Origin of the sequence: Paraburkholderia sp. RL17-380-BIE-A (assembly GCF_046028085.1) — a bacterium.
Taxonomy (GTDB): Bacteria; Pseudomonadota; Gammaproteobacteria; order Burkholderiales; family Burkholderiaceae; genus Paraburkholderia.
Genome location: NZ_JARESQ010000013.1, coordinates 173,015 through 267,153, shown reverse-complemented (window position 1 = coordinate 267,153; position 94,139 = coordinate 173,015). Strand labels below are relative to the sequence as shown.

General features: G+C 60.5%; 86 protein-coding genes and 3 pseudogenes (1 of these 89 cut by a window edge). 48 read left to right on the top strand and 41 right to left on the bottom strand.

The genetic code is table 11. The features are described 5' to 3' along the window. The 7 genes and pseudogenes from P0D68_RS23090 to P0D68_RS23060 all read left to right on the top strand — a co-directional run. Positions 1 to 370 (top strand): annotated as a pseudogene (locus P0D68_RS23090) (SMP-30/gluconolaconase/LRE-like region family protein); the annotation flags it as partial. Between the two features lie 672 nt (positions 371 to 1,042). Next, positions 1,043 to 2,020, top strand: coding sequence for a chromate resistance protein ChrB domain-containing protein (locus tag P0D68_RS23085; protein ID WP_408302236.1), 978 nt, complete (start codon positions 1,043 to 1,045; stop codon positions 2,018 to 2,020). Then, the gene (locus tag P0D68_RS23080) at positions 2,020 to 3,192 is read left to right on the top strand and encodes a chromate transporter (protein ID WP_408302238.1); all 1,173 of its coding nucleotides are present in this window, start codon (positions 2,020 to 2,022) and stop codon (positions 3,190 to 3,192) included. Before P0D68_RS23085 ends, P0D68_RS23080 begins: the two co-directional genes overlap by 1 nt. Before the next feature lie 50 nt (positions 3,193 to 3,242). Next, positions 3,243 to 3,491 (top strand): annotated as a pseudogene (locus P0D68_RS23075) (hypothetical protein); the annotation flags it as partial. A gap of 1 nt (position 3,492) precedes the next feature. Further along, positions 3,493 to 3,870 (top strand): DoxX family protein, encoded by a 378-nt coding sequence (locus P0D68_RS23070; RefSeq protein ID WP_408302413.1) that lies wholly within the window; start codon positions 3,493 to 3,495, stop codon positions 3,868 to 3,870. Between the two features lie 51 nt (positions 3,871 to 3,921). Next, entirely contained in the window at positions 3,922 to 4,965 is a 1,044-nt protein-coding gene (locus P0D68_RS23065; RefSeq protein ID WP_408302400.1) for a hypothetical protein, read from the top strand. Positions 4,966 to 5,030: 65 nt separating this feature from the next. Continuing rightward, the gene (locus P0D68_RS23060) at positions 5,031 to 6,086 is read left to right on the top strand and encodes a Cj0069 family protein (protein WP_408302240.1); all 1,056 of its coding nucleotides are present in this window, start codon (positions 5,031 to 5,033) and stop codon (positions 6,084 to 6,086) included. A gap of 244 nt (positions 6,087 to 6,330) precedes the next feature. Here the strand turns inward: P0D68_RS23060 and P0D68_RS23055 are convergent, their stop codons facing one another. Next, complete coding sequence (locus P0D68_RS23055; protein ID WP_047897880.1) at positions 6,331 to 6,516, bottom strand: hypothetical protein; 186 nt, start codon at positions 6,514 to 6,516, stop codon at positions 6,331 to 6,333. A gap of 552 nt (positions 6,517 to 7,068) precedes the next feature. Here P0D68_RS23055 and P0D68_RS23050 point away from each other — a divergent pair. The 5 genes from P0D68_RS23050 (at position 7,069) to hutG (ending at position 11,082) form a co-directional block, all read left to right on the top strand. Beyond that, complete coding sequence (locus P0D68_RS23050; RefSeq protein WP_091808898.1) at positions 7,069 to 7,818, top strand: IclR family transcriptional regulator; 750 nt, start codon at positions 7,069 to 7,071, stop codon at positions 7,816 to 7,818. 84 nt (positions 7,819 to 7,902) lie between these two features. Continuing rightward, complete coding sequence (locus tag P0D68_RS23045; protein WP_091803640.1) at positions 7,903 to 8,658, top strand: transporter substrate-binding domain-containing protein; 756 nt, start codon at positions 7,903 to 7,905, stop codon at positions 8,656 to 8,658. Between the two features lie 17 nt (positions 8,659 to 8,675). After that, entirely contained in the window at positions 8,676 to 9,344 is a 669-nt protein-coding gene (locus tag P0D68_RS23040) for an amino acid ABC transporter permease (protein WP_408302243.1), read from the top strand. Continuing rightward, entirely contained in the window at positions 9,341 to 10,117 is a 777-nt protein-coding gene (locus tag P0D68_RS23035; protein ID WP_408188030.1) for an amino acid ABC transporter ATP-binding protein, read from the top strand. Before P0D68_RS23040 ends, P0D68_RS23035 begins: the two co-directional genes overlap by 4 nt. Beyond that, the gene (gene hutG / locus P0D68_RS23030; protein WP_408302245.1) at positions 10,114 to 11,082 is read left to right on the top strand and encodes a formimidoylglutamase; all 969 of its coding nucleotides are present in this window, start codon (positions 10,114 to 10,116) and stop codon (positions 11,080 to 11,082) included. Before P0D68_RS23035 ends, hutG begins: the two co-directional genes overlap by 4 nt. A 327-nt stretch (positions 11,083 to 11,409) precedes the next feature. Here hutG and P0D68_RS23025 read toward each other — a convergent pair whose 3' ends face one another. The 12 genes from P0D68_RS23025 to P0D68_RS22970 form a co-directional block, all read right to left on the bottom strand. Further along, positions 11,410 to 11,910: a hypothetical protein gene (locus P0D68_RS23025; protein WP_091803649.1), complete on the bottom strand. Its 501-nt coding sequence runs from the start codon at positions 11,908 to 11,910 to the stop codon at positions 11,410 to 11,412. A 250-nt stretch (positions 11,911 to 12,160) separates the two neighbouring features. After that, positions 12,161 to 13,144, bottom strand: coding sequence for a Solitary outer membrane autotransporter beta-barrel domain (locus P0D68_RS23020; protein WP_408302247.1), 984 nt, complete (start codon positions 13,142 to 13,144; stop codon positions 12,161 to 12,163). 599 nt (positions 13,145 to 13,743) lie between these two features. Then, positions 13,744 to 14,745, bottom strand: a complete 1,002-nt coding sequence (locus tag P0D68_RS23015; protein WP_408302249.1) for a response regulator — start codon at positions 14,743 to 14,745, stop codon at positions 13,744 to 13,746. Next, positions 14,745 to 15,866, bottom strand: coding sequence for an ATP-binding protein (locus P0D68_RS23010; RefSeq protein WP_408302251.1), 1,122 nt, complete (start codon positions 15,864 to 15,866; stop codon positions 14,745 to 14,747). The genes P0D68_RS23015 and P0D68_RS23010 overlap by 1 nt, the downstream gene beginning before the upstream one ends. Positions 15,867 to 15,873: 7 nt before the next feature. After that, positions 15,874 to 17,208: a sensor histidine kinase gene (locus P0D68_RS23005; protein WP_091803660.1), complete on the bottom strand. Its 1,335-nt coding sequence runs from the start codon at positions 17,206 to 17,208 to the stop codon at positions 15,874 to 15,876. 21 nt (positions 17,209 to 17,229) lie between these two features. Next, positions 17,230 to 18,618, bottom strand: a complete 1,389-nt coding sequence (locus tag P0D68_RS23000) for a class I SAM-dependent methyltransferase (protein ID WP_091803662.1) — start codon at positions 18,616 to 18,618, stop codon at positions 17,230 to 17,232. 784 nt (positions 18,619 to 19,402) lie between these two features. Continuing rightward, complete coding sequence (locus tag P0D68_RS22995; RefSeq protein WP_408302253.1) at positions 19,403 to 19,849, bottom strand: SRPBCC family protein; 447 nt, start codon at positions 19,847 to 19,849, stop codon at positions 19,403 to 19,405. A 107-nt stretch (positions 19,850 to 19,956) separates the two neighbouring features. Next, entirely contained in the window at positions 19,957 to 20,955 is a 999-nt protein-coding gene (gene lipA / locus P0D68_RS22990) for a lipoyl synthase (protein WP_408302255.1), read from the bottom strand. A gap of 1 nt (position 20,956) precedes the next feature. Then, positions 20,957 to 22,069 carry an acetoin dehydrogenase dihydrolipoyllysine-residue acetyltransferase subunit gene (locus tag P0D68_RS22985; protein WP_408302257.1) on the bottom strand — a complete coding sequence of 371 codons (1,113 nt, stop codon included), beginning with the start codon at positions 22,067 to 22,069 and terminating at the stop codon, positions 20,957 to 20,959. 3 nt (positions 22,070 to 22,072) lie between these two features. Continuing rightward, positions 22,073 to 23,077 (bottom strand): alpha-ketoacid dehydrogenase subunit beta, encoded by a 1,005-nt coding sequence (locus P0D68_RS22980; protein ID WP_408302259.1) that lies wholly within the window; start codon positions 23,075 to 23,077, stop codon positions 22,073 to 22,075. An 89-nt stretch (positions 23,078 to 23,166) separates the two neighbouring features. Next, positions 23,167 to 24,150: a thiamine pyrophosphate-dependent dehydrogenase E1 component subunit alpha gene (locus P0D68_RS22975; protein ID WP_091803676.1), complete on the bottom strand. Its 984-nt coding sequence runs from the start codon at positions 24,148 to 24,150 to the stop codon at positions 23,167 to 23,169. A gap of 40 nt (positions 24,151 to 24,190) precedes the next feature. Continuing rightward, complete coding sequence (locus P0D68_RS22970; RefSeq protein ID WP_408302261.1) at positions 24,191 to 25,255, bottom strand: ATP-NAD kinase family protein; 1,065 nt, start codon at positions 25,253 to 25,255, stop codon at positions 24,191 to 24,193. 440 nt (positions 25,256 to 25,695) lie between these two features. On the opposite strand from P0D68_RS22970, the gene P0D68_RS22965 reads away from it, so the two are divergent. Beyond that, entirely contained in the window at positions 25,696 to 27,660 is a 1,965-nt protein-coding gene (locus P0D68_RS22965) for a sigma-54-dependent Fis family transcriptional regulator (RefSeq protein WP_408302263.1), read from the top strand. A 40-nt stretch (positions 27,661 to 27,700) separates the two neighbouring features. Here P0D68_RS22965 and P0D68_RS22960 read toward each other — a convergent pair whose 3' ends face one another. The 7 genes from P0D68_RS22960 to urtA form a co-directional block, all read right to left on the bottom strand. Further along, entirely contained in the window at positions 27,701 to 28,030 is a 330-nt protein-coding gene (locus tag P0D68_RS22960) for a zinc ribbon domain-containing protein (RefSeq protein ID WP_408186432.1), read from the bottom strand. A 118-nt stretch (positions 28,031 to 28,148) separates the two neighbouring features. After that, positions 28,149 to 29,381, bottom strand: a complete 1,233-nt coding sequence (gene fmdA, locus P0D68_RS22955) for a formamidase (RefSeq protein ID WP_408302266.1) — start codon at positions 29,379 to 29,381, stop codon at positions 28,149 to 28,151. A gap of 36 nt (positions 29,382 to 29,417) precedes the next feature. Next, entirely contained in the window at positions 29,418 to 30,107 is a 690-nt protein-coding gene (gene urtE / locus P0D68_RS22950; RefSeq protein WP_408302268.1) for an urea ABC transporter ATP-binding subunit UrtE, read from the bottom strand. Positions 30,108 to 30,179: 72 nt separating this feature from the next. Beyond that, positions 30,180 to 30,923: an urea ABC transporter ATP-binding protein UrtD gene (gene urtD / locus P0D68_RS22945; RefSeq protein WP_091803689.1), complete on the bottom strand. Its 744-nt coding sequence runs from the start codon at positions 30,921 to 30,923 to the stop codon at positions 30,180 to 30,182. Beyond that, positions 30,920 to 32,083, bottom strand: coding sequence for an urea ABC transporter permease subunit UrtC (urtC, locus tag P0D68_RS22940; RefSeq protein ID WP_408302270.1), 1,164 nt, complete (start codon positions 32,081 to 32,083; stop codon positions 30,920 to 30,922). Before urtC ends, urtD begins: the two co-directional genes overlap by 4 nt. Before the next feature lie 60 nt (positions 32,084 to 32,143). Further along, the gene (urtB, locus tag P0D68_RS22935; RefSeq protein WP_091808902.1) at positions 32,144 to 33,061 is read right to left on the bottom strand and encodes an urea ABC transporter permease subunit UrtB; all 918 of its coding nucleotides are present in this window, start codon (positions 33,059 to 33,061) and stop codon (positions 32,144 to 32,146) included. 74 nt (positions 33,062 to 33,135) lie between these two features. After that, positions 33,136 to 34,401, bottom strand: a complete 1,266-nt coding sequence (urtA, locus tag P0D68_RS22930; protein ID WP_091803694.1) for an urea ABC transporter substrate-binding protein — start codon at positions 34,399 to 34,401, stop codon at positions 33,136 to 33,138. Positions 34,402 to 34,654: 253 nt separating this feature from the next. Here urtA and P0D68_RS22925 point away from each other — a divergent pair, with 253 nt between their 5' ends. Beyond that, entirely contained in the window at positions 34,655 to 38,119 is a 3,465-nt protein-coding gene (locus P0D68_RS22925) for a hybrid sensor histidine kinase/response regulator (RefSeq protein ID WP_408302273.1), read from the top strand. Continuing rightward, entirely contained in the window at positions 38,112 to 39,170 is a 1,059-nt protein-coding gene (locus P0D68_RS22920; protein WP_408186435.1) for a response regulator transcription factor, read from the top strand. The genes P0D68_RS22925 and P0D68_RS22920 overlap by 8 nt, the downstream gene beginning before the upstream one ends. A gap of 59 nt (positions 39,171 to 39,229) precedes the next feature. Here the strand turns inward: P0D68_RS22920 and P0D68_RS22915 are convergent, their stop codons facing one another. Beyond that, positions 39,230 to 39,763 (bottom strand): GNAT family N-acetyltransferase, encoded by a 534-nt coding sequence (locus tag P0D68_RS22915; RefSeq protein WP_408302276.1) that lies wholly within the window; start codon positions 39,761 to 39,763, stop codon positions 39,230 to 39,232. A 126-nt stretch (positions 39,764 to 39,889) separates the two neighbouring features. Further along, positions 39,890 to 40,051 carry a hypothetical protein gene (locus tag P0D68_RS22910; RefSeq protein ID WP_408302278.1) on the bottom strand — a complete coding sequence of 54 codons (162 nt, stop codon included), beginning with the start codon at positions 40,049 to 40,051 and terminating at the stop codon, positions 39,890 to 39,892. A gap of 270 nt (positions 40,052 to 40,321) precedes the next feature. Here P0D68_RS22910 and P0D68_RS22905 point away from each other — a divergent pair, with 270 nt between their 5' ends. Then, positions 40,322 to 40,519 (top strand): hypothetical protein, encoded by a 198-nt coding sequence (locus P0D68_RS22905; protein WP_091803705.1) that lies wholly within the window; start codon positions 40,322 to 40,324, stop codon positions 40,517 to 40,519. 109 nt (positions 40,520 to 40,628) lie between these two features. On the opposite strand, the gene P0D68_RS22900 is transcribed toward P0D68_RS22905, so the two are convergent. After that, complete coding sequence (locus P0D68_RS22900; RefSeq protein WP_091803709.1) at positions 40,629 to 40,814, bottom strand: hypothetical protein; 186 nt, start codon at positions 40,812 to 40,814, stop codon at positions 40,629 to 40,631. A 1,070-nt stretch (positions 40,815 to 41,884) separates the two neighbouring features. Between P0D68_RS22900 and P0D68_RS22895 the strand changes: the two genes are divergently transcribed. Further along, a complete protein-coding gene (locus P0D68_RS22895; RefSeq protein WP_091803712.1) occupies positions 41,885 to 42,868 on the top strand; it encodes a GlxA family transcriptional regulator in 984 nt (327 codons plus the stop codon). A gap of 347 nt (positions 42,869 to 43,215) precedes the next feature. Further along, on the top strand, positions 43,216 to 43,524 hold the full coding sequence (locus P0D68_RS22890; RefSeq protein ID WP_091803715.1) for a hypothetical protein: 309 nt from the start codon (positions 43,216 to 43,218) through the stop codon (positions 43,522 to 43,524). 23 nt (positions 43,525 to 43,547) lie between these two features. On the opposite strand, the gene P0D68_RS22885 is transcribed toward P0D68_RS22890, so the two are convergent. The 4 genes from P0D68_RS22885 to P0D68_RS22870 form a co-directional block, all read right to left on the bottom strand. After that, entirely contained in the window at positions 43,548 to 44,795 is a 1,248-nt protein-coding gene (locus P0D68_RS22885) for an enolase C-terminal domain-like protein (RefSeq protein WP_408302281.1), read from the bottom strand. 53 nt (positions 44,796 to 44,848) lie between these two features. Beyond that, positions 44,849 to 46,141: an MFS transporter gene (locus P0D68_RS22880; protein ID WP_091803722.1), complete on the bottom strand. Its 1,293-nt coding sequence runs from the start codon at positions 46,139 to 46,141 to the stop codon at positions 44,849 to 44,851. A 97-nt stretch (positions 46,142 to 46,238) separates the two neighbouring features. Continuing rightward, positions 46,239 to 47,006: an SDR family oxidoreductase gene (locus P0D68_RS22875; protein WP_408302283.1), complete on the bottom strand. Its 768-nt coding sequence runs from the start codon at positions 47,004 to 47,006 to the stop codon at positions 46,239 to 46,241. Positions 47,007 to 47,115: 109 nt separating this feature from the next. Next, positions 47,116 to 47,838, bottom strand: a complete 723-nt coding sequence (locus tag P0D68_RS22870; RefSeq protein ID WP_286162109.1) for a FadR/GntR family transcriptional regulator — start codon at positions 47,836 to 47,838, stop codon at positions 47,116 to 47,118. 246 nt (positions 47,839 to 48,084) lie between these two features. Between P0D68_RS22870 and P0D68_RS22865 the strand changes: the two genes are divergently transcribed. The 3 genes from P0D68_RS22865 (at position 48,085) to P0D68_RS22855 (ending at position 51,946) form a co-directional block, all read left to right on the top strand. Then, positions 48,085 to 48,756, top strand: a complete 672-nt coding sequence (locus tag P0D68_RS22865; RefSeq protein WP_408468755.1) for a gluconate 2-dehydrogenase subunit 3 family protein — start codon at positions 48,085 to 48,087, stop codon at positions 48,754 to 48,756. Between the two features lie 62 nt (positions 48,757 to 48,818). Beyond that, on the top strand, positions 48,819 to 50,591 hold the full coding sequence (locus P0D68_RS22860; RefSeq protein ID WP_408302288.1) for a GMC family oxidoreductase: 1,773 nt from the start codon (positions 48,819 to 48,821) through the stop codon (positions 50,589 to 50,591). Positions 50,592 to 50,593: 2 nt separating this feature from the next. Next, on the top strand, positions 50,594 to 51,946 hold the full coding sequence (locus tag P0D68_RS22855) for a c-type cytochrome (RefSeq protein WP_408302290.1): 1,353 nt from the start codon (positions 50,594 to 50,596) through the stop codon (positions 51,944 to 51,946). 96 nt (positions 51,947 to 52,042) lie between these two features. Here the strand turns inward: P0D68_RS22855 and P0D68_RS22850 are convergent, their stop codons facing one another. The 4 genes from P0D68_RS22850 to P0D68_RS22835 are packed head-to-tail and all read right to left on the bottom strand — an operon-like array spanning position 52,043 to position 55,800. Beyond that, complete coding sequence (locus tag P0D68_RS22850) at positions 52,043 to 52,867, bottom strand: amidohydrolase family protein (protein ID WP_408302292.1); 825 nt, start codon at positions 52,865 to 52,867, stop codon at positions 52,043 to 52,045. Next, positions 52,864 to 53,712 (bottom strand): sugar phosphate isomerase/epimerase family protein, encoded by an 849-nt coding sequence (locus P0D68_RS22845; RefSeq protein ID WP_408302294.1) that lies wholly within the window; start codon positions 53,710 to 53,712, stop codon positions 52,864 to 52,866. The genes P0D68_RS22850 and P0D68_RS22845 overlap by 4 nt, the downstream gene beginning before the upstream one ends. Next, positions 53,709 to 54,449, bottom strand: coding sequence for an SDR family NAD(P)-dependent oxidoreductase (locus tag P0D68_RS22840; protein WP_408302296.1), 741 nt, complete (start codon positions 54,447 to 54,449; stop codon positions 53,709 to 53,711). Before P0D68_RS22840 ends, P0D68_RS22845 begins: the two co-directional genes overlap by 4 nt. Positions 54,450 to 54,468: 19 nt before the next feature. Then, positions 54,469 to 55,800, bottom strand: a complete 1,332-nt coding sequence (locus tag P0D68_RS22835; RefSeq protein ID WP_408302298.1) for an MFS transporter — start codon at positions 55,798 to 55,800, stop codon at positions 54,469 to 54,471. A 189-nt stretch (positions 55,801 to 55,989) separates the two neighbouring features. Here P0D68_RS22835 and P0D68_RS22830 point away from each other — a divergent pair, with 189 nt between their 5' ends. Beyond that, a complete protein-coding gene (locus P0D68_RS22830) occupies positions 55,990 to 56,904 on the top strand; it encodes a LysR family transcriptional regulator (protein WP_408302300.1) in 915 nt (304 codons plus the stop codon). 224 nt (positions 56,905 to 57,128) lie between these two features. Here P0D68_RS22830 and ctlX read toward each other — a convergent pair whose 3' ends face one another. Next, positions 57,129 to 58,067: a citrulline utilization hydrolase CtlX gene (ctlX, locus tag P0D68_RS22825; protein ID WP_408302302.1), complete on the bottom strand. Its 939-nt coding sequence runs from the start codon at positions 58,065 to 58,067 to the stop codon at positions 57,129 to 57,131. 50 nt (positions 58,068 to 58,117) lie between these two features. Then, positions 58,118 to 59,194: an ornithine cyclodeaminase gene (gene ocd / locus P0D68_RS22820; RefSeq protein WP_408302304.1), complete on the bottom strand. Its 1,077-nt coding sequence runs from the start codon at positions 59,192 to 59,194 to the stop codon at positions 58,118 to 58,120. 217 nt (positions 59,195 to 59,411) lie between these two features. On the opposite strand from ocd, the gene P0D68_RS22815 reads away from it, so the two are divergent. The 5 genes from P0D68_RS22815 to P0D68_RS22795 all read left to right on the top strand — a co-directional run bounded on the left by P0D68_RS22815 (position 59,412) and on the right by P0D68_RS22795 (position 63,951). Continuing rightward, positions 59,412 to 59,843 carry an Lrp/AsnC family transcriptional regulator gene (locus P0D68_RS22815; protein WP_408302306.1) on the top strand — a complete coding sequence of 144 codons (432 nt, stop codon included), beginning with the start codon at positions 59,412 to 59,414 and terminating at the stop codon, positions 59,841 to 59,843. Positions 59,844 to 60,072: 229 nt separating this feature from the next. After that, positions 60,073 to 61,425 (top strand): MFS transporter, encoded by a 1,353-nt coding sequence (locus tag P0D68_RS22810; RefSeq protein ID WP_091803814.1) that lies wholly within the window; start codon positions 60,073 to 60,075, stop codon positions 61,423 to 61,425. 33 nt (positions 61,426 to 61,458) lie between these two features. After that, positions 61,459 to 62,118, top strand: coding sequence for an RraA family protein (locus tag P0D68_RS22805; RefSeq protein WP_408186448.1), 660 nt, complete (start codon positions 61,459 to 61,461; stop codon positions 62,116 to 62,118). 107 nt (positions 62,119 to 62,225) lie between these two features. Continuing rightward, positions 62,226 to 63,002, top strand: a complete 777-nt coding sequence (locus P0D68_RS22800) for a class II aldolase/adducin family protein (RefSeq protein WP_408302402.1) — start codon at positions 62,226 to 62,228, stop codon at positions 63,000 to 63,002. Positions 63,003 to 63,024: 22 nt separating this feature from the next. Then, a complete protein-coding gene (locus P0D68_RS22795; protein ID WP_408302309.1) occupies positions 63,025 to 63,951 on the top strand; it encodes a 2-hydroxyacid dehydrogenase in 927 nt (308 codons plus the stop codon). A gap of 21 nt (positions 63,952 to 63,972) precedes the next feature. On the opposite strand, the gene P0D68_RS22790 is transcribed toward P0D68_RS22795, so the two are convergent. Continuing rightward, positions 63,973 to 64,926 (bottom strand): LysR family transcriptional regulator, encoded by a 954-nt coding sequence (locus P0D68_RS22790; protein ID WP_286162111.1) that lies wholly within the window; start codon positions 64,924 to 64,926, stop codon positions 63,973 to 63,975. Positions 64,927 to 65,067: 141 nt separating this feature from the next. On the opposite strand from P0D68_RS22790, the gene P0D68_RS22785 reads away from it, so the two are divergent. The 8 genes from P0D68_RS22785 (at position 65,068) to P0D68_RS22750 (ending at position 72,077) form a co-directional block, all read left to right on the top strand. After that, the gene (locus P0D68_RS22785; protein WP_408186450.1) at positions 65,068 to 66,300 is read left to right on the top strand and encodes a Zn-dependent hydrolase; all 1,233 of its coding nucleotides are present in this window, start codon (positions 65,068 to 65,070) and stop codon (positions 66,298 to 66,300) included. Further along, positions 66,297 to 67,199, top strand: a complete 903-nt coding sequence (locus tag P0D68_RS22780) for an HpcH/HpaI aldolase/citrate lyase family protein (protein ID WP_408302312.1) — start codon at positions 66,297 to 66,299, stop codon at positions 67,197 to 67,199. The genes P0D68_RS22785 and P0D68_RS22780 overlap by 4 nt, the downstream gene beginning before the upstream one ends. Before the next feature lie 168 nt (positions 67,200 to 67,367). After that, positions 67,368 to 67,949 carry an RNA polymerase sigma factor gene (locus P0D68_RS22775; protein ID WP_408302314.1) on the top strand — a complete coding sequence of 194 codons (582 nt, stop codon included), beginning with the start codon at positions 67,368 to 67,370 and terminating at the stop codon, positions 67,947 to 67,949. Positions 67,950 to 67,961: 12 nt separating this feature from the next. Further along, positions 67,962 to 68,270, top strand: coding sequence for a hypothetical protein (locus tag P0D68_RS22770; protein WP_091803831.1), 309 nt, complete (start codon positions 67,962 to 67,964; stop codon positions 68,268 to 68,270). A gap of 182 nt (positions 68,271 to 68,452) precedes the next feature. After that, positions 68,453 to 69,169, top strand: a complete 717-nt coding sequence (locus P0D68_RS22765) for an O-methyltransferase (protein ID WP_408302316.1) — start codon at positions 68,453 to 68,455, stop codon at positions 69,167 to 69,169. Between the two features lie 268 nt (positions 69,170 to 69,437). Then, a complete protein-coding gene (locus P0D68_RS22760; RefSeq protein ID WP_408302319.1) occupies positions 69,438 to 69,707 on the top strand; it encodes a MoaD/ThiS family protein in 270 nt (89 codons plus the stop codon). 91 nt (positions 69,708 to 69,798) lie between these two features. Then, positions 69,799 to 70,956: a WD40/YVTN/BNR-like repeat-containing protein gene (locus P0D68_RS22755; protein ID WP_408302321.1), complete on the top strand. Its 1,158-nt coding sequence runs from the start codon at positions 69,799 to 69,801 to the stop codon at positions 70,954 to 70,956. 428 nt (positions 70,957 to 71,384) lie between these two features. Beyond that, positions 71,385 to 72,077, top strand: a complete 693-nt coding sequence (locus P0D68_RS22750) for a phosphatase PAP2 family protein (RefSeq protein ID WP_091803862.1) — start codon at positions 71,385 to 71,387, stop codon at positions 72,075 to 72,077. A gap of 135 nt (positions 72,078 to 72,212) precedes the next feature. On the opposite strand, the gene P0D68_RS22745 is transcribed toward P0D68_RS22750, so the two are convergent. Continuing rightward, positions 72,213 to 72,656 (bottom strand): cupin domain-containing protein, encoded by a 444-nt coding sequence (locus P0D68_RS22745; protein ID WP_408302323.1) that lies wholly within the window; start codon positions 72,654 to 72,656, stop codon positions 72,213 to 72,215. 214 nt (positions 72,657 to 72,870) lie between these two features. Here P0D68_RS22745 and P0D68_RS22740 point away from each other — a divergent pair, with 214 nt between their 5' ends. The 3 genes from P0D68_RS22740 to P0D68_RS22730 all read left to right on the top strand — a co-directional run bounded on the left by P0D68_RS22740 (position 72,871) and on the right by P0D68_RS22730 (position 76,787). Then, the gene (locus tag P0D68_RS22740) at positions 72,871 to 73,932 is read left to right on the top strand and encodes a methyltransferase (protein ID WP_408302325.1); all 1,062 of its coding nucleotides are present in this window, start codon (positions 72,871 to 72,873) and stop codon (positions 73,930 to 73,932) included. A gap of 423 nt (positions 73,933 to 74,355) precedes the next feature. Further along, positions 74,356 to 75,747: an MFS transporter gene (locus P0D68_RS22735; RefSeq protein WP_408302327.1), complete on the top strand. Its 1,392-nt coding sequence runs from the start codon at positions 74,356 to 74,358 to the stop codon at positions 75,745 to 75,747. Between the two features lie 209 nt (positions 75,748 to 75,956). Further along, complete coding sequence (locus tag P0D68_RS22730) at positions 75,957 to 76,787, top strand: 3-oxoadipate:acetyl-CoA acetyltransferase (protein ID WP_408302329.1); 831 nt, start codon at positions 75,957 to 75,959, stop codon at positions 76,785 to 76,787. A gap of 375 nt (positions 76,788 to 77,162) precedes the next feature. Here the strand turns inward: P0D68_RS22730 and P0D68_RS22725 are convergent. Together P0D68_RS22725 and P0D68_RS22720 are read right to left on the bottom strand one after the other, a co-directional pair. After that, positions 77,163 to 77,936, bottom strand: a pseudogene (locus tag P0D68_RS22725) (MHYT domain-containing protein); the annotation flags it as partial. 365 nt (positions 77,937 to 78,301) lie between these two features. After that, on the bottom strand, positions 78,302 to 79,258 hold the full coding sequence (locus P0D68_RS22720) for a helix-turn-helix domain-containing protein (protein ID WP_091803880.1): 957 nt from the start codon (positions 79,256 to 79,258) through the stop codon (positions 78,302 to 78,304). A gap of 95 nt (positions 79,259 to 79,353) precedes the next feature. On the opposite strand from P0D68_RS22720, the gene P0D68_RS22715 reads away from it, so the two are divergent. The 4 genes from P0D68_RS22715 (at position 79,354) to P0D68_RS22700 (ending at position 83,793) form a co-directional block, all read left to right on the top strand. Then, positions 79,354 to 80,598: a DUF1479 domain-containing protein gene (locus P0D68_RS22715; protein WP_408302333.1), complete on the top strand. Its 1,245-nt coding sequence runs from the start codon at positions 79,354 to 79,356 to the stop codon at positions 80,596 to 80,598. A 73-nt stretch (positions 80,599 to 80,671) separates the two neighbouring features. Beyond that, a complete protein-coding gene (locus P0D68_RS22710) occupies positions 80,672 to 81,919 on the top strand; it encodes an ABC transporter substrate-binding protein (protein ID WP_408302335.1) in 1,248 nt (415 codons plus the stop codon). Between the two features lie 252 nt (positions 81,920 to 82,171). Continuing rightward, positions 82,172 to 83,218, top strand: coding sequence for an acyltransferase family protein (locus P0D68_RS22705; RefSeq protein ID WP_408302337.1), 1,047 nt, complete (start codon positions 82,172 to 82,174; stop codon positions 83,216 to 83,218). A gap of 197 nt (positions 83,219 to 83,415) precedes the next feature. Further along, complete coding sequence (locus P0D68_RS22700; RefSeq protein ID WP_408302339.1) at positions 83,416 to 83,793, top strand: hypothetical protein; 378 nt, start codon at positions 83,416 to 83,418, stop codon at positions 83,791 to 83,793. Positions 83,794 to 84,172: 379 nt separating this feature from the next. Here the strand turns inward: P0D68_RS22700 and P0D68_RS22695 are convergent, their stop codons facing one another. From P0D68_RS22695 to P0D68_RS22685, 3 genes are all read right to left on the bottom strand, one after another. Continuing rightward, complete coding sequence (locus P0D68_RS22695; RefSeq protein ID WP_408187852.1) at positions 84,173 to 85,090, bottom strand: sterol desaturase family protein; 918 nt, start codon at positions 85,088 to 85,090, stop codon at positions 84,173 to 84,175. 513 nt (positions 85,091 to 85,603) lie between these two features. Further along, the gene (locus P0D68_RS22690; RefSeq protein WP_408302341.1) at positions 85,604 to 85,876 is read right to left on the bottom strand and encodes a DUF1488 family protein; all 273 of its coding nucleotides are present in this window, start codon (positions 85,874 to 85,876) and stop codon (positions 85,604 to 85,606) included. A 527-nt stretch (positions 85,877 to 86,403) separates the two neighbouring features. Next, on the bottom strand, positions 86,404 to 87,054 hold the full coding sequence (locus P0D68_RS22685) for a TetR/AcrR family transcriptional regulator (RefSeq protein ID WP_408468754.1): 651 nt from the start codon (positions 87,052 to 87,054) through the stop codon (positions 86,404 to 86,406). A 392-nt stretch (positions 87,055 to 87,446) separates the two neighbouring features. Between P0D68_RS22685 and P0D68_RS22680 the strand changes: the two genes are divergently transcribed. The 6 genes from P0D68_RS22680 to P0D68_RS22655 all read left to right on the top strand — a co-directional run bounded on the left by P0D68_RS22680 (position 87,447) and on the right by P0D68_RS22655 (position 93,993). After that, positions 87,447 to 87,647 (top strand): hypothetical protein, encoded by a 201-nt coding sequence (locus P0D68_RS22680; RefSeq protein WP_091808491.1) that lies wholly within the window; start codon positions 87,447 to 87,449, stop codon positions 87,645 to 87,647. Between the two features lie 10 nt (positions 87,648 to 87,657). Next, positions 87,658 to 88,584: an efflux RND transporter periplasmic adaptor subunit gene (locus tag P0D68_RS22675; protein ID WP_218157143.1), complete on the top strand. Its 927-nt coding sequence runs from the start codon at positions 87,658 to 87,660 to the stop codon at positions 88,582 to 88,584. A gap of 52 nt (positions 88,585 to 88,636) precedes the next feature. Further along, complete coding sequence (locus P0D68_RS22670; RefSeq protein ID WP_091808486.1) at positions 88,637 to 90,682, top strand: FUSC family protein; 2,046 nt, start codon at positions 88,637 to 88,639, stop codon at positions 90,680 to 90,682. Then, the gene (locus tag P0D68_RS22665; RefSeq protein ID WP_091808484.1) at positions 90,679 to 92,091 is read left to right on the top strand and encodes an efflux transporter outer membrane subunit; all 1,413 of its coding nucleotides are present in this window, start codon (positions 90,679 to 90,681) and stop codon (positions 92,089 to 92,091) included. Before P0D68_RS22670 ends, P0D68_RS22665 begins: the two co-directional genes overlap by 4 nt. Positions 92,092 to 92,157: 66 nt before the next feature. After that, the gene (locus P0D68_RS22660; protein ID WP_091808482.1) at positions 92,158 to 93,180 is read left to right on the top strand and encodes a LysR family transcriptional regulator; all 1,023 of its coding nucleotides are present in this window, start codon (positions 92,158 to 92,160) and stop codon (positions 93,178 to 93,180) included. A gap of 153 nt (positions 93,181 to 93,333) precedes the next feature. Beyond that, positions 93,334 to 93,993 carry a TetR family transcriptional regulator gene (locus tag P0D68_RS22655; RefSeq protein ID WP_091808481.1) on the top strand — a complete coding sequence of 220 codons (660 nt, stop codon included), beginning with the start codon at positions 93,334 to 93,336 and terminating at the stop codon, positions 93,991 to 93,993. Here the strand turns inward: P0D68_RS22655 and P0D68_RS22650 are convergent. Beyond that, on the bottom strand, positions 93,955 to 94,139 hold the end of the coding sequence (locus tag P0D68_RS22650) for a helix-turn-helix domain-containing protein (protein ID WP_408468753.1). 763 nt of this gene lie beyond the right edge of the window; the window shows 185 of its 948 coding nt (coding positions 764–948); its start codon lies beyond the right edge, outside the window — the gene reads right to left on this strand; its stop codon occupies positions 93,955 to 93,957. The two genes, P0D68_RS22655 and P0D68_RS22650, sit on opposite strands and share 39 nt — an antisense overlap.

The following is a 94,139-nucleotide window of genomic DNA, read 5'->3' as shown; positions in this document are numbered from 1 at the left end:
AAACAGGACCACGCCGAACCCGGTCATCAACATTACCGGCGCAAATCCAAAATCAATTGTGGCCGCCGGTAATTATCTGTTTGTCGGCTACGTTCACACCGCCCCGAATGTCGATGCTTTTAACCTCACGACCGGTAAGCTCGATATCACGCTCGCGAATAGCAATCCGAACATGGTCGACGTGGGTAACGACGTGGATTCGATGTACGGACTTCGGGCGTATCGACGGTCGACGGGCGAATATGAGATCACGAAGGACAACTATAACGACTCAAGCATCGTGGTGTATCGCTGGACGCCGCCCGCAATGACTGGAACCGCAGCGAGTGCGACCAAGACAATGCTGGCGTTGCCATTCAGCGTCAATTGACACGGAAATTCCTGACAGGCTGGCAAACGCAGCAACCAATACCGCCGCAAGCTGGCCAACCGTCGAAAAAAGGTGCTCAGTGCTGAAGGTTTATCCATTTCGGAGCAAATTCGTAATCGATGCCGTGCCATACGAATGTCCGCGTCCCAACTACGAGGCAAGCTGTCAATACGATTAGCGCCGCGATAAAAAGAATCCTGGTGACCCGTCCCACGTCATTCCCCTCGTTCACGCTCTGTTCGGAATTTTGGTAGACAAAGGCGCCTGATGCCACTTGTCTTGCGAAGAGAAAAGTTGAGCACGCCTGGTGAGGAACCGAAAGGCCGATCACCTCATCGATCGTGAACAAGGAAACGGTCGCTATGGCCCTCGGAAAGAATGCTCGCACTTACAACACCCCGTCGAGTTGAGGCGGAACGGTCGATGACGGGAGACGCTGTCAGTCAGGGAGACATTGCCCGGCTCTTCGATTTCCACCGACACACGCCTGTTACCCATACGCACGCGCATTTCCCCGATATTCATCACCGCCACATCCACTGAGGCCGCGAGGGAGTTCTTGTTTCGTGCGCCTGACGTCAGAATTCAATTCCATAGCGGGCCAATACGGCTCCGCCGAAGTCAAAATAAAAAAATTTGTAAAGGACGCTACATGCGCGTAGTTTACTTTACATGACCACCTTGACCACCTGGGCCGTACTGGTCCTGACCTTTCCCACCGAGAACGCCACCGCGCGCATGCGGGCTTGGCGGGCGCTGAAAGCGAAGGGGTGCGCCGTCCTGCGCGACGGCATCTACCTGCTGCCGCATACCGCGGAGCGCGAAGACATGCTGCGCGAACTCGCCGGCAGCATCGACGAAGCCGGCGGCACCGCCCATCTGCTGCGGGCACAAAGCCTGCACCCGTCGCAGGAAGTGGACTTCCGCGCACTGTTCGATCGGAACGACGATTACGGTATGTTTGTCGCGTCACTGGGAGCCGCGCGGAAAACGCTGGGAGGCCAGGCACCAGCGGAGGTCACCCGCCTTCTACGTCGCCTGCGCAAGGACTATGACGCGATCCGGACGATCGACTACTTCCCGGGCGCCGCGTCGACCGACGCTGAAATCGCCTGGGAAGACTTCGTAGCGCTCGCGGATACAGTCCTGTCGCCGGGTGAGCCGCATGCGGCCGAGCGGGCCATCCAGCCATTACGGCGCGACGAGTATCAGGCCCGCACGTGGGCAACCCGGCAACGGCTATGGGTCGACCGCGTCGCGAGCGCATGGCTGATCCGTCGCTTCATCGATCCTCAGGCGCGCTTCCTGTGGCTCGTGTCGCCGGAGGCCTGCCCGACGGACGCGCTCGGCTTCGACTTCGACGGCGCCGCCTTTACGCACGTGGGTGAGCGCGTGACGTTTGAGGTGCTGCTCGTGAGTTTTGGTCTCGACGACGACCCCGCGCTGCTGCGGCTCGGTGAGATGGTGCACGCATTGGATGTCGGCGGCGCACCGGTGCCCGAGGCGATCGGCTTCGAAGCGGTGATGGCCGGCGCACGGCAGCGCGCGTTGGACGACGACCGACTGCTCGACGAGATGGGGCGCGTACTGGATTCGATCTACGCGCACTTCGCAACGAGCAAGAAAATGAGCAGCGCTGAGGGCCGTTGATGAACACCACGACAGCGCCCGCGCCCGGCTACACGCTCGGCCAGATGGTCCTTTACATGCTGCGGCTCGGCACCTTCGGTTTTGGCGGTCCGGTGGCGCTGGTCGGCTATATGCACCGCGACCTCGTCGAGCGCCGGGGCTGGATCAGCGAACAGGACTACAAGGAGGGGCTGGCGCTGGCTCAAATGATGCCAGGGCCTCTCGCCGCACAACTTGGCATCTACCTCGGCTACGTGCATTACCGCGTCGTCGGCGCAAGCGTGGCCGGTATCGCGTTCGTCCTGCCGTCGTTCCTGATGGTTGTAGCGCTTGGCTGGGCCTACGCGCAGTTTGGCGGACTCTCCTGGATGCAGGCTGTCTTCTATGGCGTAGGCGCCGCGGTGGTCGGAATCATCGCGATGAGCGCGTACAGGCTGACCAGGAAGACCATCGGCAAAGACAGACTGCTGTGGGCGATATTCCTGACGCTCGCTGTCGTCACCGTGGTCACTGAATCCGAGATCGCATGGCTGTTCATCGGAGGCGGGCTGCTCAACTGGTTCCGGCGTGCTCCCCCGCAATGGCTTGGCAAGGGCGGATTGAATGCGCTTGCCGTAACGCAGGCGCCGGGTGCGAGCGGTGTCCTGAGTGGTCTTGACCTGCCGCTGCTCGGTCAGATCGGTCTGTTCTTCGCCAAGGCCGGCGCGTTCGTGTTCGGCTCGGGACTCGCAATCGTACCCTTCCTCTACGGCGGTGTCGTGACCGAACATCACTGGCTCAACGACAAACAGTTTGTCGATGCGGTGGCCGTCGCGATGATCACGCCGGGGCCAGTCGTGATTACGGTTGGCTTCATTGGTTATCTCGTCGCCGGATTCCCGGGCGCCTGCATCGCCGCACTCGGGACTTTCCTGCCTTGCTATCTGTTCACGGTGCTGCCCGCGCCGTACTTCAAAAAGTACGGCAAGTTACCGGCCGTCAAGGCGTTCGTCGATGGCATTACGGCGGCGGCCGTGGGCGCGATCACGGGCTCAGTCATTGTCATCGCGCGGCGCTCGATCGTCGACTGGCCGACTGTTGTGCTTGCTCTTGTGACGCTCTTGCTGCTCTGGCGTTTCAGGAAGCTGCAGGAGCCGGTCATTGTCGTTGCGGCCGCCCTGTTTGGTCTGGCTGTCTATCCGCTTATCCATTAGCACGCCTTCTGAAGGCAGCCGCGTGCGCGCATCCTACGAGGCTCGTCATCATGGCAACACGGCGTACCTTCCTGCAAGACTCCGCTGCGCTCGACGCGGGAATCATGCTGACCCAGGCACAAACCGTACGTGCCGCAGAAGAGCCGGGGCTGCACACAATTTACTGGACCAGCATCTCGGGGAAAGGTGGTGAGCCGAAGGGCAACCTGGCAAAGATCATAGACAGGAATTCCGGTTCCTATGGGAAGTTCAAGGCACAACTGGTTGCCGCGACGACTGCTGTAGAAGCCTCCGGCTGGGATGTCGTTGGTTACCATCCCGCGACGGGCAAGCTCGTTGTCATTCGGCACCGTTGCCATCGGCACGATCCTTCGCGCGATCGAGATTCTCGCGGGATTGAGTTTCATTGCCGGACTGGGAACAAGGCTGGCGGGGTATCCGATCGTCGCCATCTTCGCCGTGCGGGCAGTGGCCAATTCCGCGAACTCATTGACCTGGCTGCGGGATGCGGTGAGCAGCGTCATCGTGCCTCACGGCGACTGGGGCTATGGCGCAATGTATTTCGGCATAGTGCTGCTCCTTAGCGAGTTGCTGGGCACCAGCAGCGGCTCATGGTCGGTTGATCACCGGGTTTCAAGGAAATCCAGCGGAGCCGGGAAGTCCCATTCCAGTCGTTGAAATGCACAGACACGTTTGATGCAACAGGACACACGGATGAAAACTCGCATCATGAACGCACTTTGGACTCGGCCTGATGCTCGTTGGCTGCTTGCTGCCGCGTGCGCTATCGCTGCCGCACTGGGAGGCGCGGTGTTCTCTGCCTCAGGGGCGGACGACGATCTTAAAACGGGCAGCCTGCCGTTAAAACATCTCTCCGACGTGCCGCTTGGCGGACAGCCGACCCGTCTCGACTACGCAAGCCTTGACCAGGAGCGCCACCTGCTATTCATTGCCCATCTGGGCGACGGCGAGGTGGTCGTGTTCGACACGCGTGCAGCGCGTGTGATCGCCCGGATTCCGGACGTGGCCTCAGTGCATGGTGTTTTAGCGATTCCAGCACTGTCACGCGTGTATGCGTCGGCCACCGGTTCAAATGAGATTGTCGCGATCGATGAAGCCACACTAAAGATCGTCGCTCGCATGCCGGGTGGCAGCTACCCGGACGGCATGGCCTACGCGCCCGATGCGCACAAGCTCTATGTATCCGACGAAACGGGCGACACCGAGACGGTGATCGACATTCGCTCTAACACGCGGTTTGCAACGATCCCGCTCGGCGGTGAAGTCGGCAATACCCAATACGATCCGGTTTCCCGACATATCTTTGTGAATGTGCAATCCCGGCGCCAACTACTCGAAATCGATCCCGCCACGGACCGGATCATCACACGGATCGATCTGGCAGGCGCGCAGGGCAATCACGGGTTACTGATAGAACCCCAACAACGGCTGGCTTTTATCGCGTGTGAAGGCAATAACAAGCTGCTTGTGCTCGACATGCGCACGATGCGAGTCACGTCGTCCTTCGGCGTTGGTCAAGATCCGGACGTCCTGGCCTTCGACCCACAACTGCATCTGCTCTACGTCGCGGGCGAAGCCGGCATCGTGTCGCTGTTCAAAGCCGACGCTGGAAACGTGTCGAAGATCGGCGACGGCCGCGTCGGCCCTAATGCGCATGTCGTTGCGGTGGATGAGTCGACGCATCGTGCCTACTTCCCGCTCAGGGATGTTCAGGGACAGGCGACGTTGCGCATCATGGCACCGCAAGGCTGAGGCAGTCGTGGCCCACTCGGGGCGATTAAACACTTCGTCAGTTGGCCGAGTCGCTGGAGGATGAGATGAGTCAAACTGAAACGGGCAGGGTGGCCGTATTGTGGCGCGGCGATCTTGAGACGCGTAAAAGTGCGACACCGGGGAATAATCGCTTTTATCGCATCTTCGAAGAACTGACGGCGATCGGCATCCAGGCGGAACCCGCAGTCTATTCCGATGAGATGGTAGACGAAGTGCGTGAGCAACTCCTGAATGTCGATGGAGTACTGGTATGGGTCGATCCGATTCACGACGGACAGACGCGAGTCGTTCTCGATGCGATGTTGCGAGAGGTGGCGTCGCGCGGACCCTGGGTCAGCGCCCACCCTGACGTTATCCTGAAGATGGGCGTCAAGGAAGTTCTACATCGCACCAAGCATCTCGGCTGGGGAACGGATACCCATCTATATCCGGGCAAATCTGCGTTTCAGTCCGAGTTCCCGTTCCGGCTGCAATCGGCAGGACCGCGCGTGCTCAAACAAAACAGGGGCAATGGAGGTCAAGGGGTCTGGAAAGTCGAGCAAATCTCGCCGATGGGCAGCGACACCGTAGTGGTTCGAGTTCTGCACGCACTCCGAGGAAGCATGCCTGAAGAGACGACGCTTCACGATTTCATGGCGCGCTGCGAGGCATACCTCACGCCCGATGGCTGCATTGTTGACCAACCCTTTCAGTCCCGCCTGCCCGACGGCATGATTCGCTGCTACATGGGAACCGACAGGGTTGTCGGGTTTGGACACCAGTTGATCAAGGCACTGATACCGCCGCCGCCGGAAGGCCCCGACTCCGACGCTGCGCAGCCCGGGCCACGTATCATGTACCCTGCCTCGGCCGAACCGTTCCAGGCCCTCAGAGCGAAAATGGAACTCGAATGGACGCCGCAAATGATGGAACTCCTGAACATCGATAGCGCTTCGCTGCCGATTATCTGGGATGCCGACTTTCTGTATGGGCCGCGCACCGAATCGGGCGAGGATACTTACGTCCTCTGCGAGATCAACATCAGCTCGGTTTTCGCCATACCGGAGCAGGCGCCGGCGGCCATTGCTCGCCTCGTGAGTGAACGTCTGCGTAAAAAATAGACCTCGGTCCGAGGTTCCGCTGAGGTGCACGCGTGGTGAGGAATCGCAAGCCCGGTTACCTCATCGATCGTGGACGAGGAAACGCTCGCAATGGCCCTCAGAAAGAATGCTCACGCTCACGACACGCCGTCGAGTTGAGGCTGAACGATCGGTATCGGTGCAGCGCAGTTAAAGTCACCGGAAGCGAATTCAAGGAGGCCCCTCGTTGGCGGGGGCCTTGAGATACGAAATCACCGTGTTTCTGTTAGTACGTCACAGAAGCCCCACTGCCAGTAAAACTGTGCTGCGTAGGAGCGTCATTTGCGTAGTCGGAAACGGCCTGGATGATGTTCACGATCTGCTGCGGCAACCTGCCGCCGCTGACGGCGGTCATTGCAGTACGATCCATCTCAACGGCGACGGGGAGGTCCTTGATTACTAGCGTGTTCATTTCAATTCTCCAAAAGTAAATTAGTCAGTCAGGATGTCAGAGTGGCTTTGAGGGTGTCGGCACTCCTTGATGAGGAATAAGGCAAAGGGCGTGCCATCCGGTGGCACCGCGCCAAGCGATCACACAACCACTTGAAAATATTGAATTTTTAATGGCGACCAGTGCGATTGGTAGACAGAGGTGCGCGCGGCGGTCGGTGGTTCGGGCCCAACTCTTCGTCTGGCGCTGTGGGTTAGATCGCGACACATGCGGTCCGCTTGCGTATCCCGTGTTTGTACGATGTCCTCGAGGCTTAGAAGCCGATCAAAGCCGGGCGCGCCGGATAGCTGCCTCGGTCGAAAAAGCGTTCGGGAAATAACCCAACCCGGCCCGTTCTCTATCGTTCCCTTTTCAACGCCACGGCCAGTCCCGCGCCAGAACTATCTCGCACCGCCGACGCCCCTTCCTCGGGAAATCCCTCCCCTTTTATTCCCATCTAATGGGAATATGTTTTTTGAAATTCGAGAATGGTCTGGCATTCTGAGTTCTTGATGGTTTGTGGGTGGCGTGATCGTGAACGTGGAACAGGGTGTGACAGGGGCCGAACGGGTGTTGCTGGTGCTGGCCGCGCTCGCCAGTCATGGCAAGGCGATGTCGGTCAAAGATCTGCTAGCCGTGACCGGGCTTGCGCAAAGCACGCTGTACCGTCAGATCGCGCTGCTCAAGCGTTGGGGTTTTGTCGCCGAAAACGCCGGATACTACGCGCCCGGTCCGATCAGCTTGCAACTCGCGCTTGGCTTCGATGTGAATTCGCTGCTCGTCGAAGCGAGCCGCAGTGAGATGCAGCAGCTCGCGCGCGTGTCGCAGGAAAGCATTGGACTGGTGGTCGCGGTCAGGCATCAGGTGATGTGCCTTGAGATGGTCGACAGCCAGCATTCGTTGCGCTGCTCGTTCGAGAAAGGCCGCGCCGTGCCGCTCAAGGCGGGCGCCTCGGCGAAATCCCTATTGGCATTCATGGCCGACAGGGCGCGCGCCGAAGTGCTCGACAGTGTGTTCGACAACGACCCCGTCGGCCGTGCCGCGATCGAAGCAGAGCTTCAACAGATTCGAGCCCAGGGCTACGCCGTTAGCGACAGCGAAGTCGACCCCGGCGTGTGGGGCGTCAGCGCCCCGATCTTTCATCACAGTGGACGCGGCGCCGGCAGCAGCGCGTCGATCACGTTGATGGCGCCATCAACGCGCGCCATCGGACGAGAAAGCCAATTCATCGACGGGACGCTACGTACGGCCCGCGCCATTTCCGAGCATATGCAAACCGAGTAACGGGACGAAGCTTTTCAATTTCATCCTGCAATTCGGGATCCGAATTAACCGCATGACTTGAAAGAACCACAAGGAGCCTACCCCATGAAGCTGCAACGACTGTTGTCCCTCGCATGCGTCACGTTCGCCGTAACGTTGGGCGGATTTTCCGGCGCGGCGTCAGCACAAACGCCGGATGTGCTGAACGTCGCCACCGACGCCACTTTCCCGCCGATGGAGTACACCGAGAACGGCGCGCGCACCGGCTTCGACGTCGACCTCATGAATGCGCTCGCGAAAGCGATGGGTAAACGCGTGCAATGGACCGACATTGACTTCAAAGGTCTGATTCCAGGTCTGATCGCGCATCGCTTCGACGCTGCGATTTCTGGCATCTACATTACCGACGAGCGCGCGAAAGTGGTCGACTTCACGGATTCGTACTACGCGGGCGGTCTGGCCGTGCTGGTCAAAAGCGATTCACCGATCAAGACGGTGACCGATCTGAACGGCAAGAAAGTCTCGGTCCAGGTAGGGACGAAGTCGGTGAGCTTCCTGCGCGATAACTTTCCGCAGATCAATCGCGTCGAGGTCGAGAAGAACCAGGAAATGTTCGACCTGGTGGGGATCGGCCGTGCCGACGCTGCTGTGACGGGTAAGCCGGCCGCGTATCAAGTCGCGAAAACGCGTACCGGCTTCCGCGTACTCGACAAAACGCTGACCACCGAAGCCTACGGCATCGCCGTGCGCAAAGACGAGCCGCAATTGAAGACCTCCTTCAACACCGCGCTCGCCAAGATCAAGGCTGACGGCACGTACGCGGCGATCGTCAAGAAGTGGTTCGGCGCGAGTGCGCAATAAACGGCCGGGCAAACGAAATGGAACTTGACTTCTCGCCGGTAATTGCCGGTTGGCCGGACATCATGCACGGCGCGTTGGTGACGGTCGAAGTGACCGCCGCGTCGCTCGCGCTCAGTTGCGTACTTGGCCTGTTGATCGGCATCGGCCGCCTGACGCCGCAGCGGCGCATCGTGTACGGCTTCTGCACCGCGTACCTGACGTTCTTCCGCGGCACGCCGTTGCTTGTGCAACTCTTCCTGCTGTTCTTCGGCCTCCCGCAATTCGGCATTCTGCTGCCGGCGTTTTTGTGCGGCATGCTGGGGCTCGGCCTGTATTCGGCGGCTTACGTATCGGAGATCGTGCGCGGCGCAATTCAGTCCGTCGATCGCGGCCAGATGGAAGCGGCGCGTTCGATTGGGATGTCGTCGGGGCAGGCGATGCGCGCGATCATTCTGCCGCAGGCTATCGTGCGGATGATCCCGCCGCTTGGCAACGAATTCATCGCGTTGATCAAGAATTCGGCGCTGGTGTCGCTGCTGACGATCGACGATCTGATGCATGAAGGCCAGAAGATCATCAGCGTGTCCTATCGTTCGCTCGAAGTGTATCTCGCTATCGCGCTGGTGTACCTCGTGTTGACGCAGGCGACCAATTACGCGCTGCATCGCGTCGAACGTCGTTTGCGTGTGGGAGGAATGGTGCAATGAATACCGTGGCCAAAGTCAATGAGCCTATCGTCAGCATTCGCGGTCTGACGAAATCGTTCGGCTCGCATACCGTGCTCAACGGCATCGATTTCGATATTCAACCGCAGCAGGTCGTGGTGGTGATCGGGCCGAGCGGCTCGGGCAAGAGTACATTTCTACGCTGCTGTAATGGACTCGAACAAGCAGAAGGCGGCACGATCGACATATGTGGGCATCGGCTAGTCGACCAGGGCGAGATGCTCAAGGAGCGTTCGCTCAATGCGCTGCGCACCGAAGTCGGCATGGTGTTTCAGTCGTTCAATCTGTTTCCGCACCTGTCGGTGCTGCATAACATCACCGTGGGGCCGCGCATGTTGCGTGGCGCCAGCAAGGCGCAGGCCGAATCGGCTGCGATGGCGTTGCTGGAGAAAGTCGGGCTCGCGCACAAGGCGCATGTGATGCCGGCGAGTCTGTCGGGCGGTCAGAAGCAACGGGTTGCGATTGCCCGCGCGCTAGCAATGCAGCCGCGGGTGATGCTGTTCGACGAGCCGACGTCCGCCCTCGATCCCGAACTGGTCGGCGAAGTGCTGCAAGTGATGAAGCTGCTCGCGAGCGAAGGCATGACGATGGTGGTGGTCACACACGAAATGGGCTTCGCGAAGGAAGTGGCCGACGTGGTCGTAGTCATGGATGGCGGCGTGATCGTCGAAGCGGGGCCGCCCGCGGAGATTTTCTCAGCGCCCTCGCAGCCGCGCACACGCGCATTCCTGCAGGCGGTGTTGTCACGCGCATGAGAGTTCCATTCAACGACAAGGTGTGGGCGGGCCGTTCCGACGACGGCGAGCCCGGCGACACGCGGCGTGTTTTCAATCAGGTGACGCCGTTCGGCAGCGCGGTGCAGGTGCAGCGCGATACGCCGGTAATCGTAGGCTTCTGCTCCGATGAAGGCGTGCGCCGCAATCAAGGCCGGATCGGCGCAGCGCATGCGCCCATCGAATTGCGCCGTGCGCTGGCCGGCTTGCCAGCCAAAACGGCGATGGCGGCACTTGCCGACGCAGGCGACGTGGTGTGCGACGACGGCGACCTCGAAGCCGCGCAGGCGGAACTGGCCCACGTGGTCAGTGAGGTGCTGGCGGGCGGCGGACGCCCGCTGGTGTTTGGCGGCGGTCATGAGGTCGCGTGGGGCACGTATAGCGGTTTGCGGCTGCATCAGCAGCGTGAAGCCGAGAATGAGGCCACGCTGCTCATATCGCGCAAGCTGCTGATCATCAACTTCGACGCTCACTTCGATCTGCGTCAGAAGCGTCCCGCGAATTCCGGCACGCCGTTCGATCAGATCGCGCTTGACTGTGAGCAACGAGGGGTGCCGTTCAACTATGCGTGCTTCGGCATCAGCGATCTCAGCAATACAGCTTCGCTGTTCGCGCATGCGGAGCGACTCGGCGTGCACTACGTGTTCGACGTCGATATGCAGGAAACCCAACTGCCGCAGCGTCTGATTGAGCTTCAGAAGTTGCTGGACGCGGCGGACGACGTCTATCTGACGATCGATCTCGACGTCTTGCCGGCCGCCACGGCGCCGGGTGTGTCGGCGCCCGCTGCGCTGGGCGTACCGCTATTGGTGATCGAAGCGATGGTGTTGCGCGTGCGGGCTTCGGGCAAGCTGCGCGCGGCGGATATCGCGGAGTACAACCCCACGTTCGATCAGGACAGGCGCACCGCGAAAGCGGCCGCGCGACTGGCGTACCGGTTGCTTTAAATCACGTCATCACGCTCACCGTATCGCGTGAGTAGTACAGACGTCGCCGGATCCCTGAACTGAAGTTAGCAAGTTCTGCCGCTTGCGTTGATGGTCACAGCTGACAATCGGTTAATTTGCGGCTCGATGAACGTGAGCCGGGCGAGGAACTGATCGATTGTTAGCGATCTTGGGCCTGATGTCGAACGACCGCTCATGGCCGATCGCTACCGCACTGCCCAGCACCCTCACCCGACAAACCAGCCTCATCCTGACGAAGCTTTTCCATACGGATCAACCGCTACATGTCACGCCAGCTATCCGCGCAGCACATCCGCCACAACGCCATCACACTTTTTTGTCTTCACGTTTAGCCTCCGCCATGGCCTCCGGCTCCAACTCTTCCGCCGACCGATTCAGGTGGACGAACACGCCCCATGACGCAAGCAGCAAGGCTGTCGAAGCAATCAGCCAGGCCGCATACCGAAGCTGCGAGGGATCCTGGTGCAGCGCTTTGAACGTTGCCACGAGCCCTTCAATGGCAAGCGCGACGACGACAACCACCAGGAATCGCGACATGAAACGCCGTACCCGCGTCGGCGCGCTCACGTCGGCCTCGCGTATGACCTCTTCCTCTACGATCGTCTCGGCGATCTGCAAGGCGACAACGGCCCCAGCCAGCAGCCCCAAAGCTTCAATGACGGATAGCGCGCTTGCCTCGTCCCATTGACTCGCAAATGCACTCAATCCGACGCGAGCGGCAATCGCAATCAACATCAGCGCCGCGCAGGTGAAGAGAGCCGCCATCAGCCCATGAACGATCGTAAAGAACCGCAAAAGTAACTTCATTCTTTTGGCTCCCTTGAATTGCAAGTGAGTGGTCCATGCCGTGTTCCATCGACTCCTGAACGGCGCGGCGACGAGGGCTGATTGTAGAGGCGGAACGGATGGGCCTGACAATGGGGCCAAACCCGCGGACCAAACCCGCGCCTCACGAATTATCGTTCCGGCCACCAGCGTGCGCGGATGCAACCGCCTTGCAATTCGTCCCTGACGTGGCGGACATGCAGCACACTCGCCACGAAGGTCCGTCCAACGATCAATATGCGAGACCCAAGCTGACTGCCCATCCTTTAACGTGGTGACCAAACACATAGGCTGCGCCAACTCGCAGGCGTTTCGACTGTGCGTCCTGGCTCGAAAGAGGAACTTCAAATCCGCCCCCGACGTTGGCTAGTGTTGAAAAACCCAGCGCGCCGTAATTGGGTCCGAAAAATCCGCCATATCCCGCATTGACAACGTAATTCAGCGGGCGCGCAAATAGCCGGGCACCCGTCGGCCCCGAGTAAGACGACTGTATCGACCATGAACCCGCTGTTTCCCTGAACCGGAGTAAAGGATCCGACTCGTCAAAGCTGGAGACCCACGACCATGCAATATGCCCGCGAATAGTCAGCGTCTGTGCCTGCGCTATATTCGCCGTCCATTCGAGCGCTGCATTCGGCGTGATCAGCCATGCATTTTCGTGCCAGTTAAGCAGGGGTCCGTCGGTAGCGGGTTTCAAGCTAGTGGCCGCGCCTGCATACGAAGCGTCATTGAGCAGCCTGGCGACGCTGAGGTCGAGGCCGGGCTCGAATGTAAACCCATAGCCGAGTTTGCTTTTCAGGAACAGACCGCCCGTCGCGCTGAAGGCCGACCACCTGCTTACGATGCTCCCTGCCGCGCCGTTTGGCGCATTGATCATGAAATCAGCTTTTTCATGAAAGTAACCACCGGACACTCGCCAGCCAATACTGTTGCGATCGGAAAAAGTGAGCAGACTGCCCTCGTAGGGGATTCGGGTGACAGTAAGCGATTGCGGAACGGCACCGTCCGAAATGTCGAGGTGCGCGGAGCTGATGTCCGGGGTCGCGCTCAAATTGACGATTTGCGAATACCCCGAACCGAGACGTGCAGCGCCGATGAGGTCCCGGGTGGACTGCGCAACGGCAGGGGCCGCGCTGGTGACAACGGAAAAAACGAAGAGAAACTGGGCCACACAGACCGGCGCAACGCTACATTGGGTTTGAGCCGAAGATCGCATGCGGGGTTCTCTCCGTGTGGCGAATGAATACGCGCCAGGTATTCAATGTACCGCATGCAATGTACCGCATGGATCCGGGCGAAGTCATTGAACTAGAAAACGGCGCGTTCACCGGGACGGCGCACTCGGCTCATATGTGCTTCAGTCATGCCGAAGGTATTTCAAGTCTGAGAGCTGATTCGCGGGGAAAATGGACTCGGCGAGTTCCCGCAACCTCAATCACCATCCAGCAGGCTGTTGAATCAATCGGATGCGTTACGTTTTAAGCAATGACCATCAAATCACGCTTATTTCGCGTGTGCGGCAATCCTCTCCCTGTTCCTTGCGTGATCTCGGCTTTTCTATGGCGGACTTTAGGCTCGATATCCGCTTTGCTTTGCGTCGCTAAATGGTCTACTGGCATCGCCGCGATTTACTTGTATTTATTTGCGTGAGCCAAACGGAAGAGCAGCGTCGCCATTGAGTCTCTTTTGGCATTAGCGCGCCGCCGGCTGATTCACGACTTCTCGCCCACACATATCGGAATGGTCTGCCCGAGGTGGGCGCCACTGTCAGCAATGGACGAACAACGCCACTCCCACTCCCACCCGCAGCGGCGCTCAGAACTGCTCGATCCACGTCGCGAGGCGATCGGCAGAAAACTCTGTTTTATATTGGGTAGGCCGAAACGCGACGGCGTTGCCTTCACGTACCGGCTGGAGCGCGAGGTCGTTCGCGTCCAGCCAAAGCAGGCTTGCCAACCATGCAGCGTGCCGGCTCGATACGGCCTGGTTTGCCGGTTCTCCCAGAAATTCGGTAAGCGCCGCAAGCTCGTCCCACACCAGAGCATCCGCTTCGCGCCTGACCCTGATGCCCGCCTCCTCCAACGTGTCAGCCAGCGCCGCCACAGCGTCGCCACCGCCAGAAACGGCACGTCGGTTACGCAACTCCGCGAGCTTCGCCGACACCATGTTGCCAAACGCCCCGCTCCGGCTACTTTCGGCCGCGACCAGATCCGAGTAGTCCAGCAACAGCCAGTCCGGCTCGGCATTGTGCACGTCGGCGAGCAGTGCGGCCGCGAGGTACGTCTCCACCGGCTGGAAGCGCTCGGGCCCGATCAGCGTGGCGGACAGCGCGCGAATCAGACCGATCCGCGTGGCGAGAGTCTGCTTTTGCAGCACGCCGAGTTTCTCGCGCAGCAAATGGTCCCGCTCCTTGCGCAGTTCGGACAGTTCGAGCGCCTGTTTCAGTTCCATGCGCAACGCTGCAATGTCCCACGGCTTTTTGATGTAGCGGTGGATATGACCGAGGTTGACGGCGGCAACAGTCTGGTCGATCTCCGAATAAGCGGTAGTCAGTATCCGCACGACATGCGGATAGCGCTCGCTTGCATAGCGGAGCAACTCGTTGCCGAACTCGCCCGGCATGCGCTGGTCGGAGACAAGGACGCCCACCGTGTCACCGTGTGCGTCCAGTAGCGCTTTGCCCTCTTCCACCGAGTTGCCAGTCAGGACTGGCGCCAGGCTTCCGATGGCACGCTGGAAGTATTTCACGGCCGTGGCCTCGTCATCGACGAAGATGATCGCCGCCGACGACTCCTGTGTGGCTTTCGCTTCGTTCATCAACAACTCCTGTGCGTTTGACCTTTGATAGGGGGGAAATCCAGCATGACGGTGGTGCCAACCCCCGACGTGGACTCGATCTGGAGTCCGCCGCCACAGGACTGCATGACGCGATTGCACAGAATCAGGCCCAAGCCGTTCCCGCCGGATTTCGCGTGCGTTGTAATCGGGTCCGTCAACAGGCGGGCCTTTATCTCGGGCGGAATTCCTGGCCCGTTGTCGCTAATGCGAATGCCGGGGCCGTGCTCCGCTGTCACGGTAAAGCGCACCGACGGAGAAGGCACATCCGCCAGCGCGCGCAGCGCATTCGACAATAGCGAAGAGAGCACGAGCGCCACGCAATTGGGCTGCGTCACGACGGGAAAGTCGCCGATGATCTCAACCTGCACCCACGAGCGCTGCGCCCCCGCAAACGGATAGGTGTCGAGCAAAGCCGAGATCAGTCCATGTGCCGTTATCTCGGTGCGGGCATCGCCCTCCGCCATTTTCCGGTGCCCATTGTGAACCGATCGCCAGAAGGACGAGACCACCGCAATGCAGTATTGTGCGCTCTCGCGCATCGCTCTAACGGCCCCGGTGATCTCGAGCGGCGAATCGTGCTCCCTGTCGTCGCGATTTTCGATGCTGCTCGCGTTCAACGCGATGGAAGCGAGCGGCGTGTTCAGTTCGTGCGCCAGAAAGGCGAGCGTCTCGTCTATCGCCATCAACCGCTGGTTCTGAATGGCGCGCTCGCGATAGCGCTCGATCGCCATTTGCAGCGTCTCGCGCACGGAAGCGGGCTTAAGCGGTTTTTCGAGGATGCGGAACACCTCGCCGGTATTCACCGTTTGTAGCAGCACGTCCACGTCTGCGTAAGCGGTGACCAGAATACGAACGATGTGCGGGTATTCCTGCGCCACCTGTCGCAACAGGTCGCCACCATCGCGGCCAGGCATGCGGAAATCCGTCACCAGCACGGCAATGCGGGCGTTGTCCTGTTGCAGGATCGCAATCGCTTCGTCACTGCTTTTCGCGAGCAGGACCTCATAATCCGCATCGACCGCGCGTGCGAAATATTTGCCCGCCAACTCTTCGTCGTCGACGTAGAGAATAGTGGGCTGCGTCTGCCTGATGTCGTTCATGGGGTTCTCACGGGGCGCGCGACAGATCGAAACTGAACGATGCCCAACTTCCCAGTTCGCTCTCAGCGTACAGCAGGCCGCCATGGCGTTCGATAACGGCATAACTGATCGACAGACCCAGGCCCAGGCCCTGACCGACATCACGTGTGGTGAAGAACGGCTCGAACACGCGCGCCAGATGCTCATCCGCGATGCCCGGCCCGTTGTCCCGCACCGTCACATGCAGGCGTTGCTCCGACCACTTCACCGAGATGTGAATCGTCGGCCCGGCGGTGCCCGCATTGCGCATGGCCAGCACTGAATTGGAAAGCAGGTTGATCAACACGCCGATAATGGCCGCTTCGTCGCCCAGCACGAGCGTATCCGCGGGAAGGTCACGCGTCACCGCTACACCGCGCAATTCATGCGCGATGAGCCGGATTGCCGAATCGAGTGCCTTTTCGAACAGGAAAGGCGTGCCTGCCTCCGCCTCGGCGCCGGGCCGGCGGTAAGCGAAGGTCTTGAGGTCCGACACGATGTGCTGGATCCGCTGCATGCCCTGCCTCGCGTCGACAAGGCATTCCTGCAGCGTCGGTTCCGTTTTGGTCACGGGTTCCTCCAACGCGACCTCGATCGCCATCAGGCAAAAATTCACCGGGTTGTTGACTTCATGCAACAGGCCCGCGGCCAGCGTACCGACCGCTGCCATTTTTTCCTGCTGCAGCAGTTGGCCTTTGATGTCGAGCAACTTGCTGTTGGTCTCTTCGAGTTGGGCATTCTTTTCCGACACTTCGGTCTTCAGGCGGAACAACATGAAGCGCACCCGCTCATTGAAGAAAGTGTAGACAGCACTGGCGGCAGCGGCGAACAGAAGAAGCAGTACGTTGACGGTCATCGTGCCGACCAGCACGGCGCCATGCGGAGGCAGCAGGCAGGCAAGCAGGTACAGGACGCAGGACAGCACCCCGAAAACCAGGTTCTGCCACAGCCCGAATGGTAATGCGATACCGGAAGCGAAGATGGCAAGATTCAGACCCATATAGTAGGGCGACTGAACACCGTCGGTCTGCCAGATCATCCACGAAATCATGGCCTGCGGCAGCAGCAGCCAGGAGAGCGTCAACCATGGGGACATGCGTCGGCCCCATGCGGTGCCCAGCATGATCACGATGCCACCGATCAGCAGCGAGACGAGCAGACGCGCGGCGGCGAACGACGTCTGCAGTTGCGGATACTGCGCGTGATCCAGCCCCACGCCCAGCAGGACGAGCACAATGGCCGTATACGCGCCGCCGCGGCTGAACGTCACGCGGAAGTCCGCCAGCTCGGTCTGATAGCCTGTGTGCAGTTGACTGATACTCATGGGTGGGTGTCTGCTGACGTTTCAGAGGATCGTGGCTTCAGCGAACACATTCACCCCGGTCTCGTCGACGTAGAGCTTCTGTTCGGTGGACTGTGCGGGCAGCAGCGAGCGCATGCCGCTCTCGTCCCGATAGATCAGATACCACTCGAGCAGATGCTCCATGCCGAACTTCTCGGGGTTCGCCGAGTGGACGTTGGTGACCAGCAGTTGCCCGCCAGGTCGCGTACGCGCAGCGAAATAACTCAACAGGCGCGCGCACACCTTGTCCGATAGATAGTCGAACAGGCCCGCACAGTACACGGCGTCGAATTCCCGCAGAGACGCATCGGGTGTAATTTTGCGTTTCAGCAAATCGTGCACCGATTGATGCACCGTCTCCACCGAAACCGTTTTTCCGGCCTCGGCCGCCGCGCTTTCGATGGCGGCCTTCGTGAAAGCCAGTGTTTCCTCGCTGAAGTCCACCAACTGGAACGACAGCAGATCGGGACGCGCGTATTCGCGCACGAAGCGCTGGATCTCGAAAGCCGGTCCGCAGCCGACGTTGAGTATCCGGAACGGTCTGCCGGCAACGCGCGCCGCTTCGGCCTGACGCGTCAGAAAGTCGATCAGCAGCGTGATCCGATTCCGGTGCGCGGTCGCCACGGCGGCCTTGAGGAAAGCCGTATTGACGATCTGGAAGTAGGTGGTCGGTCCCTGTTGCGGATCGTTCAGGATCTGGTTGACCATCTCGTAGTCGCCGGCATAGCCCAGCGGCTTCGTAAACGTCCGGTAAACGAAAGGGGCTCGCAGCAGCAACGGATGCAGTGCCGCTTGCGCGTACGTACGATGCACGGGCGCACTGTCTACGTCGACGAGCCCGGCCTCTTCTTCGAGCCGCACGAGGTACGACTTGACCTTGTGCATGATCGGCGTGGCGAGCTCGTAGAACAGATCCTCGCGCAGCCTGCCGTCGGTCTTTGGCAGGCTCTCGGTGAGATCGACCTGCTCGACCCAGCGCGACACTTCCGAGAGGAACGCGCGCATCTCGTTGACCACGATCTGGTAGCCGCGCCGGATATTGAAGCGCGCATCCCAGTCGCTGATGAAGAGTTCGGCTTCTCGCCCGACCGACCTGGGTTCATTGGACAGGACGCTCAGCTCGCGCCATTCGTCGATCAGCGCCAGCGATACCACCGCCGTGAGGCCGGTGTTCACCAGACTGACGACCACGGCCTTGCCCAGATAGGCGTTCTTGCTACCCATCCGCACGCTCAGCTCGCTTAACACCTCGCTGACCTGCACGATCGAGTAGGGGTTATAGACCTCCATCACCAAAGACTTTCTCTGGAGGTTAATGATCGTCCCACGCACGTGCTCGCGTTGCGAGTTGCGGAAGCTGACTACCGGATCGATTTGCGTTTGAGAGTACACGGTATAAGAACCTGAGGAATCTGGAAAACGCAGTTGGGTGTTGGATGAAGTCCAGTGATTGGCTGCCGCACTTACGACATGGGATACGAGCCGTGGACGTGGATCAAACCAGTGTTGCGCGGGCAACAATAAAACCCTTTGCCAGAAGCTGGCCTCCGGCGAGTCGCAGTGTAACACCAACAACGGTTAATTCTGAACCACGCCAAATTAGCGGGGAAGCACGTCGGCAAGTTTGCCTTACGAGCGCCTACACGAGCTGGAATTGGAGTGTTGACGAGCCGTCTTTCTCAATGGCCGCTACTGTGGACAGGAAGATGATTGCTATAGCGCGAATTAGTCCGCTACGCAATAGCGACGCTCAGCCGCGCTGGGTCTACGAATGCGGGCGTGACTCACCGCGCTATTCCGAAGCCGGCACAAGGGCTCTGGCGGTTCGCTCGGATTGAGCTTCCGGGAATTGACCCAAATAGCTTTAGCTTTCCGTTTTATTACGTGTTAAAAGGCGCCTGCGCCCGGGTGAATTACGCAAATAGCATCTTGATTTGACCTTTGCCAACCCTATAACGTCCAATTGCAAAATTGTTAGCTATTGGCTTTGCCGCGCTCTTGGGCCCGATGTGCTTCGAAATACGAATGCCTTTGCCAGCCCTACGGCGCATCTATCCAATTGGACAGCATGCGCCGGCCGGAACGCGCGTGTAAGCACCTCATAGACCGCGGTTCGGCATAAGCAGTGAATCGCGGTATGAAGGACAGTACCGCGCCCACGTCTATGCCGCCGCAGTCAGCCTGGAATCTCGGGCTCGACCAGCTTGGCCAGTTGAACCAGCGACTCTTGCCAGCCGAGGTAGCACATCTCGACAGGAATGACCTCGGGCACGCCCTCCTGCACGACGGCGAGTTCGGTCCCGCAAGACACGTGCCGCAGTGAAATGGTGGTGATCATCTGGCCGGGCAGGTTCGGATCGTCGAACCGGTCCGTATAGCGGATCTTCTCGGACGGCACCAGCTCGAGGTATTCGCCGCCGAACGAGTGACCGTTGCCGGTGCCGAAGTTACGAAAGGACATCTTGAACGTACCGCCCACCCGCGCGTCCATGTGGTGAACCTGACAGGTAAATCCGTAAGGAGGAAGCCATTTTGCCAGCGCATCGGCTTCGAGGAATGCCCGGTACACGCGTTCGGGAGTAGCGCGCAGGATCCGATGAAGGTTGACGGTTCCGGTAGTCATGGTGTGTTCGCCTTTCACTAAAGAGTTGGACATACTCCTACGACGAACCGGCGCCAGCAATATCGACATGGCAGTGACTCGGGAAAACCCGTAGACTCCAACGGACTTCACCCGTGACCGTTCCCCCGGCCTGCGGCCGTCACCACATCGGCGGCATGATCCGCGTGATACGACGAACGCACCAGCGGCCCCGCTACCACCTCGCGAAAGCCCATTTTCAAACCCTCGTCGCGCCACGAAGCAAACTGCCCTGGCTCGACGTATCGACGCACCGGCATATGAAAGCGCGACGGCGCAAGATACTGGCCGATGGTGAGGATATCGACATCATGCGCGCGCAAATCGCGCATGGTGTCGAGTAATTCCTGGTCGGACTCGCCAAGTCCGACCATCAATCCCGACTTCGTCAATACGGCCCCATTCGCCTGCTTGACGCGCGCGAGCAACGCGAGCGAGCCGCGATAGTCCGCGCCGGCACGCGCGGCCCGATACAGTGACGGCACCGTTTCGATGTTGTGATTGAACACGTCGGGCCACGCCTGCGAGAGTTCGGACAAGGCCCGCTCCACGCGCCCCCTAAAATCCGGCGTCAGCACTTCGACCCGGATGCCCGGTACACGCTCGCGCAGCAACGCGATGCAACTTGCGAAATGTGCGGCGCCGCCGTCGCGCAGATCATCACGATCCACCGAGGTCACCACCACATAGCGAAGACCGAGCGCCGCCACGGCTTCGGCGAGCCTGCGCGGCTCGCCATCGTCCAATGGCTCCGGCCGGCCGTGCGCGACGTCGCAGAACGCACAACGCCGCGTACAGATACCGCCCATGATCATGAACGTGGCGGTGCGCTGTGCAAAACATTCGCCGATGTTCGGGCACATCGCCTCCTCGCACACCGAATGCAATCGATGCTCGCGCAGAATCGCCGCCACGCCGGCAACCGTCTCGCTCATCATCGGCCGCGCATGCAGCCACGGCGGCTTCGGCAAGGCTTCGCCGCCGGCGAGCGGCACGATCTTCACCGGAATTCGCGCGAGTTTGTCGCCACTGCGCTTGCCGTGCTGGCCAAGTGCAGTGACGCTATCGCCATGCAGGGCGGCGTCCATCTCAACGCCCCAGGAAGTCGTTGAGCAGGCGGTTCACCTCCGAGGCCGCCTCCATCTGCACCATATGCCCCTTTCCTTCGAGCACATGAACTCGGATATCGCCCTGGAGTTCCTGTGCGTGCGAAGCCGGAATGATCTGATCCTGAGCACCCCAGATCACCAACGCGCGAGGCACCAACTCCGCAAGCCGGTCGCGATAGTCCGCGCGTTGAGCGTCGCCATCGAAAGCCGACGCGGCAATCTTGCGTAACGTGTCCTGCACGCCTTCGAGCCGCTTGTACTTGACGATGTCTTCCACGAGTTGGCGCGTCACGAGCGTGGGGTCGGCAAACAGCTTCGCCAGGTGCGGCTTGAGCGCGTTGCGATTGCTGCCCTCCGTGAATCCGCTGATGTACCCGCCATTGATTTCATTGCCGAGCCCCGCGCCCGCGATCAGCGAAAGCGACGCGACGCGCGCAGGCGCTCTGGCGGCCACCGTCATGGCCACCAGCGCGCCCATCGAATGACCGACCAGATGAGCGTTGCCGATACCGCGGTCGTCCATGAACGCGATTACGCTATCCGCCAGTTCTTCCGCACTGCCGGTCTCGACCGCTTTGCCGGATTCGCCGTGGCCGGGCAAATCCAGCGCCCACACGGTGCGATGCGCGGCGAGATCGGCATGATTGAAAAGCCAGTTGTTGAGGTCGCCGCCAAAGCCGTGAATCAGCAACGCGGGCGTGCCGCCATCGCCCAGTTTCAGATAGCGCACGGTGCGCCCGCCGATCTGCGCTTTTTCCGGCTGGGGTCCGGATTCGCCGGCCTCGGCGCTCGCCGGCACGAAGTCGCGCTGAAATGCTTCGACCGCCGCGTCGATCTCCGCATCCGCCGCTTCCGCGTCGGCTACCACGGCAAGCAACGCGCCGATCGGCAGCGTGTCGCCCTCCTGCGCGATCTGCCGCCGCAAGATGCCGTCGAACGCGCACTCGACGCCGGACGAAATCTTGTCCGTCTCCACGTCGAGTATTTCCTCGCCTTTGGTGACCTTGTCGCCGATCGCCTTGAGCCAGCCGTTGACCTGCCCCTGCTCCATCGAAAGGCCCCACTTGGGCATCGTAATCATATGGATCGGCATCGCTTAACCTCTCACTTTCAACACGGCGTCGGCGATCTGCCTGGCCGACGGGATATACATATCTTCGAGCACGCCAGCGAACGGCGTGGGCGTATGCGGCGCGGTCACCATTTCGATCGGCGCCTTCAGCGAGCGAAACGCGCGTTGTGCGATGAGTGCGGAGATATCCGTAGCCATCGAGCAGCGCGGATTCGCTTCGTCCACGACCACGACGCGGCCAGTGCGCCTCGCGCTTTCGAGAATGGTCTCTTCGTCCAACGGCGAGGTGGTGCGCAGATCGATGACCTCGACCTCTATGCCGTCTTTCGCGAGTTTTTCCGCGGCCTCGGTGGCGTAATGCACCATGCGGCCGTACGTGACGATCGTGGCGTCGTCCCCGTCCCGTACGATGTTCGCTTCGCCGAACGGAATCGCATACGACTCTTCGGGCACGTCGCCTTCGCGGCTGTATAGCAGCTTGTGCTCGCAGAAAATCACCGGGTCGTTGTCACGAATCGCCTGGATCAGCAGCCCTTTCGCGTCGTACGGTGTGGACGGACACACCACTTTCAGTCCGGGTATGTGCGTAAACAGCGAGGTCAGCATCTGCGAGTGCTGGGCGGCCGCGCGCAAACCAGCGCCCTGCATTGCACGTATCACGACCGGCGTCACCGCCTTGCCGCCGAACATGTAGCGGAACTTGGCGGCCTGATTGAAAATCTGGTCGAAGCACACCCCCATGAAATCGATGAACATCAACTCGGCCACCGGCCGCATGCCGCACGCGGCCGCGCCCACCGCCGCGCCGATATAGCCGCCTTCGGAAAGCGGCGTATCGAGCACGCGGCCCGGATACTTGTGAAACAGGCCTTTCGTGACGCCGAGTACGCCGCCCCACGCATCCTGTTCGCCTGGCGAGCCTGCGCCGCCCGCGTTGTCCTCGCCCATCACGATGACGGTTTCATCGCGGGCCATTTCCTGACTCAGTGCTTCGTTGATTGCCTGAGAAAATGTGATCTTGCGTGCCATGTCTGTCTCCTGGCGACCGGCGTTAGCGCTGTCGCGCCGACTTCGGTTCCGTGAAAGTTTGCGAATCGTTCGGGTTTGCCGCGGACGCGTTACGGATAGGACACGTAGACGTCGCTCAACAGGTCTTCTGCGGTTGGCAGCGGAGCGGCCTTGGCCTCGGTCACGGCGCTATCGATCAACACCTTGACTTCCGCATCGACGCCGCGCAATTGATCCGCGCTGAGCATCTCTGAGCGCACCACGCGTTCCTCGAAACGCTTCAGGCAGTCTTTCTCGTCCCGCAGTTTCTGCACTTCGCCCGGCGCGCGATAGGTTTGCGCATCGCCTTCGAAGTGGCCGAAGTAGCGCGAGAATTTCACTTCGACGAGCGTCGGCCCGCCGCCGTGACGCGCCCGTTCGATCGCCTCGCCAAGCGCCTCATGCACCGCGAAGAAATCGAAGCCGTCCACGATTACGCCTGGCATGCCGAAACCGCTCGCGCGATCGGCAATGTTGTCGGTCGCAACGGACCACGTCGAAGAAGTCGCTTCCGCATAACCGTTGTTCTCCGCGACGAAGATCACCGGCAAGCGCCATACGGACGCGAGATTCATCGATTCGAAGATCACACCCTGATTCGACGCGCCATCGCCGAAGAAACACACGCCCACGCCGCCCGAGTTCTTGTACTTTGCCGCGAGCGCCGCTCCGCAAATCAGCGGGCCGCCCGCGCCGACAATACCGTTCGCGCCGAGCATGCCCTTCGACAGATCGGCGATATGCATCGAGCCGCCTTTGCCGTGGCATACACCGGTCTTGCGGCCATAGATTTCGGCCATCATGCCGCGCACGTCGACACCTTTGGCGATGCAGTGGCCATGACCGCGGTGCGTGGTTGCCACGTAGTCCGCGTCGTTCAGATGCAGCATCGTGCCGACCGCGGACGCTTCCTCGCCCGCATACAGGTGCACGAAACCGGGTATTTCGCCGGTCGCGAATTCCACGTGCAGGCGCTCCTCGAACTCGCGGATCGTGCGCATCATGCGATACGCCTTCAGCAGTTCGTCCTTGCTCAACTCAGTTGAAACCGACATGGTGTGTCTCCTTGGAATGAATGCACTGCTTGCCTACAACCTACGTTTGATGCGCAACCACATTTGCCACTTCACGAACCAGTTGCCGCGACGCCGAGTAGCGCAGCGTGCGTTCGACATCGACGGTGAGCGGCCCGTCCCAATCCAGCGAGATTTCATATTGATCGCCGCGTTCCAGTTCGATTTCGCGCTCGCCGTCGAACGCGAGCGTGCCGTGTTCGGCATCGAGCGGCGTCCAGTTGCCGACTTCGAAACGCTCGCAGGTCCGCATGAAGACCCGCTCGACGCGCCCCGGTGCAATCGGCGCGACCAGCGGCACGCCGGATTCGCCGGGCCGCGCAAAGCGCAGATGCAAACCGTGCGACGCCGTGCGCTCGACGGGCGCCCACGCGCCGCCGATCGACGAGAGCCCGATGCCGTCCGGCGACGCGAAGGTGAGAAAGAGCGTGTCGATATCGGCCGGATCGGATACGGCGCGAGCACCGACGAAGCGTTGCCGGCTCACGCACACATCCACTAAGGCGATCTCTTCACGGCCGCGGTTCGGACCGGCCACGCAGCGCACCACAAGGCGCTTGTTACGCGTGAACGCCACTTCTGGCGGCACCGCGCCGGACGCGGCCAGAGCGCCGGCGAGACCGGCGACCGTCGCCTCGCGCAGATCGGGAAACGCGTTGTTCGTGCCGGTCGACAAGGTCAGCAACGGCACCCTGCCGCAATGCGCGGCCACCGCGCGATGCGTGCCGTCGCCGCCCAGCACCGCAATCAGTTCGACGCCGGCCTGCAGCATGGCGGCGATACCCGCATGCGTGTCCGCGGCGCTATCGGTGATCGGCTGTTCGATGAAATCGACCGCGGGCCAGCGTTGCTGCGCGGCGACCGCCGCATGCGTGTCGAGCGCGCGCAGCAGCAACGCGGCGACGCCGGTCCGGTCGCGCAAGGTCAGCACGCGATCCACGCCGAGCACGCCCAGGCCCGCCAACAGACGAACGACCATGTTGGCTTTCTCGGCTGTCGGAAACACCGATGCGTAGGAGGTAAGGCGGCGAATGTCACGACCCGACGCAGGGTTCGCGATCACGCCGACGGTCACTGGCGATGGCACTGGGCTTGTCTCCTGCCCGCGTCTTGCGCGGACTCATATCTGGAGCGCCGTCTTCGAGCGACGGCACTTTTGTCATGAGCAGAACACTGCAAGGGGTGTGCCAATTTCACCGCGCGAGCGTCGGACCAGGCGAAAGTGCCTTGTTTAAAGGGTCTTGCGCATGGAACACGTTGCGAGGCGGGTTGGTCGCGCCGTGCACCGCAACGCGCGGCGCGTCTCACGTACCGCGTGTGCGACGTGCAGCGGCCGGCATCACTTGCGCACTGAGTCTTGCAAACCCGTGTGCCACCTGCATCGAGGCGATGCGAGACGGCGTCTCATCCCGAGTTGAGACAAACGTCTCACGCGTCTAGCGTGCTGCATTGCAATGTGATTGATGCGGCAGGATGTGCTACAAGAACAGCCTGACCTGACTGCGTGTCGCTCGACCGGAGCCGACCATGCCTTACGTTTCGCAAAACCAGCACGTCGAACGCGTGCGCGGCGCCATCGAAGGACGGCTTCCCGCGCCGGCCGATTCCACGCGCCTCGTATCGTCGTGGCAACGCTCGTTCGAACAATATCGGCTCGATCCCGGTGCGGCGATCGGCCCACGCGTGCTGACGTCCGCCGAATTGCGCGAAGTGCAGGGAAAAGAGGAGGCTTTCCTGCGTGCCTCGGGCCAGTGCCTGAGCCGCCTGCACGACATGATTCGCGTCGCCGACTATTGCGTGATGCTCACGGATGCGCACGGCATCACGATCGACTACCGGATCGAGCGGGAACGCCGCAGCGATTTCAAGCACGCGGGACTGTATATCGGATCATGCTGGTCCGAACGGGAAGAAGGCACGTGTGGCGTGGCAAGCGTACTGACCGATCTCGCGCCGATCACGGTGCATAAGACCGATCACTTTCGCGCCGCCTTCACGACCTTGACCTGCAGCGCCGCGCCGATTTTCGCGCCGACCGGCGAGATGATCGGCGTGCTCGACGCCTCCGCCGTGCGCTCGCCGGATAACCGCGACAGTCAGCGGTTGGTGTTCCAACTGGTGCGTCAGAGTGCCGGCCTGATCGAGGACGGCTATTTCCTCAATCAAACCGCGCAGCACTGGATCCTGTTCGGTCATTCGAGCCGCAACTTCGTCGAGGCGCAACCCGAAGTGCTGATCGCGTTCGACGAATGCGGCAATCTGGTCGCCGCCAATCGCAAGGCGCGCGAGTGCATTCCCGCGTTGAACGGTCCACGCCACATCGACGAAATATTCGACACAGCCGACGTGCACCTGCACGACGTCGCGCGTACCGATGCGATTGTCTGCTTGCGCCTGCGCGCGACGGGCGCCACTTTGTACGCGCGCATTCGTGCGCCGCTCAAACGCGCTTCGCGTGCGACAACCGGCGCGGCGGCCGGTGCCGCGCGGCAACCGCACGGCGGGACTCAGGACGATCTGCAAGTCGGCGCATTGGGCCGTTTTCTGAAAAGTGCCGATGCACGCATCGCGCACAACGCGTCGGTGGCATTGCGCATCATCGGCAAACGGCTGCCGATTCTGATTCTCGGCGAGACCGGCGTCGGCAAGGAAGTCTTCGCGCACGCCGTGCATGATTCGGGCGCGAGACGTACACGGCCATTTATCGCCGTGAATTGCGGGGCGATTCCCGAATCGCTGATCGAGAGCGAACTATTCGGCTACGCGCCCGGCGCCTTTACCGGCGCACGCAGCCGCGGCGCTCGCGGCAAGATCGCGCAGGCGCATACCGGCACGTTGTTTCTCGACGAAATCGGCGATATGCCGCTCAATCTGCAAACACGGCTGCTGCGCGTGCTGGCGGAAGGCGAGGTGATGCCGCTCGGTGGCGATGCGCCCGTGCGCGTCGATATCGACGTGATCTGCGCCACGCACCGCGATCTCGCGCAGATGGTGGCGGAAGGATCGTTCCGCGAAGATCTCTATTACCGCTTGAGCGGCGCCAGCTTGCCGATGCCGCCGTTGCGCGAACGCGCGGATATCGGCGACATGATCGCGGCCGTATTCGACGAAGAAGCGCAAATGGCCGGGCATGTCCTCACGCTCGACCCACGCCTCGCCGAACGCCTCGCGGCCTTCGCATGGCCGGGCAACATTCGCCAGTTACGCAACGTACTGCGTTACGCCTGCGCGATGTGCGATTCCGCGCGCGTTGAATTGCGGCATATCGCGCCGGACGTCGCAGCATTGCTGGCACCCGAGGGCGCGGGCAATCGCGCATTGGCGTCGGCGTTTGCGCAGCAGGACCCGCGCGACGAGCGTACGCGCATTGTCGAAGCGCTGACGCAACATCAATGGCGGCCCAACGCCGCGGCGCAATCACTGGGCATGTCGCGCGCGACCTTATACCGGCGTATCGCGAAACTGGGGATCGTCGGGCCGCATCGCTGCTAATGCTTTTTCCGCAGGCGCCGATAATCCAACGGCACTAGCGTTAGTGGCTGATCATCCATGGCCTGCCCGCGGGATTGGTCTTGAGGCCGCCCGCGGTCGTCGCGCCCTTGGTGCTGCCCGATCCGCATCCACAACCCGGCCCATGCCGGTGCTTGTACTCGCCCGAGCGTTGCGGCGCATGCGCCGAACGCTCGTTGACCTGATGCCCGGCGCGCGCGCTCGCCGCCATCAACGACAACGAAGGCAGGCTCAAGGTGCGTTGCGCCGGCGTGTCACAGGTGGGGCATGCGCAAGGCATGTCGCGCTCGGCCACGCGGCGGATCGCCGCGAATGGGCCGCAGTTCTCGCAACGGTAATCATATGTCGGCATGGTATGGTCCTTGAGTACCTTGATTCGTTCTATCTCCAACGACCGCCGCGCCATGAACAAACTCAACACGGCGGTCTTCCAGCCACGACCCTTTCGGGTGTTTCAACAGCCGCCTACGTCAGACCAGATCCGGTGACAAAGGCAGATCCACGCCGCCGGTAATGTGCTTGACGGGCCCTGCGGAAGTCGGCTGGATATCGAAGTCGAAAATCTGCGTCGGCAACCAGAGCGTCGCGCACGCGTTAGGCACATCCACGACGCCGCTGATATGCCCCTGCACCGGCGCCGTGCCCAGAATCGAGTAAGCCTGAGCGCCCGAGTAACCAAACTTCTTCAGGTACTCGATCGCATTCAGGCACGCCTGACGGTAGGCGATATGCACGTCCAGATAGTGCTGCTTGCCCTGTTCATCGACTGAAATGCCTTCGAAGATCAGGTAGTCGTTATAGTTGGGTGTGATCGGGCTTGGTTTGAAAATCGGGTTCTTGATCCCGTATTTCTCCATGCCGCCTTTGATCAACTCCACCTTCATATGCACCCAGCCGGCCATTTCAATGGCGCCGCAGAAGGTGATTTCACCGTCGCCCTGGCTGAAGTGCAGATCGCCGACGGAAAGACCCGCGCCATCCACGTACACCGGGAAATAAACTTTCGAACCGCGCGACAGGTCCTTGATATCGCAATTGCCGCCATGCTCGCGCGGCGGCACGGTGCGCGAGCCCTCGGCGGCGGCGTTGTCGCGCGCGTCTCCGGCGAGGCGCCCCATGTGCGCCGTGGCGGCGAACGGCGGATTGGCGAGGCCGGGAACGCGTTGCGGGTCGGTGGCGATCAACCCGGCTTCGCGCTCGTTCCAGGTGGCCAGCATCTTCGGATCAGGCAGGCAGCCGATCAGCCCCGGGTGAATCAGGCCCGCGAAATTCACGCCGGGAATATGGCGCGAACTCGTGTAGAGACCATGAAAATCCCAGATCGACTTTTGTGCTTGGGGAAAGTGGTCGGTCAGGAAACCACCGCCATTCTTCTTCGAGAAGAAACCGTTGAAGCCCCATTGGCTCTCCTGCTTCGCGCCGATGTCGAGCAGGTCCACCACCAGCAGATCGCCCGGCTCCGCGCCCTTCACGCCCACCGGTCCCGAGAGGAAGTGCACGATGGAGAGATCGATATCGCGCACGTCGTCGGCACTGTCGTTGTTCTTGATGAAGCCCCCGGTCCAGTCATAGGTCTCCAGAATGAAATCGTCGCCCGGATTGACCCAGCAGGCCATCGGAATATCCGGATGCCAGCGGTTGTGGACGTTCTCGTTGTCGTAGGCCGACTGGTTCAGATCGACCTTGATTAGCGTTTCAGCCATTGCAAACTCTCCTCTTGGAAATTGCAGACAGTCGGCTCACACCGACAGATACTCGCGAATCTTCGCGGTGTCGGCGTCGCTGCGCGTGCTCTCATGCACGAGGCGCCCGCCTTCGATAACGAAGAGCCGGTCAGCCACATCGAGTGCGAAACTCAGGACCTGCTCGGACACGACAATGGTGATGTCCCGCAGCTTGCGAATCTCATTCAACGCGCGCGCAATGTCCTTGATGATGGACGGCTGAATGCCCTCGGTGGGCTCGTCGAGCAACAGCACCTTGGGCTCCGTCACCAGCGCGCGCGCAATCGCCAGTTGTTGCTGCTGACCGCCGGACAGGTTGCCGCCCTTGCGCGAGCGCATCTCATAGAGCACCGGAAAGAGCGCATAGATTTCGTCGGGCACGCGCTTCGTAGGCGAGTTCTCCAGACCGGTCTGGATGTTCTCCTCCACGCTCAAGGTGGAGAAAATCTGCCGCCCCTGTGGCACGTACGCGATACCTTTGGCGACGCGCCGGAAACTTTCATCGCGCGAGACCTCTTCTCCATCCACCTGCACCGAACCCGCCTTGAGCGGCAAAATGCCGATCAGCGACTTGAACAGCGTGGTCTTGCCCATACCGTTGCGTCCCATGATCGCCACGGTCTCGTTGCGGGCGGCGTTGAAGCTGATGCCGTGCAAGGCTTCGCTCTGGCCATAACTGACGAATACGTCGTCGACATTCAACATGCTGGGCTCCTCGTTGCTCGTTTCACGGCCGCCTCCTGTCCAACTCGAGTTTCGTTCGACTTCGTACACGACTCAGTGGCCCAGATAGACATCAATCACGCGTGGGTCGTTTTGCACCTGTTCCATCGCGCCCTCGGCGAGAATCTTTCCCTGGTGCATTACCGTGACCTTGTGGGCGATCTGCTCGACGAAAGCCATGTCATGTTCGATAACGATCATCGAACGGTTCTGGCAGATCCGTTTGAGCAGCTCGGCCGTGACCTCGCGCTCGCGCACGCTCATACCGGCGATCGGCTCGTCGAGCATCAACAGTTCGGGCTCCTGCATCAGCAACATGCCGATTTCCAGCCACTGTTTCTGCCCGTGCGACAGCAAGCCGGCTTCGAGATCGAGCTGACTGGCGAGGCCGATCTCACCAGCCACGCTTCTCACGCGGTCCATCACGTCGTCGGTGCGGCGAAACGCCAGCGCACCGAACACGCCACGTCCTCGCGGAAACGACACTTCGAGGTTCTGAAACACGGAGAGGTTTTCGTAGATAGACGGTGTCTGGAACTTGCGGCCTATCCCTTTTCGCACGCGGCGAAACTCCGGCAACTGCGTCATCTCTTCGTTGCGGAACTTGATGCTGCCGTGGGTCGCACGCGTCTTGCCGCAGATGAGATCGAGCAGCGTGGTCTTGCCCGCGCCGTTCGGTCCGATCACCACGCGCAGCTCGCCGCGATCCACATACAGGTTGAGCGAATCGATCGCCTTGAAGCCGTCGAACGAGACGCTCAGCTCTTCCACAGCCAGCACGAAATCGGTATTGCTCATGAGGCGCTCCTTGCGCCGCGGCGCGCGAGCCACGGCTTCACATGACTGTCGTAGAGACCGGCGAGCCCGTTCGGAAATGCCATCACCACGCCAATGAAGAGCGCAGCCATGAGGAATAGCCACAGGTTCGGAAAGCTCTCCGAAAACCACGTCTTGCCGAGATTGACGAGCACCGCGCCGTAGACCGCACCGACCAGCGACATGCGTCCGCCGACAGCGGCATAGATCACCATTTCAATGGAAGGCACGATCCCCACGAACGACGGTGACATGAAACCCACCTGCAACGTGAACATCGCGCCACCGATCGCGGCCAATATCGCGGCGACGCAGAACGCGAACACTTTGAACATGGCCACGTCGTAGCCCGAAAAACGCACGCGGTCTTCCTTGTCGCGCATGGCGAGCAGCAGCGTGCCGAGCTTGCTGCGCTGGATTTGCCGGCAACAGAGAATTGCCACCAGCAGCAGGACGGCATTGACGAAGTACAGGATCAGCTTCGCACCGTCGCCGCGAATGTCCCATCCGAGCAGCGTACGCAAATCCGTGATGCCGTTCACACCGCCCGTATACCCTTGCTGGCCGATGATCAGCACCGAAAGAATCAGCGCCACCGCCTGCGTGATGATGGCGAAGTACACGCCGCCCACGCGCCGCTTGAACATGGCAAAGCCCACCACGAACGCCAGCGCGCACGGTACGACCACCACCGCCGCGAGCGCGAACGGCAGCGAATGAAACGGCTTCCACCAGAACGGCAAAGCGGTGAGCTGGTTCCAGTCCATGAAGTCGGGAATGCCGGGCGTCGACTGGATTTTCGTGCTGATCGGGTCGGAGGCTTCGAGCTTGAGGAACATGGCCATGCAGTAGCCGCCGAGGCCGAAGAACACCCCTTGCCCGAGGCTCAGCACGCCGCCGTACCCCCACGCCATCACGAGGCCGACGGCAACGAACGCGTAGGTCAGGTACTTGCCCATCAGGTTCAGACGGAACACGTCGAGCGCGAGCGGAAACACCACGAGAATCAGCGCTGCCAGCACGGCGATGCTGCCGTAGCCATCGGTTGTCAGCCAGCGCCACAGCGCGGGCCGCAGGCCGGCGCGCCCGGCTGCATGATCCGGCGAGGCGGGCACGCCGGCGGAAGGGTTCAGCGGGTCCATATGCGTTTCTCCGGGCTGAAGCAATTGATAGGTCGGTTCAGAGGCGCACTCAATGAAAGATCACGCACGGCGCACCTTCGACGCGAAAAGTCCTTGCGGCCGGAGCATCAGCACGATCACGATGGTCAACAGCGTCACCACGCGCGCCGACGAACCCGTCATGAAGAACTCGCTGATCGACTGCATCTGCGCAATGCCGAACGCGGACGCCACCGTGCCAAGCAGGCTCGCGGCGCCGCCGAACGTCACCACGAGGAACGAATCGACGATGTAGAGCGATCCGCTGGTCGGCCCGGTGGAACCGATCGCGGTGAACGCCGCGCCCGCGACGCCCGCCATGCCGCAGCCGATCGCAAAGGTCAACCGGTCGGTCTTGCGTGTGTCGATGCCCGCGGCATTCGCCATCTGACGGTTCGCCACCGTGGCCCGCACACGCAGGCCCCAGCGCGAGCGGTATAGCGCCAGCAGCACGCCGCCTGTCATGAGCACAGCGAGGCTCATCACGAAGAGGCCGTTGATCGGAATGTCGAGGCCCGGCTTCGGCGACCATGAGCCCATCAGCCAGTCGGGCAAAGTCGGGCTCACTTCTTTCGGACCGAACACCGAGCGGAATACCTGCTGCATGCCGAGGCTCAGCCCCCAGGTGGCCAACAAGGTGTCGAGCGGGCGCCGGTATAGATGACGGATCAACGCCCACTCCGCGACCCAGCCTGCCGCGAACGCCAGCGCGAAAGCCGCACAAATGGCGAGCGGGAAATACACGGGCGCGAAGCCGTGCCAATAGTTGTCGGCCAGCTGCGAAAACATATAGATCGTGTACGCGCCGATCGTCATGAATTCGCCGTGCGCCATATTGATGACGCCCATCTGGCCGAAGATCACCGCCAGCCCCAGCCCCATCAGCAGCAACACGCTGAAAAGGCTCAAGCCCGCGAAACCCTGCATCAGCGTGATGTTAAGAATGTCCGAAGCCGACATGTCGCTCTCCTCGAATTGATCGGCGCGCGCTCGCACTGCGGCGAGCGCGCTGCACTCGTGGCTTGCCGCGGTGATTACTGGTAGCCCTTCGGGAACGGATTGGGCTCGATCAGATCCGGCGATTCCGCGACCACCTTGAACTGGCCGTCGGCCTGTGCCTGACCGATGCGCGTGCGGCTCCACAGGTGATGGTTCGCGTGGATCTTCACGTAGCCTTCGGGTGCGGTCTTCAATTCGATGCCGGGCGAGGCCGCCACCACCTTGTCGACGTCGAAGCTGCCGGCCTTCTCCACCGCCGCTTTCCAGAGCCATGGCCCGAGGTAGGCCGCCTGGGTCACGTCGCCGATCACGGATTTCGGTCCGTATTTCGCCTTGAATGCCGCAACGAATTTCTTGTTGTTGTCGTTCTCGAGCGATTCGAAATACTTCATGGCCGAATAGAAGCCTGCGAAGTTTTCGCCGCCAATGCCGAGCACTTCGTCTTCCGTCACCGAGATGGTCAGCAGGAACTGCTTGTCCGCGGTGATGCCCGCCGCTTTGAGCTGCTTGTAGAACGCCACGTTCGAACCGCCGACGATGATCGCGTAGATGCAATCCGGCTTGGCGATCTTGATCTTGTTGATCAGCGAATTGAAGTTGGTGGTGCCGAGCGGGTAGTACTCCTCGCCGACCACCTTGCAGCCGGTCAGATGCTGCTCGATGTGCTTGCGCGCAATCTTGTTCGAGGTGCGCGGCCAGATGTAATCCGAGCCGATCAGGAAGAAGCTCTTGGCCTTCTTCGTCTGGTTCGCCCAGTTCAGCCCCCAGAGAATCTGTTGCGTCGCTTCCTGGCCGGTGTAGAACACGTTGTGCGACTGCTCAAGGCCCTCGTAGAAGGTCGGGTAGTACAGCAGGCCGTTGTCGCGTTCGAAAATCGGCAACACGGCCTTGCGCGAGGCCGATGTCCAGCAGCCGAACACGGCGGCGACGTGATCGTTCTCCAGCAGCTTCTTCGACTTTTCAGCGAAGGTGGGCCAGTCGGATGCACCGTCTTCCTGAATGACCTTGATCTGGCGGCCAAGAATACCGCCCGCCGAATTGATCTGTTCGATCGCCAGCCGCTCGGCCTGAATCGAGCCGGTTTCGGAGATCGCCATCGTGCCGGTCGCCGAGTGCAACTGCCCCACCGTCACTTCGGTATCGGTGACGGCAAGGTGCGTGGTGTTGACCTTCGCGGTCGGATACTGCTGGGCCCGCGCGATGCCGGACATGGCCAGCGCGGGCGCGGCAGCGAGCCCCATCAGCAGTTTGCGGCGCAGCGCCGAGGGCATGCCGGACTCGTTCTGATCATCGTGTGACATCGAATTCTCCTTGTAGTCGTGGTCGGGCGACCCGCGCTGGGAACCGGATGGCGGTGTCGACGCCACGAAAGGTAGGTAGCCAATTTGCGCGGCCCAATACGTCAGTTGACGTAGGGCGCGACGAAAATCCGCTCCCTATAATCGCGGCGGCGTGGCGTGCCCCAATGGCGCGAGGGGAAGGAGGCGAGCGCGAATGGAATGCAATTTGCATGGCCGCACCGCTAGCCACGGAATCCGCCGACGAAAGGCCTCGATGCACCAAACGCAACCACAGAACCCGCTGCCTGCGGGTCCCGCCACCCAAGCTGGGGCATCGCGCCCGCCCGCAGGCGGCACGCAGCGCATCGTCAAGATCCGCCGCGACTACAACGCGTGGGTCGGCGACGAGACGCTCGAGGACTACGCGCTGCGTTTCACGCCGCGCACGTTCCGGCGCTGGTCGGAATTCCGCGTCGCCAATACGGCGATCGGCGCGGTGTCGTTTCTGGTGCTCGAAGCGATTGGTGGCGCGCTGGTGGTGAACTACGGTTTCACCAACGCGCTCTGCGCGATCCTCGCCGTCTCGCTGCTGATCTTCCTGACGGGCATTCCGATCAGCTATTACGCCGCACGCAACGGCGTCGACATGGACCTGCTCACGCGCGGCGCGGGCTTCGGCTACATGGGCTCGACGCTGACCTCGCTGATCTATGCGGTCTTCACTTTCGTTTTTTTCGCGCTGGAAGCGGCCATCATGTCGCTCGCGCTGGAGCTGTATCTGAAGGTGCCGCTTTCCGTGGCTTACGTGATCAGCGCGCTCGTGATCATTCCGGTCGTGACCTTCGGCATTACGTTCATCAACCGTCTGCAGGGCTGGACCCAGCCGTTGTGGCTCGTGCTGCTGGTCGTACCGTACGTCGTGGTGTTGTGGCGTGAGCCGCATGTGCTCGCGCAATGGGTAACGTTTCGCGGCGTTTCGGGCAACGGCCACGAGTTCAATCTCGTCGCGTTCGGCGCGGGCTGCACCGTGGTGTTTTCGCTGATCGTGCAGATTGGCGAGCAGGTCGACTATCTGCGCTTTTTGCCGCCGCGCACGCGCGCCAATCGCTTTCGCTGGTGGGCCGCGCTGATCGCGGCCGGCCCTGGCTGGATCGTACCCGGCGCGATGAAAATGCTGGGAGGCGCGTTCCTCGCCTTTCTCGCCATCCAGCACGAGATCGATCCGGTCAAGGCCGTCGAGCCCACGCAGATGTATCTGGTCGCGTATCAGTACGTGTTCCACTCACCCGAAGGCGCGCTCGCCGCGATGACGCTGTTCGTCATCGTGTCGCAACTGAAGATCAACGTGACCAACGCGTATGCTGGTTCGCTCGCGTGGTCGAATTTCTTTGCACGGCTCACGCACAGCCATCCGGGGCGCGTGGTGTGGCTTGTGTTCAATGTGCTGATTGCGCTGCTGCTCGTTGAAATGGGCGTGTTCGAAGCCATCAGCAAGGTGCTTGCGCTGTACGCCAACGTGGCGATTGCCTGGATTGGCGCGGTGGTGGGCGATCTCGTCATCAACAAGCCGCTCGGGTATAGCCCGCGCCATGTCGAGTTCAAACGCGCACACCTGTACGACGTCAACCCGGTCGGCGTGGGCGCCATGCTGATCGCTTCGCTGATTGCCGCGCTCTCGCATGCGGGTGTCTTCGGCGCCACGGCTGAAGCGCTGTCGTCGTTCATTGCGTTGCTGGTCGCGTTCATCTGCGCGCCGCTGCTGGCCATCGCCACACGCGGACGCTTCTATCTGGCGCGCGACGGCCGCGACCTCGAACAGGGCGCGATACTGCGCTGCGTGATCTGCGAGAACACCTTCGAACGCGAGGACATGGCGCACTGCCCGGCTTACGCCGGTTCGATCTGTTCGCTGTGCTGCTCGCTCGATTCCCGCTGCAACGACTCCTGCAAACCGCACGCGCGGCTGCCGGCGCAATTCGGCAGCTCGATGCGCACGCTCTTTCCCAAGCTCAAGCTCGGGCCGGCGGGCTTGCGGCTCGCGCAGTACGCCGGGTTGCTAATCGCCGTGCTGACGCTACTCGGCGGCGTGCTGGCGGTGCAGTGGTATCAGAGCGTGCGCACCCTGCCCGATCTCGACACGACCGTCCACGACGTGCTGCTGCAGGGTTATCTCAAGGCGTTTTTCGCGCTGGCGCTGGTTGGGTGTATTGCCGCGTGGTGGCTCGTGCTCGCCAACGAAAACCGCAAGGTCACGCAGGAAGAATCGCAACGGCAAGCCGAATTGCTGATGCAGGAAATCGAGGCGCACCGCAAGACCGACGCCGCGCTTCAGCGCGCGAGCGCCGCGGCCGAATCCGCCAACCGTGCCAAGAGCCGCTATGTGACGGGGCTGAGTCACGAACTGCGCACGCCGCTCAACAGCATCCTCGGTTACGCGCAACTGCTGCTGCAAGGCACCGACGAACTGTCCCCGGCTCGGCGCAATGCCGTGGAGACCATCTATCGCAGCGGCGGGCATCTGCTGGCGCTGGTGGACGGGCTGCTCGACGTTGCGCGGATCGAGGCCGGCAAACTGCAGTTGAACGTAACCGAGATTTCGCTGCCCGATTTCGTCACGCAACTTTCGGCGATGCTGGAACCGCAGGCCACTGACAAAGGCCTGCAGTTCGAATTCCAGACGGGCGGGCGCATGGCGGAGGTGGTGCGCATCGACGAAAAGCGCGTGCGGCAGATTCTCATCAACCTGATCGGCAATGCGATCCGCTTTACCTCTCACGGTTCGGTGAAGGTACGCGCGAGCTATGCGTGGGAGACCATTACCTTCGAAATCGCCGATACCGGCCCCGGCATGCCGGCCACCGAGCTGGAACGGCTGTTCCTGCCGTTCGAGCGCGGCACGGCGGCGCGCGAACACGATCATGGCGCCGGGCTGGGATTGACCATCTGCCGCATGCTCACGGAGTTGATGGGCGGCAACCTGGAAGTGCAAAGCGAAGTGGGCAAAGGCACGCGCTTTATCGTCAAGCTGTTCGCGCCTGAAGTGCGTGCGCCGCAGTTGCTGGCGAGCGGCCCGCTCAACGTGAAGGGTTACGATGGGCCGCGCCGCACGGTGCTGGTCGTGGACGATCTCGCGGAGCAACGCCGCATTGTCGTGCAGACGCTGACGCCGCTGGGCTTTCACGTCGTGGAAGCCGCCAGCGGACCGGAGGCGCTGCAATGGCTCGGGACCGCGTCCGCGGATCTGATCGTGATGGATGTGTCGATGCCGGACATGGACGGCTTCGAGGCAAGCCGCCTGATTCGCGACAACCATCTGTCGGCCGCGCCGGTTCTGATCCTGTCGGCCAACGCATTCGCGGACGATCGCGACAAAGGCGCCGCAGCCGGTTGTGACGACTACCTCGCCAAGCCGCTCTACATTCCGCTCCTGCTCGACAAACTGGCCGCGCTGCTGCAGTTGCACTGGATTGTCGAGCCGACCGAAACCGCTGCGAGCGCCTCCCCCGTTGCACGCGCCGACGTGACGGCGAGCCTGCCCGCCACGTTGCGCGAGAAACTGCATGCGCAACTGGAAATGGGCTACGTGCAGGGCTTTATCGAACAACTCGACGCCGCCGAGCATGGCGCACCGGAACTCGCCAGCGTGCTCGAACCGTTGCGCGCGCTTGCGCGCCGCTTCCGGCTGACCGAACTCGCGCATCTGCTCGCGCCTACCCAGCAGGTCAATCCCGATGCATGACGACACTTTGCTCCTGCCGCCCGACACGCAACCGGACTTGCCCGACGGCAAACCGGTGGTGCTGATCGTCGACGACACGCCCGACAATCTCGCTCTGCTCTCCGATACGCTGCAGGCGTCCGGCTACGCGGTACTGGTGGCGCTCGATGGTCAATCCGCGCTGCAACGCCTCGCGCGCATTACGCCCGACGCCGTTCTGCTCGACGCGTTGATGCCTGGCCTCGACGGCTTCGAGACCTGCCGGCAGATCAAGGCCGATCCGCGCAACCGGCATCTGCCCGTGATCTTCATGACCGCACTGACCGATAGCGAACATGTGGTGCAGGGATTTCGCGTGGGCGGTATCGATTACGTCACCAAGCCGGTCAAGCCAAGCGAGGTCAGCGCGCGGATTGCCGCGCACGTGCAGCGTTCGCGCCAGCAGCGTCAGGCGGACAGGGTGCTGGAGATCGGAATGCGCGCGGCGCTGATCGCGGCGGCGAGCGGTGAAATCAGATGGCAGAGCGATCTGGCGCGGCAACGGCTCGCGTGGTATGAGACGGGCCGCAAGCTGACAGAAGGGGGAAATGATGACGGAGGCTGCCTGGTTTCGGCTTCGTTGACACCCAGCCGTGCTGACGAAGCCACGCTGTTGCATCACCCGCTCGTCGAAGCCGGCCCGCGGCTGCCTGCAGTGCTGGCGCAATGGCTCGCGCGCTGGATCGAAGCCGGCTGCGACCTGCAAGCCGCCTTCGAGACCGCCGCCGACCGCGTGCGCCGCGTGGCGCGTGTACTGGGACCCGCGACGCGCGGCGAATGGGTGATCCTGCTGGAAGAATTCGACGACGCCGCTCATACCAGCGCCCTCGCCTCCCAATTCGGCCTGACGGCGCGAGAAGCGGAGGTGCTGCTGTGGCTCTCGCGCGGCAAAACGAACCGGGATATCGGCGACATTCTCGGCATGGCGCCACGCACGGTGAACAAGCACCTCGAACATGTGTTCGGCAAGCTGCATGTTGAGACGCGCGCGGCTGCCGCAGCGATTGCGGCGAAGGCGAGCACGCGGTATTGAAGCAACTGGACAACGGCGGGTTCGGTCGACGCACCGGGTGCGGCACCGGCCAGAATTGTCTATCCCTTGTTTGTGGGCGGTTGGCCAGGAATACGGTACACGACAGACTTGTACTTTGGCGTTACACGGCCTTCCACGATGACACCGCCAAGAGATTCGGCAATGCGGCGGCTGGGTCGGTTTTCCTCGGCGACCGGATACGTAAAGCTCTTACAGCCTATTGCGCGCGTTGCCCATTGTGCAACCAAAGTTACAGCTTCACGGCCAAAGCCCTGCCGATGGCGATCTTCACGAATCCAGATGCCGAGTTCCGGAGCCTCGGTCCTTACGTGATGAAGCCCTGCCAATCCGAGAAAACTCCCGTCAGCGCGTTGACGCACCACGAAGACGTAGTCCGATCCGTCGTCTATCTTCGGTATCCAGGACCGCCAAACAACATTGAAATCATGCCGGGAAGCGGGAGGCTCCCACCCCATGTAGCGGGTCAGCGAGGGGGTGATGCACATGAAGGCGGCGTCCGCATCGTCGACCGAAAACGGCCTGATCGAGAGCCGCGCTGATTCAAGCCAAATATCCGTCTGTCGCTGCACCATCTGCCGCCACCCTTTGAGCGTCGTCTATATGTCTACGATTGTCGAGGAATCAGAAACCTGCGTCGACTGTCGATTCATGGCTGGATGCATGGCCCGTACCGTAATCAGCCGTTGCGCCTCAGCGCCTCAAACGCCGGTTGAAAGAGCAACTTTCTGCCAAAGCTCTTCAAGCGATTTTATTCCCGGCCGATGGTCAAAAACAAAAGTTGTGCCCCCCCCCGATTGGGGCGAAACCTTGGCATCGCCATTGCATGTTTGGACCGATTCAGCCTGAATCAGCGCTTTCATATGTCCTGTTCGGTCAAGAGCGTGACTTCATCCGCCGTGTGCGTCCGCCGCCCCCTTCGAGCGACTAAACTGGGCTTCGGTCTTTCGAGGGGGCTTCTCTCAAGCGAACCCCACCCCTCGATTTTTCGGCCTGCCGCTCCCTCGGGCGGCAGGCTCTTTTTCGTGGACCTCTTCAATATCAGGCCGTACGCATGACGACTGCCGGCCTCACCATCGGGTGAAAGACGACCCGCTCCAGTTGCAAAACCGCATGACGCTTTCGAGGAAAGCATGCAACTACCGCACGTAGATAATTTCATCAAGGATTGGCAACACGGCGTCACCTACAACATCTGCGCCTATCGCAAACTTTCAGGGCAGGAGATGGCGCGCGCGATGCAAGTCTTCATTCAGCAACAGGGCGAGCGTCAACCGAAGCAAGGATCGGTTGTCAAGATTTTCTCTGTGATCGGCCTTGGGGACCCTTAGCCGACGTGATGTGTCAGACACGTCCGCGATCGTGCGCGTGACGTCTCGCTGGGCAATAGCTCCGAAGCGCGCCGAATGGGAGCACACGCCGCCGTGCCGACGCCGCGGTCTAATCGAACATTGACAGCAGTTCTGCAATGTCAGCGTCAGGCAATCGCTTGGCGAGCATGTCCCAGAAGATCACGTCGCGCATTGCGCTGGCATCTTCGGCCGTTTTCCACTCGCGCGCACCAACAATGGAATTGGCCGTTTCGCGAGCTGCGGAAACAATTGTCTGAATGTCTTGTTTGTGCATGAATCCGTTAACGGTCACGCGTAGAGCTTATTTAGCCTGAGGCGCAATCGTTTGCTAAAAATTTTTTCCACCTCGACCCGGCCGCAAGACGATGCATGTGCGGTGAACGAGTTGAAGATAGCGCTCCACATGATACAAGCGCGTTCCGTGCGCAAGGAGACAGGAAACTCCTTACTCGAAAACCCGCGCGGATCGCGAAGCCACGCCTGCTGAACACCGACAGGCCACACACGCCGGAAAGACTGCCAGGCGGGCAGCCGGCGCGAATTCATAGCTCTGGTTGATCCGGAAGGAAATCGACACGCTCAACGCTCGTGCCCGGACCGATGCCGAACGCACCGACTCGTGATGACAAGGCTCCGAAGTGACGGGAGAGTCGGCTTGCGAGGGTGTCACATTGAACAAATGTGAAGGCGGTCGTTTCCTGGGACGTATCGTGTTGCAGCATCCTCGGCAGATGGACAGTGCCGGCGACGGGCGACGACCTATATGGTCCCATCTCCAAGCGCACGGCCTGACCGACCGGACGTCATTCTAACGCTCCCGATGTGTTGCACCACTTTGCGGCGGTTATCGGAAAGCTTCTGTCCGAGAAGACCAAACCTCGGGACGCCATGCGCGAGGAGCTGAGGCACCCACTTCCCGATACCAATGGCAGACATTCGTGACAGTGCACCACGCGACGAAGCGGAAGCACCCAAGTGAGATAAACCTAACCGCAAATACATTCCTCGCGATATATTTCGCCCATATTGGCCATTTCGCCAATATCGGACAGCAATAATTCCGCTTCGCTGATAAATGAAGAATATATGCGCTATACATTCCGTCTCGCTTCTGTTGAAAATTGCACCGGCAATTTCGAAACATTACCCGCCTGCCGGGACGAATCAGACGCCCAGCAAGGCTGTGGACCACCTGACTATTCCGTGTCGTAAACAGCCAACGTGTTGGCCAATTCAGCCATGAAATATTGTCGTCAGAATCAAACGTATAGCATGAGCCAATAAGAAAAAGACAGGGTCTTGGGGAGAAGACTTTGCAGACCACAAATTTCCGGGGAAAAATAAATGGATTTGGTACATACTCTGCCGCGCAATTCACGGCAAAGTGCCGTGCCGATGCAAACCAGCGCTCTGACTCGCGTCGACATCGCACTGTTCAATGGTTTCGCATTGCCTAAGGTCGCTGCAATCATCGAGATTTTTCAGAAGGCTAACTCGCTCGCCGCGACACAGCGATCGGGCCGCGCACGCTACGACGTCTCGTTGCTCTCCGCGGCGGGTGGGCGCATTGCCAGTTCGTCATCGGTATTCGTCTGGACCGACGACGTCCAGTCGCACCGAGGCACGAACGAGTCACACCTGTTGTTCATTGCAGGCGGTCCGGGCGTGCAGCAGGCGTGTCGCGACGAGCGATTGAGTGACTGGCTGCGCCGCAGGCATCCGTTCAGCGAGATCGTGCATCCGATCGCGGAAGGGCAGTTGCTGCTCGCGGCGGCCGGGCTACCTAGTCGCTACTGTCCGCTTCTTTATGGAGGCAGCGAAGCCCACGGCCTGCATCCGGCGCGATCGCTGACAGAAGCGCCGAGTGCCGTCATGACGGCGCTGCGCATCGTCGAAGAGGATCTCGGCGCCGATCTGGCACAACAGGTCGCCGGGTCGATCGCGCCTCAGCCGAAAGCGCCCTTCAACGCGTCGCTCACGCTTGGCGCGACGCCCCAGATCAGCGAGAAAATCCTGGCGTCGGCGCGTTGGCTGGAAGCGAACGTCGATCGTCCCATCTCAATCGACGACGCGGCGCAGGTCGCGGCGATGAGCGAGCGCAACTTCCTACGCCGCTTCAAGAGTGAGATCGGCATCACACCCTCCGACTATCTGCTTCGCGCGCGTTTGAATATGAGTTGCCGGATGCTGGTCGAATCGCGTCTGCCGGTCGACAAGATCGCGCGCCGTTGCGGTATTGGCAGCGGCGGGCAGTTGTCGAAGCTGTTCAGAAAATATCTGGCGACAACACCGACTGATTACCGGATGCGCAACCAGGTGGCACCGTAAAAGTCTCCCCACGAAGGTGCGGGGTCAACGGGATGCGATTCAATCGCTCCTCGCCGACGAACAGGTGCTGGCGTATGAGTCGCAGACCCGGCTAACAGACTGCGAGTCTTGCGAAGACGGGTCTGAGCAACCGCTTGACGGACGGCGACCCTTGACTCTATCGGCCAAGATTGTGGTTCATTCAGCCGAGCTTTCGTTGCGCTAATAGAGCTTCAGTAACATTCAAACCTGTCGATTCGTTCTTCAATGCGCAAGGACGATCGCCCCAACCAACTGGCCATTCGATCCCAAAGTTTGAATGAATGGCTTTTTATTCCGACGGTTCAACGTAGCGAGTGCATAGGAGTATGGGCGAGTTCATTCCAGAGTATCTGATCCGCGAACAGGCGGCGGTGGGTGCGCTCGTTCTGTTCGCCATTATGCGCATTGTCTGCGCCGCCGTCGCCTTCGAGAAGGGATGGCGCATATCCGTCGTGCAAGCTTATTGCATTGCTATCGCAGCGCTTTACTGCCTTCCCCAGCTATTCGATCTGTTCGTGTACTCGTATGGAATGCAGGCCGCGACTGCGGCCGCGGAACTCGAGGGTAAAGCAGCCGGCTCTGCGATTGCCCTCTTTTTCGCCCCGATTCTGAGTCACAGGCTCGGCTACGAATAGTTGCCCTTCAAGTTTTCGGCCCTTCACGGCGTCTGCAACGTCCCGTCTTTCAACCTTGTCTGAGTCCACGTCGTAACGCTGATCTCGCACGGATATTTCGCCGCCTCGGCTTCATCGAGATCCACGCCGAGACCGGGTTTGTCATTCGCATAGACGTAGCCATCCCTGAACTCGGGAAGCCCTGGGAAAACGTCGAGCAACGCAGCCTGCGGACCTTTGAGGTCCTGGATCACGAAGTTGGGCGGCTCGGTGCCGGACCACTCCTGCACGCCGAAATTACGCGCGGCGAGGTCGATATGGATATTCGCCGCATGCGCCATCGGCGACATGTCGCCCGGTCCGTGCCACGCCGTCCTTACGCCAAACTGCTCGGCGAAAATCTGCAGCTTGCGTCCGGCCGTGATGCCCCCGATCTGGCTCAAATGCACGCGAATATAGTCGACAAGACGTTCGGTGATCAGAAAGCGCCATTCGTACGGATTGTTGAATAGCTCACCCTGAGCCAACGGCGTGGTGGTCTTCGCGCGTAATTGCCGCATCCATTCGCCCTCTTCGAGCGCGATCGCATCTTCGAGAAAGAACAGATCGTATTGCTCCAGTTCGCACGCAAAGCGGATCGCTTCAACCGGTTTGAGACGTTCGTGCACGTCGTGGCACAACGCGACGTCGAAACCGATCTTGCTGCGAATGCCGTCGAACAGCTTGAGGGTTTCGCGCATGTACTTTCGGCTGTCGAGATACACGCCCTCCGCCGAACCCGAAGGCGCACTCGACGGCGCCTTGCCATAGCCGCCCCCGCCATAGCCGCCGCTCTGGCAGCGAATATGCGTGATGCCCTGCTCGCGATACTTCTGGATGTTCTCGCAAAGTTCATTGAGGTCGCGGCCGTCGGCATGCCGGTAAATCGGCACGCCTTCACGGCACTTGCCGCCGAACAACTGATACAACGGCATATTGGCCTGCTTGCCCTTGATATCCCACAACGCCATATCGATGCCGGAGATCGCGTTGTTCTCGATCGGCCCATTGCGCCAGTAAGCGTTCTGATGCATCAATTGCCAGATTTCCTCGATCGCCGCGGCATCGCGTCCAATCAGCAGCGGCCGCAAATATTCCTCGATCAGACATTTGACCGCTACGTGGCGGTAAGCAAATGTCGCGCAGCCGAATCCGACCAGACCCGGCTGGTTGGTCTCCACCTTCACGACGATCAGGTTGATGCCTTCCGGCGCGGTCAGAATGACCTTTACATCGGTAATCAAAGTTGCCATTTTTCAGCCTGCCAGAAACGAATCAGAGAGAACCAGTCGGCACGGTCAGCGTATTACGTGCGATTCAACGAGAGCGGCGCTTCACGCTTCGCACGCTGATCGGAATGCGCGGGCACGGTCATCATCAGGATCACGGAGAGCAGCAAGCCGCCCGCCATGAAAATGTACGAAGCCGCCGGGCTGCCGGTCGCGCCGTTCAGATAGCCCACCACCCACGAGCCCGCGAAAGCACCGAGCGCGCCGCATGCGTTGATGAGACCGATCGCGCCGCCGAGCACGTTGCTCGGAATCAACTCCGGCACCAGCGCGAAGAACGGACCGTACGGCGCGTACATCGTTGCGCCCGCCACGACCAGCAGCGCGAACGATATCCAGAAATGCGAGCCGCCGATCAGATACGACGCGACGAACGCAACCGTGCCCACCAGCAGCAACGGCCATACGAACAGCTTGCGATTGCGTGTCTTGTCCGAGAGCCACGAGGCGAGCAGCATGAGGATGATCGCGGCGAGATACGGCACGGCGGCGAGCCAGCCGACCGAAACGATATCGATCGTGGACGCTGCCTTGAGGATCGACGGCAACCACATGATGAAGCCGTACACGCCGATGCTCCAGAGCGCGTGGATCGCGCAGAACTTCATCACGATCGACGAACGCAACGCCGTCTTGTAGTCGCGCACCGGCGCAATGTCGGCCTGCTCGGCTTTGAGGCGCGCGGTGAGTTCGGTCTTTTCGGCTTCGCTCATCCACGGCGCGTCGGCCGGACGGTCCTTGACCGTGAACCACCACACCACCGCCCAGATGAGCGCCGGCGCACCTTCAATAACAAACATTTCACGCCAGCCGAAACTGCGCACCAGATAGCCCGATACCACCGACATCCACAAGACCGTCACCGGATTGCCGAGAATCAGGAAGGTGTTGGCGCGCGAGCGCTCGGTCCGGGTGAACCAGCGGCTGATGTACATCAGCATCGACGGCATGACGGCGGCTTCCACCACGCCGAGCGTAAAGCGCAGCACCATCAGCATCGGAATATTGCTGACCATGCCGGTTGCGGCCGCGCACAGTCCCCACAGAATCAGGCTGAAGAAGATCAGCTTCTTCACGCTGTTGCGCTGCGCGTAGATCGCGCCGGGCACCTGGAACAGGCAGTAGCCGAGAAAGAACAGCGAGCCGATCAGCGAGGACGTGCCGTGCGTGATCCCGAGATCCCTGTCGATCCCGGCAGCGGCGGCAAAGCCGTAATTGGCGCGATCGAGATAGGCGAGGCTGTATGTAATGAAGATGATGGGCATCAGATACCACCATCTTTGAGTTGCTACGGGCTTGACGCTTTCCATGATGTCTCCGGATCGGTACGGCGCATACAACGGTTGACTGCGCGCGAGTCGTTTATTTGTTCTGCTGTACTCGCGCGGACCTGCATTCAATAAAGTTTCAGAGTACGGCCAGCCATCCGCCGTCCACGTAAATGATCTGGCCGTTCACATAGCTCGACGCAGGCGACGCGAGAAAGACCGCCGTGCCGACGAGTTCTTCCGGTTTGCCCCAGCGTTTCGAGGGGTTGCTGCTTTTCACCCATGCGTCGAAAGCGGCGTTCTCGATCAGCGGTTTGTTCATGTCGGTGAGGATGTAGCCAGGGCCGATCGCGTTCGCCTGGATATCCGAGGCGGCCCACTCGGCGCTCATCGCGCGGGTCAGCATCTTGATGCCGCCCTTCGCCGCGGTGTAAGCGCCGACTGTCGCGCGGCCTGCTTCGCTCGTGAGCGAACCGATGTTGATGATCTTGCCGCCCGTGCCGCGCGCGATCATGCGTCGCGCCGCCTGCTTCGCGACGATGAATGCGCTCGTCAGGTTGGTGTCGATCACGCGCTGCCAGTCGCTCAGTTCGAGATCGACGAGCGGCTTGCGAAACTGGATGCCCGCGTTATTCACGACAATGTCGATCTGCACGCCGTCCTTATCCCACTGCGCGAAAGCCTCGGCGACAGCGGTCTCGTCGGTGACGTCGAATGCGCGACCCAGTGCCTGGTAACCCTTGCCGGCAAGTTTGCCGACCGACTCGGCAACCGTATCCGCGCGCGTGCCGTTGAGCACGACGCGCGCGCCCGCCGCGGCCAGCCCCTCGGCCAGCGCAAAGCCAATGCCGCGTGCCGAACCGGTGACGAGCGCCGTGCGGCCGGTGAGATCGAATAGTTGGGTCATGCTGGATCCTCTGTGCAATCGGGAGAAAAGGCGCGAGTACGCCCATCGCGACGGCGCTGCGCGTCGCGTTTCAAGTTCATGGGGTGGCTGTCCGCGAGAGAGGCTTGCGTCAGGCCGGTTGATCGTTGGCGGTGTCGTTCAATGCCGCGCGGTCTTCGAAATCCTGCTCGGCGCGTTTGATGAGCGTGAGTACGGCCTGTTCAGCGGCCTCCGGATCGCCCTGCTCGATCGCGATGCACAGCGCCTCGTGCATGGGCAGTGAACGGGCCGGACCACCGGCGATTTCCGAGCTGAGCTCGAAGCTCGTGCGGAGAATCGCCGACAGCGCGTTCTGCATCTGCTGGACGAACTGGTTGTGACAGGCCGCCAGGATCGCGCCGTGAAACGCGAGGTCGGCGGGAACGTACTCGCCGTGGCCAGCCACCGCGCGCTCCATCGCCTTGAAGGCACGGCGCACCGCCACGCGATCTTCCGGCGTTGCGCGTTTGGCGGCGAGTTTGGCGGCGTTCGGTTCGATGATCAGGCGCAATTCCATCAGGTCTTCGATCAGACCCGGCTCGACCGTGCCGGCGCGCGCGCGCCAGGTGATCACGTCGGGATCGAACAGTTGCCACTGCGAGCGCGGCAGCACGATCGTGCCGTAGCGGCGGCGTACCTGCAGCATGCCCTTGGCCGAGAGCGACTTCATCGTCTCGCGGATGGTGATGCGGCTCACCTGCATCTGCTCGGCCAGAATCGGCTCGGCGGGAAGGATATCGCCGGGCATGAACTTGCCTGAACAGATCTGTTCGCCCATCTGGTTCAGGACCTGCCTATGTAACGTCGCCACCATTCACTCTCTAGGTCATACGTATGATGTAGAAGATAGGCGTGTACCGGTTCCATGGCAACCAGGGATGACCCTCGGGGTGCGTTCCGCCCTGACCACGTTTTGACTCAATTTTAACTAACCAGTTAGAATATATTGGAATCGGAGATTCGGGACGAGTCACGAGCCTTCTATTTTTGTTCGCATTTGCGATGATTTTCTGGGGAAAACGACGTGTTACGCCGTAAGTTTTTATCGTCAATGGTCCTGATGGCTGCGGGCATCGCAGTCGCCAAGGCCCGTGTGATTTTCGGCGGCATGCCGTGGTTCAAGGATCCGGTAGTGCTGCCGGAGCCAGTGCTGGCGGACGGCTGGAAGTTCTTCACGGCTCAAGAGGTCGCCGCTGTCGAAGCAATCGCCGACCGGCTGATTCCGTCGGACGAATTGAGCATCGGCGGCAAGGAAGCGGGCTGCGCGCTCTTCATCGATCGCCAGTTGAGCGGCGACTACGGCCGTGCAGCCACGCAATACCGGCTGGGAGAATTCAAGCCGGGCACGCCGAGCCAGGGTCCGCAGATCAAGGACACGCCCGCCGAGCGCTATCGCGCGGGCCTGAAGTCGCTCGACGACCACTGCAAGCAGAATTTCAGCGGCAAGGCCTTCAATGCGCTTTCGCCCGAGCAGCAGGATGGTCTTCTCAAACAGCTCGAAGCCGGCGCGCTCGCGCTCGGCAGAGTCGATTCAAAGGCCTTCTTCAACCTGGTTCTACAGAACGTGCGCGAAGGGTTCTTCGCCGATCCGATCTACGGCGGCAACAAGGACATGGCCGGCTGGAAGATGCTCGGCTTCCCCGGCGCGCAATACGATTTCCGCGACGTGATCGGCCGTCAGGGCGAAGACCTGAAGATCATTCCGATCAGCCTCATCAGCCGCAAGAGCTGACGCGCGCGGATCCAATTGCATCACTGCATCACTGCACCCCACTGCAACAAGCGGAGAATTACATGGCACTCAAACGTGCTAAGGCCGACGCCGTAATCGTCGGTCTCGGCTGGGCCGGTTCGCTCATGGCGAACGAATTGACCCAGGCAGGTCTGAACGTGGTCGCGATCGAACGCGGCGCATGGCGCGATACCAGCAGCGATTTCCCCACCACGGTCGACACCGACGAACTGCGCTTCGCCACGCGCCGCGCGCTCATGCAGCCGCCCGCCGTCGAAACGCTGACGTTTCGCAACACGTCGGATCAGAACGCGCTGCCGCTGCGCGACTGGAACACCTACCAGTTCGGTATCGGCGTGGGCGGTGCCGGTACGCACTGGAATGGCATGACGTGGCGCTTCCTGCCGAACGACTTCCAGACCTATACGAACACGGTCGAGCGTTACGGCAAGAGCAAATTCCTCGAAGGCATGCAGGTGCAGGATTGGGGCGTGACGTACGCCGACCTCGAACCGTTCTACGACAAGTTCGAGCGCCTCGCCGGCACTTCGGGCCGTGCGGGCAACATTCAGGGCAAAATCCAGGAAGGCGGCAACCCGTTCGAAGGTCCGCGCAATCGCGACTATCCGTTGCCGCCGCTCGAACGCACACGGGTCGCAACGATCTTCGATAAAGCTGCGCGCGAGCTCGGCTATCACCCGTTTCCGGTTCCTGCCGGCAATACCTCAGGCGCGTATGTGAATCCGCTGGGCGTCCATATGGCGCCCTGCACGTATTGCGGCTACTGCGAGTTCTTCGGTTGCGGCAACTGGTCCAAGAGCAGCCCGCAGGCGTGCATCATGCCCGCGCTCATGCAGCGCAAGAATTTCAGCGTGATCACCGAATCCGAAGTGCTGCGCGTGAACCTCGCCGAAGACAGGAAAACGGCGACCGGTGTCACCTTCGTCGACCACGACAACAACGAGTGGGAGCAGCCCGCCGACATCGTCGTGATCTCGGCCTACCAGATGGACAACGTGCGCCTGATGCTCCTGTCGGGCATCGGCAAGCCATATAACCGCGAAACCGGCGAAGGCGTGGTCGGACGCAACTACGCGTATCAGACCATCTCGGGCGCGTCGATTTTCTTCGAAAACGAGCGGCTCAATCCGTTCATCGGCGCGGGCGCACTCGCGCAGGCGATCGACGACTTCAACAGCGACAACTTCGACCACAGCAACCACGATTTCATCGGCGGCGGCGTGGCGCTCGTGCACTCGACCAACGGGCGGCCGATCGGTTTGAGCAATGGCGTGCCGCCCGGCACGCCGCGTTGGGGCAGCGAGTGGAAGAAGGCGTATCAGCACGCTTACCAGAACTACAACTCGATCTACGTAATGGGCAACAGCTATCCGCATCGCGACGTGTATCTCGATCTCGACCCGGAGTACAAGGACCGTTTCGGTCGACCGCTTTTGCGCGTGACGTTCGACTGGATCGAAAACGACAAGCGCTCGGCGAAGTTCATGGCCGACAAGTCCGAAGAACTCGGCCATGCAATGGGCGCGAAAACCGTTGTGCGCAGCGAGCCGACCACCAGGCCGTTCTCGCCGATGGACAATCTGTCCTCGCATACGACCGGCGGCGCGATCATCGGCGACGATCCGAAGACCAGCGCACTCAATCGCTACCTGCAAAGCTGGGACGTGCATAACACCTTCGTGGTGGGCGCGTCCGCGTTTGCCAACAACGGCGGCTACAATCCGACCGGCACCGTCGGCGCCACCACGCTGTGGGCCGCGGAAGCGATCAAGTCGCAGTATCTGAAATCGCCCGGCCCGCTGGTGAGGATCTGAACGTGCGCGCCAAGACATTCATCGGTTCATTCAGCGCGGTGGTGCTCGCCGCCGCGGCTTTCGTCGCGTGGGATCATGCGGGCGATGCGCACGCGCAGAACAACCCCAACGCGCAGAGCAACGCCGACAGCCAAAGCGCGTTGAACGCGCCTTCGCCGAAGGCCGCGCCACTTTCTTCCGCCGATTCGGACGCCGTCAAGCGCGGCCTGTACCTGGCGCGCGCCGGCGACTGTATCGCCTGTCACACGGCCGAGGGCGGTAAGCCCTTCGCAGGCGGCCTGCCGCTGGAAACGCCGTTCGGCAAGATCGTCGCGAGCAATATCACGCCCGACAAGGATACCGGCATCGGCACCTGGAGCGACGCGGAGTTCATTCGCGCCGTCAAGGAAGGACGCGGCAAGCACGGCGAATTCCTGTACCCGGCGATGCCTTATACGGCCTATGCGAAGGTCAGCGATCAGGATCTGCGCGATATCAAGGCGTATCTGGATACCGTCCCGCCTGTGAACAACAGGGTCGACGCGAATCAATTGCCCTTCCCGTTCAACATCCGCATGCTGATGTTCGGCTGGAATCTGCTGTTCTTCGACAAGACGCCGTTCAGGAATGACGACAGGCAGTCGGTGGAATGGAATCGTGGCGCCTATCTGGTCGAAGGGCTCGGTCATTGCGCGTCCTGTCACACCGCGAAGAACTTCCTCGGCGGCGACGAGGCCGCGTTGCAAGGCGGCTCGCTGCAGGGCTGGCACGCACCTGAAATTACGGGCAATGCGTACACGGGGCTCGGCAAGTGGTCGACGGATGACATCGTCGAATACCTGCATACAGGTGGCAACAATCGCAGTGTCGCGTCGGGCCCGATGGCCGAAGCGGTGACGAATTCGCTGCAACACCTGAGCACTTCAGACCTTCATGCAATGGGCGTGTACCTGAAGAGCTTGCCGGGATCCGATCGCAAGCCAGCGGCAGCGCTTGCGGCAAACGACTCCACCATGACGCTCGGCCACTCGCTGTTCATGGCGAACTGCGCCGCGTGCCACCGTTCGTCAGGGCAAGGCGTGACGGGCATGGTGTCGTCGCTCGCGGATAGCGCGGGTGTACAGGCACCCGATCCGACCAATATGCTGCGCACGATCCTGATCGGCAGCCGCGGCGCTGTGACGCAAAGCAATCCGACCGGCGCGGCCATGCCGAACTTCAGCTGGAAGCTGACGGACGGCGATATCGCAGCGATCTCGACGTATGTGCGCAATAGCTGGGGCAACGCGTCGGCGCCGGTCTCCGCCGACGATGTCAAGAAAGCCCGCAGCAGTCTCGGCGCACAATCGGCAATCGGTGTGGCGCAGAACCGCTAGCAGGTCACGCGCCTATTCTTGCAATGTCAAAAGCCGGCGTGGTGTCACGCCGGCTTTTTTGCGTCGCGAGCCATTCAGCGCATTTCACAGGTCTGGCTAAAAGCCGAACAGGCTGCGAGGCGTCGTCCACAAGACGCGGCGGCGCGCGTCGGCATCGGGAATCAGGCGCTGAAGCAGCGTCAGCAGCGGGGCATAATCCATCCGCACCGGCGAGCGCAGGAACGGCCAGTCCGAACCCCAGACGCAACGATCCGGTCCGAAGGTGCGAAGAAGTTGCCGCGCGAAAAACTGCGCATCTTCGTACGGATAGTCCAGCTGCGAAAACTTCTGCAGACCGGAAATCTTGACGACGGTGCGATCGGTATCGGCAAGACGCAGCAGCGACTGAAAACCTGGCTGGTTGATACCGGCCGCCGGCTCGGGTCGACCGCAATGGTCGATGAGCAACCGCGTCGCGGTTCGCGCGATCAGCGGCTCGAGTGCGACCAGTTGATCACCCGTCACCTGAATCTGCGCGAACATATCGAGGTCGGCCAGCATGCCGAAAAGTGGCTCGGCATGCTTCATCGCTTCGACACCTTCCATTGCCGGATTAAAGGCGACGCCGACCACGCCCGCAGCCTTCATTTCCTGCAGCGCTTGCCGGCTCACATCTCGGTCCACCACGGCAATGCCTTTGAAGCGATGTCCATGCTGCGCAATGGCGTCGAGCATGCAGCGATTGTCCGTGCGGTAGCCGCTCGTCGGCCCGACTAGCAACGCATGCTGCACGCCGCACGCATCCATCACGCGGGCAAACTGCGCAGCGGTGCCGATTTCCTGCATCGACGGCCGGTACGCGGTGTCGGCGCGATAGGGAAAGCGTGCGGGATCGAAGACATGGTTGTGACAGTCGATCTTCTCTTCGTCGAAAATTGTCATTGGAGGGACTCTCCGAGAGATCCGCGGCGGCGGCGTGCCGTCTCGAACAGAGCGTACGTGCTTCGATAGGCGAGGTCGAGCCGTTCTTTCACGGGCAGCGACGGCATCGGCATTTCCACACTCACGGCCGTGCCGACAGGCAGCGCGTCCAGCAGATCGTCGAGCGGCAATGCACCCTGACCGGGAGGCAAGCGGCCAGTGCGTGCCTCGAGAATCGTCGCTTCGTCACCGACGGGATCGTCGTGCGACGCGTCGCAAAGCTGTACCGCTTGCAGCATTCCCGGCGGCAGTGCCCGGATGTCCGCCGCACTGCCGCCCGAGCGCGCGAGATGCAACGCATCGACGAGAATCGCGAGATTTGCACTGCCCGCGCGCTCGACAATCGAGCGTGCCTCACCCAGCGTGCCGACGTGGCGCCAGCGCATGAACTCAAGATCGACGCGCAAACCATATCGCGCGGCAAGTTCGCACAAGGCCGCGACGTTGGCGGCCAGCCGCGCTGCGTCGGGGTCGTCGCCGGAAATCGTCACGCATGCAGCGCCCAGATCGGCGGCTGCATCGAACATGGGCGCATAGGACGCCACGTCGATCTCGGGCAACACCGGAATGAACTCCACGTCCTGCACTGTCATGCCTTCGTCGGCGAGAACGCGTTTGAGTGCGCGATGCGCTTCGCTACCCACCACGGACGGATAGGCGATCGCACCTGGCGACGTGGGGTTGGACCTGAGCCCCACCGCGTCGAAGCCCGCGCGCCGCGCTTGCACGACCCACTCCACCGGAGCCAGCTCCAGCGCCGTGAGATGCGCCACCGCAAGCTTTGGCGCTAATGTGGAAGCGTTCAATATGTCGCCCTCCCGCCAGTCAGATCGAAAGTAAAGCCGCTCGTGAAGCTGCATTCGGGACTGGCGATCCAGCTGACCATCGCGCCGACCTCTTCGATCTGCAGAAAGCGGCCCATCGGAATCTTGGCTTTGCTCGCCTCGATATGCGCGTCGGACATCTCTTTGAACAGCTCGGTTTCGACCATTGCCGGCGCGACGCAGTTGATCAGCACGTTGTCCTTCGCCAGTTCCTTCGCTGCTGCTTTGGTGAATGCGATGACACCCGCTTTCGCCGCCGAGTACCCGGAGATGAACTGTACCCCCTCCTTACCCGCGATCGACGCCACGTTGACAATGCGGCCGCCGCCGCGTGCGCGCATATGCGGAATGGCGGCACGGCAACAGTAAAACACGCTGTTCAGATCCACGGCGATCACACGTTCCCACGCATCCACGGGATATTCCCAGCACGGCGCGACCGGCCCGTTGATTCCCGCGTTATTCACGAGAATATCGACCTGTCTCAAAGCGTCGAGCGTGGCCGCGAATGCCTGCTCGACCGAGCCGATCGAGGCGACATCCACCTGCTGCAAATGGTCCGGTGTGAAGCCGAGCCGTTGCGGGTTGCAGTCGCTCACATCGAGGTCCCATAGCGCCACGCGCGCGCCATCCGCTTTCAGCTTTTGCGCGATACCGAGGCCAATGCCACGCGCGGCGCCCGTGACGATGGCCACTTTTCCGTCGAGAGAGCGAGTCATATCCGGTTACTTCCTTTCGTTAAGAGATGATGTTCTTGAATTCGATGCGCTTGATATCGCCGACCACGAAGATGTACGACAGCGCGCCAACCAGCGTGACGGTCGAAATGAAGGCGAGCGCGTAGACGAACGACCCCGTCGCGTTGACGATCAGGCCGATCACGAGCGGCGTGACGATGCCCGCCGCGTTGGCGAACAGATTGAAGATGCCGCCGCTCAGACCCAGCAATCCTTTAGGCGCGATGTCCGAGACGATCATCCAGGCGAGCGCCGACATGCCTTGAGCGAAGTAGGCGACACACAGAATCGCGATGACCATGGCGGTCGATTCGACATAGTTGGCGAGGACAATGCTCGACGCCGCCAGCAGACCGGCGATGACCGGCAGCTTGCGCGACCAGTTCAACGAGATGCCACGGCGCAGCATGGCGTCGGAAATCCAGCCGCCCGCAAGCGTTCCCACCGATGCGGCGATGAAAGGCAGCACCGCGATCAGCCCAACCTTGAGCCACGGCATATGACGCTCGGTCACGAGGTAAGTCGGGAACCACGTCAGAAAGAACACGTTGGTCGAGTTGCAGGCGAACTGACCGATGCAGATGCCAAACATGCTGCGCCGCTTGAGCAGCGCGCCGATATCGGACCAGCGGAAGTTCGTGGCCTTCTGGCTGCCGTCGACCACGCCACCGCCCTGCGCGATATAGTCGAGCTCGGCCCGATTCGCGCTCTTCGACTGGTGAGGCTCATGAAAGCGCATTAACCACACGCCGCCGAACAGCACCCCGACCGTGCCGACGATACCGAACAGCGCGCGCCATCCATAGCGTTGTTCCAGCCAGAACAGCAACGGACTCAGGAACGCCAGCCCCACGTATTCCGCGAACGTATAGATGCCGGTCGCTCTAGCGCGCTCGCTCTGCGGAAACCAGATCGCCACGACGCGGCTATTGGTCGGAAAACACGGCGCTTCGGCAATGCCGATCAGAAGACGCATGATCAACAGCGACACAAAGCCGGTCGCCAGACCCTGCAAACCCGTGAACAGCGACCAGAGCGTGAGCGCGAAGAAATAGGTCCAGCGGGTGCCGACGCGGTCCAGCATCACGCCGCCGGGAATCTGGGATGCGGTATAGGTCCACGAAAACGCTGAAAAGATCACGCCCATCAAGGCCGGATTGAGGCCGAGTTCGTGACTCATGCTCGGCGCGGCAATGCCGGCGACGCTGCGATCCAGATAGTTGATCATCGTGCCGACCGCCAGCAGCGCGAGGATGCCGAAGCGGGCGCGGGTTCGCCGCGCGGTCGTGGCGACGTCGATTGTCGCGGCGCCTGACTGAGTTGCGTGGTTCATGGTGTCTCCATCCTGTCTGCTTTCTGGCGCGGCGCGCGTTGCCGGTCCAACCGGAGCGCGTTACGCGATGCGGAAGTCGGGCTCCCGTTGAGCAGATACTAGATAGGTGACGCGCGCTTGTCGTATGCCGAGTTTCAGCTACCCTATAACTTTTGGTTAAGATCTCCGGATACGCGTTCTGGAGGATCCATGCGGTTCAAGCTGAGGCAAATGGAAGTGTTTCGCGCGGTCATGCTGACCGGGTCGATCAACGCGGCGGCGAAGATGCTCTACGTGTCCCAGCCCGCGGTCAGCAAACTGGTTTCCCACACGGAAACCACGCTGGGACTGCGCCTCTTCGAACGCACCAAGGGGCGGCTCATCCCGACGGCGGAAGCGCAGGCGCTATTCAGGGAAGTGGAGCAGGTCTATCAGGCGGCGCTAAGCGTCGACGAATTCGCGCGGGCGTTGGCGCTCGGGCCGGCGAGCCTGTTGCGGGTGTCGTGCAGTCCGTCGTTGGCGACCTCGATCGTCGCGCCCGCGATCGTCGAGTTGAAGCGGCAGTTGCCGGCGCTGAGCGTGGACTGGCACACCACGCTGATGGCCGACATGCCGCTCGAAGTCCTGAGCAAGGCCGTCGACGTAGCCATCACGTCAATGCCGATCGAACATGAACATCTCGACGTGGTGCCGTTCATGCGTGGCAGGATGGTCTGCGTGGTGCCGCCCGGTCACCGCCTCGCCGCAGCCGAACCCATTGCACCCAGCGAGTTGATCGGCGAACCCATGGTTCTGTTTCGGCGCGACATTCCGTTCGGCACGATGATCGCGCGCGCGTGCCAGCAAGCCAATGTGGAACTGGAATCCGTGGTGGACGTCACGCGTGCCGATCAGGCGCTGGCGCTCGTCAAGGGCGGTCTCGGGCTCGCCATTGTCGACGAGTTCGCCGCGGAGGCACAGGGTTTGATCATCCGCCCGCTGGTCGAGGAACTCGAACTCGTCTCGACGTTTGTCTATTCGAAGTTCTCTCCCCCATCGCGCAACACCGCACTGTTGATGCACGCGGTCTACGAGCAGGCGCAGCGGATCGATCGGCATATTCATGGTGTGTCGCTGCCGGAGTGAGGCCGCAATGGCAGCGCGCCGTACCCGACCGCTGATATGGATGGAGGCCGACACTGCCGATGTTGCGCTGGCGTCGTAGTCCACAAGCACGCCCATGTTGCCCCAAAAAACGCATCACAAAATCGCAGCGGTCGGCACATTCAGCAGAGCGCCGTTTGCAGAGGAATGCCGGATAGTCCGAAGGCACTTCTACGAGTGCGTCGCTCTCGATAACATGGATAGGCTCAGCGCCTCGCGAGATGGACGCCCGCGAGCATGCATCGCACGGACCCGCCTGCCATTTCGATGGTCGGCACCTCCAGCGGAAGCAACTGCGCGGAGCGCTCGATCAGCTCGCGCTGCTGGTGCGTGAGGCACTCGAAAGCGCGCCTGGAGAGCGCGAGCACCCGTCCATCCCGGCCCGACAGTTCGAGTGCGTTGCCGGCGAAGCTCGCGATCTGTGCATTCTCCAATGCGATCACCGTGCGACCGGTCTCCGTGAGACGCCGGTGAATATCGTCGCGGCGCTTCGGGTCGACGATCAGATTCATGCCGACCAGCGCGAACTCGGTGGCGACGCTCATCATGACGTTAGTGTGATAGACCGGGTGACCATCGGCATCGGCTGTGTCAAAGCATATCGGTTCAAAGTTGAAATGCGTACAGAACCGTTCCAGCGCAACAGGATCCGCTCGGCGTGAGCGCGCCGTATAGGCGATACGAGCGATGTGATCGAGCACCATCGCGCCCGTGCCCTCGAGAAAGACGTCGTCGTGCTCCAGCCCGGAATAATCGATCACGTCCTGAACGCGATATTCGCTCTTGAGCATCTCGATCACGTCGGCCCGGCGCTCGCGCCGGCGGTTGACGTTATGCATTGGATACAGCGCAACATGACCGCCGGGATGGGTCGAAAACCAGTTATTGGGGAAGACGGAGTCCGGCGTGCCCCGCTCTCCATGATCGTCGAACAGATGGACGCACACGCCCGCAGCACTCAGCACACGCGCGGCTTCGGTGACTTCCGCGTGTGCCGCGGCAGCCAACGACTGTGCCGTGCCTTCGCCGCCACACGGCGCGCTGCGCTGAAAAGCGTTGTCGGCGGCGGTCTCGGGGTTCGGAAGAAAACGATGCGGGCGGATCATCACGACCGAGGCCGGCGCTTGAATCGACAGAAGTGTCATGGATTGCGAGGGACGAAAGACAGTGGGAACGACGACGGGCTACGTTAGATTCAGCGGGCGAATGCGAGGACGTCGGCCGCCCCGAGTGCTGGCTCCGACGCTTTTTCCTGAGACGCGCCGATTAGCGCGAACAGATTCTTCGGATCAGTGGCAGGCGGGATCAGCGAGATTTCGACGCCCGCATTGTGCTGACGCGCGAGCCCGTCGAGGTAACGAAGCGCCGAATAGTCTTCGAGCGCGAAACCCACTGAATCGAACACCGTGACTTGCGTAGCACTATCGCGCCCGGCTGCTTCGCCTCGCAGGACGCGCCACAGTTCCGTGACGGGGAAGTCGGCGGGCAGTTGCTGGATGTCGCCTTCGATTCGAGTCTGCGGTTCGTATTCGACAAACACACGCCCCATGCGCAACACGTCGGCATGCAACTCCGTCTTGCCCGGACAATCGCCGCCGACAGCATTCAAATGCATACCGGGAGTGATCATGTCGGGCGTCAGGATGGTCGCGTAAGCTTTGTCGGCTGTCACTGTCGTGACGATATCCGCGCCGCGCACAGCTTCAGCGGTGGACGCAGCCCGCACGGTACGCAGCGCCGGAAATGCAGACAGGTTGCGTACGAGCTTGTCCGTCGCACGCTCGTCGAGGTCGAACAGTCTGATCTCCTCGATGCCCATTAGCGTGTGGAATGCGATTGCCTGAAACTCGCTCTGTGCGCCATTGCCGATGAGCGCCATTGTTCTGGATTCCGGCCGCGCGAGTGCCTTTGCCGCAAGTACCGACGTGGCGGCCGTGCGCAGTGCGGTGGTGAGCGTCAATTCCGCAAGGAGAAGCGGATAGCCCGTGTCGACGTCGGCCAGCGCACCGAACGCCATCACGGTATGGATGCCTCGCTCTGCGTTGACCGGATGGCCATTGACGTACTTGAACGCGAACAACCGTGAATCCGCAACGGGCATTAACTCGATCACGCCCTCCCGCGAATGGCAGGCCACGCGCGGCGACTTGTCGAAGTCGTTCCATCGAACGTAGTCGGCATGCAACGTGTCGACGAGTTCACTCAGGAACCGTGGGACACCTAATGAAGCGATCAGTCTGCTGGTAGCAGGCACATCGAGGAAGCGGGTCATGGGGTTTGTCCCCTGGGTTGGGCGCGGCTCCGCGAGCCGCCTGATAAGCCATTATTTCCGCAACCCAGGCCAACAAAAAGTGTCCACTTATGACAAAATAGCTGCCTAAATGAGCAATTTGCCCATGCTGAATGGCAATTTGTTTATCTGACGCAACCATTGCCGTCAACGAACGGCAAAGCGCCCGTTTCAGCGTCATGCAAAGGAAGCGAATTACATGATCAGCCTTGACGACGTGGACCATCAGCTCATCGCGCTGTTGCGCGACAACGCGCGCACGCCAGTCGTCACACTCGCACAACAGTTGCGGGTGGCACGGGCAACGGTTCAGAACCGGTTGACCCGGCTGGAAAAGAACGGCGTGATCGTCGGCTATACGGTGAAGTTGAAGCCGGCCGTGGAAAAGCACCGGATTTGCGGGCTGATGTCGATTGCCGTGCAGGGCAATCGGGCGGCAGAGGTCGTGAAGGTGTTGCGTGGTCATCCAAACGTCGCCACGATTCACAGCACCAACGGGCGTTGGGACCTCATTGCGGAACTGCTGGCGGACTCGCTGGAGAATTTTGATCGCGTACTCGGCACGATCCGTTTGATCGACGGCATTGCCAGCACGGAAACCAGCATTCTCTTGTCGACACACAAAGCGTGATCGCGGCACGCACGGCGCGCCATGCCCAAGCCTGCTGTTCCAGGCGTTTCCCGCCAACAGCCGCGCGCATGCACCTCCTGATTTGCATCCGCGATCATTCGCTCCATTAATACAAAGGATTAGAAAACAGACTTTTACTTATTCTTTTTGGTTTCCGATAAAGGCACCAGGCCATGCGCGCAATCGCTGCGTTCATCCACTGAAACTGCTGTGCCTCAAGGAGAAACCCATGACGTCCTATCGCCCCGCGGACACACCACCCCCATCAGACGGCGCCCCGGCCAACATGAAAAAGATCGCGGTGGCGAGTGTGATCGGCACGACCGTGGAATGGTATGACCTGTTCGTCTTCGCCACCGCCTCGGCACTCGTCTTCAACAAGGTGTTCTTTCCCGGCTTTGTCCCGTTAGTCGGCACCTTGCTGGCGTTCGGCACGTTCGCCTCCGCCTACCTCGCGCGCATTGCCGGGGCCGCCCTCTTCGGCCATTTCGGCGACCGGCTCGGACGCAAGGCGATGCTGCTGGTGTCGCTCATCATCATGGGCATCGCGACGTTCTCGATCGGCCTGCTGCCGAACTATGCGTCGATCGGCATCTGGGCGCCCATTCTGCTGCTCACCTTGCGCGTCATTCAGGGACTCGCGCTCGGCGGCGAATGGGGCGGCGCCGTGCTGATGGCGGTGGAACATGCCCCCGCAGGCAAGCGTGGACTGTACGGCTCGTGGGTGCAGATAGGCGTGCCTGCCGGCACCCTGATCGCCAATCTGGCGTTTCTGGTCTGCAATGCCACACTTTCAAACGACGCACTGCTCTCCTGGGGCTGGCGCATTCCGTTCCTTGCGAGCGCATTGCTCGTGGGGGTCGGGCTTTACATCCGTCTGAACACGTCCGAAACGCCGTCGTTCCGCAAGATCAAGGAAGCCGACGCGCAGGTCAAGTTGCCGATCGCCGAGGTCCTCACCCGATACTGGAAGCAGGTTCTGCTCGGCGGTATCGCGACGATGTCGACGGGCACCTCGTTCAACCTGATTGTCGCGTTCGGGCTAACGTATGGGACGCAGACGCTGGGATTCTCACGCAACGCGATGCTCTCCATTGCACTGATTGCCTGCGCGCTTTGCATCGTGTTGCTGCCGGCCTTCGGCAAGCTCTCTGACATCGTGGGCCGCAAGCCGGTGATCATCGGCGGCATTGTCGCCGAGGCTCTGCTCGCTTTTCCGCTTTTCTGGCTGCTGGATACGCGCGAGTTTCCGTTTGCGCTGCTCGGTTATCTGCTGATGATGACCGCCTTCGCCGCGAACTACGGACCCATTGCCACCTTCCTCGCGGAGTTGTTCGGCACCGAAGTTCGCTACTCCGGCCTGTCGGTGAGTTATATGTTGTCGGGGCTGCTCGGCAGCGCCGCTACGCCGATTGTCACCACCGCATTGTTGTCCGCTACGGGCAGAGGTTCGTCGGTGGCGTGGTACATGATGGGCTCGGCTGCTGTTTCGGCACTCGCGCTCGTGCTGCTCGCGGAGACGCTCCGCCGCGATATCTCGTCCGCGGCGCGCGCGAATGCCGCCACCGCAAGCATTTCGTGAAGGGTTGATATGCATACGGAAAAGGCCGCTCTGATGCAAGACACACCAGACTCATCGTTACTGCACAGCCTCGAATCCGTCAGCTTCCCGACACTCGGGCATTTCCTGGAGAATGGCTTCGCGGACCATCGCCTGCGCGCGATGGTCCGCAACGTGAAAGTAATCGGGCGCGCGGTGACGCTCAAATTGCTATCTCCCGACGCCATCCCCGTGAACCGCGCCCTGTCGCAACTCAAACCCGGCGATGTGCTGGTGATCGATATGAGCGGCAATCATACGCATGCGCCGGTTGGAGCAGTCACGGCATGCGCCGCGCTCAACGCCGGCGCGAAGGCCGTCATTGTCGACGGCGTGGTGACCGATCTCATCGAACTACGCAGCACGCGGCTGCCAATATTCGCGCGCGGAACGTCATTGCTGACGACCAAAAAACGCGACACCATGTCGAGTCAGTTCAACGAGCCGGTGGTGTGTGGCGAAGTCGTGGTGCGCCCAGGCGACATTGTGCTGGCCGACGACAATGGCGTGCTGTTCACCCAGGCACCGGCGCTTGCCGCCGTGATCGATCTGGCTCTGGCGTCCGATCACGCGGAACCCTCGATTCTGGCTCGGCTCAACGCCAAAGCGCCGCTTCACGAGGTCCTGCAATGCTTCATCTCATCAAGTATTCACGCCGCTAATGATCAGCATTAGAACAATGAAGTTGACGGACACTGACACGCTAACGAACACTACGCCCACTACAGCAAGTGAGAACCCGGGAGACTTCTGAAATGCAATCCACCCCTACCCCCGATCGCATGAGCGAAAAACCGGCGCAGCCGGCTGCCGAACAGCAGGTAAGAGAGGAACTGGCGGCGCTCTACAGGCTGGCCGCGCACTTCCGCATGACCGACATGATCGACACGCACATCACGGCGCGCCTGCCCGGCTTGCCGGGGCAGCCGCCGGCATTTCTGATCAACCGCTATGGCGTGCTGTTTCACGAAATGCGCGCGTCGGACCTCGTGAAGATCGATCATCTCGGCAACGTCATCGACGAGCGGGCTCACAGCGAACCGGCGTTGTTTCGTGTCAACGCCGCGGGATTCACGATTCATTCGGCCATCCACGCGGCACGCGACGATCTGCATTTCGTGATCCATACGCACACCGCCGCGGGAACAGCGGTATCGGCTCAGGAGCAAGGGCTGCTGCCGATCAGTCAGCATGCGTTGAAGTTCTACGGCAAGCTCGCCTATCACGATTACGAAGGCATCGCGCTGGAACTCGGCGAGCGTGAGCGCCTGGTGCGCGACCTCGGTTCCTGCAAGGCGATGATCTTGCGCAATCATGGGTTGCTTGCGGCCGGCCCCACGGCAGCCGAAGCGTTCCACGAGATCTATTTCCTCGAGCGGGCCTGTCAGGCGCAAATCCAGGCGCTGGCCGGCGGCAGCGCGTTGCGCATTCCACCGCGGGGAGTGTGCGAGTTGACCGCGAGCCAGTTCGCTCGCGAAGACTCCGCGGAAATTTCGGAGTTGGCATGGCGCGCGGCGTTACGGTTGATCGACGACCCGCAATCCGACTACCGCAGCTAAGCCCGTTTTCTGCTTCAATGCCATGACCAAATTAGTTCTAATGAGCCGTGACTACGACATGTCACACCTCGTGCAGCCGATTCTGCGCGCCGCCCCTGAATTGGATGTCGTGGTGCACGGCGAGCAGTCCGCCGGCGATGCTGAAATAGCCGTGTGCTGGAACCCGCCGGCCGGCGCGCTGGCGGAGTTGCCGAAACTGCGGCTCGTTCATAGCATCGCCGCGGGCGTCGACAACATCCTGTCAGACCCTGCCCTGCCCGCCGTGCCGCTGTGCCGGGTCGTCGATCCGCAACACGCGCGCGGTATGAGTGAATTCGTCACGTGGGGAGTGCTGCATTTTCATCGCCAACTCGACCGCGTGCTCGCCAATCAGCGTCTTGATCGCTGGTTCCGCCACGATCAGCGCGATGCTTCCGAATGCGCCGTCGGCATCATGGGATTGGGAGAAATTGGCAGCCGCGTCGCGACGGATTTGCAGCGCTTCGGGTTCGCGGTGCGCGGCTGGGCGCGCAAGCCCCGTGAATTGCCGAACGTGACGACCTTCGCCGGCGCCGAGGAATTCAAGCCATTTCTCCAGGGGACGAACATTCTCGTGTGTCTCCTGCCGCTCACACACGAAACCCGCTGGATTCTCAACGCAAACACGTTCGAGCACTTACGGCCTGGCGCGAAGCTGATTCACGTCGGCCGAGGCGAACATCTGGTGCCCGCGGACCTGATCGCGGCACTGAAGAGTGGGAAGATCGGCGGCGCGATCGTCGACGTGTTCCCGACCGAACCGTTACCCCCCGAAGATCATTTATGGCGCGCACCCAATCTGATCGTGACGCCGCACATGGCTTCGGTGGCAAGCTCGGAGACGATCGGCGCGCAAGTGGCGCACAACGCACGCAGGCTGATTTGCGGCGAACCGCTGCAGAACATGGTCGACATCGCGCGCGGATATTGAGTGAGGTTGCTGAGCGAGGCGTTAGCGGCCAACACCTTCCTCCTGGCCGTCGATGAACACATTCAGGGCATCGATAAACGCGGCTTCGGCGGCGCTCAACTTTCGGTCCTGTGACCACAACATGTAAATATCGAGGTCGGCCACGCCTTCATCCGGCGGCAGCCGCTGAAGGCGGCCTTGAGCAATGTCGTCGCGTACGACATGTTCCGGCAGGCAGCCTATGCCGAAGCCCGCGAAGATGAAGCGCCTCACCTCGGTCATGCTCGACGACGAACCCACCACGCGCCCGGTGAAGCCCATCTCGTCACGAAAGAACGTAAGCGGCGACAGGTGGTCGCCCACCTTGTCGCCGGTGAAGGAGACAAACTTTTCGCCGGCGAGATCAGCGACCCGAAGATCGTTACGCCCAAAGAGCGGATGATGACGTCCGCAGAAAAGCGCATACCGTTGACGCAGAAACACACGGCTGTCGACCCGTTTGGGTAACGCCCGCCGTGGCGTCAGTCCGAGCGTTGCGGACTTCTGCTGGAGACTGTTCACCACGTCGGCGCTGCGCATTTCCTGACTTTCAAGTTCGATACGCGGATACGTGCGATGAAACTCGGCGAGAAACGTATCGTAGGCCGGAAAATCGATGCCGCTGACGGTACTCACGCGCACCATGCCGGAGATATCGTGATCGCGATCCACCTCGGCGAGTGACAGGCGCGAAATCGTCCCGTACACGTCTTCAGCAATCTGCTTCACTTCGATGCCGGCCTGCGTGACCTCGATGCGCGGACCGTGGCGATCCACGAGGCGCAGACCCAACTGCTCTTCCAGCCGGCGCAGCGCCTGGCTGACCGCGGGCTGCGTCAGATGGAGTTTCGCCGCCGCGCGACTCACGCTGCCTTCTTTCGCGATCGCAAGAAAAGTCCGCAGCAAATTCCAGTCAAGACGGTCGTTCAGGTAGGTGTCAGGGCGATCTTTGCTCACGATGAGCCTCACTGATTTCATCATCCGCCAAAATTATACTTAGGATTAGAATTAGAAATTAGACTTATCATTTTTGATTACCGATAAAGGCATCACGACGAACCCGACGCGGCCATCTCGCCGCGGCTTCAGGAGTGTGTGATGCTAAAAATCAATGGTGAACGGCTCTGGACGAGCCTGATGAACATGGCCGCTGTCGGCGCTACGGCGGGCGGCGGTGTGCGGCGCCTCGCATTGACCGAACAGGACGCGGCCGGCCGGGCGCTTTTCTCGCAATGGTGCGTCGACGCGGGCCTCACGTTGTCCGTCGATCAGGTCGGCAATCTCTTCGCCCGGCGCGCCGGCAAACTGAACGATGCCGCACCCGTGGCAAGCGGAAGCCACCTCGACACCCAGCCCGAGGGCGGCCGATTCGACGGTGTGTATGGCGTGCTGGCCGCGCTCGAAGTTGTCCGCACGCTGAACGACGCGAACATTCAAACCGACAAGCCCATCGAAATCGTCGTGTGGACCAACGAGGAAGGCGCGCGATTCACGCCGGCCATGCTCGGTTCAGCGGCCTTTACGGGCATCATGCCGCTCGCTCAGGCATTGAGCACGCGCGATGCAGCCGGAACATCGGTCGAGCAGGCTTTGCAGGCAACAGGCTATGCCGGCGCGCGCGCCGTGCCTGGCGTTGTCTTCGACGCCTACTTCGAAGCGCATATCGAGCAGGGGCCGGTGCTCGAGGAAAGTGGCGTGCCGATCGGCGTCGTCACGGGCGGCCAGGCCATTCGCTGGCTCGATGTGCGCGTACGTGGGCAGGCCGCGCACGCAGGCACGACGCCGATGCAGTACCGCCGCGATGCGCTATTTGCGAGCGCGGAAATGGCCGCGGAACTGGAAAGCATCGCGGCAGATTTCTTCCCGCAAGGCCTTGCGACCATCGGCGAACTGCAGATCCGCAATGCATCGCGCAATACGATCGCGGCGGACCTGTCGTTCACGGTGGATCTGCGCCACCCCGACGACGCGATGATCGAAAACATGGAAGCCGCGCTGCGCGAGCGCTTCGATGCCATCGCGAAGCGCCGCCGCCTCACGGTCGAGGTGGGGCAGCATTGGGTCAGTCCGGCTACGCCGTTCGACCCGCACTGTATTGCTGCGGTGGGCAACGCGGTGGAGGCGCTGGACTATCCGCATCAACGCATCGTCAGCGGGGCCGGCCATGACGCGATCCATCTCGCCAAGCATTGTCCGACCGCGATGATCTTTATCCCCTGCGTCGACGGTCTAAGCCATAACGAAGCCGAAGACGCCTTGCCGGAAGACGTCACGCGTGGCACGGACGTGTTGCTTCACGCCATGCTGGCGCGCGCGGGGCATGCCGTATGAACGCACACCCAACGCCGCGCCCGCCTGGCCTGCGGCGCACATGGCTCTTCGCACCCGGAAACAATTCCGAGGCCCACGCAATCGCGCTGCAAAGCGGTGCGGATGCCATTGTCGCCGACCTGGAAGAAATGACCTCGCCGCAAGACCGGCCGCGGGCACGCGAACGCATTGTCACGTTATTGCGCGAGGCGGCTCGGGCCGGCACGTTCGGTTCGGTACGGATCAACAAACTGGAGCACGACGGCCATGCCGATCTCGAAGGCATCATGCCCGGCGCCCCACGGGCGATTTTTCTGCCGCACGCGGAGAGCGCGGCCCAACTGGCCTCACTCGACGATGCGCTGGCCATCATCGAGCGCAAGCTGGGCATTCCGGCGGGCTCGACGGAGGTGGTTCCAGTTATCGAATCCGCGAAGGGTCTGGTCAATCTGGGCGCGCTACTTCAGGTGGGCGCACGAATAAAATGCTGCATGCTCGCAGTCGAAGACCTGGCGGCGAATCTCGGCGCTCGCCGCACACCGGGCGGTATCGAACTGCTTTACGCACGCAACCGCTTTCTGATCGAGTGCATTGCCGCCGGTTGCGTGCCGATTGATCTTCCTTGCACCTATCGGTCGGCGCAGGTGCTTGGGCAGGACCTGGACCTCTGCACGCAACTCGGATTCGCATCGAAAAGCGTCGTGTTTGCCGAACACGTGCCGGCGATTCACCGTGCGCTGACGCCATCCGCGGAGGACGTGCGGGCGGCGCATGCGCTCATCCACGCGCACGCCGCACAGCAGGCGAATCCGCCTGATGCCGGTTCCGCCTGGATCGATTACCCGGAGCGCAATAACGCGCAACGTCTGATCGCACGTGACGCGCTGCTGCGCGCCTTTGACGACAGCCGCAACGCATAGGCCGCGCGCATCGCCGCCGCGGCTTTTATCGGCAGGGCTGTCAGGGTCGATCGCAAGAGGCGTGAACGCAACGATCTTTAGGATCGAGCGTCAGCGCAACAAATATTCGACTGGCAAAATTTTTTGAGCCAGCCACAATATTTGCGCGCCTGAAACGTCTTCAGACGCATGGAACCCCCACCCACCCCGGCCACGATGACCGAACGAGACAGCGACATCACCGCGACCGTGGTGCGTGAGCGCACGAGGCTCGGCAATTTCATCCGGCGCCGCATACGCGATCCAGACGATGCCGAAGACATCCTGCAGGATGTCTTCCACGAATTCGTGCAGGCCTACCGCCTTCCGGCGCCGATCGAACAGGCTAGCGCGTGGCTTTTCCATGCGGCGCGCAATCGCATCATCGACCGCTTCCGGAAGAAGAAAGAAGAGCCGCTGTCGGACCTTTTCGACGACGACGACGAAGCCGGCAGTGAGTATCGCCTCGACCTGAACTTACCGGCCCACGATGCGGGCCCCGAAGCCCAATACGCGCGCGCCGTATTGCTCCAGGCCCTGCAGGATGCGCTCGACGAGTTGCCGCCGAATCAGCGCGACGTGTTTATCGCGCACGAACTCGAAGGCCGGTCTTTCAAAGATATCGCGGCTGAAAGCGGTGTCACGCTCAATACGCTGCTTTCACGCAAACGCTATGCGGTCCTGCATTTGCGCGCCCGACTGCAGGCCATTTACGACGAACTGGATATTTAGAGGAGTTGAAGTATGAAATTTCGAATCAGATGTGCAGGTAAAGCGTTGCTTGTGATCGTCGGCATAGGCGTGCTGGGGTGGGCGGTCATGACGCTATGGAACTGGGTGATTCCGACGTTGTTCGTCGATGCCCGGACGATCGACTTTGCGCACGCACTCGGCTTACTGGTTCTGAGCCGCATTCTGTTTGGCGGATTCCGCGGACACGGCGGCTGCCGCGAGCGGCGACTGTGGCGCAAATGGGATGCCATGACGCCGGAAGAGCGGGAGCGCGTGCAGGCCGGCTGGCGATCACGGCCCGGCAAACGCGCGGAAGATTGACTACGCGCAAAACCCCGACGTCCGACTGCCACGAGGACTGGCCAGTCGTGACGGTGCGCCTTCCCTGGGCAATCGAACTGGCCGGAACAGGCGCCACAACCCGTATTCCTGACATTGATGCGAAGTGATGCCGGTCGGTGTTTTATTACTTCGCCGAGCCCGGTTAGCCCCCGGGAAAACCTATGAAATCGACGACCACGACACTTTTGCAGCGGCTTCACGAGCAAAGCCGGACAGAAATGATGCTCCGCGCGCGGGCCCAATTTCCGGGATCGAGTGATGAGTTTCAGACTCTCGCGGAAGAATACGACACGCTCGCCCCTCACCTGCGCGGGCGCTTTCTCGAAACGCTCGGGCTTTCCACCGAAGACTTCGAATCCACGCAAGGGACGGCGCTGTCGTTGGCGGTGTCGGCGGAAATGGGACGATTTTTGCGCAACATGGTCCTTTCACATAAGCCACGTCGAATTCTCGAACTCGGCAGTTCGTATGGCGTATCCACGCTGTATTTTGCCGAGGCGCTTCGCACCTTGAACGACGGCGTGGTCGTCGCGACGGAACTGGACCCCGAGAAGTGCGCCCACCTCCGCGCTCACGTCAGAACCGCGGGCGTCGATGCCTATGTCGAGTTGCGTGAAGGTGACGTGTTCCAGACCGTTTCCTCATTGGACGGTGCGTTCGACATGGTGTTTATCGACGTATGGGCGAACACGTATCTTGACCTGTTCAAGCAGACCGAACGCCTTCTGCGCCCCGGCTCCATTGTTCTCGCCGATAACATGTACACAGCCGAGGACGCTGTCCGGCCCTTCAAGCAGTACCTTGCCGGCAATCCACGCTTTTCAACGACGACGCTGGACTTTGAATCAGGGGTCGAGTTTACGGTCGTGGTTGCTTGAGTTGCTGCGGGGTGGTTGTTGATGCGGTTGAGCGCGCGTCAGTTCCTCGATGAGCGCGCCAGCGCGCAATCGCCCCACCGCCAGCGCCGACCTCGCAAGACTCCACCACCGGGACACCGACGGGATACCGTTGCCCGGCTTGAAACTCGTGACGCGCGGTGATTCATGCCGCTTATCTTCTGCTGAATCGCGATACCCCGGAGCAAGCGGCGAATCGCCTACACTACAGAATCAACGGACCCTGCCATCCCCGCGACGTGACTCCGCCATGGCGCACATCTTCTTCGCTGCTTCGATTCAGCGACATATCGCAACGCCCGAGCGTGATATCGACGCTCGCACGCTGAGCGAAGCGCTCGAGGCCGTCTTCGCCGTGCAACCTCGACTGCGCGGCTACATCCTTGATGATCAGGGCGCACTAAGGCGGCATCTCGCCGTGTTTGTGGATGGTCGGCGGGTGCGCGATCGACAACGCCTGTCCGATGCACTCGGCGAACAGAGCCGGGTTTATGTCGTGCAGGCGCTGTCGGGCGGGTGAGGCGCCACGCAGATTCGAGCTTTGCATGAGATCGGAGTGAGCGCCAAAACGCCAACGCCGATCGACATCTGGACGACGGGAGACACTCCACATGAGCGATCGATTGCTTGTCGCGACCCGCAAGGGTCTGTTCGTTCTGAGAGCCAATGGAGCAGGCGTCTGGGAGTTCGACGAGTTGCATTTCACCGGCGAGCCGGTGAGCATGGTGCTGCCTGATTCGCGCGACGGGTCGCTCTATGCGGCGCTCAATCTCGGCCACTTCGGCGTGAAGCTGCATCGCCGGCGCGCGGGCATGGCGGATTGGGACGAGTGCGCGGTTCCCGTCTACCCGCCGCAGCCTGCCGGCGAAACGCGGGCCGGCGACATCGCAAACGCGAATGCAGATACCGGCGCGGACAATGCGAACGCCGTCGCGCCCAGCGCGCCGCCTGCCTGGACGCTTCAGCAAATCTGGTCGCTCGAAACCGGTGGCCCAGACGAGCCAGGCGTCTTGTGGGCCGGCACGATTCCCGGTGGGCTGTTCCGTTCCGACGATGGCGGCGACACATGGGTGCTCAACCGTGCGCTGTGGGATCGCCCGGAGCGCCGCGAATGGTTCGGAGGCGGCTATGACGCGCCGGGCATCCATTCCGTGATGGTTGATCCACGCGACAGCCGGCATGTGACGATCGGCGTATCGTGTGGCGGCGTTTGGCAAACGGTCAACGGCGGCGCGACCTGGCGCGTCACCGCCGAGGGCATGGAGGCTGACTACATGCCGCCGGAGCGGCGCGGCGACGCCAACGTGCAGGACCCGCACCGGGTCGTCCAATGCACGGCACATCCAGACACGTTGTGGACGCAGCATCACTGCGCAATCTTCCGCTCGATCGACGGTGCGGCACACTGGCAAAGAATCGAGGCGCAGCCATCGAGCTTCGGCTTTGCGGTTGCCGTGCATCCGCACGAGCCGGACACCGCCTGGTTCGTGCCTGCCGTGAAAGACGAGTGCCGGATTCCGGTTGACGGACGGTTCGTCGTCACGCGCACACGCGACGGCGGCCGCACGTTCGATCGCTTCTCGAGTGGCTTGCCGCCTGCCCCCGCGTATGACCTCGTGTATCGGCACGGCCTCGCGGTGGACGAGTCTGGCGAGCGCCTCGCGATGGGGTCGACCACCGGCTCGCTATGGACGTCCGATGACGGCGGCGAAAGCTGGCAATCGATTTCAGCGCATTTGCCGCCGGTTTATTGCGTCCGGTTTGGATGACGGTCTTTGCCAATCGGACGGCGGCCTAAAGTGAAGGGTCGATAAGTTGCGCATACCCGCCAGTCCGCCGATATCCGCTGCCTGAGCGGACAAATCCGATCACCACCGTGCATTACCTGCTCGCGCGTGGACCAATGGCTCGACGAACGCGAGCGCCAACACGGGACTGGGGAACGAAATGTAGATGTCGGTAATACACACCAGGTGCCGCCATCACCACCCGACGCTTTTTCGATAGACGTAGACGACGCGATGTTCGTCGGCATGCGTTGCCCGAACAGGACAGTCGCGCAGTAAGCCGTCAGTGAAAGTTAGCAATGAAATTGCGCCGTAAAAGTTGTCAGTGAAAGTAAGCACCAGAAAATGCGGCGCACCCAATGGGCTATGCTAACCCTCGATGCGACCAGCCCAAAGTTTCCTACAAAAAAATGAACAGCTTCGATTCGTCTATCGAAACATATCTGTCCAACATACACTTCGGTCATTTCGCGACCCAATCCATAGAAGTCATCGCCGACCTTTACACCTTCAAAGGCCTCGTGCTCATTCCCGTGCTGTGGTGGATGTGGTTTCAGCAGGACAAGCGCCGCGAATGGCGACGGGAAATGGTTCTCGCCACGCTTCTCAGTAGCGTCGTGGCGCTCTTCGTCGGAAGACTGCTGACTCACTGGTTGCCGTTCAGAGTGCGCCCCATCTATAGCGACGAACTGCATCTGCACTTTGCAGGTAGCGCTATCAAGGACGCACTGCTGACAAGTTGGAGTTCCTTCCCAAGCGATCACGCGATGCTATGGATGGCGGTCGCCACCGGTATCTTCCTCGTGTGGCGGGGCATCGGTGTGCTGGCGGTTTCCTATACCGTGCTGTTCATTTGCGTTCCGCGCGCCTACCTGGGCTTTCACTACCCAACCGATTTGCTGGTGGGCGCCGCCTTGGGAATCGGCATTACCTATGTCATGACGCGAGATGCGATCCGCGTGCGCTATGCGATTCCTGCGCTGCGATGGATCGAACGCTACCCGGGGCCTTCAGCGATGCTGGCCTTTATTCTGTGCCTCGAACTCGTTACGCAGTTCGACGAACTGCGCAGGCTGGCGAGCGGTGTGCTCAAATATCTATGAAGCACGCGTTGCGGTGCGGCGCTGGGAGGCTATTCGGTGGTGGCGGCGCCCGAGCGAGTGATGTTATCGAAGCCAGGTTCATGCGCGTTTGCACGTCGGCCGATAGTTATTCAGCCACAGTGGATCGCTTTCAACTCATTTAGGCGACGCTGGGACCAGTCCGTACCCGGACATCACAGCGATAAGCTTCGCGCGGTCGGGCGGCTCACCCGCATTGACTATGGCGCCGACGTCGCGGAAATACTGGGCGCCGATGTCGGGCGTAAGTATGATCAAGGCACGAGCCGTGTCACCGTGTGGATTGCTGAATTGATGGACCGATCCGCGTCGGGAATGCATCCACTGTCCTTGGGCCAGATCCCGGACTACGCCATCAACAGAGTATCGAAGCACGCCCTCCAGCACATACACGCACTCCTCATTATGTGTATGACTGTGAGGTGGAGGAACGCTCGAACCAGGAGGCACCGTCAACTCGAATACGCCCAACCCGCCTGTGCCGGCTCCATCAATCAAGTACCGAATCGTCAGACGACCGACAGTGATCGGCTCGCCTGGGTCCGCGTTGTCAACAGTCATTTAAGTTTTCTCCCGTCTGAGGATTCGCGCCGGTCGCAACACTACGAGTGTAGGCCGGAGACACGCCGCTTGCAGCGGTTCCCTGACCGAACGTCCGACATTGGGCAGCACGTAAGCGGCTGGACTTAGCTTTATACGATGACTACGCTTAAGAACGTCGCGCCGCCCGCCATGGCACCTGGCGCTTCAACACACGTGTCCGACGGAGGCATCGATGCCAAGTACACCAAACGTGGATCAGCAGGGACCTGGCGCCGACGGCAAGTATCAGCCCGAACCCACTCCTGAGCGACTTCTGCAACTGGGCATGGGATTCTGGGCGTCGAAGACGTTGCTGTCCGCGGTCGAACTCGGTGTGTTCACGCGCCTCGCGAGCGGTCCGAGCGATGCAGCGGAACTCATTGAGGCGCTCGGATTGCATCCGAGATCGGCCCTCGATTTTCTCGACGCGCTGGTTGCATTGAATCTGCTGGAACGCGAAGCCGGGATATACCGCAATACGCCGGAGGCCGGGCTCTTTCTGGACTCGACCAAGCCTGGTTACGTGGGCGGACTACTGGAAATGGCCAACGCCCGGCTGTATCCGTTCTGGGGCTCACTGACAGAAGCGCTTCGCACCGGGCGGCCACAGAACGAGGCGAAACACGGCGGCAACCTGTTTGACGCGATCTATCACGATGAAGCAGGCCTGCGGCGCTTTCTGCGAGCAATGACCGGAGTCAGTCTTGGGGCGGCCAAGGCGATTGCGCAGAAATTCCCCTGGAAGAATTACGGCACTTTCATCGACATTGGCACGGCACAAGGTGCGCTACCTGTGCAGATCGCGCTCGCTCATGCTCACCTGCTCGGTGGTGGCTTCGATCTACCGGAAGTCGGCCCGGTATTTAACGAGTACGTGACGTTGCATGGCTTGCAGGAACGGGTGCGCTTCCATGCGGGCAACTTTTTCAAGGACCCCTGCCCGGCAGCAGACGTGCTTGTGATGGGACACATCCTCCATGACTGGAATCTCGAAGAAAAACTCGAACTGCTGGCGAAGTGTTACGCGGCGCTGCCTCCCGGGGGGTGTCTGATCGTCTACGACGCCGTGATCGACGATGATCGCAGGCAGAATGCATTCGGTCTTCTGATGAGCCTGAACATGCTTATCGAGACCCCCGGCGGTTTCGACTATACGGGTAGGCAGTGTTGTGCGTGGATGAAGGAAGTCGGCTTCTCACAGGCACGCGTAGAGCCTCTCGCCGGCCCGGATTCAATGGTGATTGGAATCCGGTAGGAGCGGATTTGGCGCCCCGCCAGCCATTTACCGAAGCGTGGAGCGACGCCACGATGCTGGCCGGCCTCCCACGCTCCGGTCCCTGCCGCTCACGGTCCCGCTCCGTAGAAACCCCATTTCAGAACGAAAATCGCGCGTGTTGCGCGAATAGCGCTCATATTATGCTGACTGCCGTTGTCGTGCATCCATCGACAGCGTAACTTCCTTGCATCCCTGATCGCTCTGCGGACCAATGCCGATTTAAGGCTCGTGTCGCGTCGTAAGCGAAGCAAGTCATGCCCGTCGATGTCGGGATGCACATTCAATATTACCGATCGAATGCGCCGGCTGAAGCGGTGAAGCCGGCGCGATCCAAGCGAAGCGTTTTCGCTGACGAGCAGGGCGCAATCCCACCGCGATCAAATATCAATATTGGAGACAGACATGGCTGGCAGCCCCACCGAACACGAGCCGCATGGCGCCCATCAGACGAGGAAGGCAACCGCGAGCGGCTGGATCGGCTCCGCGCTCGAGTACTACGACTTCTTTATCTACGCGACCGCAGCATCGCTGATTTTCCCGCAGCTGTTCTTCCCCTCGGGCAACCCGAAGATCGCGATCGTGGCTTCACTGGCGACCTACGGCGTGGGATATGTCGCGCGGCCGATTGGCGCCTTCTTTCTCGGACATTGGGGCGACACGAAAGGCCGCAAGAACGTCCTGCTGGTGTGCATGTTTCTGATGGGCTTCTCGACCATGGCCGTCGGCCTGCTGCCGACTTACCACCAGGTCGGCCTGCTCGCACCGGTGCTGCTGGTTGCGCTGCGCCTGATTCAGGGCTTCGCGGTGGCCGGCGAGATCTCCGGCGCCAGCTCGATGATTCTTGAGCACGCGCCATTCGGCCGGCGCGGTTACTACTCGAGCTTTACGCTGCAGGGCGTGCAGGCCGGCCAGATTCTCGCTGCGGCCGTGTTCCTGCCGCTCGCCCACTACATGCCTGAAGACGCGTTCAATGCCTGGGGCTGGCGCATTCCGTTCCTGCTGAGCGCAATCGTTCTCGTGGCGGGCTACATCATCCGTCGCGAGGTGAAAGAAACGCCGGCCTTCGCGACCGAAGGCGCCGTGCCGCGCTCGCCGATTGTCGAAGCCTTCAAGTTTAACTGGAAGGAGATGCTGGTCGTCGTGTGCTGTGCGTTGATGAACGTCATTCCGGTGGTCACGACGATTTTCGGCGCGGCCTACGCGGTTCAGCCTTCGTACGGGATCGGCTTCCATAAAAGCGTCTACCTGTGGATTCCGGTGCTCGGCAACATCGTGGCCGTGTTCGTGATCCCGCTGGTCGGCAATCTGTCGGACAAGATCGGCCGCCGTCCGCTGATTATCGGCGGCGCGCTCGGTTCAGGGCTGCTGTCGTTCGGTTATCTCTACGCGATCAGCATCCATAACGTGCCATTGGCGATCGTGATGTCGATACTCATGTGGGGCGTGATCTATCAGGGCTATAACGCCGTTTTCCCGAGCTTTTACCCCGAACTCTTCCCCACGCGCTCCCGGGTTTCGGCAATGGCGATTTCGCAAAACATCGGCACCACGATTACGGCGCTGCTGCCGGCTCTCTTCGCAACCGTCGCGCCTCCGGGATCGACCAACATCCCCATGACGATCGGTGCGATCACGTTCGGCGTCACGATTATTTCGGCGATTGCTGCATACAGCGTGCGGGAAACGTACCGGATTCACCTGAACGACCTTGGCCAGCGCAGCGCAAAGCCTGTCGACAAGGAGGACTACGAGCGGATGCGCGAGCAGACCCTGTCCGGCGCAAAAGCGGCGTAGCAATCGAACGTCTAGATGCAAACGCCGGTGCCCGGCATTCATCGTCCGGGTCCGGTCTGCATCAAAAGATCGCGCAATGAAGTTGGGCGCGCAACCATTGGATTAGCCCGCTGAACGGGACGGCGCGCTGCCGGTTAGGCGGTCGCGCTGTCACTGTCGGTTCGCCAGCCTGGCGGGCCGGCCACAATGATTTGTATGGAGCGTCCCTCATGAATCAGCCTTGCATTATCTCCGTCGCCATTACCGGTTCAGTGCCGCGTAAGAAGGACAACCCGGCTGTGCCGGTCACCATTGCTGAACAGATCGAAAGCACTCACGAAGCTTATGAAGCCGGCGCGACGCTCGTACACCTGCATGTGCGCGACGAGCAGGAAAACTCCAGTTCCGACCGGTCGAGCTTCGCGAAGCTTCAGGAAGGCATCCGCAAGCATTGTCCCGACATCATCATCCAGTTTTCGACGGGCGGCCGCGGCCGTTCGTTCGAGCAGCGCGGCGCGATGCTCGATCTGCGTCCGGACATGGCGTCACTCGCAACGGGCTCGGTCAACTTTCCGACGACCGTCTACGAAAATCCGCCGGATTTCGTACGCTCGCTGGCAAAGATGATGCTCGACTACAACGTCAAGCCGGAAATCGAAATCTTCGATCTGGCGATGCTGTACAGCACCGTCGACCTGGTCGGGCTCGGCCTGCTGAAATCGCCCGTGCACGTGCAATTCGTAATGGGCGTGAAGAACGCCCTGCCCGCGCGACGCGAGATCCTGGAGTTCGAGGTGCAGCAACTCAAGGCGCTACTGCCCGATGCAACGTGGACGGCTGCCGGTATCGGACGGCATCAACTCGAGGTGAATCACTGGACGCTGGAAATGGGCGGCCATTGCCGCACAGGTCTCGAAGACAACGTCCGCTGGGACAAGGACACGCTCGCGAAGAGCAATGCGCAACTGGTGGCACGGGTAGCATCGTTGTGCGGCGAGTATGGGCGGCCGGTAGCGAGCGCCAAACAGGCGCGTGAACTGCTGCATTTGCCGGCCTTGTAGGGCGACGCCGCGCGCCGTCGGCGTCCGCTCGGCTGCCTCAACCGTTTTGTTTTTCTGCGTTAGGTACTGGTGATCGTGCCGCGTTGCGCCCGATTTCATGCGCCCCACGAAAACCATTACGATTCAAGGCTCTAGCGAGTTCACCAGGTAGTTATCAACACCCTCTTCAACAATATCTGGGGATAAGTCGGGCGAAGAGCGTGATCGAGCCGTAACGGCCGCCCTCATGGGGCGGCATGACAGGCCTCAATCCGATCGCGAGTGCATGCGGCTCATAACAGTAGTCACGATGGGCACGCCAACTGTCTAGTGCCGTTCAGAAGCACGGCGCGTTGACATGATCCACCAATCCGGCAGTCAACGTGTCGAGCCTCGCACGCGGTCGATCTGATCGTTGAGTCGCGCTACAGAATTGGCGAGGAACGCGACTCTGGCGTCGAGACGGGAAAGAAGCAGCGTCGCGATAAGAATTGCGAACGCAAACGTAATGACAGCGGCGGCGAGCCATTGAGGCTTGACGCCGTTCGCTGCGCCGCAAATCGAGCCAACGGGGAAATTCGCCGCGGCCATGCCGGTGTAATGCATACCCGCGATGGCAATCCCCATGACACAGGCCGCACCAATGCGCTTGGGCATCACATGGTTCTGATCTGCGCCGCGCAGCGTGTTCGCGACCCACAGCGCCGCAGTAGACGCTGCGATTGCAATGAAAATCGAGCCAGCAAAGATCCTGGGTTCGTAGCGAATCGCCGGATTCATCAACATCGCGGCCATTCCCATGTAATGCATGCCGGCAATACCTAACCCCATGAGAACCCCACCCGCCAGCAAATGGAACAGCTTCAGACGTTCCCGCGTGACGACATGCAACGCAAACCACGAGACGATCACCGCAATCGCGAGCGAGTAAAAGGTTATGGCGAAATCGTAACCAATCGGAATATCCAGGGAAAACGACAGCATGCCGATGAAGTGCATGGACCAAATGCCAACGCCCATTGCCAGGGCGCCGGCGGCCAGCCATAGTTGCCGGGCACGAACGTAAGCCAGAATGGAAAGCCGGTCTGCGAGATCGATTGCCGTAAACGAAGCAAGCGTCGCGACGATAAGGGAAACGGCGACTAACCCGAGGTTATAGTTGCTTTGCATAGATTGGGGGCTCTTTCACAAGAGCTCGATTAGTGGTTATCAAGAGCCTCATGCGGCCTCTCTGCCGACGAAGACTGGGCTCTGCATTCGCACTGGCCTGTGCGCTTATAAATCCATTCTGAGTATTTTTAGCCGCTTGAGTATCCGCGACGGTGTCAATTCTAGTGCATGTTGGTGGGAAGATGATCGACGACCGGACTCAATTGCGCAAGCCCGTTGCACTCGCGTCCGTCGTACACAAGCCGCTGCTCATCGACCTTGCTTTCTGGGCCATGAATGCGCATTTCGAGTGCCAACTCTCACCCGACAAGAAGGCACCCCAATGCGGCCAACGTCAATCCCGCGCTTATGCTCGCTCGCCTGCGTTACGCAATTGATTTCGGTAGTCGCGGGTTCCGTTGCAACGAAGGTGAGCGTTCGTTGATCTGCGGACTGGCGTCTGTCTCGGCAATATCGCCGGCCGCGAACTGTTTGCGGTAAGCGGCGGGCGTGAGTTCTTTCAACGCTTTGAACTGTCGGTTGAAATTAGCCACGTTTGGAAACCCGGAGCGCGTTGCAACGACGGAAACGGGAGTCGAGGTGTGCGCGAGCATCCGGCAGGCATGTCCAATCCTGACTCGCGCGATATATCGCCCAACGCTCTCTCCAATGTGCTGCTCGAAGTAGCGAGCCAGAGAACGTTCCGACACGTTAGCAGCGTCGCAAAGGTCGGATAGACGCAGTGGTTCAGCGAAGCGTAAATCAATCATTGAGAGCACGCGGTTTATACGCTCCGGTTCGTGCCCTGAAGGACCCTCTGCACGGTCGCTAAACGCGGTCGGCGAAGCAAGCGGATCGCCAGGTGCTTCTGCGAGCATGCACAAGACATTGAGTGCCCCGGCAAGGCGTTCTCGCGCGGTGCTGGACAGCAGCTTGTCGACCTGTACGCGCATCGCGGCGGCGACCTCCGGACCGAATGCCAGCCCGCAAGCGGCCCGACGCAACAGGTTACGCAAAGGCGCATATTCCGGGCAGACGTCCGCAAGCCGCCGCGCCCAATCGCCGCCAAACCAGATCACGATTGCAACCTGAGGAGATGCTGCGTCGATCGAGCGATTCGACGCCCATGTATGAGGAAGATTCGGGGGCACAAGAACCAGGTCATCGTCTACATAGTCTGCAATCGAATCCCCGATATAGCGCTTGCCCTGACTGTTCAGCGTCAGGGTTAGTTCGTATTCGGGATGGTGGTGCCATTCGAACGGAATGCGCGGCAGACGCCGGTGGTAAACCCTGACCGAGCAGTCGTCGCCAAATTCGACATGTTCGTATGCTGGTTTCATGGCAGAAAACGCAAAGAAATTGTCTGGATGGTATCACTTCTGTGTGCACGGTCAGCCTATCCTGCGGATACAGCAGAACCCACGAGGAGACGACCATGGCACTCATCATCGACGACCTGCCGGCAGCCATCCGGCAGGCCAAACAGGAGCTTCGCGCACGACTTCCGAACTATCGGGATGTTTTCGCCGAAGTGGATGAAACGATCCGCGCCGAAGCCAGCAGAATTGCCGCGCAACGCAGTCGCGGCGAAAACGTGATCCCCGAAGTCCAGTTCTCCGACATCGCGGAGCAGCGCGTGAGCGCCGAGCAGATCGAACTCGTCAAAACACGTGGTGCGTGTGTGATCCGCAACGTGTTCGACCGCGCTCTGGTGGAAGGGTGGGACCGCGATATCGCGGACTACCTCGAACGCAACGACCTGAATACGCGCCTGCAGAATCGGGCCGAGGACAAATACTTTGGCCAGCTCGCATCCAGCAAGCCGCAGATTTACGGCGTGTACTGGTCAAAGCCGCAGGTCCTCGCGCGCCAGGCGCCGTCGCTGACTGCGGCTCGTGTCTTTCTGAACCGGTTGTGGCGCAATGAAAGTGAAGGCCGGATCCATTTCGATCCAGAGCGAGTGCCGGTCTACGCGGACCGGATGCGTCGCCGGCCACCCGGCTCCGAGTCATTGGGCTTGTCCGCGCATTGCGACGGCGGCTCGGTCGAGCGGTGGATCGAGGCGAATTTCCGCAAGGTGTACCGGCATGTGTTCGACGGCAACTGGCGTCAATATGATCCGTTCGACGCCGCGTTCCGGCCGGACGCAGAAGAGATTGCATCTCCCGCCGTATGTTCGATGTTCCGCACGTTTCAGGGCTGGACCGCACTGACGCCGCAAGGCCCTGGCGACGGCACGCTGCAACTCGTGCCGATTGCAAATTCGATGGCTTATATCCTGTTGCGCGCCCTTCAGGACGATGTGGCCGATGACGACCTGTGCGGCGCGATGCCAGGTCGCGCGCTCTCCATCAAGCCGGAATTTCATGCGCCGCTTTTCGACGCGCTCTCATCGATTCCCCACATGCAGGCCGGCGACACCGTGTTCTGGCATAGCGACGTGATCCACGCAGTGGAAGACGCGCACCGCGGCGCAGGCTACAGCAACGTGATGTATATCGCGTCGGCGCCCGCGTGCGCCAAGAACGACGAATACCTCAAGCGCCAGTTGCCTAGCTTCCTTGAGGGCAAAAGCCCGCCTGACTTCCCGACCGACCATTTCGAAGTCGACTTTGTCGGACGGGCTACTGTCGAAGATCTGACGCCGCTCGGGAAGGCCCAACTCGGTTTCGATCTGTAAGCGCTACGAAAACGCACTCCATCATGGCGTGCGCCTGCCTGGTGATTCATAAAGAAAACTAACGGAGACAGCCATGAAAAGAACAGTCATGTCAGCCGCAATCGTCGCTGCGGTGCTTGCCACAGGCGCACAGGTCGCAAGTGCTGCCGAGTCACTTTCTGTATTGCACTGGTGGACCTCGGGCGGCGAATCGAAGGCGATCAGAGTGCTCAAGGACGACATGAACAAGCAGGGTTACGAGTGGAACGACTTCGCCGTAGCCGGCGGGGCGGGTGCGGCGGCCATGACGGCGTTAAAGACACAGGTCATGTCCGGTAACGCGCCGTCGGCTGCGCAGATCAAGGGGCCGCTGATACAGGACTGGGCTGATCAAGGCGTGCTGGTCGATATAGACAAGTCCGCTACTGACTGGAAAGCCCAACTTCCCGCGCAGATCAACAAGACCATGATGTCAAAGGGCCACTATGTGGCCGCGCCGTTCTCGGTGCACCGAATCAACTGGCTGTGGATCAACAAAGCCGCACTCGATAAAGTGGGTGGTAAACCGCCGACGACATGGCCCGAGTTCTTCGCGCTAGCCGACAAGTTCCGGGCTGCGGGCATTACGCCCGTCGCGCGTGGTGGCCAGCCTTGGCAAGACATGACCATCTGGGAGACGGTCGTGCTTTCTCAGGGCGCGGATTTTTATCGCAAGGCCATGATGGAGCTCGACCAGAAAACACTCACTTCGCCGCAGATGTTGCAGGTCTTCCAGACTGTCCGGAAGATTCAAGGTTACTTCGACAAAGGCTCGACCGGCCGTGACTGGAATCTCGCGACTGCCATGGTCATCAACGGATCGGGTGGGATGCAATTCATGGGGGACTGGGCGAAAGGTGAGTTTGCCAATGCGAACAAGAAAGCCGACGTTGACTATATCTGCGCGGCTGCGCCGGGTACGTCGAACGCCTTCACCTACACAGTAGACTCGTTCGTGTTTTTCCAGCAGAACGGCAAGAAGGACGCGACGCCTGGACAGCTTGCGTTGGCGAAGACAATCATGTCGCCCGCCTTCCAGGAACAATTCAGTCTTTACAAGGGTTCGATTCCGGTCAGGCAGGATGTTTCAATGGACAAGTTCGACGCCTGTGCCAAGAAGTCATACGCAGATGAGCAATCCACCATCAAATCCAACACGTTCTTTCCGTCGTTCGCATTTGGTGACGTTCAGTCGTCTGCCACCGAAGGCGCGATTACCGACGTTGTGACGGGCTTCATGAACTCGAATGAAGACCCGCAAGAGGCGGTGCGCAAGGTCGCGGCTGCAGCGAAGATCAAATAGGTGCGAATTTCGAAGCCGCCTCGACAAAATCAAGCCGTCGTGCAAGGTCATTCGAGGACTGTGGCGGCATAACGCAACGCGTGTCCAGAATTCTGCATTCGATGTACCCGTAACACGCGTCATGCGTTACCCACTGTTACGGGCCACAAAGCAATTTTTCCAACCGGCGCGCGGCACAGACGCGTCCGGCCTTGTTATTGCTTTATCACCCCGTCGCATCGTCGATAACTAAACTCAAGAACGGGGTAAGCGGTGACACAGAACAGAGACCTTCGATTTGAAGCGCTTGATGGCCTGCGGCTTGTTTGCGCACTCTGGGTCATGTTGAGCCACTTCGGGCCGCCGCCCATTCATTTCACCTTTGGTATGTTCGCCGGTCATGCATTGACCATCGAGAGCATGTTCAAAAGCGTTTTCTGTGGCACGGCCGCAGTGGTGGCGTTCTTCATCATTTCCGGGTTTTGCATCCATCTGCCGTATGTCTCGGGGAAAACGCTTGCTGTCAAGAATTTCTATGTCGCACGACTGGTGCGTATTGGCGCGCCGATGATAGTGGCAGTAACCGCTGCCAAAGTGCTACCCAACGGAACATACGAGCTCGATGCCGTGCTCTGGTCGCTTTACAGCGAAATCCTTTACTACTTCGGCTATCCGGTCATCTTGCGAGTCGCGCGCAAAGGGGGATTGCCGCACCTCACGGCCATTGCCTTCCTAATGGCGCTGGTTGTTAATCTTATTCCGGATGACACTCACGGCTACTTCTGGTCTAACGGGATCATCCTGACGACGTTGCGCGGATTGCCGATCTGGCTTCTCGGCTGCATCATCGCGCAGTTTTACGCTTCTTCGTCGAGATCCCCGACATCACTACGCATTTTGGGCTTGGCTGGCGTGCGACAGACGTTACGCGTGTTCATAGTGTTGGCGAACGCAATCGCCTTGATCCTGCATTTCCTGACGCCGCTGCACTACAAGTGGAGCATGCTTCCCTTCGCAATCCTGTGCGCGCTCTGGATCGTTGCAGAACTGGAAGCGAGCGCGTCGCGGACGATATTCACGCGAGTTGCGCCGCTTGGCCGCGCATCCTATTCGCTCTATCTCACGCACAAGTTGGCGATACCGGTCGTTGCTGTGATGTATAGCAGTCTGGCAGGTGCGCAGTACTGGATTGCTCTGCTATGCATCGCCATCATCCTCACCAACCTTATGTACTTCATGGTTGAGACCCCGGCCCACCGACTCTCAAGAGCGATCGGTCGAAACTGGATGAAACGACAAACTGATCCAGTCATTACCTGATCCACCCATCAAGCCACCTTCGCGGTGGCTTTTTTGTCACCTCGTCACTCGCCACAACCGCCATCGGGCGGTTTCTTCGTTTACGGACATGACCAACGTTACCCAAATCCACGAAGGGAAAGAGACGTTGACCGTTGACGTCAACATCCCCGGCCACGAGCCGCATATGACGAAGGCTCTGTTCAAGCGCACGCGTAATGCCTTGCTCTCGCGGTACGGCGGCCGCTGTTTCATCTGCAACGCGACGGCCGACGAAAGTTGGCCATCCATTCGAAGCGCATCACCACCCGATCGAGCGCTCCTTTGCCGAGATGATCGAATGGGAGCGCTTCAAGTTCGACGCGCAGGTCGGCGTCTGGGGTGAAGCGAACCAGGCATTCGACTGGGACAACTTCACCGACTGGACCCGGTTCGTCGACGACATGACGGTCAACGGCATGTTGCTTTGCAAGGCGCACCACATCGGAAAAGACGAAGGCCTGCACACGCTGCCCTTCCCTATCTGGATCGCGCAAAAGTGCGGCAAGGAAGGTTATCAATTCTCCGGCACCGAAGTGATTCACCGCCAGCAATAGGAGCATTCATGCAGTCAGATACGAAGAAATATCTCGCGGCCGCCGGCATCCTCGTGGTTTGGCGCGGCTTCGCATTCGTCGGCAAGACGTCGGTCGACGGTGTCATCGCGACCTCGGGGTTCGGCTCCGACCGGCCTCCGGGTCAGGCACGCGGCCACCTCCAACGAATAACCTCCCCGGCAGTAATCCCGCCGCGCGACGCGGCTCCCTCCCCAGGAAATTCACACCATGAACCGAATCATGCTGCTTGCGGCAGGTACACACGATGGCCGGGCACAATGGACATGGGGCGCGCGCGTGCCCGGCGTGCGCCCCATCACCGTATGCGTCGTCAACGATTGAAGCTTGGTCAGCTCGCCCTGCACAAATCGCCAGTTGATCAGCTGTTGGTCACTTCGTATCCGCGACGCGCGGCCTCGCTCTTGTGGCGCAGTTCTTCCGTGGTTTCGCCGCCGCCTTCCGGCATCCAGCCCGGTGGCCGGATAACGTGATTGATCGCGGTCCACGCGTTCTTCGCCTTCAACACGTCCCGGACAAGGGTAGCCCAGTGCTCGAACTCGACGACGAACGGATTGCGTGAGGTTGTTGGCGTAACGAGCCCGTAGCGGCAAGGTTCGTCGGCGCGTTCCTCGACGTAAGTGCCGAACAGCCGGTCGAAGATAATCAGCACGCCGCCGTAGTTCGCGTCCAGATATTCGACATTCGACGCATGGTGCACGCGGTGCGAGGAGGGCGTATTGAACACATACTCGAGCCAACCGAGCTTCGGAATCCACGTGGCATGAAGCCAGAACTGATACATGAGGTTGAAGAAGAGCGTTAGCAGAACGACTTCCGGACGCACGCCAAGCCACACGAGCGGCGCGAAGAAAATCGCCGAGCCCGTCAGCTTGCCCGTCACGCCGAGCCGGTACGCGGTTGAGAGGGTCAACTGGTTCGGCGAATGATGCACGGCATGCGTGGCCCAGAAGAAGCGAATACGATGCGACGCGCGGTGATACCAGTAGTAGCAGAATTCCTGACCGATGAAGAGCGCCAGCACCATCAGCGCGCTATTGAGTTCCACCGTGAAGATGCGATGCTCCCAGGCTAGCGCAAACACAGGTGTCGCGAGCGAGAGCGGCAGCAGCGCGAGCAGCTTGCGCGCGAAGACGTCGGCCAGCGAAAGCCACACTTCGTACCACGCGAATGGCGTGGCCGCATTGCGGTTTCTCCGACTCAGCCAGACGGCTTCGACCATCGATACGGCAATGACGAATGCCGTGACATATAGCGAGAATTTTCCGAGTTGTTCCATGACGATGCCATAACGGTAGTGACCGGGGGATATCGTCTGCGGTGAGGTTGTGGAACAGTGCATCGCATCCGATATGCGCACTGTATCTATGGCTCCCGCAACAGGCTATGCGAAAGTTATTTCACCGCATGTCATGTGGCTCGAAGCCTTTCCAGCCAAGACTGGCAGTCGCTTTTGTCTCTTAGACACCATTGCGCGAATCGCATCTTCGGTGGATGCCGTCAGTCCATTGCGGTGGGCCGCCGCGCGGAAATCGGTGGGCGGCGGCTCCCACCTCCTCAGCGCCGCTCCGGCTGCAGGTATCGCCGAATCGACGTATTGGGCGCCCCAATATCTCCACCATTTGGAGCGCGCACGGCGCGGAAAAGCTCGACTTGCCTGAAGTTCGCAAACTTTTCATAAAAGAAATTAGATACGACTGAGCGGTCGTGCTTTTTTTACAAGCTTTGCTCACGACGGACCGAGGAGTCAGGTCAATACCGTTTCGACTTCCTGCGCGCCAAGCACCGCTGCCTAACCTCTGGTGACTAAGTCACGACTGGTTAGGCAAACGGGCGGGCCCGGCCGAGTCCGCATATTCCACTCGGCAACCGCGACGATACGATTTCGACCGTCGTCAAACGCTTTGAGCGTGCGGACTTCGCTGGCGCCTGGCGGCAGCCAGAGATGTGCTTCAAATGCCTCACGGGAGATTGCACACTCAGCAGAGCCGGTCCGTTCTGACAAATGGAAGGCTATTCTGCTTCCGTCTGGCGATAGCCCCGGCGCGAAATCAAGAACTTGCATGCCGCACCTCGTGAATACACCGGCCAGCTGAGCTCCTGCCGCTCGCTCGAAATTTCCCAGAACATACGTGCCATCCCTACAGTCCGACCAAGCATCCCCATATGCCGCAGGGTCCTGCGCCGGGGCAGATTTTCATTCCTCCGGGTATGGCAGATGTTTCTGCGAGCGGCCGCCGTAGAAAAAGTCGAATGCCTCTTGTCGACCCGCTGCAGCCGGTCGACCCAACGCGACATATAGGGCGGCTTTCAAGGTACAACCGACGTTCGAATAGTCGCATTGGAAGACGAGGGGCGGCCTGAGCCAACGCTCAGGTGTCGCTGTTCGCGTGGCAGCTTCATGTCGCTTTGCTGCCGCTCTCACGCAGGTGGCCGCGAATGTCGGGTCACGCTGCCTGCCTGCAAACGCGTGCTCCGACCTAAGGCACTAGTCCACTCTAGGGAATGGACGTCCGCCCCCGGTAGACAAGACAGTCATTTGATAGAGGGTTGTTCGCGGACGAGGCCCGTGTCCAGGAAACCAAATATCATCTAGGGCCGGGGGTCGACCGTCCACAGGCCTAAAATCGCATCTACACTGTATCGGCAGTTCTGTTTGTCTAATGCGGGAAGGCCGTCGGGATAACCGCCGACTATTCGGGCTTCATTGGACATTCCCTGGAGCAGATTCCCGAGCAGTCGAGCGCCGTGCGCCGGATTGTCGATTCGAAGCTCACCACGCTCGCAGGCAGCACGAAGGTAGCGTTCCAGCGGGTCGATAACCTGTACCGAGACGATCTTTCGAAAATACTCCGAAATACCAGGAACGCGATGTCCTTCGGCCACAAGTAGACGATAAAAGTCAACCGAGCGCGGTTGGGTCGTATACGTGAGCAGGCGCAATGCCATCGCGTACAGAGCTGTTGCAGGGGGCTTCGAAAGCAGGCTCTCCGGAAAGAACTGCGCTTCGAGACCTTCGAATTCGCGCTGCAGCACCGCGGCGAGCAACCCTTCCTTGTTGCTGAACAACTGATACGCGGTCGCGGCGGATCCTCCTGCCTTGCTTACGATCGTCTTCATCGACGTCTGCGCATATCCGGTCGTAAGGAATTCTTCTGCGGCCACTTCAAGAAGCCTGACGCGTCGCGCTTCGCCCTTTACTGTGGGAGCCTGACGTTCACTTTCCTCGCTCAGCTTCCTCATGACCAACTAGCCTCCTTCATAAAAAGCGCCCAGCAACGCACGAGGTTGAGATGGGCCTCAAAGCCCCCCTCGCCACGAGCTGGCAGAGCCAGCGATTATGCACGAACGGCCTGGACCAAAGATCCAAACCGGACATGGACGCGAAAGGCTACCAATTCATTTTCAAACCATGACAAAACGTAACGTATGGTACATTACGTTTTTAGCTCGCGGCGAATTGCCCGAAATAAAACTGTTTGTTCTCGTCAGAATCCGCGTGGGCGTTTGCGAGACCAGCGGTAGACCATGCGCGAATCTGGAGTCACATGATGCGGCAGCCCGGCATCGGAGACCGATCACTAGTGTGCCGGCCCTCAGCGTCATCGGCACGAAACGTAACAACGGAGTTGTCGATGCCACTTCACGAGGTAGAGGTCTTTGGTCTTCTGCTTAGCCCGATATTCATGATGATCCTTGCGGCCGTCGTCGGCACAAGTCTGATTGCGGGGGTGGTAAACCGAATCATCCCCTATTCGTTGCACAGGAACGAAAGCCTTCTGTACGTGCTGTTGCTGGTCGGCATCGTGGCGATGATGGTAAGTCATTCATTTTGAGAGCTGGACAATGAAAAGAGCAGCAAGTGCGTTGACGACCTTGATATTGATCGCCGCTATCGGCGCTGGAATCAGCTTCATCTGGAATCGGTACATGTACACGCCGTGGACCCGCGATGGCAGGGTTCGTGCGACGGTCATTTCCATCGCACCGGATGTCTCGGGCTGGATCGACCAGCTGAATGCCGAGAACTCTCAATCGGTCAAGGAAGGCGATGTGCTGTTCACCGTCGACAACGCACGTTACAAGGTCGCACTCGAACAGGCTCAGGCACAGGCCGACAGTGCGAAGGTGGATTGGCAGCGAGCGGCGAGCGTCTATCAACGTCGCGGCAGCCTGACCGACGGCGGCGTGAGCAGCGAAGAAATCGACCTCGCGCGCCTCGATATGCTGGCGAAGCTCGCGGTCTACAAGCAGGCGCAAGCGAAAGTAGATGCGATGCAACTCGATCTGTCCCGAACGATATACAAGGCCCCGGCCGACGGGAAAATCATCAATCTGGCGCTAGAAAAAGGGGACTACGTCACGCGTGGCGTCGACCGTCTGGCGCTCGTTAAAAGCAATAGCTACTACGTCACGGGCTATTTCGAAGAGACCAAGATACCCGCCATCAGGCTTGGCGACAAAGTGGAAATATGGTTGATGGCTGGCAGTATCAGACTCGACGGCCACGTTGAGGCTATCGACAGCGGCATCTCCAACGAGAATACGACACCGGGAAACGAAATGTTGCCGTCCGTTTCCGCGACCTTCTCCTGGATTCGTCTCGCCCAGCGCATTCCTGTCGACATCAGGATCGATAGCGTCCCGGCCGGGGTGGATTTGAGTTCGGGAATGTCGGCAACCCTCAAAGTCGTGGTTCCGCCAAACGAGCAACGCAACCGTCGATCGGTTCTGCATGCTTTGAGCACCGACGTCAGCGCCGTTCTCCATTAATGGCGAAATTGGCCGCTATGAACGCCTTGGTAATTTTTCAGGTTGAAAAGCAATGACAGGCTCAGTGCTAAGCGCCTATCTGCTCACGAACAAGGTCGCCGTCAGAACAGCGATCAAAGTCAGCATTTCCGTATGGGGCGCGCTCGTGATTGCGCTTCTGATGAATTTCGAACATCCGGTGTGGGCAATGATCACCGGAATGATTTCTTTCTTCGCACCGGACCACGCACAGGTCGTCAAAAAATGTCTGTTTCAGTGCATCAGCACTATTCTCGGTGGATTGCTGGGACTACTCTTGATGGCGTTCACGGCACAAAGTCCTTTCATGTTGGCACTGCTTGTAGCGGCGGTTATTTTCGTCTCCGCGAGCCTGTCCTATCACACACGCGACGGCAACTTCACGTTCTGTTGTGCAATCTTCTCAGTGACCGTGGTCATCATGGTGATGATCCCCGGATTTATCGGTCCGACGAGCGAAGAGTTCATCGTCATCTTCATCGATCGTATTGGGGCGATCATCGCAGGGATCGCCTGGGCTGCGCTCGTCAGTGCCGCACTGTGGCCGGTGTACAGCACCGATATGCTGTACGGTACGAGCCGCAAGCTTGTCGATGCGTTGTTTCACCTGAATAGCGACTTCGCACTCGACGACGACGCACTGCGGTCGAAGCAGGCGGCTATTTATTCGACGCTTGTCGAGTGCGAGGACGCGGCGAACCACTGCAGTCTCGAAGGTCATTGGGGACAGCGGGCGGCAAAAATTGCGCGAGAAATGAACCGTGTGTCGGTCGAAATAGTCTCGGAATCGTACGCTTTGCACCAGCTTCAGCCGGACGAACAACACGCCGTCGCGGCGGAACTCCAGCGCCTGACCGAGGCTGCGGCATCGATGCCGCTCGATCGGGTGCGCCGGATGCCGCACGAGATGGATTCGCTCACGGAGTTTATCTGGGAGTTGAATGGCTCGATCGCAAAGGACCGGGAGATCGTCGAGTTCACCGGGCGGTCCTTGCTGCTCACGAAGTTGCACAACCTCGCGCTGCAGCTAAAGTCGCTCGCCGACCTGTATGGTAGCCTGCTTCGAGCAGAAAAAATCGACGTCGAGGGCACGAGGATCAAGCGGCACTTCCAGTTCCGTAACAGCGTTACGACCGGATTACGATCGTCCTTGCTGTTCGTGATTGTCTTTGGCCTGTGGTACGCGACCGGATGGGGTCAGGGATTTCTAATCGCGGTCGTGCCCGTCGTCTTCAGCATCATGCTCGGTAAGTTGCCTCACCCCGAAATCATTCTGAAGAAGATCGTCATTGGGACGGCCATAGGCATTCCTGTAGGTCTGGCAGTGTTCATTTTGCTGGCTCAGGCGCCGAGCGCGATTGAGCTGTTGATCCTGACGGCAGGCAGTGTGTTGTTCTTCGGATTGATGGGTCTGTCCAGTCTCATGTCGTTCCCCTATAGTCTCGGCTTCTGCCTGTCGTACATGATTCTCGTGCTTCCTTTGAACACGCCTGCGTTGGCCTTGAATGTGCCATTCGCTATCGAACGCTCGTTGTCGGTCGGCATCGGTTCCGCGATTCTGGCGCTCCTTTACGTCTTGCTGCCACGGCGGCCGTTGTTTAAAGAGGGGGCATCCGCCGCTTCGCTATTTGAAGCGGATCTACGCAATGTCATCCTGACGAATCGCCACGGCAACGGCGCTGCAAATGCGCTGAAGCACCGTGTCGGACTGGTCATCGACAAGCTGGTCGCCGCCAGCCATGAAGTGGAGCCCGACACCAGGGCGGCATTGGTGGATAAAGCTGGGCAATGCATTTTCTTGATGACGCAGGTCAGCAAAGTTGATGCCTACCTGGAAGGCATCGGGATGCCTGCCCGATCGGACGCACTGAGGCCGTGGAAGACCGAGCTTTATCGGAACTACCTTTTTGACGGCTGGCAAAACAAGCACCGACTTGTAGATGGCGTCGCTCCGATTCCTCTGCCGAACCGCGTTTCCACAAGCGACACAAAAATATCGCGTGATCACTACCTGCGCGAATGCGATTACTTGATCCGACGCGTATTCAAGTCGCTTCCGCTTCAGGAAACAATGCAATGAAACCTCGCCATATCGCTTCAATTCTGGCATGCAGCATGGTGTTATCTGGTTGCAGCCTGATACCCGAGTATCACCGTCCTACTGCGCCAGTTAGGCCGACATGGCCCACAGGTCCCGCGTATGCATCCGCGTCTGCGAACAGCGGAAAGATGGCGCCCGACATCGGCTGGAAAGAATTTTTCAAAGACCCGGGTCTGCGCAGCGTGATCGGAGTTGCACTCGAAAACAATCGCGATCTTCGCAAGGCCGCGTTAAACGTCGACGCGTACCGCGCGCTGCACCGTATCCAGAACGCGAAATTGCTGCCGAATGTCGGCGCGGGCGCATCGGCGAACATACAAAGACTGCCATCTGACGTATCGGCTTCGGGACTGCCAGGCATGGAGAACCAGTACGAAGTCGCGTTGGGAATGAGCTCCTATGAGGTCGACTTCTTCGGCAAGGTACGAAGCCTCTCGAAGCAGGCGCTGGAAACCTATCTCGCCAGCGACGAGGCGCAACGCAGCGAACGAATCGCCCTGGTGAGCGAGGTTGCGGATGCCTATTTAACCTGGCGGACAGATCAGAACCTCGCGAAGTTGACGGATGCAACCCTGGCGAGCAATCAAAAAAGTCTGGACCTGGTCGAACGCAATGAGCGAAAAGGTATTGCATCAGCGTTGGCGGTGCGGCAGGCTCGTGTGGCGGTTGACCGTGCGCGCACCCAGCAGGCTGCTGATATGCGTCAGGTCGCGCAGGATATCAATGCCCTTGAGTTGCTAGTCGGCGCGCCTTTACCGAACGATTTGCCTAAGGAAGATCCGCTCGACAATACGGTGATCTACAACCTTCCCGTGGGACTGTCTTCGGACGTTCTGTTGCGTCGCCCGGACATCCAGGCTGCTGAACATCAGCTTCTCTCGGCCAACGCGAATATCGGTGCCGCGCGTGCGGCATTCTTTCCAAGCATCACGTTGACAGCCTCGGCCGGCACAACGAGCGCCGGGCTCAAGGATCTGTTCACGCCGGGCCAGGGTATCTGGACATTCGCACCTCAGATCAACGTGCCGATTTTCAACGGCGGCAGCCTCAAGGCCAGTCTTGATTACTCGAAGATCCAGAAAGATATTGCGATTGTGCAATACGAGAAAAGCATTCAGGTCGCCTTCCGGGAAGTCGCGGATGGACTCGCCGCACGCTCTACCTATGTCGACCAGCTTCAGGCGCAGCGCGATCTGGTGCAAAACAACAAGGAGTACTTCGCCCTTGCGAACGAACGTTTTCGCCAGGGCATTTCCACCTATCTCACAGTACTCGATGCTCAGCGTGAGTTGCTGTCCTCACAGCAGCAACTTCTGAGCGATCACATGCTGCAATTAACTACAGAGATCAGTCTGTATAAGGCGCTCGGAGGCGGATTGTCGGAATGATATCTTTTCTTCTGAACAGGCTCCGCGGGTGAATCGGGTGGCGCCATTCGATGGATTAAAAGAAATATGGATATGCTTCAAGGTATGCGTGCATTTGTGCATGTTGCAGAAAATGAGAGCTTTACCGATGCGGCGCGCCGGATGCAGACTACAACCGCGCAGGTATCACGGGCCGTGACCGCGCTCGAGGATCACTTGTGCACCCGCCTTATAAATCGCACGACACGGCGTATGGCGCTGACGGCGGCAGGAGAGCGCTACCTGCGACGCTGTCAGCAAATACTGATGGAAATCGATCACGCAGAGGCGGAGGCGCGCAAGGCTCACACACACCCTTCGGGCGTGCTGCGGCTTCACGCGATGTCCAGTTTCGGACAGCATCACGTTGTACCGGCGATTGCGCGCTACTCGAAGTTGCATCCGGCTGTTTCCATCGATCTCACCTTTTCCCAAAGCGTTCCAGATCTTGTCGCCGAAGGCTTTGACGTTTCGCTGGTGCTCGCGCCGCAGATGCCGGATTCAGATCTTGTCGCGCGCCATCTGGGTAGCGTCTTTAGCGTCGCCTGCGCATCGCCGGACTACATTAGCGAATCCGGCGTGCCGCAGACACCGGCCGACCTCGGGACGCATACGTGCATTCAGCTACGCACCCCGGTGTTCCCCGCAGATCGATGGAAGTTTGAAGGTGCTGACGGCATCGAAGAGGTCCTTTTGGACCCATCAACACTCCGAGTCAATACAGCAGAAGCGCTTGATGTCGCTATCCAGTCTGGACTCGGTATCGGACTGCTGCCTTGCGCCACGGCTCTCGCAGGACTTCGCGCCGGAACCTTGGTGCGGATTCTGCCGACTTACACGCTACAGGAACTGAATCTCTACCTCCTTTATTCGTCCAGAAAGCATCTGGACGCAAAAATCCGAACATGGGTCGAGTTCCTTCTCGCGGAGATGCCCGGCGTGCTTGCAGCCGACGCGGAACTCATCGGGACTTCTCCTGCCCATATGCGGGACAATGCAGGTTGGGACGTGGTTTCGTCGGCATCAAGACTGTCCGTTCCGAAGGTGGCTGAAGTTTGGATCAACAGATGACATGAGGAGCGCGAATCGCACTCGTCACGTAGCCCTACGTCCGGATCACGCGTAGCTAGAACCGGATCGGAAATATTTGCATTCCCTGGCGCATGGCGGACAGCCGTCGGGTCGGCCTGTACGTTGTTGTGGGAAGGACACACAGAGTCCGTAATGGGAAAAAGTTCGAAAGAGGGCTCGCTGATAACCCGTGCTCGACTGCTGGATTCAGCAGAGATGCTCTTCGCGACAGAGGGCGTCGAGCATGTATCGTTATTGCGGATCGCCTGCCACGCGGGTTTGACGAGAGGTGCGCTTTACTGGCACTTTGACAATAAGAACGCACTGCTGGCAGCGATGTTTGAGAGGGGGTATGCGAGGATTGCTACCCGCATCGAGGCGTTTAGCGAGCGCATCAGTACGGGCGTTTTGCTTGAAGACGTCCAGGGATTCTGCCTGCAACTTGTCGAAGAGCCATTCGTCGATACACAGACCATGCGCTTTTTCGTGATTTTGCTCGCGCGCACCGAGATGACCGAGCAGAATGCCCTTGCGATCGGTTTTAGGCACGCCGTAGACTCCTTGATTTCGGTACTGAGAACAGCGCTAGATCGCGCGATCGGACATGGTGTATTGCCATCTACTCTCGACAGCCGGTGCTGTGCTCACTACATCCATGGTCAGATCGTTGGGGCGCTTATCCTGACGCTCGACACAGCACCCCGGACCTCGGCGCGCGCTGTTGCTCGCGCTACCGTGTCGGCCGCGTTGACGGCACTTACCTGTCCATCGGTCCTAGACGCCCTGAGTACCACGCGGAGCACTATTCGGTGAGCGTAATATATCAGAGGGCGTCATTCCATAGCGTGCGACGATCGTCCGGCAAAAATGTGCCTGACTCGAAAAGCCCCAACGGAACGCGATCTCTCCGATAGTTACTTTCCGTCCCGCATGAGTGACCAGGTCGCGGTATGCTCGCG

What these genes read in the sequence shown, in the direction of transcription:
- P0D68_RS23085 (WP_408302236.1), top strand. Translation starts at nt 1,043, where the DNA reads ATGACCACCTTGACCACCTGGGCCGTACTGGTCCTGACCTTTCCCACC.
- P0D68_RS23080 (WP_408302238.1), top strand. Translation starts at nt 2,020, where the DNA reads ATGAACACCACGACAGCGCCCGCGCCCGGCTACACGCTCGGCCAGATG.
- P0D68_RS23070 (WP_408302413.1), top strand. Translation starts at nt 3,493, where the DNA reads ATGTCGTTGGTTACCATCCCGCGACGGGCAAGCTCGTTGTCATTCGGC.
- P0D68_RS23065 (WP_408302400.1), top strand. Translation starts at nt 3,922, where the DNA reads ATGAACGCACTTTGGACTCGGCCTGATGCTCGTTGGCTGCTTGCTGCC.
- P0D68_RS23060 (WP_408302240.1), top strand. Translation starts at nt 5,031, where the DNA reads ATGAGTCAAACTGAAACGGGCAGGGTGGCCGTATTGTGGCGCGGCGAT.
- P0D68_RS23055 (WP_047897880.1), bottom strand. Translation starts at nt 6,516, where the DNA reads ATGAACACGCTAGTAATCAAGGACCTCCCCGTCGCCGTTGAGATGGAT.
- P0D68_RS23045 (WP_091803640.1), top strand. Translation starts at nt 7,903, where the DNA reads ATGAAGCTGCAACGACTGTTGTCCCTCGCATGCGTCACGTTCGCCGTA.
- P0D68_RS23040 (WP_408302243.1), top strand. Translation starts at nt 8,676, where the DNA reads ATGGAACTTGACTTCTCGCCGGTAATTGCCGGTTGGCCGGACATCATG.
- P0D68_RS23035 (WP_408188030.1), top strand. Translation starts at nt 9,341, where the DNA reads ATGAATACCGTGGCCAAAGTCAATGAGCCTATCGTCAGCATTCGCGGT.
- hutG (WP_408302245.1), top strand. Translation starts at nt 10,114, where the DNA reads ATGAGAGTTCCATTCAACGACAAGGTGTGGGCGGGCCGTTCCGACGAC.
- P0D68_RS23025 (WP_091803649.1), bottom strand. Translation starts at nt 11,910, where the DNA reads ATGAAGTTACTTTTGCGGTTCTTTACGATCGTTCATGGGCTGATGGCG.
- P0D68_RS23020 (WP_408302247.1), bottom strand. Translation starts at nt 13,144, where the DNA reads ATGCGATCTTCGGCTCAAACCCAATGTAGCGTTGCGCCGGTCTGTGTG.
- P0D68_RS23015 (WP_408302249.1), bottom strand. Translation starts at nt 14,745, where the DNA reads ATGAACGAAGCGAAAGCCACACAGGAGTCGTCGGCGGCGATCATCTTC.
- P0D68_RS23010 (WP_408302251.1), bottom strand. Translation starts at nt 15,866, where the DNA reads ATGAACGACATCAGGCAGACGCAGCCCACTATTCTCTACGTCGACGAC.
- P0D68_RS23005 (WP_091803660.1), bottom strand. Translation starts at nt 17,208, where the DNA reads ATGAGTATCAGTCAACTGCACACAGGCTATCAGACCGAGCTGGCGGAC.
- P0D68_RS22995 (WP_408302253.1), bottom strand. Translation starts at nt 19,849, where the DNA reads ATGACTACCGGAACCGTCAACCTTCATCGGATCCTGCGCGCTACTCCC.
- lipA (WP_408302255.1), bottom strand. Translation starts at nt 20,955, where the DNA reads ATGGACGCCGCCCTGCATGGCGATAGCGTCACTGCACTTGGCCAGCAC.
- P0D68_RS22985 (WP_408302257.1), bottom strand. Translation starts at nt 22,069, where the DNA reads ATGCCGATCCATATGATTACGATGCCCAAGTGGGGCCTTTCGATGGAG.
- P0D68_RS22980 (WP_408302259.1), bottom strand. Translation starts at nt 23,077, where the DNA reads ATGGCACGCAAGATCACATTTTCTCAGGCAATCAACGAAGCACTGAGT.
- P0D68_RS22975 (WP_091803676.1), bottom strand. Translation starts at nt 24,150, where the DNA reads ATGTCGGTTTCAACTGAGTTGAGCAAGGACGAACTGCTGAAGGCGTAT.
- P0D68_RS22965 (WP_408302263.1), top strand. Translation starts at nt 25,696, where the DNA reads ATGCCTTACGTTTCGCAAAACCAGCACGTCGAACGCGTGCGCGGCGCC.
- P0D68_RS22960 (WP_408186432.1), bottom strand. Translation starts at nt 28,030, where the DNA reads ATGCCGACATATGATTACCGTTGCGAGAACTGCGGCCCATTCGCGGCG.
- fmdA (WP_408302266.1), bottom strand. Translation starts at nt 29,381, where the DNA reads ATGGCTGAAACGCTAATCAAGGTCGATCTGAACCAGTCGGCCTACGAC.
- urtE (WP_408302268.1), bottom strand. Translation starts at nt 30,107, where the DNA reads ATGTTGAATGTCGACGACGTATTCGTCAGTTATGGCCAGAGCGAAGCC.
- urtD (WP_091803689.1), bottom strand. Translation starts at nt 30,923, where the DNA reads ATGAGCAATACCGATTTCGTGCTGGCTGTGGAAGAGCTGAGCGTCTCG.
- urtC (WP_408302270.1), bottom strand. Translation starts at nt 32,083, where the DNA reads ATGGACCCGCTGAACCCTTCCGCCGGCGTGCCCGCCTCGCCGGATCAT.
- urtB (WP_091808902.1), bottom strand. Translation starts at nt 33,061, where the DNA reads ATGTCGGCTTCGGACATTCTTAACATCACGCTGATGCAGGGTTTCGCG.
- urtA (WP_091803694.1), bottom strand. Translation starts at nt 34,401, where the DNA reads ATGTCACACGATGATCAGAACGAGTCCGGCATGCCCTCGGCGCTGCGC.
- P0D68_RS22925 (WP_408302273.1), top strand. Translation starts at nt 34,655, where the DNA reads ATGCACCAAACGCAACCACAGAACCCGCTGCCTGCGGGTCCCGCCACC.
- P0D68_RS22920 (WP_408186435.1), top strand. Translation starts at nt 38,112, where the DNA reads ATGCATGACGACACTTTGCTCCTGCCGCCCGACACGCAACCGGACTTG.
- P0D68_RS22915 (WP_408302276.1), bottom strand. Translation starts at nt 39,763, where the DNA reads ATGGTGCAGCGACAGACGGATATTTGGCTTGAATCAGCGCGGCTCTCG.
- P0D68_RS22910 (WP_408302278.1), bottom strand. Translation starts at nt 40,051, where the DNA reads ATGAAAGCGCTGATTCAGGCTGAATCGGTCCAAACATGCAATGGCGAT.
- P0D68_RS22905 (WP_091803705.1), top strand. Translation starts at nt 40,322, where the DNA reads ATGCAACTACCGCACGTAGATAATTTCATCAAGGATTGGCAACACGGC.
- P0D68_RS22900 (WP_091803709.1), bottom strand. Translation starts at nt 40,814, where the DNA reads ATGCACAAACAAGACATTCAGACAATTGTTTCCGCAGCTCGCGAAACG.
- P0D68_RS22895 (WP_091803712.1), top strand. Translation starts at nt 41,885, where the DNA reads ATGGATTTGGTACATACTCTGCCGCGCAATTCACGGCAAAGTGCCGTG.
- P0D68_RS22890 (WP_091803715.1), top strand. Translation starts at nt 43,216, where the DNA reads ATGGGCGAGTTCATTCCAGAGTATCTGATCCGCGAACAGGCGGCGGTG.
- P0D68_RS22885 (WP_408302281.1), bottom strand. Translation starts at nt 44,795, where the DNA reads ATGGCAACTTTGATTACCGATGTAAAGGTCATTCTGACCGCGCCGGAA.
- P0D68_RS22880 (WP_091803722.1), bottom strand. Translation starts at nt 46,141, where the DNA reads ATGGAAAGCGTCAAGCCCGTAGCAACTCAAAGATGGTGGTATCTGATG.
- P0D68_RS22875 (WP_408302283.1), bottom strand. Translation starts at nt 47,006, where the DNA reads ATGACCCAACTATTCGATCTCACCGGCCGCACGGCGCTCGTCACCGGT.
- P0D68_RS22870 (WP_286162109.1), bottom strand. Translation starts at nt 47,838, where the DNA reads ATGGTGGCGACGTTACATAGGCAGGTCCTGAACCAGATGGGCGAACAG.
- P0D68_RS22865 (WP_408468755.1), top strand. Translation starts at nt 48,085, where the DNA reads ATGGCTGCGGGCATCGCAGTCGCCAAGGCCCGTGTGATTTTCGGCGGC.
- P0D68_RS22860 (WP_408302288.1), top strand. Translation starts at nt 48,819, where the DNA reads ATGGCACTCAAACGTGCTAAGGCCGACGCCGTAATCGTCGGTCTCGGC.
- P0D68_RS22850 (WP_408302292.1), bottom strand. Translation starts at nt 52,867, where the DNA reads ATGACAATTTTCGACGAAGAGAAGATCGACTGTCACAACCATGTCTTC.
- P0D68_RS22840 (WP_408302296.1), bottom strand. Translation starts at nt 54,449, where the DNA reads ATGACTCGCTCTCTCGACGGAAAAGTGGCCATCGTCACGGGCGCCGCG.
- P0D68_RS22835 (WP_408302298.1), bottom strand. Translation starts at nt 55,800, where the DNA reads ATGAACCACGCAACTCAGTCAGGCGCCGCGACAATCGACGTCGCCACG.
- P0D68_RS22830 (WP_408302300.1), top strand. Translation starts at nt 55,990, where the DNA reads ATGCGGTTCAAGCTGAGGCAAATGGAAGTGTTTCGCGCGGTCATGCTG.
- ctlX (WP_408302302.1), bottom strand. Translation starts at nt 58,067, where the DNA reads ATGACACTTCTGTCGATTCAAGCGCCGGCCTCGGTCGTGATGATCCGC.
- ocd (WP_408302304.1), bottom strand. Translation starts at nt 59,194, where the DNA reads ATGACCCGCTTCCTCGATGTGCCTGCTACCAGCAGACTGATCGCTTCA.
- P0D68_RS22815 (WP_408302306.1), top strand. Translation starts at nt 59,412, where the DNA reads ATGATCAGCCTTGACGACGTGGACCATCAGCTCATCGCGCTGTTGCGC.
- P0D68_RS22810 (WP_091803814.1), top strand. Translation starts at nt 60,073, where the DNA reads ATGACGTCCTATCGCCCCGCGGACACACCACCCCCATCAGACGGCGCC.
- P0D68_RS22805 (WP_408186448.1), top strand. Translation starts at nt 61,459, where the DNA reads ATGCAAGACACACCAGACTCATCGTTACTGCACAGCCTCGAATCCGTC.
- P0D68_RS22800 (WP_408302402.1), top strand. Translation starts at nt 62,226, where the DNA reads ATGAGCGAAAAACCGGCGCAGCCGGCTGCCGAACAGCAGGTAAGAGAG.
- P0D68_RS22795 (WP_408302309.1), top strand. Translation starts at nt 63,025, where the DNA reads ATGACCAAATTAGTTCTAATGAGCCGTGACTACGACATGTCACACCTC.
- P0D68_RS22785 (WP_408186450.1), top strand. Translation starts at nt 65,068, where the DNA reads ATGCTAAAAATCAATGGTGAACGGCTCTGGACGAGCCTGATGAACATG.
- P0D68_RS22780 (WP_408302312.1), top strand. Translation starts at nt 66,297, where the DNA reads ATGAACGCACACCCAACGCCGCGCCCGCCTGGCCTGCGGCGCACATGG.
- P0D68_RS22775 (WP_408302314.1), top strand. Translation starts at nt 67,368, where the DNA reads ATGGAACCCCCACCCACCCCGGCCACGATGACCGAACGAGACAGCGAC.
- P0D68_RS22770 (WP_091803831.1), top strand. Translation starts at nt 67,962, where the DNA reads ATGAAATTTCGAATCAGATGTGCAGGTAAAGCGTTGCTTGTGATCGTC.
- P0D68_RS22765 (WP_408302316.1), top strand. Translation starts at nt 68,453, where the DNA reads ATGAAATCGACGACCACGACACTTTTGCAGCGGCTTCACGAGCAAAGC.
- P0D68_RS22760 (WP_408302319.1), top strand. Translation starts at nt 69,438, where the DNA reads ATGGCGCACATCTTCTTCGCTGCTTCGATTCAGCGACATATCGCAACG.
- P0D68_RS22755 (WP_408302321.1), top strand. Translation starts at nt 69,799, where the DNA reads ATGAGCGATCGATTGCTTGTCGCGACCCGCAAGGGTCTGTTCGTTCTG.
- P0D68_RS22750 (WP_091803862.1), top strand. Translation starts at nt 71,385, where the DNA reads ATGAACAGCTTCGATTCGTCTATCGAAACATATCTGTCCAACATACAC.
- P0D68_RS22745 (WP_408302323.1), bottom strand. Translation starts at nt 72,656, where the DNA reads ATGACTGTTGACAACGCGGACCCAGGCGAGCCGATCACTGTCGGTCGT.
- P0D68_RS22740 (WP_408302325.1), top strand. Translation starts at nt 72,871, where the DNA reads ATGCCAAGTACACCAAACGTGGATCAGCAGGGACCTGGCGCCGACGGC.
- P0D68_RS22735 (WP_408302327.1), top strand. Translation starts at nt 74,356, where the DNA reads ATGGCTGGCAGCCCCACCGAACACGAGCCGCATGGCGCCCATCAGACG.
- P0D68_RS22730 (WP_408302329.1), top strand. Translation starts at nt 75,957, where the DNA reads ATGAATCAGCCTTGCATTATCTCCGTCGCCATTACCGGTTCAGTGCCG.
- P0D68_RS22720 (WP_091803880.1), bottom strand. Translation starts at nt 79,258, where the DNA reads ATGAAACCAGCATACGAACATGTCGAATTTGGCGACGACTGCTCGGTC.
- P0D68_RS22715 (WP_408302333.1), top strand. Translation starts at nt 79,354, where the DNA reads ATGGCACTCATCATCGACGACCTGCCGGCAGCCATCCGGCAGGCCAAA.
- P0D68_RS22710 (WP_408302335.1), top strand. Translation starts at nt 80,672, where the DNA reads ATGAAAAGAACAGTCATGTCAGCCGCAATCGTCGCTGCGGTGCTTGCC.
- P0D68_RS22700 (WP_408302339.1), top strand. Translation starts at nt 83,416, where the DNA reads ATGCCTTGCTCTCGCGGTACGGCGGCCGCTGTTTCATCTGCAACGCGA.
- P0D68_RS22695 (WP_408187852.1), bottom strand. Translation starts at nt 85,090, where the DNA reads ATGGAACAACTCGGAAAATTCTCGCTATATGTCACGGCATTCGTCATT.
- P0D68_RS22690 (WP_408302341.1), bottom strand. Translation starts at nt 85,876, where the DNA reads ATGCAAGTTCTTGATTTCGCGCCGGGGCTATCGCCAGACGGAAGCAGA.
- P0D68_RS22685 (WP_408468754.1), bottom strand. Translation starts at nt 87,054, where the DNA reads ATGAGGAAGCTGAGCGAGGAAAGTGAACGTCAGGCTCCCACAGTAAAG.
- P0D68_RS22680 (WP_091808491.1), top strand. Translation starts at nt 87,447, where the DNA reads ATGCCACTTCACGAGGTAGAGGTCTTTGGTCTTCTGCTTAGCCCGATA.
- P0D68_RS22675 (WP_218157143.1), top strand. Translation starts at nt 87,658, where the DNA reads ATGAAAAGAGCAGCAAGTGCGTTGACGACCTTGATATTGATCGCCGCT.
- P0D68_RS22670 (WP_091808486.1), top strand. Translation starts at nt 88,637, where the DNA reads ATGACAGGCTCAGTGCTAAGCGCCTATCTGCTCACGAACAAGGTCGCC.
- P0D68_RS22665 (WP_091808484.1), top strand. Translation starts at nt 90,679, where the DNA reads ATGAAACCTCGCCATATCGCTTCAATTCTGGCATGCAGCATGGTGTTA.
- P0D68_RS22660 (WP_091808482.1), top strand. Translation starts at nt 92,158, where the DNA reads ATGGATATGCTTCAAGGTATGCGTGCATTTGTGCATGTTGCAGAAAAT.
- P0D68_RS22655 (WP_091808481.1), top strand. Translation starts at nt 93,334, where the DNA reads ATGGGAAAAAGTTCGAAAGAGGGCTCGCTGATAACCCGTGCTCGACTG.